Here is a 115,343-nt window from a genome sequence, read left to right as displayed (position 1 = left end):
TGGCGCGCGGCTGGAACCGCGCCAGCTGCGCCTGGGCCTGCAGGCCTTCGTGCGCGTGCAGCTGGAAAAGCATGACCAGGCCGCCATCGGCCACTTCGTGGACAGCGTGCAAGCGTGGGACGAGGTGGTGGCCTGCCATGCGCTGACCGGCGACATGGACTACCTGCTGCACGTCTACGTGCGCGACCTGGAGCACTTCTCGCACTTCCTGCTGGACCGGCTGCTCAACGCCGGCGGCGTGGCCGATGCCAATTCCAGCTTCGTGCTGCGCACGGTGAAGGGTTTCCAGGCGTTGCCGTTGTCGCAGCTGGAGCCCTGAGCAGCCACCAGGCGTGCCCGGTGGCCTGGCATCAATGGATCAGCACTTGTCCTTGCGGCCCATCAGCTTGCCCAGGCGCGAGGCTTCCTCGCACTTTGGTGCGGCCACCGGCGCGGGTGCCGCCGCGGCGGCGCGCGCGCGCTGCAACTGCTGGATCTTCGCGCGGATCTGCGGCATGGCCGCCATTGCGGCCTTCTCGCCTTCCAGGATCGCGGTGCCGCGCTGGCTGAAATCGGCGGCGCCGATGTCCAGTACCTTCGGACGGATGACGATGTCGGCGCGCGCCAGCTCCTGCTCGCCCAGGCGCTGGCCCATGATCGAGATGGACTGGTTGACGATGCCCAGCATGTCCGTCGGTGCCTTGCCGCTGGCCTTGCTGGAGATGTCCACGGCGATCACGAAGTCGGCGCCGAGCTGGCGCGCGGCATCCACCGGCACCGGGCTGACCACGCCGCCGTCGATGTAATTGCGGCCGCCGATCTTCACCGGCTCGAACACACCGGGGATGCTGCTCGACGCGCGCACCGCCTGGCCGACGTTGCCGCGCACGAAGATCGCGCGCTCGCCCGTTTCCAGCTGGGTGGCAACGGCGGCGAACGGTTTCTTCAGGCGCTCGGCGGGACGGTTGGCGACCTGCTCGTTGACGTAGTCCTGCAGCTTCTGGCCCTGCACCAGGCCACCGGAGAACAGGCGCACGTCGCGGATGCTGGCTTCGTCCAGCGCGACTGCCTTGCTCTGCATCTGGAAGGCGTCCATGCCGCTGGCATACAGCGCACCGACCACGCTGCCGGCGCTGGTGCCGGAGACCACGGCCGGCTCGAAGCCGTTGGCTTCCAGCATCTTGATCACGCCGATGTGCGCGAAGCCCTTGGCCGCGCCGCCACCGAGGGCGATGCCGATCCTGATCGGCTTGGCCTGCGGCACCACGGTCGGCGCCGGCGGCGGCGTGGGGCGGACCGGGTCGCCACCGCAGCCGGCCAGCAGGCCGATCAGGGCGACGGACAGCAGCATGCGGGGGCGGAACAGGCTCATCGGCAGTGCGCTCGCGGCGCTGGATTCAGGAAAGGGCGCCAGCATACCGAAGCCGTGGCGGGGCGGGCAGGGTGGGGGGAACTCCCTATTCAGCAAAAAAAAACGTGAATCGCTTCTGGTGGGTGCGGACCTTGGTCCGCACAAATGCCTGGTCGCGCGCTGAAGGAATGTGCCAACCAAGGTTGGCACCTACCAAATGAGTGGGTCAGAACCGGTTGTCACCATCCAGCATCCGGCCCAGGCCGCCCAGCACCGAGCCTTCGCCGCGGCTCTGGCCGCCGCCCTGCGGTGCGGCCATCCACATGCGGCCGGCCAGGCGCGAGAACGGCAGCGACTGCAGCCAGACCTTGCCGGGGCCGGTCAGCGTGGCCAGGAACACGCCTTCGCCGCCGAACAGCATGCTCTTGATGCCGGCCACCCGGCGCACGTCCATGTCCACGCTGGAGTGGTAGGCCACCACGCAGCCGGTATCCACGTCCAGGCGCTCGCCGGCGGCCAGCTCGCGCTCGATCACGCAGCCACCGGCATGGATGAACACCCAGCCGTCGCCTTCCAGCTTCTGCATGATGAAGCCCTCGCCGCCGAACAGGCCGGTCATGATCCTGCGCTGGAACTGCACGCCGATCTGCACGCCGCGCGCGCCGGCCAGGAAGCTGTCCTTCTGGCAGATCAGGCGGCCGCCGTGCTGGTCCAGTTTCATCGCCAGCACCGTGCCGGGGTAGGGCGCGGCGAAGGCGACCTTGCCCTTGCCATGCCCGCTCTGGGTGTAGACGGTGGCGAACAGGCTCTCGCCGGTCAGCACACGGCGGCCGGCGGCCATCACCTTGCCCATGAAGCCGCCCTGGTCACCGTTGGCAGCGCCAAACACCGTGTCCATCTGTACCGTGGCGTCCTTGAACATCAAGGCGCCGGCCTCGGCAATGGCGCTCTCGCCGGGGTCGAGCTCGATCTCCACGAACTGCATTTCATGGCCGACGATGCGGAACTCGATGTCGTCGGCGCGGCCGCTGGCGCCGGCGGCGACCGGGACCGGCGGCGGTGTGTTGGGCATGCCCGGGGCCGGAGCCTGCAGCTCGGCCACCTCGGCGATCGGCGTCCACCCGCTCATGCCCTGGCACCATGCCAGGGCGCGTGGATTGGCCTGCGCGTAGCGGCGTGCGGCCCCGTCATCAAGCGGGCCGATTCGCTCGGCCTGGGCGGAGGCATGGAAGTACCACTGGGTCATGGCGGCGGGTCCGTCGCGTGGAAACCCCGAGTCTAGCGAGCGCCCGGGGGTGCCGGCGACGGGGCCATGAACGGCGGGCATTTGCGGCGTAGGTGCTGTATTGCAACAATTATCTGGTAGCGCCGTTTTACCACCCCTCCAAACACAGCCTACCGCCATGTCCCCGACCCGCACTTCCCGTGGCCGATTTCCGGTCGCGCGCCCCCTCGTTGCCGCTCTTTCCGCCCTGCTGCCGCTGGTAGCAGCCGCCCAGGAAACCCCCGCTGCCAAGGATCCGGTTGCCCTCGACGCCCTGCAGGTGACCGCGCAGCGCCGTGTCGAGAACGCCAAGGACGTGCCGGTCGCGCTCTCCGCGATCCAGGGCGAGAAGCTGGATGTGCTCGGTTCGGCCGGCGATGACATCCGTTTCCTGGCCGCACGCGTGCCCAGCCTCAACATCGAGTCGTCCTACGGCCGTGCCTTCCCGCGCTTCTACATCCGCGGCCTGGGCAACACCGACTTCGACCTCAATGCGTCGCAGCCGGTGTCGCTGGTGTACGACGACGTGGTGCAGGAAAGCCCGCTGCTGAAGGGCTTCCCGCTGTTCGACCTGGCCAACGTGGAAGTGCTGCGTGGTCCGCAGGGCACGCTGTTCGGCCGCAACACCCCGGCCGGCGTGGTCAAGTTCGATTCGGCGCGACCGTCGCAGGATGCCGATGGCTACATCCGCGTGGGCTACGGCAGCTACAACAGCTGGAACGTGCAGGGCGCCTACGGCGGCCCGCTGACCGATCGCTGGTCGGCACGCGTCTCGGCGATCTACCAGCGCCGCGATGACTGGGTCGACAACACCCGCGTCGGCGCTCCCAACAGTGGCTTCGAAGGCTATGACGAAGCCGCCGGCCGCGTGCAGTTCCTGTACGAAGGCGATGACTTCGAAGCGCTGTTCAACCTGCACAAGCGCAAGCTCAATGGCACCGCCCGCCTGTTCCGCGCCAACATCATCGAGAAGGGTGGCAACTCGCTGGTCGAGAACTTCGACCGCGACAAGGTGGCCAACGACGGCGTCAACTTCTCCGACCTGAAGACCTGGGGTGGCAGCGCGCGCCTGCAGTGGAACCTCGGCTCGGTGACGCTGCACTCGATCACCGGCTACGAAACCGCCGAATCGCTCAACCGCGGTGACATTGACGGTGGCTACGGCGCGGCGTTCCTTGGCGCCGGCAACTACGGCCCCGGCCTGATTCCGTTCTCGTCGGAGTCGGCTGACGGCCTGCCGCATCACCGCCAGTGGACGCAGGAAGTCCGCATCGAGTCCAACGAGTGGGGCCGCTTCGACTGGCAGGCCGGCGTCTTCTACTTCGATGAAGACGTGACCATCAACAACTTCAACTACGACTCGCTGGCCCCGGGCAATCCGCAGACCGGCCACGTGGTGCAGAACCAGCGCAACAAGGCCTGGGCGGTGTTCGCCTCGGGTGACTTCGATGTCACCGACCGCTTCAAGCTGCGTGCCGGCGTGCGCTACACCCAGGACAAGAAGGACTTCAGCGCCAGCGTGCTGCAGGCCGTTCCGTTCGGCACCCCGGTCAGTGGCCCGTACCTGGCCAACACCGACGTCAACGACGTCAGCTGGGATGTCAGCGGCGTCTACAAGCTGACCGACGACATCAACGCCTATGCCCGCGTGGCCAAGGGCTTCCGCGCGCCGTCGATCCAGGGCCGCCTGGCCTTCGCGCCAGGCCTGTCGCAGGCCGATTCGGAGAAGGTGATCTCGTACGAGGCCGGCATCAAGGCCGACCTGTTCGAGCGCCGCGCGCGCCTGGGCCTGAGCGTGTTCCGCTACAACGTCGATGGCCAGCAGCTGATCGCGGTGGGCGGCAGCAACAACACCGCCACCCTGCTCAACGCCGACAAGACCATCGGCCAGGGCGTCGAGCTGGACCTGGAGGCCTACCTGGCCGACAACGTCCTGCTGACCTTCGGCAGCAGCTACAACGACACCGAGATCAAGGACAAGAACCTGGCGGTGGCGATCTGCGGCGGTGGCTGCACCATCACCGACCCGACCACGGTGATCAACGGCCAGACCTATGCGCTGGTGAACGGCAACCCGCTGCCGCAGGCGCCGAAGTGGATCCACAACGCGACCCTGCGCGTGGGCTTCCCGCTCAGCGATGGCAGCGAGCTGTACGCCTACACCGACTGGGCCTACCGCAGTGCGGTGAACTTCTTCATCTACGAGTCGCCGGAATTCCGCGGCCGTAGTTCGCTGGAAGGCGGCCTGCGCCTGGGCTACAACTGGGATTACGGCCAGTACGACGTGGCGGTGTTCGGTCGCAACCTGACCAACCAGACCCGCGTGGTCGGCGCGATCGACTTCAACAACCTGACCGGCTTCCTCAACGAGCCGCGTACCTGGGGCGTGGAGTTCACCGCGAAGTTCTGATGCGGTGGTTGCGTTGATGCAATGCAGAAGGGCCGGCGCAATGCCGGCCCTTCTGTTTCCTGCTTCGTGTAGAGCCGAGCCTGCGCTCGGCTGCTCTGAGCCGAGCATGGCTCGGCTCTACAGAGGCGTGGCCTACAGCGCGCTCTGCGGGCGCACCTTCAGCACCGCATTCTCGGTGGCGCAGTCGCGGCTGGAGTGCCGACCGGCCTTGCGCGCCGCCTCGATCTCCTTGCGTGCGGCCAGCAGGTCCTTGTTGAAGGCAGCGTTGTCATGCAGGCGGGCCACGGCGGCCGCGCCCATGAAGCGGCCTTCGAGGATGTCGCTCTGCCAGTGCACGTTGCACACCAGGCGGCTCTCGCCGTAGTTGCGGCCGCGGGCCTGGATGGCATCGGCGCGGTCCGGCGCGATCTCCGACAGGATCAGGGCCCAGGCCCAGCCGATCGAGGTGTGGCCGGACGGATAGGAACCGTTCTTGCGCAGGCCGTCCTCGTCCTTCGGCGAGCAGGTCGGCTCACCGTTGACCATGAACGGGCGCGGGCGCTGGTAGTGGTTCTTGGCCGCCTTGGTGGCGGCGCTGGCGTCGATCCGGCTGCGCTCCAGCAGTCGGTACAGCGCCGGGGTCTTCACTGCATCGACGTCGATGTCGGCGGCGCAGGAGAAGTGGTTGGCGCCTTCGGGGAAGCCGAGTTCCGCATCGACGCCGGCCTGGGCGAAGCGCGGGCTGCCACGCAGCGCGCGGGCTTCACGGCTGACCTGTTCGTCCAGGGCGAGGGCGGCCGAACCGGCCGCCGGTGGTGCCGGCACCAGGTCCAGGCTGGCCGGAACCGCGCTCGTGTCCAGATAGCCCACCGCCTTGGTGGTGATGTTGGCTTCGACGGCGGTCGGCTTGCTGGCGGTGGCTGCGCAGCCAGCCAGGACCGCGACAACGGTGAGACCGAGCAGTGGGCGGGCGGTGTGGGAAATCAGCGACATGGACGGCTCCAGAGGAAAAACATCGCGTCATGATCGCAGCCCGTATGCGACACCGCAGTGGCCATCGGTCATACGGCCAGACCCGGCATGGTCATCGGGGCAGTATGAAAAACGTCATCGAGTGTCGTCAGTCTCCTGAATCCGGGCGCAGCGCACGGACTTTCACGCGCCTGCGCCGCGAGCATCGACACAACGGGGTCGAGAGGCCGTCCAGTTCCAGCCGGGTCGGGGGGATCCACTGACAGAGGGAGAGAAGCGATGCGCAGCACCGCAACAGGAAGTACCGTCCTGGCCCTGCTCCTCGGGCTGGCAACCGCCCCGGCGCAGGCCGCCGACGTGGTCGGCGTGGCCTTCGTGCATGGCACCGGCGCGCAGACCAATGCCACCCAGGACTACTGGCAGCCGGCGATCATCGACACCGTGCGCCAGGGTCTGCCGAACAGCAGCAACTACGTCGTCATCAACTGTGACTTCACCCAGTACATGTGGAAACCGGAAGCGGCCGGTTGCCTGGCCAACCAGCTGACCGGCTTCATCGACAGCCGTGGCATCACCCAGCTGGTGGTGATCACCCACTCCAACGGCGGCAACGTGATGCGCTGGATCCTGTCCAACCCGACCTACGACAGCCGCTATCCGAAGATCATCCGCACGGTGCGCAAGGTCAATGCGCTGGCTCCGTCCTCGGCCGGTACACCGCTGGCCGATGCAGTGCTCAACGGCAATACCTTCGAAACGTCGCTGGGCTGGCTGCTGGGCTACAAGAACGACGCGGTACGCCAGCAGCAGGTGGCAAGCATGGCCACCTACAACGCGCAGAACCTGTACGGCACGGCCGGTCGCCCGGCGCTGCCCAAACCGTTCCGTGCGGTGGTCGGCAGCGATGTGGAATCGGCGGTGTGGGACAGCAACAGCTACTGCGGTGGCTACGCCGCCAATGTCGGCCTGGAGTTCACCCAGAACTGGCTGTCGTCCTGCTCCGATGGCTTCCTGGAGTGCAGCAGCCAGAAGGCTGCCGGCACCACCTGGTTCACCGACAAGGCACGCACCCAGGGCGCCGAACCACTCAGCCACAACCAGAGCCGGCGCGAGTGCTTCGGCCTCGGCACCCTGCTGCGCAACGACCTGAACCAGTGAGGGAGATGACCATGACGAACCATTCCACCCTGCTGGCCAGTGCTTTGCTGGCCGTGCTGTCCCTTTCCGCAGCGCAGGCCGCGCAGCCGCTGCAGGCCGCCCGCGCGGGCGATCAGGTGCCTGCCGCACTGGTGGCCGCGCCGCTGCCCGCCGATGAAAGCGAGCACGCGCCGCTGTCCTTTGCCTGGGCGCTGGACCCGGCACAACCGCTGCAGGCGGCCACGCCGTATGCCTCGGTCAGCCGCAGCTACTGGCAGCAGGTCGATGGCACGCAGCTGCAACGCGGCCTGGACCTGCCGCTGACGGCGCCCGATGCGGTGATCCAGCTGAGCCCGGCCGCAGGTGCCCGCGCGCTGCCTGCCAACACCCTGCAGGTGCGCGACCCGGCCGGCCGCAGCAGCGTGGCCCGCAGTGTCGATGCGCGCGCGCTGCAGGATGCCGGCATGCCGGTGAGTGATGGCAGCAGCATGCTGCGCACCGGCGCGACCAGTTCGGCCGGTGCGTACACGCTGCAGAGCACGCAGGCGCAGGGCCGCTATGTGGTGCAGGTGCTTGAGCCGAACAGCCCGCTGCGGCTGGAAGTGCAGGCCAACCAGGCGCAGGTGCTGGCTGGTGGCAACGTGCAGCTGCAGGCACGCCTGCTGGAAGACGGCGCCACCACCGCGCAGCTGGCATCGCGCCGTGGCGGCCTGGGCGGTGAAGCCCTGCTGGTCGCACCGGATGGCCGCAGCTGGCCGCAGCGCCTGCTGCGCACCACCGACGGCAGCCTGCGCGCGCAGGTGCGCATCCCCGCCGATCTCGGCAGCGTGCAGGGGCTGTGGGAACTGCAGGTGTTCGCCCAGGCCGATGGCGTGCTGCGCGACGGCAAGGTGGCTTTCGCGGTGGCACGGCCGACCGCGCGCTTCAGTGGCCAGGCGGCACCGGACCCGTCCAGCCGCCAGGTGGCACTGCCGCTGCAGGTGGCCGCCGCTGGCCGCTACGAAGCACGCGGCACGCTGTACGCCACGGCCCGCGATGGCCAGTTGAAGCCGGTCGCGCAGGCACATGCGGCGGCGTGGTTCGATGGCCCCGGTGCAGGCCAGCTGGTGCTGCCGTTCGACCAGGCCGCATTGCCGGCCGGTTTCGGTGCGCCGTACGAACTGCGCGACCTGCAGCTGCAGGACCAGAGCCGGATGGCACCGATCGAGTCGCGCGCGCTGGCGTTGCGGTTCTGAGCACGGCGGTGGCGGGCCGGGATATCCGGCCCGCTGCATTGCATCCTGTAGAGCCGAGCCGATGCCCGGCTGCTGTTTGTCGTGATCAGGAGCAGCCGAGCATCGGCTCGGCTCTACAGTGGCATGTCGATCACCCCGCGTACGCGGTCAGCCGGCCTTCCTGCTCGCATACGGTGATCGCGCCGCCGAACACCGCCGACAGCGGTTCGTTGCGCAGCAGCTCGGCGCGGGTGCCGTCGGCCAGTACGCGACCATCGCGCAGCAGCACCACGCGCTCGATCTCGGGAATGATCTCTTCGATGTGGTGGGTCACCAGCACCAGGGTGATGCCCTGCTGCGCCAGCACCCGCATGGTCGCCACCAGCTGCTCGCGGGCGACCAGGTCCAGCCCGGTGGAGGGTTCGTCCAGCAGCAGTGCCTGCGGTCGATTGACCAGCGCGCGGGCGATCAGCACGCGGCGGGTCTCGCCGGCCGACAGCTCGGCATAGGCGCGCTCGCGCAGCGTCAGGGCGCCGGTCATCGCCAGCGTTTCACCGACGCGTGCACGCATGTCGGCGGTCACCTCGCGGAAGGCCGGCACCACGTAGCTGGCGAAGAAGCCGGACAGCACCGCCTGTTCCACGGTCAGGCCGGGCATGTCGGCCAGGTTGCTGCTGAGGTCGCCGGTGACGATGCCCAGCTGCGAGCGCAGCCGGTCCACCTGCCAGCGGTTCTGGCCCAGCACCTTCACCGCCACCGTGCCGTCGCCCTGCGCCAGTGGATACAGTTCGCGGGTGATCAGCTTGATGAAGGTGGATTTGCCGCAGCCGTTGGGGCCGAGCAGGGCGGTGTGCTGGCCCTGCGCGATGCGCAGGCTGAGCCCGTGCAGCACCTTCACCTGGCCGCGCACCACGGTGGCGCGGTCCAGTTCGATCAAGGGGGGCAGCTCCGCGACGGGCGGGGCGGCGGTCATGGCGCTGGCGCGTGGATCAAGGCTCGACAACTCAGGTCCCCAACTGTGAACGGTGCCACGGATGGCGATGCGATACATCGCCGCAGGGATGCAGTTTGCAACGCAAGCGGCCATCATGTCTGCCATCCCCGCGTCGATCCGGAGAGCCGTCATGCCTGATGCCCTGATGTCCCTGTTGACCGGTGGTGTGCTCGGCCTGGGGTGGTGGGCCATGCTGGCAGTGCTCCTGGTCTTCACCCAGATCACCATCTTCTCGGTGACCCTGTACCTGCACCGCAGCCAGGCCCATCGCGGGGTCGATTTCCACCCGGCGCTGGCCCACGTGTTCCGTTTCTGGCTGTGGCTGACCACCTCGATGATCACCCGCGAGTGGGTGGCCATCCATCGCAAGCACCACGCCAAGGTGGAGACCGAGGACGACCCGCACAGCCCGGTCACCCGCGGCATCGGCAGGGTGTTCTGGCACGGCGTGGAGCTGTACCGGGAGGCACGCGGCATGCGCGCGGACATCGAACAGTACGGGCGCGGTACCCCGGACGATGCGATCGAGCGCCACCTGTATACCCCGCACGCCACGCTGGGCCCGGTGCTGCTGCTGGTGATCAACAGCGTGCTGTTCGGCCTGCCCGGCGTGGCCCTGTGGGCGATCCAGATGGCATGGATCCCGTTCTGGGCGGCCGGCGTGGTCAACGGCCTGGGCCACTGGTGGGGCTACCGCAACTACGAGTCTGCCGATACCTCCACCAATCTCACGCCGTGGGGGTTCTGGATCGGTGGCGAGGAGCTGCACAACAACCACCATGCCTTCCCCAGCTCGGCGCGCTTCGCGATGCGGCGCTGGGAATTCGACATCGGCTGGAGTGCGATCCGCCTGCTGCAGGCGCTGCGCCTGGCCAAGGTGCTGCGGGTGGCACCGGCCATGGACGTGCGTCCGAACATCGCCGTGCCCGATGCCGAGACCCTTAAGGCGCTGCTGTCGCATCGCTTCCAGGCGATGACCGACTACCAGCGCAATGTGTTCATGCCGGCCCTGCGCGAGGAAGCCGCCCAGGCCGGAGCCAAGCTGCGCCGCCTGCTGCCGCGCCGGCTGCGCCGTGGACTGGTCAACGATGGTCGCTGGCTGAAGCCGGACAGCCGTGCCCAGCTCAGCGCATGGGTGGCACAGCGCCCGCGCATCCGCACCCTGGTCGAGTACCGCGCGCGGCTGGCGGCGTTGCTGGAAGCCCGAGGCCACGACGCCGCCGAGCGCCTGCACCAGTTGCAGGCGTGGTGCCGCGAGGCCGAGGAAAGCGGTATCGCGGCGTTGCAGGCCTACGCCGCACGCTTGAAGGGCTACAGCCTGGTGGGCGCGTGAGGGCAGGGTACGGGCTTCTGCTGGCGGCACTGCTGCCGGGCGCGGCGCTGGCCCAGGTCACCGACACCGCCAGCTATCTGCAGCGGATGGACAGCGATGGCGACGGCAGGATCAGCGAGGCCGAGTACGTGCAGTGGATGCTGTATGCCTTCGACCGCATGGACCGCAACGGTGATGGTGTGCTGACGGCCGAGGAGCTGCCCGGTGGCAAGGGCAGGGCGATCAGCCGCGAGCAGCAGCGGCAGGTGATCGTGCAGCGCTTCCACAAGCAGGATGCCAACGGTGATGGTTTCCTGGATGCGCGCGAACTGGCGGCGCCTCCGCGCTAAAGATTCCCGGCGTGCTGCCGATGGTGGGTTCGACGCGATCCCGGGTACCGGTCGATCCGCACGGGTAAGGCGATCTGGCATGTCGACCGCGATGGATCGCGGTAGGGGGAAGGACATGGAAGGGAGTGCGGTGCCATTGCGATGATCGATGCCGAACGGAATCGCCTGCACTGGCCCGACACGACCCAAGGATCCCCCATGAAATCGAACCCACCGCTGCTGGCGGCCGCGCTGCTCGGCAGCCTCGTCATCGCCTCGCCTGTGCTGGCCCATGAGCCACCCCCGACCGCCCCGTCCGACACGGCGACGGCTGCAGACGTTCCCGCCGCTGATGCCGGCGTTGTCGCCGCCGTGGCGGAGCTGCCTGCCTGGGAAAGCCGGGTGCCGGTGAGCGTAAAGCTGCAGATGGGCGCGAATGGCCAGCCAGTCGGCGACAAGACGCTGCGCCTGGTGCAGCGTTCCACCACCGGCAAGCTGGTGGCCGCGCAGGTTGCCGTGTCATTGTTTTCCGGCACGCTCGGCGGCAGCTCGTTCAAGAAGGACCAGCTGAAGGGAACCCGGGTGGAGACCGTTCCGAACCCGGCCTTCGGTTACCTGCAGGACCAGGTGCGCATGCGCCTGGCCGAGTACTTCACCGCGCATCCGGGCGCTGTGCCGGCAGAGGTACGGCCGGTGCAGATCACCGCCGATGGCTTCACCCTGATCTACAAGGAACTGGGCGATGCCGATACCCAGTACGAGCTGCGCCAGACCCAGCACGTCGGCTTCCCGTATACCCGCAAGCTGTTGCGCCTGGTCGGTGGCGAAGGCGTGCAGTGCCAGGTCGACGCACCGGTGGCCGCACCCCTGGAAGCCTGGCAGGCCGACGACTATGCGTTGGTCAAGCAGACGGCCGAGCGCTACAGCGACCAGTGCCTGGCCCGGTTCGTGGAAACGCTGCCGTCGCTGTTCCCGGACCGTTCCGCCGCTGCGGCACCGGTTCCGGCGGAGCCTGTGCGCGCCGGCCAGGGCGCCTGACACCGGTCGATGCCGGGGATCATTCCCCGGCATCGACGGCCAGGTGCCGGCCGCAGAGCGGGGATAGAATCCCTGCATGCCTGAACTGCCCGAAGTCGAAACCACCCGCCGCGGCCTGGCGCCGCACCTGCAGGGCCGCCGCGTGCATGGCGTGATCCTGCGCCGCGCCGACCTGCGCTGGCCGATTCCACCGGAAGTGGCCGAGCTGCTGCCGGGGCAGCGCATCGAGGACATCCGCCGGCGCGCCAAGTACCTGCTGCTGGATACCGCCATCGGCAGCGCGGTGCTGCACCTGGGCATGTCCGGCAGCCTGCGCGTGCTGCCCGGTGACACACCGCTGCGCGCCCACGACCATGTGGATATCAGTCTGGACAACGGCCGCCTGCTGCGCTTCAACGACCCGCGCCGATTCGGCAGCCTGCTCTGGCAGCCCGCCGGTGAGATCCACCCGCTGCTGCAGGGGCTGGGCCCGGAGCCACTGGACGAGGGATTCGACGGCGACTACCTGTTTGCGCGCAGCCGTGGCCGCAGTGCGCCGGTGAAGACCTTCCTGATGGACCAGGCGGTGGTGGTGGGCGTGGGCAACATCTACGCCGCCGAGAGCCTGTTCAAGGCCGGCATCAGTCCGCTGCGCGAGGCTGGGAAGATCTCGCGCGAACGCTACCAGCGGCTGGCCGACGCGGTGAAGGAGATCCTGGGCTATGCCATCACCCGTGGCGGCACCACCCTGCGCGATTTCATCAGCCCCGATGGCGCGCCGGGCTACTTCGAACAGGAACTGCTGGTGTACGGCCGTGACGGGCTGCCCTGCCCGAACTGTGGCCGCGCGCTGAAGCACGCCACCATCGGCCAGCGCGCCAGCGTCTGGTGCAGCCACTGCCAGCGCTGAGCCGGCAGCCAGCGGCAGCTGAACGGGCAGGGCGCGTCTCCGCTGCCCGTTAACGTTTGTCTGCCTATGATGGCCGACCTTCCTCCCTGTGCCTGACGCGCCTGCATGCAACGACGCGACTTCATCCGCAATGCCTCCCTCGCCCTGGCTGCATTCGGCCTGCCGTCCCTGCCCGCGTGCGCGGCCAGCAGGAGCGGCCAGATGGGCCTGCGCCGCCTCGGCCAGCCGCAACCGTTCGACTTCGCTACCCTGAAGGGCCAGGCGCGCGCGCTGGCGCAGGCGCCCTACAAGAGCCACAAGCGGGTGCTGCCGGGCCGTCTGGAAGGACTGGACTGGGACCAGTACCAGTCGATCGGCTACCGCCAGGACCATGCGCTGTGGGCCGACCAGCCCGGCAAGTTCCAGGCCAAGTTCTTCCACCTGGGCCTGTACTTCCATTCGCCGGTGCGCATGTTCGACGTGGTCGACGGCAAGGCGCAGGAGCTGGCCTATGACGGCGCGGCGTTCAACTACGGCAAGAGCGGCATCAAGGATGGCGAGCTGCCGGCCGACCTCGGCTTCGCCGGCTTCCGCCTGAACACCCGCAAGGACACTGACCGCGACTTCGCCGCCTTCCTCGGCGCCAGCTACTTCCGCGCGGTCGGCAAGGAAGGCCAGTACGGCCAGTCCGCGCGCGGCCTGGCGATCGACACCGGGATGGGCAAGCCGGAGGAATTCCCGGATTTCATCGCCTACTACCTGGAACAGCCATCGGCTGATTCGGACACGATCGTGGTCTACGGCCTGCTGGATTCACCCAGCGTGGCTGGCGCCTATCGCTTCGCGATCACCAATGGCGACGTGCTGCTGATGGACATCGACAGCGCGCTGTACCCGCGCAAGCCGATCGAGCGGCTCGGCATCGCACCGTGCACCAGCATGTACCAGGTGGGCGAGAACGACCGCCGCATGGCATGGGACTGGCGCCCGGAGATCCACGATACCGATGGCCTGTCGCTGTGGACCGGCGCTGGCGAATGGATCTGGCGGCCGCTGCTGAACCCGCGCAACCTGCGCTTCAACATGTTCGTGGACCGCAACCCGCGCGGCTTCGGCCTGCTGCAGCGCGACCGCAATTTCGACCATTACCAGGACGACGGCGTGTTCTACGAGAAGCGCCCGTGCCTGTGGGTGGAGCCGAAGGGCGAATGGGGCGAGGGCTCGGTGCAGCTGGTGGAGATTCCCACCGTGGACGAGACGTTCGACAACATCGTGGCGTTCTGGAACCCGAAGGAAAAGCCGCAGCCGGGCCAGGAGCTGCTGGTCGGCTACCGCCTGTACTGGGGCGCCGAACCGCCGGCGCGCCCGCCGCTGGCGCACTGCGTGGCCAGCCGCACCGGCCTGGGCGGTGTGGTCGGCAAGAAGCGCGAGTACTTCAGCTGGCGCTTCGCGGTGGACTTCGAAGGGGGCGAGCTGGCCAGCCTGATCGACAAGGGTGAGGTCGAGGCGGTGGTGGAAGCCAGCCGTGGCCGGGTCGAGATCGTGTCGGCGCGCCCGCTGCGCGAGATCAACGGCTATCGCGCGATGTTCGACCTGGTGCCGCCGGAAGGCAGTACCGAGCAGATCGACATCCGCCTGTTCCTGCGCAGTGGCGGCAAGACGCTTACGGAAACCTGGCTGTACCAGTACACCCCGCCGCCGGCGGGTGCGCCGGAGCGCACGCTGTACTAAGAGGGGTTGGGTTTGCAGGGCTTGCAGCCCTGCACCTGCAGAGGCCAGAGCAACAGCAACAGCCGAAGCAGAAGCTGGTTTCCTGAGGGTAGGCGGGGTGGGTCCGGCGGCGGGAGACGCCGTAAACCCTTCCCTGGGGGCTTGGTCGCGGCATCCATGCCGCGAACACTCCCGCCACCGGACCCACCCCGCCTTCGACAGATCGCCGCGATCTGTCGGAATTGCTCATGGGGTCAGATCCGTTTTACGAAGGAAAACGGATCTGACCCCGGAATCTCACTCGATATCTGACAGATGTGTCGACCAAGGTCGACACCCACCCACACCGCCCCGCCATCCCGCGGAATGCCGCTTTGGCTTTGGCCGTTGCCGTTGCGTTGAGCCGGTGCAGGGCTGCAAGCCCTGCAAAAGAACACCCCTTACAGCGGCAGGGGTGCCTGCGCCGGGTCGATCCGCCCTTCGCCGCGGGTGATCTTCTTGAACTCCGCACGGCTGACCGACACGTAGCGGTCGTTGCCACCGATCTCCACCTGCGGGCCATCCTGCACGGCGTGGCCATGCTCGTCCACGCGCACGGTCATGGTCGCCTTCTTGCCGCTGTGGCAGATGGTCTTGATCTCCTGCATCTCGTCGGCCCAGGCCAGCAGGTACTGGCTGCCTTCGAACAGCTCGCCGCGGAAGTCGGTACGCAGGCCGTAGCACAGCACCGGAATTCGCAGCTGGTCGACTACCTCGCTGAGCTGCCAGACCTGGGCGCGGGTCAGGAACTGCGCCTCGTCCACCAGCACGCAGCCCATCGGGCCGTTGGCCGCCAGATCCTGCTCCACCCAGCGCTGCAGGTCGGTATCGCGGTCGAAGGCCATGCCATCGGCGCGCAGGCCGATCCGCGAGGCGACCACGCCGGCGCCGGCGCGGTCGTCCAGGCGCGGGGTCAGGATCGCCACCCGCATGCCGCGCTCGCGGTAGTTGTGTGCGCTCTGCAGCAGGGTAGTGGTCTTGCCGGCGTTCATCGCCGAGTAGTAGAAGTAGAGCTTGGCCATCGGCCAATTCTAGTCGCCACCCGGCCCGCCGTCGCGGATCTGCTGCGGTGCACCGATCTCGATGCTGGGCGCAAGCGCTGGCCGCCAGTAGTTGTCCTGCAGGCACCAGTAGTCGGCGGCCTTCCAGTAGTCGTTGTCGTAGACGATGTTGCCTGGTGTTGCGATGCCCTGCTCGTCGCCGCGGCGCTGCACGACGACCAGGGCCGAGCTCACGTAGCCGACGCGGCTGCCGGTGATCTGCCGGCGCCCGTCGCTGAGCGCCCGTTCCATGCGGGGCTTGGCTACGCGGTCGCCATAGTCGGCGTATACCTGTTGGCCGCGCTCGATCGCCTGTGCCTGCTGCAGCGGATCAAGGCGTGCCCAGTAGTGTTCCCGCAGGACCAGGAAGTCGTGGTACATGCGCTCGGCGGCCAGGTCCATCCAGATGTAGGCCATCACCGGGTCCGGCGCAGTGCCGATACCCGCCTGGTACAGCCTTGCCACCATTGCCTGGGAGAACTTGTCGGCGTAGCGTGCCGAGCGTTTGTAGTAGACCAGGGCCCTGGCGGGCTGTTTATCCTGTTCGGCCCGTTGGGCCATGCTTCGCCAGAAGAGGTCCGGGTGCGAATCGAAAAACCCTCCGGTCAGGACGGTGGGCGGAATCCGTCGCGGGGCCTCAACCGGACATTCCTTTGCGGCGACGGCAGCGGCCGTCGACAGAAGCAGCAACAGGCAGAGTGGAGCGTGTTTCGCCTTCATGATCGCCCTCCTGGCCATGGCCATGGAAAAAAACCAACGTCATCGCCCCGACTTCGCCAACGCCTCGTCCTGCCATTGCCGGTAGGCCACCGGATCCCAGTAACGGGCCAGCTGGTGCTTCTCCGGTTGCAGCACGCGCGGCCCGGCATCGCCGCGGCCCTGGCTGCGCATGGCGCCGCTCCAGCCGGCGCGGCTGCCGGTCTGCTGCATGCTGCCGGCGCGCAGCTCGCGTTCCAGCCGCGGTGTGGCGGCGGGGTCACCGAACTCGGCGTACAGCGCGCGGCCCTCGCGCACCGCACGCTCGCGTTCGTCGGCGGACAGCGCCTCCCAGAAGCGTTCACGCTGCACCACCAGCCACTCGGTGCCGCGCTCGGCCGCCAGGTCCATCCACGCGTAGCCCAGGGCGCGGTCAGCCGGGCCGCCTTGCCCGTTCCAGAGCATGTCGGCCAGCGCTGCCTGTGACAGCTTGTCGCCGTAGCGCGCGGCATTGCGGAAGTCGATGCGGGCTTCTTCGTGGCGGCCCCGTTCGCGGGCCTGCATGCCGAGCCCACGGAAGCGCAGGTCCGGATGGTAGACGAGGAACTCGTGCGACTGCAGCACGATCGCTTCATAGGCATCCGTGCGCGGCGGCGGGCCGGACCCGGCCGCAGGCAGGGCCAGCAGGCCGAGCAGGGCGGCCGCAAGCGGACGGGCGATGACAGTCGGGGACATGGACCACGCTCCTGTGTTCCGGTGCCGATTCAATACCTTACGGGCGGGCGCCATGCAAGTCAGGTGGGCCTGCCGGCACCCCGCTACAATCCTGTCCCCATGCACGGTCTGAATCCTCCCCAAGCTGCCGCGGTCCTGCACGTCGAAGGCCCGTTGCTGGTGCTCGCCGGCGCCGGCAGCGGCAAGACGCGCGTGATCGTGGAGAAGATTGCCCACCTGATCGGCTGTGGCCGCTACCCGGCCCGCCGCATCGCTGCGATCACCTTCACCAACAAGTCGGCCAAGGAAATGCGCGAGCGCGTGGCCAAGCGCCTGCGCGAGCAGGACGCCGACGAGGTGACCATCTGTACCTTCCATGCGCTGGGCCTGAAGTTCCTGCAGATCGAACATGCCGCCGTGGGCCTGAAGCGCGGTTTCTCGATCTTCGATGCCGATGATGCCGCCGCGCAGATCAAGGACCTGATGTACGGCGCCAAGCCCGATGACATCGAGGACATGAAGAACCTGGTGTCGCGCGCGAAGAACGCTGGCCTGTCGCCCGAACAGGCGATGGCCGCCGCGCGCAGCAACCGCGAGAAGGAAGCGGCCAGCGTCTACGAGCGCTACCAGCTGCGGCTGACCGCGTTCAATGCGGTCGACTTCGACGACCTGATCCGCCTGCCGGTGCAGATCCTGGAAGAGAACCCGGAGATCGCGCTGGCCTGGCGCGAGCGCATCGGCTACCTGCTGGTGGACGAATGCCAGGACACCAACGACGCGCAGTACCGCCTGCTCAAGCAGCTGGCCGGTGAGAAGGGCAACTTCACCTGCGTCGGCGACGATGACCAGTCGATCTACGCCTGGCGCGGCGCCAATCCCGAAAACCTGCAGCAGATGGGGCGCGATTACCCCACGCTGGAAATCATCAAGCTGGAGCAGAACTACCGCTGCTCCAACCGCGTGCTGCGCGCCGCCAACGCGCTGATCGCCAACAATCCGCATGAGCACCTGAAGAAGCTGTGGAGCGACCAGGCCGACGGCGAACGCATCCGCGTGTGGGAATGCCGCAACAGCGAACATGAAGCGGAGAAGGTCGCCGCCGAGATCGCCTTCGTGGCGCAATCGCGCAACGTGCCGTGGAGTGACTTCTGCATCCTGTTCCGCGGCAACTTCCAGTCGCGCCCGCTGGAAAAGGCGATGCAGCTACTGCGCATTCCCTATCACCTGACCGGCGGCACCATGTTCCTGGAGCGCCAGGAAGTGAAGGACACGCTGGCCTGGCTGCGCCTGCTGGTGAACCCGGACGACGACACCGCGTTCATGCGTGCGGTGCAGTCACCCAAGCGCGATGTCGGTGCCGGCACGCTGGCCAGGCTGGCCGAACTGGCGCAGGAGAAAGACATGCCGATGGCGCATGTGGCCGAAACCATCGGTGCCCTGCAGCAGCTCCCACCGCGCGCGGCCAACAGCCTGGCGCGCTTCACCGACATCCTGCGCGACCTGCGTGCACAGATGCGCCAGGTGACGTCCGGCGACATGATCCGCAAGGTGGCCAAGGAATCCGGGTTGCTGAGCGAGCTGCGCCAGCAGGCCAAGGAAGAGGCCAGCTACCAGCGCCGCGCAAACAACATCGAGGAACTGGCGCAGTGGTTCGAGGGCGGCCCGCGCGGTGCAACCGCCGCCGACCTGGCCGGCCAGCTGGCGCTGCTGTCGCGCAGCGACAAGGACGAGGGCGGCAACCAGGTGCGCATGATGACCCTGCACGCTTCCAAGGGCCTGGAATTCCCGTACGTGTTCATCGTCGGCTGCGAGGACGGCGTGCTGCCGCACCAGGTCAGCCTGGACGAGGGCAACCTGCAGGAAGAACGGCGCCTGCTGTACGTGGGCATTACCCGCGCCAAGATCCAGCTGTGGATGAGCTACAGCAAGCTGACGCGCAAGTTCGGCGAACATGTGCGGTTGAAGCCAAGCCGGTTCTTCGAGGAGATTCCGGCCGAGGAAATCCAGCGCGACGGTGCCGACCCGGTGGCCGATGCGGCGCGGAAGAAGGAGCGGGCGAGTGCCGGGTTGGCGGCGATCGAGGCGTTGTTCGACTAAGTGGGGTCTGAACACTCCTCGTTGAGCGCAGCATTCCCTCTTTAGAGTCGAGCCACGCTCGACTATTGCGTGCCACATCGCGCCCCATCGGGCACCCACCGGCAAGTATCCACCGCACCCGATCCATCAAAACAGGCTCCGGCACGCCAGCAAGCACCTGTTCCAGGTAGTCCAATGGATGCATCTGTCGTTGCAGCAGCGCCCGTAACTGCAGAACGTCGGGCGCTCGCTGTTTCGCATCCAGTGAAACCCGCAGCAGCAAATGCTGCGAGCGCCTATCCAACCACAGCACTGGAACGTCTCTGCAGTGAATCCGGAAAGCGCCGTCTGCATGTCGTTCGACGAGCTGGAATCCCTGCCTCGGCTGTGCCTTCACGAACTGGACCGCTTGGCGACGCAGCTGCGAATAGCGCACGCCAGAGAGGCTCTGGAACGCGAGAGGTGAGGGTATGGACGGTACCGACCACTGGCGCGGTACCGCAATCACTGGGGCGAGGCACAGCGCCATCGCCACCCAAGGGTGCCGCACCACTCAGCCCTCCGGCTGCAGGCGCGTGCTGGCGTGCGCGGTGAGTCCCAGCCCGGCCATGATCAGACCTTCCATGACCCGCGGGCCGACGTACTGCTCCAGTTCGCCGTTCTCGCGGGCGCGCTGAGCGGCCAGCAGGATCTCCAGCACCACGCGCAGGCCCGCCAACGAACAGTCGGTGTCGGCCAGGGCCAATCGTCGGCCGGGCATCTGATGCCGTTCCGGCCAGGGTTGGCCATCGGAAGCAGCGCCGGAGCCGATGCTGTGCAGCAGGGCAATGAGGGTGCTCGGATCCAGCGCCGGCCCGTTCGCGGGCACGTCGTGGATTGGGTGCGGGGCAGGGGAGTGGGGCTGGGTCATGGCTGGGCTCCTTGCGTGCAGGCAGAAGCCGCCACCGATAAAGGTGGCGGACGATGCATGGTTCGAAACCCCGTGTGTGGATGACCGGGCAGGCTCTAGGCCTCCACGCATCGCCCGCCATAGCCGGCCGACGGATTGCCAGCCGGCACCGCACGAGGCGGTGCCGGCTGGCAACGTGCAAACAACATCCACACAACCGGGGTTTCGAATCCCGACCACCAGTGCTCGGTGGCACGGCAAGGAATACGCGGACCTATGCGTGATGCCAATGCAGTAGGGCCGATGCCGTCATCACTTTCAACATTTTCAGAATCGTTGCATATGGTGTAACGGGGCCGGAGCCCAGCGCTGCAAGGCTATCGGCGATGTTGGTTGTGGATGCCAGCGGACTGTCGACATCCGCCCGGCGGGGTCATAAACGAGGCGGATGCGACAGGGGCGCCTGAGACTGTTTGGTCTCAGCACCTCTTCAGCGCGGCTTTGATCAGCTCCAGCCATACGGCATGTCAGGATGTAGGGATCGTCGCCCAATGGCGAGCTGACCGCCTGCTCGAGCAGGGTCCTGGCTTCGTCTGCCTGGCCGGCATCCAGCAGCGTCATGCCCAAGCGAACGCGGTTCTGCACGGTGGGCGTGCGCGCAAGTTCGGCGCGAGCGTTGCGAAGGTCCTGACCCGGCTCAATCAACTGCTTGGCAGAGCGAATGGCCTGGCGGGCGCCGCGCGAGTTGCGGGCTTCCGGGAAGTAGATCGCGAGGAAGTAGACGACACTGCCGAGCAGCGGAAACGAGAAGAGCAGGATGAGTCAGTAGAGGCTCTGGCCCGAGCGAATGGCGCGCACCGCGAAGTAGATGGCTGCCAGTACGTGGAATCCGATTCCGATATAGGGCATGTGTGCCGCCTCGTCCGTGTGGGGGTTGGCACAATAGTGGGTGTGGGGTCGGGTGCCATCGGGGGCGACCTGGCATGACGCGTCAGTTAATGAGCTCAAATCCTATGGAGAGCTATCTGATGGGGTGGTGTTGATGAAAAGGGTTTCACTCCGATATGGCTGGCGATTGTAGAAGAGCCTCAACCTCCCGATCTTGCTGCATCACCCGGATGAGCAGGCAAAAGACGCCTGGTGTCGTTTTTGGCGCATCGGTTTGCGGAAGTGCAGCAGGAAATTTGATGAATCGTGAATTCCTCACGAGATCGCCTCGGAATAGGTTGAGAGGATGTTTCACTTCTGGCTGCGGCCAATCCGTAGGAGATTGCCGTAGCTCCTGATCGGAAAATTAGTGGGTCATTACAGCTCCGCTCAATAGGGGTTTGACAACGCGAAGCTATAGGCGTAGTTCTTTGCTCAAACAGCAGCTGATTTTCCTTTCACTCCTTATCCAAGGATGTAGCGAAGATGATTTCTGCCAAGGACAGGCGGGAGGGAAAATCCCCCCGTAGTAATTATCTTAATTCGCGACTTTGCTCGATCATCACGGGCGCAGCGCTTACGTTGGGGGCTGGGTTCCACGCTTCGGCGCAAGATGGGCTCTTCAATTACCAAGAATATGAGAAGCGGATAAAGAGCGCGCAGTCGCTCGCCGCTATCTCTACCGATGAGGTGTTTGGCGATCGGACCGCAGGCTTCGACGGTAGTACGGAGTTCTTCATTGAGGACGTGTCCATTCCCGGCAATTTTGACCTTCCTGTGAGCGTCGCTCGACGCTTTTCGGTGGAGGCGACTAACCGAGGATTTCGCGATAGCGAGACCAAGGGTCTGACACTGTTCGATGATTGGGAAATCGTCGTGCCTTATATGTCGGGCGTGTGGACCAAAGGCGCTGGATGGATCACGGGTGACCAAGGGGCTCAGACCACGCAGCGTTGTTCGGTCAACACCGCGCCCTTGCTGCTGGAGACCTGGGGCTACACCGACATCGGCTTTGGCATCGATGTGAAGTGGAATGGCGGAACCGGCGAGGAACTTCTGATTGCCGATGACCCGTCCTATGCCTCTGCGCCAGGCCTTGAGGTACCCAAGTGGATGACAGCGTCCAGAGCGCGATTCACTTGTCTGTCTGCAACGCGCAACGGATACCCAGGCGAGGCGTTCGTGGGGCATACGCCCGATGGCAAGAAGTACTTCTTTGACTGGGGAGCGGAAAAGCCCTACGCCACAGCCAAGGCCGGGAGTCGCATGATGGCGCGTAAGCGCGTCTACCTTCTGGCATCGCGTGTTGAGGATCGTTATGGGAACTGGGTGTCTTATAGTTACGACGGGTACCGGCTCACCAGGATTGAGTCCAGCGATGGACGCCGGATTGACCTGAGCTACGATGGCGACGGCCGGGTGACCACAGTCACGGCCAATGGGCGAGTTTGGCGGTATGCCTATGTGGGCGATACGGAGGGAAATGACGGCGGCTTGTCCCAAGTGACACTCCCGGATGGCTCTGCTTGGACCTACAGTCATCGCGGGCGGCTTCAATCAAGCCTTCCTTTGCGTGGCGGTGACGATGGGGGCGGGTGCGAGATCCGCGCGGGCAATGCCCCTCCACCCACGCAGATGACGGTAACCTCTCCGTCAGGTGCTCAAGGCATCTTCGACTTTGAAATGGAGCTGTTTATCCGCTCTGATCCTTGCAACGGACTCCTTCCGTCGCATTACGATGCATGGTCCTTGAAGAAGCGCAGCATCATGGGGCCCGGACTGCCTTCGATGGTGAGTACGCGAGGCTACAACCTGCAGTTGCCGGGAGGTGGGCGCTGGTCCAGCCTGACCAAGCCGGATGGCACGCAGATTCGCGAACGCTATGGCGCAGATCCGGGCTTGAACGAACGAAAGCTCCTCCAAAAGCAGATTCTGGATGCGGCCGGCCAGGTGCAACGTGATGAGCTAAGCACCTACACCTTTGGTTCCGAGACAGGTCCGTTTGCCGTCCGGGTAGGACGGTCAATTGGACTTCAGTCAGGCCAGTTCTTGGCGGGCACGCTGAGTGCGCTGAGCGAGAGCCAATTCAGTCAGGATGGCGATACCTATCGCGTGGTCTACAGCGACTTCAATCGCAATGCCCGTCCGGCACGCGTGACTTACACTGGCCCCTCCGGATCCAAGGCCGAGATACGAGAGCATCTTGATACGCCCAACCCTTGGGTCTTGGATCAGGTGTTGAGCGTCAAGGAGGTTGTGTCCGGGAAGGTCACCACGCGATATAGCTATGACGCCATGGCCAAGCCGAATGCCGTCTATCGCGCTGGAGCGCTACTGCAGAGTGTGACTTATGCCGCGGATGGCACGATCAGTACGGTGCGTGACGGAAAGGGAAATACGACCCAAATCCAGGACTGGTATCGGGGTGTACCGCGACTGGTCACCAATCCTGATGGCACCACCAACAGCATGTCGGCCGACGGAAACGGGTGGATCACCTCAACCACGGATGCGCTGCAGAGGACCACGTCCTATCAGCACGATTCGATGGGTCGCGTGAAGGAGGTCCAGCCACCAGTCGATGAGAACCAGTGGACCAAGACAACCATCTCGTTCCAGCAGGTCGCGGCCGATGAGTACGGCCTTTCGCCGGGACACTGGCGAGTCGATAACGCTCAAGGGGCACGGCGTCAGGAAACCTATCTCGATGCGCTTTGGCAGCCGCTCCTGGTGCGCGAATACGATGCAAACGACATCGCGGGGACCCAACGGTGGGTCAGGAACAGCTACGACAGCGAGGGTCGCCCGATCTTCACTTCCTACCCTTCAAAGGATAGCAATGTGGCGACCGGCACCTGGACTGAGTACGACGCACTTGGGAGGAAAACTTCCTCGGCCCAGGACAGCGAGCAAGGCCTGCTGATCACGACCATTGCCTACAGCAGCAATGCTACGACTACCGTCGTTGATCCGCTCGGCCATCAGACGATTACCCGGTTTGATGCCTTTGAAGGACCGGACTATGAACGGCCTGCGCAGATCATTCGTGCCGACGGAAGCAAAGTCAGCATAAAACGGAATGCATTTGGCCTCACTACCGAAGTGGCCCAGTCCGCAAACTGAAACCACGTCAAGGATGGCATTCGTGAACACTGAAAAACTGCGCATGGCCGCGGCGGTTCTGCTGGGGCTGATGATCATCTTCCTGTGCCAGGTGGCACACGCTGACGCTTGGATTGAACTCACTGGGCCAGCCCAAATCTCCTACACGGCACCAGCAACCTATCAGTTGCAGCTCAAAAGTGGCGTCACAAGCACTGGCCCCAAAGCTGAGTATCTGGAAGACATACAGCTCACGCGCAATGGCCAAGTGATCTCCCGACTTCCGAACGGGACCTATACCGAGAACGGCCTGTCGGCGGGTACGTATCAGTATGTCTACAAGGCATTTGGCGTGCGCAACTTCAACGGCAATGAGTCTTACAGACAGCTGATCTCACCCACGATCACGATCACGGTGGCGGCACCGCCAACCCCATTTGACGGCGCGGAGTACGTTTCCGCAAGCTGGCCTAATTCGGCCGATAGAGGAACCCCGTTCAGCGGTACTGTCACCTTCCGGAACACGGGCAACACAACGTGGCGAGCAGGGGAAGGCTATCGACTGGGTCAGGCCGAGCGCTACGTTTCCGGCGCCACGAAACTCGGAATTGCCGAGGTTGCCGTACCCCACGACGTGGCTCCTGGTGGCACAGCAACGTTTGCGTTCAGCGGAGTAGCGGCCAGTGAAAACGGACCGACAACGCTCCAATGGCAAATGAACCGGAATGGTGCTCGCTTCGGTAGCACCAGCAGCGAGCAGATCTTTGAGACGACCGGAAAGCTCAATCGCGGCGTCATGTATGAGCAAGAGGTCCCGACCAGCATGGAGACCGGGCGGACCTATCGAGTCAAGCTGAAGTTCACCAACACGGGTAACACGACGTGGTCGGCGTCGGCGGGCTATGCATTGGGGTCCTGGAATCCCAATGACAATGTCCGCTGGGGCAGGGCGCGGGTTCCAATGCCGAATGACGTCAGTCCACAGCTGCCTGCGTTCTTTGAATTCGACGTGGTAGCTCCTTCATTGCCAGGTGTCTACAGCTTCCAATGGCGGTTGCTGGAAGAGGGCAAAGAATGGTTTGGTCGGGAAAGCGACAATGTTCAGGTCACGGTCAACGGGCCGCCGTCCAAGGTAATCGGCAACATCGATGGTGTCACCAGCGACGGTCAGATTCGAGGCTGGGCGTGCTCGACGGGCATTGATTCGTCGATTGACATTCATGCCTACACCGGTGGAGCCGCCGGCAGTGGTGGGACGATCTTCCTGACCGGCAAGGCCGACTTGGCGAGTGAGCCGGCCGTGGCTACGTCCTGCAAGGCTGGAGGCAATCATCGCTTCTCGCTTCAGATGAGCAACGAGCAGCGCCGCCTGCAGGCTGGGCAACCGATCTATGTCCATGGAATTTCCCCCGTTGGACAACCCAACAACACCCTTGACGGCTCCGGATCAGTTGTAGTGCCTGAGGCGCCCAGTGGCACGCTTTCCGCAACTCCGGCCACGTGCCAGATTGCATCGGATGCCCAGACCTGCAACATCACCTTGGTCTGGTCGGCCACGGATTCGCGCGCGGAGCTAAAGCGTGATGGCGGCTCGGTGGTAGGCAGTGGAGCCAGCGGCTCCGTTGTTGTGCCAATCGGTGCCGGAACGAGCCGCTTTACGCTCTCGGTCACCGGCGACGCGGTTGCCACGGCAGTTGCCACCGCCAAGGCCGCTCCTGTCGTGCCCGTCAATCCAGACAATCCGGCCCCGACGGTTGCCCGGAGATACGTCTACGACGACAACCTCCGGCTGTGCAAGGTCATCGAACCTGAGACTGGGTCGAGCGTATTTGGCTACGACGCGGCGGGGAATCTCTCCTGGAGCGCAACCGGGCTGGATTTGCCCAGCGTGACGGAATGCAATCGCGACGCGCCCCAGATTGCTTCTCGCCGTGTTTCGCGTGACTACGACGCCAGCAATCGTCTGCAGGCTGTTGTATATCCCGATGGTCTTGGGGATCAACAGCTTGAGTACACCCCGACTGGCCAATTGAAGATCGAAAAGGTCTTTAATCAGGATCGGATTGCGGTTGTCACCACTCGTACCTACAACTCACTCGGGGCGGTGACAAGTCAGAGCCGTGTGGTGGGTAGCGCTAGCGCCCGGTCCCTGGCATTTGGCTACGACCCTATGGGGCAACACATCCGTACGGACTATCCCGATGGCTACTCCGTCCGGCAGTCCTTGAACGCCTTGGGCCAGCCCGTACAGCTGCAAGATGGCACCGGCGCCGTGCTCGCCAGCAACGTCGCCTACGCCCCCAGTGGCGAAACCACCGCGCTGACCTACGGCAACGGCGTCGTACGTGGCGTAATCGAGAACGCGCGACAGTTGACCGACCGTATCGTCGACGGTGGTGTGATCGATCTGAAGTATAGCTATGACGCAGCAGGAAACATCACCCAGATCCGCGATGGCGTGCGCGGCGACTCCGGGACGATCAGCCTGGGCTACGACCGCCTCGACCGGCTGATTCAAGCCAGTGCTCCAGCCTATGGTGGCAGTGGGCAATACACGTTCGGCTATGACACGCTGGACAACATCGTCTCGATGCGGTTGCCGGGAAAGCGGGAGCGTACGTTCCACTACGACGCCCGCAATCGCCTGGAGTTGCTGCGGGACCCCGGTGGCAATGGCGTCTCTGGCTTCTCTTACGATTCTGCGGGCAATCTGGTGACGCGTAACGGTCAGGCGCTCACCTACGATATAGGCGGCCAGCTCCGTTCAGTGGGAGATGTGCAGAAGTACTTCTACGATGGAGCAGGACGGCGTGCACATTCTTCAGTACCCACTGCCCCGCCCATCTCAGGCAAGGAGTTGATAAATGTTGCCCACGACTGGGAGGTGTCCATCCCTGGAGGCGATGTAGGTCTGCCGGATCTTTCGGTCGGAAATCTAGACCACACTTGGCAGTACTTGGTGGGCGGGGAGCTGATCGAATCCACCGAGGGCGAGGAAACCTCCGACTACATCTACCTCGGCAAGCGGTTGCTGGCCATTCGCACCAGCTCCGCCACGGGCAACACGCTCACCTATCTTCATCACGATGCACTCAATACCCTAACGGCGACCAGCGGCGCCAACGGTATTGTGCTGACGCGCCACTTCTGGTCGCCGTATGGTGAAGTAGATGCTGCACCTAGCGCAAAGATCCCGGGCTATTCAGGGCATCTTGCGGATTCAGATACAGGCCTAATCTACATGGGGCGGCGCTATTACGAACCCGTCATTGGTAGATTTCTGTCGGTTGATCCTGTTACAGCACTGGATCACGGAGACATGCGGCATTTCAACCGCTATGTCTATGCCTACAACAATCCGTACAGATTCAGGGACCCAGATGGCCGGTGCCCATCGTGTGATAGATTTAGCGATACATTTGCTAAGGATTCTAAGGCTTTCGATCACCCTGGCTTTATCATACCCGCATTCGTCGTAACAGCTGCAATGGCAGCTCCCGTCGTGTGGGAGCTTGGCATGATAGCCCTCGCTAACCCAGGAACAGTCGCCACTGCAGCGAACGTTGCGGCTGACGCAGCTGGTGTGACGGGCACTGCCACTGGGGGTACACTTGCTGTTCGGGCTACGCGCGGCGGAGAGAATGCTGCCGCTGCAACTGGACGCGCAGCTCACGCCGCTCTAGCCCAAAGGATTGCAGCGAAACCTGGCTGGCAGTCTGAGCCGCGAATGATTGGAGCTGACGGTAAGGTCTACAAACCTGATGCAGTCACACCGAATGGTCGAATCCTCGAGTTGAAGCCGAATACACCTTCTGGTATGGCAGCGGGCGCTCGGCAAACTGCAAATTACGAAAAGCAGCTCGGCATGCGTGCACGAGTCATCTATTACGACCCGGATAAATTTAAAAAGCCATGACAATAAAGAAACTCATTGCGCGCACAGATGAGGTCCTTGCACCCCTTGGATTCAACCGAAAGGGCGCACTTTGGAATCGCACGATTGATTCAATTGTTGAGGTTATTGATATTCAGGTAGGTAAGTCTGGCGATACTGCGACGATTAATGCCGGTGTGTTGCAAGTCGACGCCTTCGAGAAAGCATGGGGCTACAAGCCTCAAGGATTTGTGGAAGAGCCCTTTTGCATCGTGCGTGCTCGCGTTGGAGAGATAGTCAACAATCACGATCTCTGGTGGCCTCTGAATGATGACCAAACTCCAAAGAACGTCGCCATGACACTGGGAACACATGTTCTCCCTTTCTTGGAAAGGTCGCGAACTCAAGAGGCAATGGAGGCATTCTTGGAAGCCGTACATGGAAATTACCCCCTGCCGAAGATCTATCTGGCGATCCTCAAATGCCAAGGCGGGGACATTCAAAGTGCATGCGCTATTCTTCGTAAGGTGCATGAGAAAGCGCGTGGGGACTGGAGTGATAGATCCATGGAAGTTGCACGAAGGATTGGGTGTGATATCGGTTGAAGGTTCTGTAAAGTCGAGCAGGAAATACATAAGAGCCGCCTGGACAATCCCGACATTCCATACGTGCTGCTCAGCACGCCTGTCTGCGGCGGTATAGCCACTGTCGCCGAACACCCAGTCTTATTTGCCATGCAGCAGCTCATGGGTGACCGTCATGTCACCGACATCGGCCGCAGTACACTTCACGTGATGCACCAGGCCTGAAAACTCATCTACACCGATATGGACCGTCATGTCGAAGTACCACGGGTTGCCCTTGCGGGTCTCGTGCATCTCAGAATCTCCCGCCCTTGCGGCGTTCTTGGTTGAGCTGCCCCGTGGATGATGGAGGCGATCCACGATCGTGCCTGCGCGCAGGCTCTGGCCCTTTCGGGCAGGTGCGCGTTCACCGCTTCAAGCATCTTCGCCGCCAGGCCGTGTAGCTCCAGCAGACGACGGACATTGAGGATCTTGGTTTCATCCGGAATCGCATCAGGACCGCCGGGCCGGGCGAACAACCGCATCGAGGCGATCTCATGCAATGCCATGGATGGCTCCTCAACATGAGCCGCATTGTCTCTCGGGTTGCCGGCCAGCGGCCGGCACTACCCGGGTAGTTGTTCAGAGCATCCTCTTTCGCGCCATCCATGGCGCCGGTACCCCCGCGAACCCGCCCCACCCGGCCTCTGAAGGATTCCGGGCGCGTCCTACCGCGGCAACGCAGAGAAAATCAAAAGCAACAGCCGGGGGCTGGGGCACAATCGGGCTTTCTGTTGGAGGGTCTGGGCGTGCATCCGATTGAAAGCGAACGTCTGCGGCTGCGCCGGATCGATCCGGAGCGTGATGCCGTGCAGATGCTGGCGTTGTTGAACGATCCGGGCTTCGTGCGCTTCATCGGCGACCGTGATGTGCGCAGTGAGGCGCAGGCGCGGGAGTACATCGCGCTGCGGGTGCTGCACAGCTATGCGTTGAACGGGTTCGGCATGTATGCCATCGAGCGCTTGTCCGACGGTGCCTGGCTGGGCAATGCCGGGCTGGTGCGGCGGGATGGCCTGCCGGGGCCGGATATCGGCTATGCGGTGCTTTCGGAATTTGCCGGGCAGGGCTATGCCGGCGAGGCGGCGCGGGCAGTGTTCGCGCATGCACGCGGAGCGCTGGGCCTGCACGATCTGTATGGCATCACCGACCTGGACAACGTGGTGTCCGGAAAGATCCTGCTGGGCCTGGGCATGCAGGAACGCGGGGTGATCCAGCTGCCGGGCGTGGACAGCCCGAGCCGGCTGTATGCCACGCCGGGCGCGGCCGAGGTTTGATCATAGTGGGTGCCGACAGTTGGTCTGCACTGCATCGGCAGGACATCCGGTAGTGCCGGCCGCTGGCCGGCAACCCGGGATAGCACTGGGGTCAGAGCCCGCCTTGCGGGATCCGACCCCAGTAGATTGCCTCAACCGCGCAGTTCGGCCAGCTGTGCCTGCAGCTCGGCCACGGCCGCTTCCAGCTGGGCCACGCGCTCGGCCAGGCCCGGTTCGGCCGCATCGCTGCTGCCGCTGCTGCTGGCGTACTTCGCCGCCAGCGCCGCGCCATCCACTTCACCGCACAGCAGGTGCATGTAGCGGTCTTCGCGCTGGCCACTGGCACGCGGCAGCACCACCAGCAGGGCACGCTGCTGCAGGCGCTCGATGGCATGGCGGGCTTCGTCGGTGTCGGCGAAGCGGTGCAGGCGCTCGCTGCGCGTGACCAGCTCGCCCAGCGTCTGTGGACCGCGCAGCAGCAGCAGCGCCAGCAGCACGGTCTGCTGCCGGGTCAGGTCCAGCGCGGCCTGCAGGCGGTGTTCGTAGCGATCGGCGCGCGAGGAGAAGTGCTGGCGGGCCAGGCCCAACGCCTCCAGCTGGCGCAGCGCGTGCTGCACGCTGCCAGCGTCCACGTTCATCACCGGCTCGCGCGCGGTCTTCTGGTTGGCCGCCGATTGGGCCGCGTTGACCGTCAGCGGGTAGGTGTCCGGGGTGGTCGCCTCCTTCTCCACCAGGCAGCCCAGCAGGCGGGCCTGCACGGCGTCGAGCAGGGGGACGTCAGGGGTCTGGGCGGAATCGGTCATGGCGGCCTCCGGAAGGGCAACGGGTCAACCGCCAAGCATAGCCGTCCCGGGGCCGGCTTTGCCGGTAAAATGCGCCGGTATATCTGATTGCCGGTGAATCCATGCGTCGTCCCGTTTCCCTGTCCCTGACCCTGCTCGCCACTGCGGCGCTGGGCCTGTCCGCCTGCAAGCGCGTGGAGGCGCCCGCCGCCGAAGCCACGGCCCCGCAGGCGCCCGCTGCCGCCGCCAAGGCCGACGGCGCGCTCGATGCCACCGCCAACGACAACCTCAACGCAGTCCTGTGGATGCAGCGCGCGCAGGAGTACAGGGCGATCACCGAGCAGACCTACCGCGCCGCCGCCGACCACCTGGATGCGGCGTTGAAGGAAGCCCACTGGGATGCGCTGGTGCCGGAAGAGCGCGGCAACGACGCCAAGGGCCTGAAGCCGGCCGTAGTGCTGGACGTGGACGAGACCGTGCTGGACAACTCGCCCTACCAGGCGCGCCTGGTGCGCGACGGCAAGGAATATGACGAACTGACCTGGGACCAGTGGGTAGCCGAAAAGAAGGCCAAGGCGATCCCGGGCGTGGTCGACTTCGCCAAGGCCGCCAATGCCAAGGGCGTGACCCTGCTCTACATCTCCAACCGCGCCGTGCACCTGAAGGACGCGACCCTGGCCAACCTGCGCGAGCAGGGCCTGCCGGTGGCCGACGACAGCGTGTTCCTTGGCCTGGGCACGGTGGTGCCGGGCTGCGAGCAGGCCGGCAGCGAGAAGAACTGCCGCCGCCGCCTGGCAGGGCAGAAGTACCGCGTGCTGATGCAGTTCGGCGACCAGCTGGGTGACTTCGTCGAAGTGACCGCCAACACCAACGACGGCCGTGACGCGCTGCTGCAGCAGTACCACGACTGGTTCGGCGAGCGCTGGTGGATGCTGCCGAACCCGACCTACGGCGGCTTCGAGCCGGCGCAGTTCAACAACGACTACAGCCAGTCGCGCCAGGCCCGCCACGACGCCAAGCGCGCCGCCCTGGACTACGCCCCGTGAGCCGCGCACCGCTGCCGTTGCGCGCCGATGAGCGCCTGATCTTCGCGCTGGACGTGCCTGATCGCGTGCAGGCACTGGACTGGGTCGATCGCCTTGGTGACAGCGTGGCGTTCTACAAGATCGGCATGGAACTGCTCGCCTCCGGCGAGTACTTCCAGGTGCTGGATGAGCTGGCCCGCCGCGACAAGCGCGTGTTCGTCGACCTGAAGTTCTTCGACATCCCGGCGACCGCTGCGGCGGTGATCAAGCGCCTGTCGCAGTGGCCGGTCAGCTACGCCACCATCCATGGCTGGCACCCGGCGATGATGGAGGCCTGCGCGGCCGCCAACAGCAGCGACATGCGCCTGCTGGCGGTGACCGTGCTGACCTCGATGGGGCGCGCCGATCTGGCGCAGATGGGCGTCGACCGCGAGCCGGTGGACGTGGTGGTCGAACGCGCGTTGGCCGCCCAGGCAGCGGGCGTCGATGGCGTGATCGCCTCGGGCCAGGAGGCTGCACCGATCCGTGCCGCGACCGGTAGCGGGTTCTCGATCGTCTGTCCGGGCATCCGTCCCGGTGGTCCGGTCGGCGATGACCAGAAGCGCACCGTTGGCGTGGCCCAGGCCTTCGCCGATGGCGCCGACGCCATCGTGGTCGGACGCCCGATCCGCCTGGCGGCTGATCCGCAGGCCGCTGCGCGGGCAATCCAGCAGGAAATCGCGTCGGCTCTGGCTGCACGCTGAGCCCACCGCTGACGCCGGTCACGCCGGCACCACGAACGCCATTCCGATCCATGCGGGATGGCGTTCGCAATTGTTGGCCTGCGACTGTCGCAGGCAGCGCATTGCACCGAAACTGTGCGCGCGTTCGCGCTGCAGGCTTCATCCCTGCTTCCCAATCGATGCACCGGCACGGACCGCGGCCGCGCCGGTTCCAACCATTGATAGAGGAGTACAGGGATATGTATCGCAGCACCTCTTTGTTCATCGGCCTGTTGTTGGCCGCGTCCGCCGTACCCGCCTTCGCTGCGCCACAGGTGCGCGAAGCACCGCGCATCATCGGCGGTGAAGCAGCGCCGGCTGGCGAGTACCCGTTCATGGTCAGCATCCAGGGCATCTTCGACGGCGATTCGGATCATGACCGCCACTTCTGCGGGGGCACCCTCATCTCGCCTTCGTGGGTGCTGACCGCCGCGCACTGCATGCAGGGGGAAGCGCCGGGCGGCATCGCCGTCGTCGGCAACGCCGCGGCCCTGTCCACCGAAGCCTCGCCCCGCGCCTCCAACGTCAAGGCGATCCACGTCCATCCGGCATTCAACAGCGGCAACTCGCTGGAGCACGACGTGGCCCTGATCCAGCTCAACGCCCCCCTGGACGGTGCACAGCCGGTGGCGCTGCGGCTGCGGCCCGACGCCAGTTATCTCAAGCCGGGCCGCGAATTCACCGTGATCGGCTGGGGCGACACCGACATCGGCGATGGCCGGGTCTACCCGACCCAGCTGCAGACCGTGCAGGTGCCGTTCGTGGCATTCGATGAATGCCAGCAGGCCTACGGCGGGGAACTGTCGCGCGGCAAGGTGATCTGCGCCGGCCGCGAGGGCATCGACAGCTGCCAGGGGGACTCCGGCGGGCCGCTGCTGCTGCGCCTGCGTGAGGGCTGGACCCAGTTCGGCATCGTCAGCTGGGGCGAGGGCTGCGCGCTGGCCGGCTATCCGGGGATTTATGCCCGAATCGCCGAAAAACACGCCGTAGATTTCATTGAATCCGTCTGGCAGCACGATTGATTCAATAAAATCAAATACATACATGGTATTACGTGAAGTGTTGCCTTAACTTGAAGGGCAGCGTAGGATCGCCGCCATCCGGTCCTCGGACCGGACATGTGCCACAACACTGTCCTCCGGCCCCGTGCCGGTTTGAAGAGCCTGTGATCCCCGTGATCCGGGCTCTTTTTTTATCCCGCTGGTGGTTCTGGGGTCAGATCCCTTCTGCCTGCCGGCAGAAGGGATCTGACCCCCTTGGTTGGAAACGTGACCGCACGGCTTGCCGCTGTCACGTCGCAGGCCGCAAGATGCGGGCCGGTCAGGGGAGTCCGAGTGCATGAGCGTGGCGGTGCGAGGAAGGTCTGCGCGTGGATGGGGGCTGGCGGCGATGCTGCTGCTGGCCGTTGCGGCATGCCGCGAGTCTGTGAACGATCCGGCCAGGCCGGCGGCCGAGCCGGTGGCTGCGGTGCAGGCGATGGCGTTGCGCCTGGCCGAGGATGATCTGGTCGGCTACGCAAAGCTGTCGGTACCGCCAGGCCAGTATCAGCGGCTGCAGCAGGCCTGGGCGGAGGGACACAGCCAGTGGCCGCTGACCGAGCTGCCGCTGGGGGACCAGCTGCTGCCGATGCTGGCCGCGCTGCGCAAGCCCGATGCCAGCACCGAACTGCAGCGCAGCTTCGACCGCCAGCTGGCCGGCCAGGCCAGCGCCGTGCGCCAGGCCGCGCAGTCGATGGGCAATTTCGGGGTGCAGTACCTGCGCCATCAGAAGGGCTACACGCCCGGCCAGCAGGCCCATTACATCGCCCTGGTCGAAACCCTTGCCGTTTGGGCGCAGGGCGCGCCGATCAGTGACCGCGCCCGTGCACGCAGCACCATCGCCGCGCTGGTCGGCGCGGCCGGCAAGGTCGGCTTCGATGACGAGGCTGGCCTGCAGGCGGCTGGCATGGAGGGCAGCCTGCAGCAGCTGGCGCCGTTCATCCACACCCTCAAGGCGGTGCTTGGCAGCTACGGGCTGGGCGTGGATGACGCGCTTCGCAGCGTACGGGGCGAGCTGCTCTCGGTGGAAGGCGACAATGCGCTGGTACGCCTGCACTACGACCTGGCCGGCCGCGAGATGAGCCTGCAGCTGCCACTGAGCCGGCGCGAGGGCCACTGGTACCTGACCCGTACCCTGGCCGACACCGACGCGCTGCTGCGCAAGGCCGACGCGGCCCGCGCGGCTGCGTCGCCGGCAGCCGCTGAAGCCCCCGCCGAAGGTGGGGAAGCGGCAACGCCGCCGCCTAAGCCATAATGGCGCCGATGTCGAAACAGAACCCGCTGCCGTTCCCCGGCGAAGAATCCCAGTCGACGCCCGCCGATACGGTGCCGGCGTCCCCCTCGACCGGTACCGGCCCGAACCCGGTACCGCCGCCCGCGCACGCGCGTCCGGCCGGCCGCCGCCCGCTGTGGGCTCGCCTGCTCGGCCGCCTGGTCGAGCCGTGGCTGTCGCTGAAGATCGAACCGGAAGACCCGGGCCAGTACAACGATGGCCGCCCGGTCATGTACGTGCTGGAAGACTACGGCCTGTCCAACGCGCTGATCCTGGACAAGGCCTGCCGCCAGGCCGGCCTGCCGTCGCCGCTGGTGCCGCTGGCCGGTGACCCGACCGGCCGCAAGCGCGCCTACCTGGCGCTGTCGCGGCGCAGCTCCAGCAACTCGCTGATTCCCGAGCAGCGCGGCGCCAAGACCCACTCCGACTCGCTGGCCAAGGTCCTGCAGGCGCACCGCGTGCGCGATGACCTGGACGTGCACCTGGTGCCGGTGTCGATCTTCGTCGGCCGCGCCCCGGACAAGCAGAGCGGTTGGTTCGCGGTGCTGTTCTCGGAAAACTGGGCACTGGTCGGCCGCTTCCGTCGCCTGCTGGCGGTGCTGCTCAACGGCCGCAGCACCATCGTCCGCTTCGCCCCGCCGATCTCCCTGCGCAACACCGTGGATGAAGGCCTGGAGCCGGAGCGCACGGTGCGCAAGCTGCAGCGCGTGCTGCGTACGCACTTCCGACGCATCCGTGAATCGGTGATCGGCCCCGACCTGTCGACCCGGCGCCTGCTGGTGGACCAGGTGCTGGCCGCCGAGCCGGTACGCGAAGCGATCGCCGCACAGGCCAAGCGCGACAACTCAAAGCCGGCCGATGCCTGGAAGAAGGCACACGCCTACGCCTGGGAAATCGCTGCGGACTATTCCAGCCCGGTAGTGCGCTCGGCCAGCTTCATGCTCAGCCACGTGTGGAACCGCATCTATGCGGGCGTGCTGGTGCACCACCTGGACAAGTTCAAGGCCGCCGCGCCGGGGCACGAAGTGGTCTACGTGCCCAGCCACCGCAGCCACATGGACTACCTGCTGCTGTCCTACCTGCTGTACGACCGTGGCATCGTGCCGCCGCACATCGTGGCCGGCATCAACCTGAACCTGCCGGTGGTCGGCACCCTGCTGCGCAAGGGCGGTGCATTCTTCATCCGCCGCTCGATCCGTGGCAACGCGCTGTACTCGGCGGTGCTCAGCGAATACGTCGCGCAGCTGGTGGCCGGCGGCTACTCGCTGGAGTACTTCGTCGAAGGCGGCCGCTCGCGTACCGGCCGGCTGCTGCAGCCCAAGGGCGGCATGATCTCGATGACGCTGCGCGCGTTCCTGCGCCAGCCGCGCAAGCCGGTGCTGTTCCAGCCCATCTACATCGGCTACGAGAAGCTGATGGAAGGCGGCAGCTACCTGGACGAACTGTCCGGCCGGCCGAAGGAAAAGGAATCGATCTGGTCGCTGCTGTGGGGCATCCCCAAGGTGCTCAAGCAGAACTACGGCCAGGTGGTGGTGAACTTCGGCGAGCCGATCGCGCTGAACGACGTGCTGGCCGAGAAGGCGCCGGAGTGGAAGGGCGAGGCGGTGTCCGAGGACGAAAAGCCGGCCTGGCTGTCGACCACGGTGGACACGCTGGCCGAACGCATCCAGGTGCGCATCAATGGCGCCGCCGACGTCAACCCGATCAACCTGCTGGCGCTGGCCCTGCTGTCCACGCCGAAGCACGCGATGGGCGAGGCCGACCTGATCGCGCAGATCGAACTGTGCAAGACCCTGCTGGTGGAGATGCCGTACTCGGACCGGGTGACGGTGACGCCGCACTCGCCGGAGCGGATCATCGCCCACGCCGAGGAAATCAACGTCCTCACCCGCATCAAGCACCCGCTGGGCGATGTGCTCAGCGTCAGTGGCGACACCGCAGTGCTGCTGAGCTACTTCCGCAACAACGTGGTGCACCTGTTCACCGCCTCGTCGTGGGTGGCCTGCTGCTTCCAGAACAACCGCCGCATGAGCCGCACCGGCCTGGTCCAGCTGGGCCGTACGGTGTACCCGTTCCTCCAGGCCGAGCTGTTCCTGCCGTGGAGCGAGGACGAGTTCGCCCAGCGAATCGACCGGACCATCGATGTGTTCGTGCGCGAGGGCCTGCTGCAGAACGTCAACGATGACGACGGCGGCATCCTGGCGCGCAATACCGGGCAGACCGACGAGGTGTTCCGCCTGCGCGCGATCGGCCATTCGCTGCAGCAGGCGTTCGAGCGCTATTACATTGCCATCTCGGTGCTGGTGAAGAACGGCCCCGGCGTGCTCGGCGCTGCCGAGCTGGAAAGCCTGTGCCAGCAGGCCGCGCAGCGGCTGAGCCTGCTCTATGCGCCGGCCGCGCCGGAGTTCTTCGACAAGTCCCTGTTCCGTGGCTTCATCCAGAAGCTGCGCGAACTGCGCCTGGTGTGGCCGGACGAGAACAGCAAGCTGCTGTTCGACGAGCGCCTGGATGCCTGGGCCAAGGATGCCAAGTTCATCCTGGGCCGTGAGCTGCGCCACACCATCGAACGGGTCAGCCCGGAAGCGGCCCGCCCGGACGAGCCTGCGCCGCAGGATTGAAGGCAGCGCCGGGTCCTGCCCGGCGAACGACATGCCAACCAAGGTTGGCATCTACCGGGGCGAAGCAGTAGGTCTACGCCATGCGTGGATGGGCCACCGCTCAGGCCGGCTCGTCGGGAATCTGCAGGCTTTCCAGCCTGGCGATGCAGTCCTTCAGCTGCAGCTTGCGCCGCTTCAGGCGCTTGGACTCCAGCTCGTCCTCGCCGTTGGCGGCCATGCGGGTGATCTGTTCATCCAGCAGGCGGTGCTCGGCGCGCAGGGCGACGAGGCGCTCGACGATCTCGGCGGGGCTGTAGGTGTCCACAGCCTCCGAGCATACACAGCGATGATGACCGCCGGGAGAGGGGAATCCCGATCCCCGGCCGGGGCGGCTCCGAGCCGTTAGAATGGAACCCATGAGTGCCGTGATTTCCCTTCCCGATCCCCCACCGCGCGCCGCCCGCGATCCGCGCGTGGCCGAGCGCGAGCAGCACAAGCTGGCCAAGCGCCTGCGCCGCCAGGTCGGCGAGGCGATTGCCGACTTCGGCATGATCGAGGCCGGCGACAAGGTCATGGTGTGCCTGTCCGGCGGCAAGGACAGCTACACCCTGCTGGACGTGCTGCTGCAGCTGCAGAAGAAGGCGCCAGTGCCGTTCGAGCTGGTGGCGGTGAACCTGGACCAGAAGCAGCCGGACTTCCCCGAGCACGTGCTGCCGGAATACCTGGCAGGCCTGGGCGTGCCGTACCACATCATCGAGCAGGACACCTATTCGGTGGTCAGCCGGGTCATCCCGGAAGGCAAGACCATGTGTTCGCTGTGCTCGCGCCTGCGTCGTGGCGCGCTGTACAACTACGCCGAGACCCATGGCTTCACCAAGATCGCGCTGGGCCACCACCGCGACGACATGGTGGCCACGTTCTTCATGAACCTGTTCCACCACGCCAAGCTGTCGGGCATGCCGCCGAAGCTGCGCAGCGACGACGGCAGGCACGTGGTGATCCGGCCGCTGGCCTACGTGCGCGAGAGTGACATCGTCGAGTACGCGCAGGCACGCCGGTTCCCGATCATTCCCTGCAACCTGTGCGGCAGCCAGGAGAACCTGCAGCGCCGCCAGGTCGGCCTGATGCTGAAGCAATGGGAAAAGGACCACCCGGGCCGCATCGAGCAGATCGCGCGCGCCATGGGTGAAGTCCGGCCCTCGCAGCTGGCCGACACCACCCTGTTCGACTTCATGGCGCTGGGCCGTCGCGACGACGCGCCGCTGCCCGACGCCCATGCCTGGCTGGCCGGCTCCCCGGCCGACGCCGACGCAGATCCCGAGACGCCCACCGTTTAAGGTCGGGCGCCCTTCCTCTTCGCCATCCGGAATTCCATGTTCTTTCGCAACCTGACGTTCTTCCGTTTCCCGACCACCACCGATTTTTCCGAAGTCGACACCCTGCTGCCGCACGCCCTGCTGAAGCCGGTCGGCGCGCTGGAAATGAATTCGCGCGGCTTCATCTCGCCGTTCGGCCGCGAGGAGAAGGAACTGCTCTCCCACCGCATCGCCGAACACCTGTGGCTGACCGTGGGCGGCGAGGACAAGATCCTGCCGGCGGCGGTGGTCAACGACCTGCTCGAGCGCAAGCTGGAGGAGATCGAGGAGAAGGAAGGCCGCCGCCCGGGTGGCCGCGAGCGCAAGCGGATGAAGGACGACCTGCTGCATGAACTGCTGCCGCGCGCCTTCGTGAAGTCCTCGCGCAATGATGCCTTCATCGACCTGCAGCACGGCTACGTGGCGGTGGATACCTCCAGCCGCAAGACCGGCGAGTACTTCATGTCCGACATCCGCGGCCTGCTCGGCAGCTTCCCGGCGATGCCGCTGAACGCCGAAGTCGCACCGCGTTCGATCCTGACCGGCTGGATCGCCGGCGAGCCGCTGCCGACCGGGCTGAGCCTGGGCGAAGAGTGCGAGATGAAGGATCCGGTGGAAGGCGGCGCCGTGGTCAAGTGCCAGCACCAGGAACTGCGCTGCGACGAGATCGACAAGCATCTGGACGCCGGCAAGCAGGTGACCAAGCTGGCGCTGATCTTCGAGGACAACCTGTCCTTCGTGATCGGCGACGACCTGATCGTGCGCAAGCTGAAGTTCCTCGACGGCGCACTGGACCAGCTGGAGCATGCCGACGAAGACGGCCGCCGCGCCGAGTTCGACGCCCGCTTCGCCCTGCAGAGCGCCGAGATCCGCCGCCTGTTCCTGTTGCTGGAAGAAGCGTTCAAGCTCAGCAAGGCTGACTGAACAGGCACCCTGTGGGCCGCCGGTCATCCGGCGGCCCGAAGCAGCGCTATGCTGGGCGCATGAGCCGTCTGCTGCGCCGCCTGATCAGCCCGACCCCGCCCGCTACCGTGCAGCGCGACACCGTTCGCCTGCGCCTGGAGGATGCCGAGATCGAGGTGCTGCGCGTGCGCGATCCGCGCGCGCGCCGGATCAAGCTGAGCGTGGACGAGCGCGGCGCACGGTTGACGCTGCCGCCGCGAGCCAGCCTGGTGATGGGCGAGCGATTCCTGGAACAGCACCGCGACTGGTTGGCGCTGCAGCTGCGCCAGTACCAGAGCCAGGGCCTGCCCGCTCCGTTGCAGCCGGGCGAGGACGGCGTGCTGCCACTGCGCGGCGACCTGTTGCCGCTGCGCTGGCAGGAAGGCCGCTATGCGCGGCTGGAGATCGACGAACACGGCGCCTGCGTGCAGTGGCCGACCCGTGCCGGCGATGCCACCCTGCGCCGCCTGCTGCGCGAGTTCTATGAAGCACAGACCCGCGCCGATGTCGGCCGCTGGCTGCCGAAGTACCTGCCCACCCTGCCACGTGCACCCAGCCGCCTGCGGCTGAAGGTGATGTCTTCGCAGTGGGGCTCGCTGGCGCCGGATGGCAGCATGGCACTGGACCTGGCACTGGTGCTGGGGCGCCCTGAAGCATTCGAGTATGTGCTGGTGCACGAACTCTGCCACCTGATCCAGCCGAATCATTCGCCCGCGTTCTGGCACGAAGTGGAACAACGTTTCCCCGCGTGGCGCGAGCAGCGCGACTACTTCCAGCTGGAAGGGCGCAGGCTGAAGGCGATGCTTCGCCAGCTGCTGTAGAGCCGATGCTCGGCTGACGCGCGTGGCGCGGATATCCAGCCCTCGCGATCGACAGCAGCCGAGCATGGCTCGGCTCTACAAAAGCGCGCGCAGCGCGCGACCCGCTCCTGCTCTTCCTTCTTCCTTCCGTGATGGGCACACAGGAAACTGTCCGTGGCCGGGCGGGGTGGGTTGCGCAGGGGCGTGAGCCGCATGGATGCGGCGACCGAGCTTACAAAGGACGTACTTGCAGCGACCCCTGCGCAATCCACCCCGCCCGGCCGAGCACGGCTTCTGATTTGAACGACCCACCACGAGGGGCTCAGCCGTTGGCCGAAACCCTCACCCCGCCCGCAACGCCGCCGCTGCCGCCCAGCGTGTCGCCACCCGCGGCGCCGTGATGCACACCGCCTGGTCGGTCACCGTCGTCACCGCGCGCTCCAGCAGCTGGATATCGGCCTCGTGCTGGCGTGCCACATGCGGGTCCTCGAAGAAGATCGCGCGCTGGCAGCGCCCCTCCAGCACCCGGTCGGCAATCTGTGCATCGCCGCCCATCGGGCCACTCTGGTAACGCGTCACCCACGGCGTATCGCTGGGCCAACCCCGGCTCCAGGCCAGCTCGTTCAAGCGCTGCCCGGTGGTGCCCGTCGCAACGCGTTGGCCAAACCGGGCCAGCACATCGAAGTGTTCATCGGCGAAGGCCAGCATCGCCGGCTTCATCGCATCATGCGCGATCAGCGCCAGCGTCTGCCCCTGGAAAGCATGCAGGTCGTCGGCACCGGTGTCGGCAGCCAGCCCGGCGTGGATGCGCTCCACCTCGATCCAGTCGCGTGCAGTGGCCACGGTTGAAATGAACGGCTTGCCGTGGATCACGCACTGCCGCTTGAGCGCGGTTGCTTCCGGAAACACCGAGGACGGATCGACCGGGTCGATCAGGTAGATCGCACCGTCCAGTGTCCGCTCCGGCCCCATGCCGACCACTTCGGCCACCAGCTTCATCAGGCCTCCCTCGCGCCCGTAGGGATACCGGTGCAGGCCGCCGTAGCCGGCCAGGAATCCCTGCCGTTCGATCGCATCGTGGGTGCGCCCGATCGCATGCAGTGACACCCCCAGTTCGCGCAGGCCTGCCTCGCTGGCACGCAGCCAGCGGAACAGCGCCGCGCGCGCATCGTGGTGATGGAGACGGTTGGCAGCCAGGCCGATACGCATCGAGCGCTCCGTAGGACGGGTAGAAGCGGCAGTGTATGTCGGCATTCGCCGATGCGGATGCTTTTCCAATTTTTCTCATTGTCGCGGAAGCCTGCCTCGCTAGCGTGGCTGGCAGCGGTACCGCTGCGCGGCCGTGGTTCCTGCCCGCGAAATGAGGACGTCTACCGTGAATGTCGCCGGCCGCCGCGCCGTCGCCGCCGTCATGGCATCGCTGTTGCTGCCCGGCATCGCCGCTGCATCCGGTTGTACGGGCCCCCTGCAGGTGGCATGGCGCTCCGACCGGCCGCCCCTGTCATACAGCCAGCAGGGCGAGGTTGCGGGATTGGCCGCGGATTACCTGCCGCTGCTGGGCATGCAGGCGGCGCAGCATGCGAAGCCGTTGCCTGCGACGGTACTTACCGAGGGAGCACTGCCGGCCGGCACCCAGGTGCTGCTGGGCTGGCCGCGCGCACAGCTGCCGACAGGCTGGGTGGCCAGCAGGGCCTACCTGGAGGTGCCGCAGGTGATCGTGCGGCGCGAGGGCGCCGCTGCGGTGCTGGGGCTGGAGGGCCTGCGTGGCCGCAGCGTGGCCAGCCCGGACCGGCTGCCGCTGGAGCCATTGCTGGCCGAGCAGGCCCCGGGGGCGCAGCTGCTGGCCCCTGCGCCGCTGGACCACGCGCTGTCACTGCTTCGCGCCGGGCTGGTCGACGCCGTGGTCGCCAATCTCGCTGAACTGGAGGCCGCGCTCCGCGCGGAGCCAGGCGATGCTGTGGTGATCGCGGCACCCGCGGGCTTCGGCGATGCACTGGTACTCGCGGCCGTGCCGGCCTGTGCCGAGGTGGTCGCTGCTTTCGACCAGCGGCTCCTGCAGGAGAGCGATGCACATCGCGCGTCGAGCCGCAGCGCCTGGCTGCCGGACCGGCCACGCGCGCGGCTCACCGGTTCGGCGCTGCGCTGGCTGGTGCCGGCGTCGCTGATCCTGCTCGCGCTCGTGCTGCTGCATGCCTTCGGCTACTGGCGCGTGCATCGCGAGAGCGTGCGTCGCCGCGTGCTGGAGCAGCGGTTGCACGACGTCACCGCGAACCTGCCGGCGGTGGTCTACCAGGCCCGCCGTTCGGCAACCGGCCACTACAGCCTGGCGCAGATCGCCGGTGACGTGCAGGCGTTGTTCGGCGTAAGCGTGGAGACTGCGCGGATCGACCATCTGCAACTGCTGGCCGCGGTGCATGCCGACGACCGCAGCCGGGTGATGGCGTGCATCGAAGCGGCCGCGCTGGTGCGCGGTCCCATCGACGTTACGTTCCGCACCCGGTCGGCGCAGGGCTGGCGCTGGGTCCGATCACAGGGACGACCGCTGCAGTGCGATGACAGCAGCGTGGAGTGGAGCGGCTACTGGTTGGATGTCAGTGAAGCACAGGCGCGTGCAGTAGCGCTGGCCGAGGCGCGCCACGCGGCCGAGCAGGCGGCGCTGGCCAAGAGCCATTTCCTGGCGACCATGAGCCACCAGATCCGCACGCCGATGAGTACCCTGCTGGGCATGCTGGAGCGATTGGCTGCCAGTGACCTGGATGCGGGCCAGCGGCAGGTGCTGACCACCGTGGGTGATGCCGCGCAGATGCTGCGGCAGATCCTGGACGATGTGCTGCACAGCCAGCGCCTGCAGCCAGCGCCACTGCAGCTGCGGCCGACCGATCTTGCGGCGCTGGTGCGCGCGGTGCAGCAGCTGTTGATGCCCGTCGCGGCCAGCCGCGGCCTGCACCTGCACAGCGAGATCGACCCCATGCTGCAGCAGTGGTCGCTGGCCGATGGGCTGCGCCTGCGCCAGGTCCTGTTCAACCTGGCCGGTAATGCACTCAAGTTCACTCTGCAGGGAAGCGTGGTGCTGCAGGCCCATGTGCTGCAGCAGCGCGATGGCGGGCAGCGGTTGCGCCTGCAGGTGACCGATACGGGCGTGGGCATCAGCATGGAGCGGCAACAGGCGGTATTCGCTGCCTACGAGCAGGCCGAGACCTCGACCACGCGCCGCTTTGGTGGCAGTGGGCTGGGCCTGTCGATCTGCCGCGAGCTGGCGGCATCGATGCGGGGCCAGCTGCACCTGCGCAGCGCGCCGGGCAAGGGAACCACCGTATGGCTGGAACTGGTGCTGGCGGCCTGTGCGGCACCGACGGTGGTACCGGTGCTCACGACGGCCGTGCAACGGCCGCTGCCGCCGGCGCGGGCACTGGTTGTTGAAGACCATCCGACCAACCTGCAGTTGCTGGTACAGCGCCTGCGCGAGCTGGGGCTGCAGGTACACGCCTGCGACGATGGCCAGCAGGCATGGGAGGCCTGGCAGGCGCAGCCCTTTGATCTGGTCATCACCGACTGCCATATGCCGCACATGGACGGCTTCGCGCTGGCACGGGCGATCCGTGGCGATACCTGTGCCATCCGTGCGCAGGTGCCGATCGTCGCGCTGACTGCCAGTGTGCTGGAACGCACACGCGAGGCCTGCCGTGATGCGGGCATCGACCATTTCCTGGCCAAGCCGGTGGCGCCGTGCGAACTGCGCGCGCTGCTGGAGGAGCTGCTGTTGCCGGACTCAGTGCGCCAGTAGGCGGACGATGCTGGCAGCGGCATCGCGGCCTTCGGCCACGGCGGTCACCACCAGGTCTGCACCGCGTACCGCGTCGCCACCGGCGAACAGGCGTGGATGCGCGGTCTGGAATGGCAGGCGGTCCTTGCCCCCGGCGACGATGCGGCCGTTGGGCTGGCCTTCCACCCCCAGGTCCGCCAGCCACGCCGGCACGCTCGGCGAGAAGCCGAAGGCGATGATCACCACGTCCGCTTCCAGCAGGGATTCACTGCCTTCGATCGGCACGGCGTTCTGGCGGCCATTGGCATCGGGCTCGCCCAGCCGGGTTTCGACCACGGTCACGCCGATCACTTCATCGTCGGCGCCGGCTTCGATCGACAGCGGCTGGCGGTTGAACAGGAAGCGCACGCCCTCTTCGCGCGCATTGGCCACTTCGCGAGCGCTGCCGGGCATGTTGGCTTCGTCGCGCCGGTAGGCGCAGGTGACCTTGGCCGCGCCGAGGCGCACCGCGCTGCGCACGCAGTCCATGCCGGTATCGCCACCACCGAGCACCACCACCCGCTTGCCGTTGAGGTCGGGCAGGGCGATGGTGTCTTCCCAGCCGGCAATCGGCCGGCCCTTCGGGTCATCGCCGCCGACGATGCGGCTGTTCTGCACCAGGAACGGCAGCGCCGGCAGCACGCCCTTCAGGTCCTGGCCGTCGAGGCCACCATCGGTGTAGCGGTAGGCGCCGGTACCGATGAACACCGCATCGTGGGTGTCCAGCAGCTGCTGCACGCTGAGGTCGCGGCCGATCTCCACGCCGAGGCGGAACTGCACGCCCATGCCCTCCAGCACGCCGCGGCGCCGGTGGATCACGTCCTTGTCCAGCTTGAAGCTGGGAATGCCGAACTGCAGCAGGCCGCCGATCTGCTCGTAGCGGTCATAGACCACCGCGGCAATGCCGGCGCGGGCCAGGCGGTCGGCGCAGGCCAGGCCCGCGGGACCGGCCCCGATCACCGCAACGCTGCGGCCGGTCGGCTGCACCGCGCCCAGGTCAGGGCGCCAGCCGCTGGCCAGCGCGGTATCGACGATGTATTTCTCCACCGCACCGATGGTGACCGCACCGAACTCTTCCAGCGTGCAGCTGCCCTCGCACAGGCGATCCTGCGGGCAGACCCGGCCGCACACCTCCGGCAGCGGGTTGGTGCTGTGGCACAGCGTGGCGGCTTCGTGGATGCGGTTCTCCTGCACCAGCTGCAGCCACTGCGGAATGGCGTTGTGCACCGGGCACTTCCAGCTGCAGTACGGGTTGCCGCAGTCCAGGCAGCGGCCCGCCTGGTACTGGGCGTCCTCCTTGCCGAACTTTCCGTACAGCTCGCCCCAGTCGCCGGACGTGCGCAGTTCCACCGGGATGCGCTGCGGCATGGTGCGGGGCAGGTCGAGGAACTGGAAGGCGTGCTTGCGGCTCATGGCGGGCTCTGGAATGCGGGGGGGAACGTTGCCGGCCAGCGGCCGGCACTACCGGAAAACATCACGCGGCGCGTCGCAGGGTTTCGGTCAGCGACTCGATGCTGGCGGCCTTGGGTTTGACCAGCCAGAACTTGCCGATGTAATCGCGGAACTCGTCCAGGATCTGCTGTGCCCAGATGCTGCCGGTCAGCTCGCGATGGCGGCCGATCAGGCGGTGCAGGTGCTGGCGGTAGTTCTCGAAGCCTTCGGCGGACACGCGATGGATGTCGATCAGCTCGTGGTTGTAGCGGTCGACGAAATCACGGTCCACGTCCAGTACGTAGGCCAGGCCGCCGGTGAAGCCGGCGCCGAAGTTCAGCCCGACCTTGCCCAGCACCAGCACCACGCCATCGGTCATGTACTCGCAGCAGTGGTCACCGGCACCTTCGACCACGGCCAGCGCGCCGGAATTGCGCACCGCGAAGCGCTCGCCGGCGCGGCCGGCAGCGAACAGCTCACCGCCGGTGGCACCGTACAGGCAGGTGTTGCCGATGATGGCGGTGCTGCGTGCCTCGAAGCGCGCGCCACGCGGCGGCCGCACCACCAGCCGGCCGCCAGCCATGCCCTTGCCGACGTAATCGTTGGCTTCGCCTTCCACTTCCAGGTGCAGGCCACCGACATTGAAGGCGCCGAAGCTCTGCCCGGCGCTGCCACGGAAGCGCAGTTCCAGCGGTGCCTCGGCCATGCCCTGGTTGCCGTGCGCGCGTGCCACCGCACCCGCCAGGCGGGTACCGATGCTGCGGTCGGTGTTGTGGATCAGGAAGCGATGCTCGCCGCCGCGCTTGTGCTCGATGGCCGGGGCCAGCAGGCCATCCATCTGCGTGGCCAGGCTGTCCGGCGATTCGTACAGGCGCTGCGCGGCGCAGTGGCTGCCCTCGTAGCGGCTGTCGGCCAGCAGGCGCGACAGGTCCACGCGCACGCCGTCGCGCGGCGCGGATTCGATCTGGCGCAGCAGGTCGGTACGGCCGACGATCTCTTCCAGCGAACGCGCGCCCAGGTAGGAAAGCCAGCCACGCACTTCTTCGGCCAGCAGCCGGAAGAAGTTCTCCACGCGCTCGGGCTGCCCGGTGAAGTGGTTCTCGCGCAGGCGCTCGTCCTGGGTGGCCACGCCGGTGGCACAGTTGTTGAGGTGGCAGATGCGCAGGTACTTGCAGCCCAGCACGATCATCGGCGCGGTGCCGAAGCCGAAGCTGTCGGCGCCCAGCAATGCGGCCTTGACCACGTCCAGCCCGGTCTTCAGGCCGCCATCGGTCTGCAGCAGGGTACGGCCGCGCAGGTCGTTGGCGAGCAGCGCCTGGTGCGCCTCGGCCACGCCCAGCTCCCACGGCACGCCGGCATAGCGGATCGAGCTGACCGGCGAGGCACCGGTGCCGCCATCATGGCCGGAGATGGTGATCAGATCCGCACCGGCCTTGACCACGCCCGCCGCAATCGTTCCGACGCCGGCATGGCTGACCAGCTTCACCGACACCAGCGCGGTCGGGTTGACCTGCTTGAGGTCGTAGATCAGCTGCGCCAGGTCCTCGATCGAATAGATGTCGTGGTGCGGCGGCGGCGAAATCAGGCCGATGCCCGGGCGCGCATAGCGCAGCCGCGCGATCAGTTCGTTGACCTTGTGCCCGGGCAGCTGGCCACCCTCGCCGGGCTTGGCACCCTGCGCGACCTTGATCTGCAGCACCTCGGCATTGACCAGGTACTCGGCGGTCACGCCGAAGCGCCCGGAGGCCACCTGCTTGATCTTGCTGCGCCTGGCGGTGCCATAGCGTGCGGGGTCTTCACCGCCTTCGCCGGAATTGCTGCGGCCACCCAGGCGATTCATCGCAATCGCCAGCGCTTCATGCGCTTCCGGTGACAGGGCGCCGAGGCTGATCGCCGCGGTATCGAAGCGCGGGAACAGTTCGCTGGCCGGGGCCACTTCATCGAGCGGTGCGGGCGTGGCGGCAGGGACCAGTTCCAGCAGGTCACGCAGTGCCGAGGGCGGGCGCGCATGCACCGCATCGCAGTACTGCTGCCAGGCACGCGGATCGCCGCTGCGCGCCGCGCGCTGCAGGGTGGTGACCACGTCCGGGTTGTACATGTGGTACTCGCCGCCGTGCACGTACTTCAGCAGGCCGCCGACATCCAAGTCCTGCTGCGCGTCCCACGCCTGCGCGCACAGCTCGCGCGCGTCGGCATCCAGGCGCGCGAAACCCGCGCCACCGATGCGCGAAGCGGTATCCGGGAAGCACAGATCGACGACCTCCGGTTCCAGGCCGATGATCTCGAACAGCTGCGCGCCGCGGTAGCTGGCCACGGTACAGATGCCCATCTTCGAGATGATCTTCGACAGCCCCTTGTAGACGCCCTTGCGGTAGCGGCGGCCGATCTGCGACTGCTCACCGCCCTTGCTGAGCTTGAGGATGCCGCGGCGGCCCAGGTCGAACAGGGTCTGGTAGGCCAGGTACGGATACACCGCCGTGGCGCCGAAGCCGAGCAGGCAGGCCATGTGGTGCGGGTCGCGCGCGGTGCCGGTCTCGACGATGAGATTCACGTCGCAGCGCAGGCCCAGCCGCGAGAGGTGGTGGTGGATGGCGCTGGTGGCCAGCAGCGCATGCACCATCGGCCGCCCGGCCACCGGGTAGCGGTCGGACAGCAGCAGCATCACCATGCCTTCGCGCGCGGCCTGTTCGGCCTCGGCGCAGATGCGCTCGATGCCGGCACGCAGGCCCTCGTCTTCGCTGTAGGACAGGTCGAGCAGACGGTTGGCCTGCGCGTACTGGTCCATCTTCAGCAGCTGGCGCAGCTTGCGCTGGCTGAGCACCGGCGAATTGAGGATGACGTGGTTCACCGTCTCCGGACCGGCATGGAAGATGTTGGTCTCCTTGCCGAGCTGGGTGGACAGGGACATCGCGCAGTCTTCGCGCAGCGGATCGATCGGCGGGTTGGTGACCTGCGCGAAGGCCTGGCGGAAATAGTCGTACAGCGGGCGGCTGCGCTGGCTCAGCACCGCCATCGGCGTGTCGTCGCCCATCGAGCCGGTGGCTTCCTGCTCGGTCTCGGCCAGCGGCCGCAGCACCTGCTCCACTTCCTCGCTGCTGAGCTGGTACAGCTTGTGGTAGCTGCGCAGGGTGGCTTCGTCGAACGGCTCTTCCACCAGCGACGGGTCGATCAGTTCGGTCTGCAAGTAGGTCACGCCCTGCTGCAGCCACTGCTTGTAGGGCGCGCGGCCGCGGTTGATGCGGTCGACCGCATCGGAGTCGAGCAGGTCGCCGCGCTTGAGGTCGATCGCGATCATTTCGCCGGGGCCGAGCTTGCCCTTGCGCACCACCCGCTCGGTGGGCACTTCCCACACGCCCGCTTCAGAGGCAACCAGGAAGTGGCGGTCGGCGGTCAGCATCCAGCGTGCCGGGCGCAGGCCGTTGCGGTCGAGGGTGCAGACGGCGTAGCGGCTGTCGCAGGCAACGATGCCGGCCGGGCCATCCCACGGCTCGCTGTTCAGGCCGTGGAACTCGTAGAACGCGGCCAGGTCCGGGTCCTTGAACTCCAGCGACTGGGTGGCCGGCGGCACCAGGATGCGCAGCGCCTGGATCAGCTCCATGCCACCGGCGACCATCAGTTCCAGCATGTTGTCCAGGCTCTGCGAGTCCGAGCCGTGCATGGAGATCACCGGGTCGAATTCGGCGATGTCGAAGCGCGGCGTCTTCCACACCTTGCTGCGCGCCTGGGCCCAGCGGCGGTTGCCTTCGATGGTGTTGATCTCGCCATTGTGGGCGAGCATCCGGAACGGGTGGGCAAGCGGCCAGCGCGGCAGCGTGTTGGTCGAGAAGCGCTGGTGGAACACGATCGCGCTGGAGGCCAGTTCGCGCCGCTGCAGGTCCGGATAGAAGCGGCTGAGCTTGTCCGGCAGCACCATGCCCTTGTAGCTGATCGCATCGGGGGTGAGGGTGGTGACGTAGAAATCAGCGTGATCGCGCAGCTGCTGCTCGCTGCGGCGACGGGCCAGGAACAGCGCCAGCGCGAAGCCGGCATCGTCCTGGCCGACACCGGCATCGACGAACACCTGTTCGATGCGCGGCAGGGTATCGCGCGCCAGCTGGCCGCAGACGCTGTCATCGGTGGGTACCTCGCGCCAGCCGGCGACCTTGCAGCCGACCGCTTCCACCTGCGCCTGCAGCTGGGTACGGCAGGCGTCGGCGGCCTCGGTGTCGTGCGGCAGGAACACCAGGCCGGCAGCGAAGCGCGCGGCGGTGGTGATGCCGGCTTCGCTGGCCAGCAGTTTCAGGAATGCATCGGGGCGGCGCAGCAGCAGGCCACAGCCATCGCCGGTCAGGCCATCGGCGGCGACGCCGCCACGGTGGGTCATGCGCGAAAGCGCGGCGATGGCGGTATCAACCAACAGGCGCGAAGGTTGATCGTCGAGCTGGGCGACCATGCCAAATCCACAGGCATCGCGCTCGGAGCGCGGGTCGTAAAGCCCTTGGCGGTTGCGGGGGGCCATCTCTACCTCGATGCGTATAGGGTTGGCGGCGACACTCGTCCCCGCTCATTCCCTGGAGCGCATCGTGAGGCCACCGGATGCCTCGACTAGATCACAGGTTGCTGCAGCGCCGCAATACACGGTTGCAGGTGCAACAGAACGCGCCGGCAACCCCGTGCCGGCGCGGGGTCGCCCTCAGCCGCAGCGCACGCCGCTGACCAGGCCCTTGTCGTCCACTTCGATGTTCAGGCGGTCGCCGAGGAATTCCATCGTGGCCACGTCGTTGGGCTTCATGACGCGCAGCTGGTGGGCACCGGCATCTTCCTGCGCCTGCTTGCCCAGCGCGTCGGCGTAGGCCTGGCCGACCAGGCTCTGCACCTGGCTGGCATCGCAGGTGCCGACCGGCGGTGCCTCGGTGGCCTTGCCGGCTTCGTCGGCCGGTGCCTTAGCGGCTTCGGCAGCCTGCTGGGCATGGGCCGTGGCCGAATCCTGTTCATCCAGCGCCGGTGCCTGGCAGGCGGTCAGGGCCAGCACGGCCGGCAGCAGCAGGGCGGAGAGCGAACGGGCGCGAATCGGGAACGACATCATGACTCCGGAAGGGATTGTGAAAGCCCGAGCATAGCGGCGAACCGATCCTCACGTGTTTGTCTTGTGTTATCGACAGGATCGCGGCAGCGCGGCAGCGACACTGCACGCATGCCGACCCCCTCTACCCCCGAACGACAGGCCGCGCGCGCTGCGGGCCTGCGCTATGTCGATGACACCCAGCCGGGCATCAGCCGGCGCCGCGCCGGCAAGGGCTTCAGCTACCGCGATGCCGATGGCCATGCGGTGCGCGATGCCGCCACCCTGCAGCGCATCCGCGCGCTGGCGATCCCACCGGCCTATACCGCCGTATGGATCTGCGCCCACGCCAATGGCCATCTGCAGGCCACCGGCCGCGATGCCCGCGGGCGCAAGCAGTACCGCTACCACGCCGATTGGGCCGCAGTGCGCGACGCCGGCAAGTTCGACCGGGTGATCGCCTTTGGTGAAGCACTGCCCGCGCTGCGGCGCCGGCTCAGCCGCGATCTCAAGCACAGCGGCTTCCCCCGCGAAAAGGTGCTGGCGGTCGTGGTCGCGCTGCTGGCCGACACCCTGGTGCGGGTAGGCAATGAGTCCTATGCCAAGGAAAACAGATCCTTTGGCCTGACCACGCTGCGCAACCGGCACCTCGACCTGCTGCGCGGCGGGCGCGTACGGATGCGCTTCCGCGGCAAATCCGGGCAGCTGCACGAAGTGACGGTAGGTGACCGCCGGCTGGGCACGCTGGTGCGCGGCGTGCAGCAGTTGCCGGGCCAGGCGTTGTTCCAGTATCGCGACGACGACGGTGCCATCCAGCCGGTCGACTCCGGTGCGGTCAACGATTACCTGCGCGAGGTGATGGGCGAGGAATTCACCGCCAAGGATTTCCGCACCTGGGGCGGCACCCTGGCCGCGGTGCAAGCGTTCGCGGCCACCGAGTTGCCCGAACCGGCCAGCCAGCGTGCGCTGGCCAAGGTACAGCGTGAGGTGGTGTGCAAGGTGGCGACCCAGTTGGGCAATACCCCTGCGGTGTGCCGCAAGGCCTACATCGACCCCTGCGTGTTCGCCGGCTGGGAGCGCGGCGAACTGGCGGAACTGGCCGGCCTGCGTGGGCCGCGCCAGTGGGAACAGGCCACCCTGCGCGTGCTGCGCAGGGCGCGCCGGCTCAGCCGCAGGCGTCAGCCGCAATAGATCGCGGTGATGTTGTTGGTGCGGCCCCTCTCGATGGTCAGGCGGTCACCGCCTTCGTGTGCCGGCGGCACGCGCGGGCCGTCATGGCGCAGCACCTGCACGTGCAGGCTGTCGCTGTCCACGCGCGCGCGCTCGACGGTTGCGGCGGAGGCGGCCAGGCCGAGCGCACCACGCACCCTGTCGCTGTGGCACTGGCCGGAAATCACGCCGTCGATCGGCTGCACCTGGGCCACCGGCGTGCTGCTGCAGGCGGCGAGGGCGAGACAGACGGCGGCGGTGGCGATGGCATGCTTCATGGAAGGGTTCCTTGGTGTGGTTGCGTGCAGCGTGCGACGGCGCACGTGGTGGCGGAATGAACACCGTGCACATCGTGGATACGGTGCGCTCACCCCCGCCAACAGCCTGGGTGGAGACACTGCAGTCGCGGCGGATGCCGCCCCCGGTACTGCGGCGCATGCGCCCGGTAGTGCCGGCCGCTGGCCGGCAATCCCATTCCCCCCCCGAGGAGACCTGCATGGCCACCACCCGAAAGACCCCCGCCCGCCGCAAAGCCTCACCCAAGGTGCGCAAGGGCAGCACCGCGCCCCAGACCGCTGCCGACCCCGCTCGCCCGCGGGTGGTGAAGACCGCAACCCGCAAGGCGGCGGCCGGTGATCCCCGCGCCGCCCGCGTTGCCGCCCGGCAGCGGCGCCTGCAGGACCAGGAAAAGGCCAAGGACGCCCGCGCAGCCAAGAAGGCCACGAAAAAGACCGCGACCCAGGCCGGCGCACGCCGCCAGCCGGAGGCCATGCCGGCCCAGCAGCTGGCAAAGCCGGGGCACGAACACGAACTGGAGCTGGCACCGCGCTTCCTCGCGCCGGACTACACCGGCAGCGGCAAGCTGCAGGGCATGCGCGCGATCGTCACTGGCGGTGATTCCGGCATCGGCCGTGCTGTGGCCGTGCTGTTCGCACGCGAAGGCGCCGATGTGGCGGTCCTGCACCTGGACGAGGCCGAAGATGCCGACATCACCCGCCAGCACGTGGAGCGCGAAGGTGGCCGCTGTGTGGTGATCGCCGGTGACGTGCGCGACCCGCGCTTCTGCAACAAGGCGGTCAAGCAGGTGGCCAAGGCCTTCGGTGGCATCGACATCCTGGTCAACAATGCCGCGTTCCAGCTGCACTGCGAGCGGCTGGAGGATCTGGAAGACGCGCACCTGCAGGAGACGCTGCAGACCAACATCGGCGGCTACATCCAGATGGCGCGTGCGGTACTGCCGCATCTGGGTGAGGGCGCCAGCATCATCAACACCGGCTCGGAAACCGGACTCTTCGGCAGCAAGGCGCTGATCGACTACTCGGCCACCAAGGGCGCGATCCATGCGTTCACCAAGGCTCTGGCCAGCCAGCTGCTGCCGCGCGGCATCCGGGTCAACTGCGTGGCGCCGGGGCCGGTATGGACGCCGCTGAACCCGGCCGACAAGCAGGCCGGGGATGTCGCCGAGTTCGGAAAGGACAGCGACATGGGCCGGCCTGCACAGCCTGAAGAGCTGTCACCGGCGTATGTGTTCCTGGCCTCGCCGGTCTGTGCAAGCTACATCAGCGGGGCGATCCTGCCGGTGATGGGTGGGCCGCGCGGCTGAGTCGTGTCGGTTCCCGCCTGGATCCGGCGGCAGCGAAGGTGTGCGGCCTGTCAAAGGCCCCACACCGTGCGATTGGGGTAGGCTGATCCTGTACCGACCATGTTCAAGGACCGACCATGCCCGAAATGGATATCAATGCCGCAGCCAACGAGGTCGTCGCCCTGCTGTGGCGGAACGATGCGCGTGCTGCCGCCACCCGCCTCCAGGCCCTGCACGACGGCCAGAGCGCAGTGGTGCAGGAATCGCTGGATCGCTATATCTCGGCGCGTGCGGCCGCCGAGCTTGAGGGCTTGCGCCGGAACGGGGGCGTGGCCGCAGCGGATGCAGCTACGGTGAATCCGATGCTGGATCGCTTGGGCGAGGCGACGCGCCCGCCGCGGATGCCCGATGCTGCCGAGACAGCGGGATTGAGCCAGGCCCAGCAGTACGACGTTTATGGCAGCATCGTGGCCCAGCGCGGCAACATCGCAGCGAACGATGCAATGGCAACCCAGGACCGCGTGGTGCTGGGGTTGCGCGATGAGAACCGCACGACCGAGGCGCGCGGACGTGGGGTCTACGATGACCGCATCGTGGTGCTGTGGAAGGATGCGCAGGGCCGCGGCCATGTGCGCGAGTTCAACCAGGCCACGACCGAGCCGACCGCCCAGTACGACGGCCATGCCAAGACCGCGCCGCGCAGCCCGGGCTTTGGCAATGTGGCGCCGCGTGCCAAGACCGAGGGTGAGGACGTCAACGGCGACCGGGTCAAGGATCTGGGGCGCCTGGGCGAGGGCACCATCGAGATGCGCGCGACCACCCATCCGCGCAATGGCCATCCCGATGAGTTCGCGCTGCGTCCTTCGCAGGACGCGATCACTGCGGGCGCCGGACGGGTGGAGCGCGACAGCAATGGCGATGGCTGGTTCGATGCGCGTGATACCCAGGGCGTGCAGGACCTCAACGACACCTTCAAGATCCATCGTGGCAGCCGTTCCAACACCGATTCGGCCGGTTGCCAGACCATCGGTGGCGGCGAGTATGACGACTTCGTGTCGACGGTGCGCGGCACGCCTGGGCAGAACCGCTGGCAGTACGTGCTGACCTCGGTTGCACCCGGCCAGACGCGCGAATTTGGGCAGGACGTGCCGCTCGCGGCCAACGATGACCCCCGTCAGCCGCAGCATCGCGATCATGCCCTGCAGCAGCAGATCAGTACGCGCCTGCAGGCCCTGGGCGGACGCTACGCCGAGCATGCCGAGGACTACAGCCTGGTGATGCTGCGCGAAGCGAAGGCCGCGGGCATCACCCGGGTCGACCAGATCGTGGCCAGCAATCCCAGCGCCGGCCGTGCGGCTGGCGAGACACTGTTCCTGGTGCAGGGCAGCCCGGGCGATCCTGCGGCGCTGCGCGCAGGGGTCAATGCGGCCGAGGTGCGCGAGACCGCGGTGGAATCCAGCCTGCGCCAGCTGCAGCAGCAATCGCGCGAACAGGCTGCACCTGCGCCCGCGCCGGCACAGCAGCAGGACGCGCCGGTGATGGGAGGGCGTTGATCGATGATCCAATCGCAGCTGACGCCGAGCGTTCCATTGATGCTGCTGCTGGCCTGCAGTGCCTGCGCGCCCGCTGGAGAGCGCGTCGCGCCGGTGGCGCCCACTGCCAGCTCGGCCGCGAAACCGGAGGCCCTGCCTGCGCAGACCCTTCCCACGGACCGCGGACTGCCCGCATTGCCGAAGGCTTCCGGCAGCGGCCATCCCGGCGGCCGCTACGCTACGCTGCCCGAACCTGCCAGGCAGGTGCTGGCGCAGTTGAAGTGCAACGTGGAGAGCGCCAGCAAGGTGGAGGTGCTCTCCATTCCCGCGCAGGATGGCCAGCAGGATTTGATGGTTACTGATCGCAGCGGGCCGCGTTTCCGCTATTGGATGCGGTCGTTCTCCGGCAGTGGCGGTACCACCGGCTATCTGGTGCAGCTGCAGGGCTGCCCGGCAACCACCACGGGCATGCGCGCCTACATCGCACAGGGAGCCGCACCGCTGCAGGATGTCACCGCATCCATCCTGGCGCAGGCCGGATTGCCCGATGCGGCGACCATGACGGCCTACCAGGACAAGGGCGCGGGCGATCTGTTCGCCTTCATCGGCGTGCTGGACAAAGTGCCAGTGCTGCGCTGGGTGGCCGAAGCCGACCCCGAACAGCCACTGGCCGCCGATGCACGCAGCTTCGACCATGGCAATGCCATCCACGGCGGTTTCCTGCACTGGAACCAGGATCACTTCGAAGTGGCCAGGGCCGTTCCCGCCGCGCTATGGCCCTGCGATGACAGCCCGTTGCTGCCGTGCAAGGCCGACCCGTTCGTGACGGGGCGTTGAGGCATCGCGCACATAGAAGTCGGCAATGCGCGGAATGAACTGCTGCGGATTGGCACCGACAAGATTGGTCAGCACCACGACCGCCACGCCGCGCTCGGGATAGACCACGAAGGCCGAGCGCGCACCGCCGATACCGGCCACCTGAAGGTCGGGCGATGCGCGCAGTACCGCCCAGCCACCCGCCCACGGGCCGGCGCGGCCATCAGCGAGGCGCTCTGCGCTCCACATCCGCCGCAGTGCCGTCTCCGGCAGCAAACGGCCTTCGGTCAGTGCGACGAGCCAGCGCGCGGTGTCGTCGGCGGTGGTGAGGATGCCGCCACCGGCCCAGAGCGAAGGCGGTATGTCGTAGAACCAGTGCGACAGGCGGGACGGTGCACCCACAGCATCGGTGGCACGCGGGGCCAGGCTGTACATCGTCGCCGCATCCGGAATCAGGTCGTAGCTGTCGCCGAAGGTGGTGCGGGCCATGCGCGCGCTGCTGAACTGGCGTGTGGCCAGGAAACGTTCGTAGGACATACCGGATTGCTGCGCGATGATCCGTGCCAGCAGGACATAGTTGGTCTGGTTGTAGGCGAAGCGCTGCCCGGGCGCCGCTTCCAGCGGCCGCGCTGTCACCGCCGTCCACGCCTGTGCTTCGGAGCCACCGCCCAGCAGTCCGTTCGCATCAAGGATGTCCGGAAGGCCTGAGGCATGCGCCAGCAACTGGTGTACGCGCACGTCTCTCCACGCTGGCGGAAGATCATCCAGGTAACGCGAGGCCGGCGCGTCCAGATCCAGTCGTCCCTCCTGCGCCAGCTGCGCAGCCGCCACGCCGGTGAATGCCTTGGTGGCCGAGTTGAGCGGGAAGCGGGTGTCGCGCGAGGCACGCACACCGTTCTCGACATTGGCCAGACCGTAGGCCTCGGACAGCACGATCTGCCCGTCCTTGACCACCGCGACCTGCAATCCGGGGATGCGCTGTTCCAGCATGACCTGGCGGATCAGGCGGCGGGTCTGGTCGTTGGCCGGGTCGTGGCTGGCAGAGATGGCAGCGAAGGGCAGTGCACTGATGAGCATGAGCAGCACTCGGAGCGTGGGACGGAACATGCGACATTCCACTGGGACGTTGCGGATCGGATGCAGACGGCGCGTCAAAGGTTTAAGGGCGCGGTGGTGCCTACCGTTCGTCGGCCCATGACTTCCGGGGGGTTGACTACAGTTGTCGTCACGCAGACAGTGGCGACACGTGTAGTCAAGGGAGTGGTGTCATGCGTGGCAAGACGATCGGGGACCAGGAGCTGGCCCTGCTGCAGTACATCGATGAACATGCGCCGGCCACGGTCGGCGAGGTCGCCAGTGGCTATGGGGAGGCCCGTGGGCTGGCCCGCTCCACCGTGCTGACGATGATGGAGCGACTGCGGGCGAAGGGGTATCTTCAGCGCCAGCAGCAGGACGGTGTCTACCGCTACCAGGCCACGCGTGGCCCGCAGAGCGTGCTGCAGGGCGCGGTGGCGCAGTTCGTCGACAACACCCTGCAGGGCTCGGTGTCGCCGTTCGTGGCCTACCTGTCGCAGCGCCAGCAGGTCAGCGACAACGAGCTGGCCGAACTGGAAGCGCTGGTTGCCCAACTCCAATCGCGCCGCCACGAGGGCTGAGCCATGGACACCACGATGCTGATCCCGATGTTGGAACGGCTGGGCTGGACCAGCCTGCAGACCGTGCTGCTGGTGGCCCTGGTGTATGGCGTATGCCGCGCGCTGCCGTCGCTGTCGGCGGCGACCCGCTGCCGCCTGTGGTGGCTGGTCTCGCTGCAGGCTGTGCTCGGCCTGTTCTGGAGCCAGCCGTTGCAGCTGGCTTGGCTGCCGGCGCCGCAGGCGGTGGCGATGAGCGCGACCGATGTGGCCGCCGACATGGTCTACCCGCTGGCCCCGGAGGCCTCGGCACAGCTGTTGGCCGCAATGCCGATGCCCGCCGCGGACGTGCCGGCGGTGGCATGGTGGGCCGTCGCACTGGCCACGCTGTGGATGTCCGGCGTGCTGCTGATGGCCCTGCGTACCTTCGGTGAGTGGCTTCGCTGCCGCGCGCTGCTGGCAGCGGCCTATCCCTGCGAGGACGAGGCGCTGGTGCAGGCCCTGCAGCTGGCCTCCGATGCGCACGGCGTGCGTCCTGCGCCGCGGTTGTGGATGAGCACGCAGGTGGACGCACCGCAGCTGGTCGGGCCGTTCCGCCCGGTGCTGCTGCTGCCGGCGGGCGACAACGCCCTGCAGGGCGACGCGCTGGACCTGGCCCTGACCCACGAACTGCAGCACCTGCAGCGGCGTGACCTGCAATGGGGCCTGCTGCCTGCACTGGCCCAGCACCTGTTCTTCTTCCACCCGCTGCTGCGCCTGTCGGTGCGTGAATATGCACAGGCGCGCGAGGAAGCGGTGGATGCAGCGGTGGTTGGCCAGCACGGTGCCAGCCGCCAGGCCTATGGCCGTCTGCTGCTGCAGCTGGGCGTGGCACCGCAGCCGCATCTGGGCGTGGCCAGTGCCGCACCGGATACCACCAGCCTCAAGCGCCGCCTGCTCTCGCTGCAGTCGCGCCGGTCCTGCCCGCGCATCCTGGCGATGGCGTTGACTGCGGTGGTGCTGGTGGTGGGCGTGGCGCCGATGCGGCTGGTCGCAGCGCCGGTGCCGCCGGCACCGCCCGCGCCTCCTGCGGCGCCGAAGGTCGTGCCGCCGCCGCCGCCGAAGGCTCCGAAAGCGCCGCCCGCACCGCCTTCGTCCGCGCGCGTTCCGGCCGTGCCGGTGGCGCCCGCGCCGCCCGCCGAGCCGGCTGATGTCGAGGCGTTGTCAGGTCCGGACGATGCGGATGTGGCGGTCGACGTGGATGCGGATGTCGATGTCGATACCGGCATGCACAGTGAACACACGACCTCCCGCACCACTTCCATCACCACCTACGGCCGCCTGGACCTGGGCAAATCGCCGCCGGAGGCCTTCGTGCTGGTAGATGGCGATTCGACCTTCGCCAACGGCGGCATGGACGACGTGACGGTGGCCCGCAGACAGCTCGGCAAGGGCCCGGCGCTGTGGTTCCGCAAGGGCGACAAGCGCTACGTGGTGCGAGACCCGATGATGATCCAGAGCCTGCAGCGTGCCTACAGCGGCGCGGCGGATCTGGGCCGCCAGCAGAGCGAACTGGGCCGCCAACAGAGTGCGCTGGGTCGCCAGCAGGGCGAACTCGGCAGGCAGATGGGCGAGATGGGCCGCCTGCAGGGCGAGGAGGCGCGCCGCATGGCACTGGCCGCTGCCGAGGCTGCGCGCAGCGCGGTGGCCGCGCATGACATCAACCGCGAAGCGGCGGCAGAAGCGGCGAAGGCGGCGCGGGGCGCGACCAACGATGCGGCCATTGCACGTGAGGCTGCACGTGAGGCTGCTGCAGAGGCACGTCGTGCGATGCAGGAAGTGGACAACGAAACCGCGCGGGCCACCCACACCCGCGGCATGCAGCGCCTGGCCAGCCAGCAGTCTGAACTGGCCAGCCGCCAGGCGGCGCTGGGCAGCCGGCAGGCTGCGTTGGGTGAGCGTCAGGCACGCGTGCATGAGCAGGCGTCGCGGCAGGCGCAGCAGGTGATCGCGCGCGCACTGGCCAGCGGCAAGGCCGAGCGACTCTGAATGGTAGTGCCGGCCGCTGGCCGGCAATGTGGGGTGCCGGCCAGTGGCCGGCACCCACTGGGTTGATCAACCGCAGCTGGCGCGCTCGATCCGGTTCTGACCGTCCACCTGCACCGTCACGCGGTCCTGGCGGAAGTCCATGGTTACTTCCATGCCCGGCTTGACCACGCGCGCGTTGCGGGCACCGCTATCGGCGACCAGTTTCTTGATGGTGGCCTCGTCGGCGGTCTTGCCGGTGAAGGCTTCCAGCGCTTCCGGCCTGCATTCGTGGGCGGCATCGGCCACCGGTGCCGGTGCGGCATCGTGGGTGGTGCTGCTGCCGGCGTGGCTGCAGGCGGCCAGCGGCAGGATGGCGAGCAGGGCAAGCGGATTGAGGCGCATCGTCGGGCTCCAGGCGTGGATGGTGGCGGCAGTGTCACCGCTGCCACCGTCAGGGCATGTCAACGCGGCCCTGGGCCATTACTGCCCGACCAGCGCCAGTGTTTCGCGCTCGCGCTGCTCCTCGCGCACCAGTCGCTGCAGCAGCAGGGCCAGGGTGACCACGTCCTGATGGTTGTGGTCGGCCACCCGACGCAGGTTCACCGCATCGCCGCCGCGCAGGAAACGCAGCCATGCGCCCGGGGCTTCGGAGCCAGGCAGGTCATCCTCGCGCACCACGCGCAGCAGCTGGCGCTCAATGGTGGACAGCTTGCAGTTCTCCCACGTGCCGCGATAGCGGCGGCGGGTCGGGTAGAGCAGGTCGACGTGATCCAGCGCGCTGATCGGGCAACGCTGGCGGGCCAGCCGGTAGCGCGTCTTCAGCAGCGGCGCATCGTAGCTGCGCCCGTTGTAGCTGCAGAACACGGTGGACGGCTGCAGCCAGCGGGCGAAGGTGGCCAGCATCGCTTCCTCGGCGGCCATCGTCGACATCAGCAACTGGCGGATGCGCAGGCCTTCGCCACGCTGCGGGCACACATGCCAGTCGGCGGCGCCGATCATGAAGGCGCGGGTGCCAGTGCCGCCGGCCAGGCCGGTGGTCTCGGTATCGAAGAACAGCAGGTCGCGCGCGGCGACGTGCTCGTGCTCGCGCCTGGCGAAAGCCAGGGAAAGCGGTTCCGCGGGAATCGATTGCGGCTGCAGCGACTCGATCAGGAACAGTCCCGGCGCGATTTCCTCGCCGGGCAGCTGGCGATCCTGGGCACTGGCGCGTGCCGGTGCGGCTCCACCACGCGAGCGCAGGCCGAGCAGGCGGTGCAGGCTGCCCACTTCCGGTCGACGCAACGGTGCGGCGGCCGTCACAGGCGCGGCAGCGCCGGTCGGCTTGTGGCGGATTTCCTGTTCGACCCAGGCGAACACCGAGCGCTCCGCCGGTGGCTGCCGTGCATCGTTGGCGGCTACCGGGGCCGGCGCCGGGGGGGGCGGCTCGGGTGCCACCGGCGTGACTGCTTTCGGGTCGCCGGCCTGCTTCCGCAGCAGGCGCAGCTTTTCCAGGCTCAGGCTCACGGTGCCAGCAGCTCCATCGGCTCGCGCGTGGTCACCACCACGTCGCGCACGTGCTGGCAGGCTTCTGCGTCGAACAGGTCGAGCACGCGCAGCGCCAGCGCGCGCGGCGAGGTTTCATCTTCCTCCTGTGCAGCCAGCACCGGGCCGACACAGGCCGGGCAACCGGCCTTGCAGTCGCAACGCTGCACCAGTTCGCGCGCGCGCTGCACCAGCTCGGCCTGGCGCTGCCACAGCGGCTCGCTCAGGCCAACGCCGCCAGGAAAGTTGTCGTACAGATAAACGGTCGGCACGAACTCCTGCAGCAGCTCCACCGCGCCAGGGTCGCCTTCGCTGCCGCGCAGCTGGCCACGGCCGCTCTGGTCGGCGATCGCGAACCAGGCACCATCGCCGTTGCCGACTGACTTCTGCAGATCGCGCGCATCGGCCATCACCGCCACGGTGGCGACGATGTGCAGGGCATACGCGGCGCCAAGGAAGCCATCCAGCGCATCCTGCTTGCTGGCGAACGCGCGCAGCAGCAGCGCCTGCGGCAGCTGCCACCACACCGCAGTGGTGTGCAGTTCCTGGTCGGGCAGGTTCACCGGCCCATAGCCGATGTTCTCGTGGGTGTAATAGCGGATCTTCTTGTAGCCGGCCACGCGACGCACCACGTGCACTTCGCCATGGTGCGAATCGCCACGGCCGGCCACGCCACCGTCGAAACGGTCCAGCACCTTGAGCTTGGTGAAGTCGATGCTGTCGGTGTAGTAATCCACATGGGTGCGGGTGACATAGGCTTTGCGGCCGTCCCAGTCCAGCGTCTCCACCTGGTAGGGCGTGGACTGCACCATGTGGATGGCGCCTTCGTACAGGGTGAGTGCGGCGGCGGAATAATCGACCTCGGCGATGATCTGCTGGCGGCCGTCGCTGCGGTCGACCACCACGAAGTTGCCGTCGGCCACCGCGCGCAGGCTCACCGCGTTGGCCGGATAGCTGTCGGCGATCCATTCCCAGCGCTCGCCTTCGCGGTGGATGACTTCGGTTTCGGCCAGCGCTTCCAGGAACACTTCCGGATCGATCGGGCCGAAGCCATCGCCAACCCGGAACGGCAGTTCGAAGGCTGCGCAGCGGATGTGGTCGAACAGGATCAGCGGCTGGTCAGGTGCAATGCGTGCATGTTCGGGCGAGGCCTCGGCGAAGAAGTCCGGATGCCGCACCACGTACTGGTCCAGCGGCTGCGAGCTGGCCACCATCACCCCCAGCGCGGGCTGCTGGCGGCGACCGGCGCGGCCGAAGCGCTGCCAGGTGGCGGCCACGCTGCCGGGATAGCCATTGAGAATGACCACGTCCAGGCTGCCGATATCCACGCCCAGTTCCAGCGCCGACGTGCTGACGATGCCGTCGATGTTGCCGGCGCGCATCGCACGCTCGGTCTCGCGGCGCTCGGTGGGCAGGTAGCCGCCACGGTAGGCGCGGATGCGCGGCGGCTTGCGCGGGTCGTGGTCGAAGATGTCCTTCAGGTACTTGGTCAGCACTTCGACCATCAACCGGGTCTGCGCGAACACCAAGGTCTTCAGCCCGGACTTGATCGCGATGCGCGCGATGCGGTTGCTCTGCGAGCGTGCCGAGGCGCGCAGGCCCAGGTCCGGATTGATCACCGGCGGGTTCCACAGCAGTACCTGTTTCGGTCCGCTGGGCGCACCGGATTCGGTGATCGCGGTGACCGGTGCCTCGATCAACGCCTCGGCATGCGCCTGCGGATTGCCGATGGTGGCCGAGCACAGGATGAACTGCGGTTGCACGCCGTAGAACGCGCAGATGCGCTTGAGCCGGCGCAGCACGTTGGTGACGTGGCTGCCGAACACGCCGCGGTAGGTGTGTACTTCGTCGATGACGATGTAGCGCAGGTTCTCGAAGAACTGCGCCCACTTGGTGTGATGCGGCAGGATCGCCTGGTGCAGCATGTCCGGGTTGGACACCACGATGTCGCCATGCAGGCGGATCGCCTGGCGCGCATCACCCGGGGTATCGCCATCGAAGGTGAAGGCCTTGACGCCCAGATCGCCGGCACGGTTGAGTTCCAGCAGCTCGGCCACCTGGTCCTGTGCCAGCGCCTTGGTCGGGAACAGGTACAGCGCCTTGGCCTTGTCCTGCATCGCCGCGCTGACCACGGGCAGGGTGTAGCACAGCGACTTGCCGCTGGCGGTGGGGGTGACGATGGCCACGTGCTCACCACGCTGGCTGGCCTCCCAGGCCTCGGCCTGGTGGCTGTAGAGCTGCTCGATGCCGCGTGCCTTCAGGGCCGCGGCCAGGGCCGGCGGTACCGCATCGGGAATGGGGGCATAGCGGCCCTCGCGGCCGGGAATGGCAAAGCTGCCGGTGATGCGGTCTTGGTAGCGGCGCTGCAGGCGCGCGCTGAGCAGGGCGCCGTCACGGGCGGGCAGGCCATCGCGGGTGGCGAGCTTCTGCTCGGCATCGGCGGTGCGCTTGGCGAGTTCGTAAGCCATGGAAAGTGGAGCCGGGACGGATTGCGAGGGGTCACATGGCACCACATCCACGTCTCAGGATGTGAGACATCGCACACGGAGGGCGTGAACCGTTCAGTGCTCGCGTCCCGTGGCGCCGCCGCATCTCCCCTGGCTGAACAGCTGCCAGTGCAGCAACGAAATCTGAAGCCGGCATCCGTATCCTTGGGCGCTGGACGCAACCAACAGGGCGGATGGCTGTGGCACGACGTGGAACGCAGGGAGCACTCCTGGCCGGCATGCTGCTGGCCGGCATCGCGCAGGCGCAGCAGGCCGCGCCGGTGTCGGTGCCCGATCCTGCACCCGTTCCCCCTGCTGATGCCCCGGCAGCAGCCACCGCGCCGATCTCCACCGCCCTGCCGCAGGACAACGTCACCACCCTCGGCGAGGTGCGTGCACTCAAGCCCGACGACGAGCCGCTGGACCTGTACCGCTTCAAGAACCCGGTGAAGTTCGGCGACAACCGCTTCAGCCGCGACTGGAGCGAGCCACCGTCACCGGAGCAGGTCAGCATGGGCGGCGGCTACATCATGATGGGCGTGGTCAAGGGCGTGCTGGCGGCGGGCCGGGGCCTGAACAAGCTCACCGGTGGCCCCGACCAGATCCAGTCCGCCATCGCCCGGCCACCGCCTGAGCTCAGTGCCGAACAGCGGCAGCGTGCGCTGCGGTTCTCCCAGCAGCAGGATGCCGGTGATGCACCGCCGGTGAAGTAGGCCGGTATATCCTGCCGGTTCCTCAACCGATAGCGCTGCCATGTTCCTGCGTTCGTTCTGCCTGCTGGCTGCATTGCTGCCCGCGTCCGCCTTTGCTGCCGGCATCGCCGGTGATGGCGCGTGCCGCAATGGCGCGTTCCCCTCCGAACAGAGCCGGTTCGCGCTGGCGCGGGTGGTCGACGCACCGCGCCTGTATCTGCTCGGCGACATGGACGGGTGCCCCGCCAAGGGCGAACCGGCCTGCCGCCAGCGCAGCTATGTGGTCAACGGCGATACGGTGGTGACCGGTCGCGACCTTGGCCGCTACCGCTGTGCGTTCTTCCCGAACAAGGTGGGCGGCAGCGCCGGCTGGGTGGACCGCAGCAAGCTGCAGCCGTTGCCGGTGGCCGTGCCAACGCTGCAGGACTGGGTGGGCCACTGGAAAGACGGCGACAACGGCCTGCGCATCACCGTGCAGGGTGGACAACTGCATGTGGATGGCGACGCCTACTGGCCCTCTGCCAACCCCACGCCGGAACAGCGCCCGTATGGCCCGAACATGGGCCAGGTGGAAGCGCGCGCGACGCCGCGTGGTGCTGATGTCGAGTTCGTCGAGGACACGTGCCGGGTGCGCGTGCACTCGCTGGGCGAGGTGCTGATCGTGGCCGACAACAGCGAATGCGGTGGCATGAACGTGCGCTTCAACGGCGTGTACCGGCGCGCGGGGAAACGCTGAAGGCCGCATGACGGAGGGGTCAGAGCCCTTTCGTGGGCGAAAGGGATCCGACCCAGGGTCAGCGCCGCCGCTCCAGCCACCACAGCAGCGAAGCGCACACCGTGAACGCCAGCCACCAGGGCCAGCGCGAGCCCGGCACGGGCTGCATCATCGCCGTGTTCGTCGGCCCGCTGACGGCCAACGCCCGCGTGGTTGCATCGATCATCGCCTGCTGGTGCAGTGCAGGTGCGGCCTTCGGGTCGAACACATAGCGCCAGACCGTGGTGTCGCCGTGCTGCAGGCGCTGCCAACCCGCCTCGCGCGGCCACCAGCCGGCGCAGCGCAGGGTCGACGTTGCGCCGTCAACGATCAGGGGCACGCTGTCTCCGCGCGCGTTGAAGACCTGCAGTGGCGCCTGCACGCCGCACAGCGCCTGCCGTTCGCCCGCCCAGCCGAGCGTCTGCGGCGACCACAGCGCATCACCGCTGCCCTGCGCGCGCGCCAGCGTGGCGACGACGCTGCTCCAGAGTTCACCGTGGCGATCATCGCGTCCGGCCAGCACCCAGCGCCAGCTGTCGGTGATCGGCAGCAGGCCGATGCGACCCTTGCCGGCAGCGCGCCAGCCGCCGACGGCCTTGCCCGACCCATCCCGCAGCAGGGCGTTGCTGCCTGGCGCCTGCAGCGCCAGTGCTTCCAGCGCGGGCAGGGGCGCACTGTGCGAGCTGCGGTCAGCCTCCTCGCCGTAGCCGGTCGGCAGCGTTCCGGCGGCGAGCGGGCCGCGTCGTGCGGCGAGGACCGCGCTGTCGCCATCGCCGGGAAGTTCGAGGGCGTGGCTGCTGCCATCGCCCTGCACTGGCAGGCCCAGATCGCGGAGGCGCTGGCGCGCGCCGGCTGCAGGTGCGCCTGCACTGCGCAACAGAACGCCAAGGCCGTCACGCAACGCCTGCCGCACGGCAGCCAGCTGGCCGGCACTCAATGCGGTCAGGCTGCGCTCGTCCAGCAGCAACAGATCGCTGCGCGCGAGTGACGCTGCATCCAGCGCGACCGCGCCATCCCCCACGCTGACACCTGCCCCGGTATCGGCCTGTACCTGCACGCGGATGCCGGTATCGGCGGCCCAGCGGCGCAGGTACTTCAGCTCCGGGCCCGGCGCACTGGCACGCACCAGCATGCGCAGCGGTGCCGCCGGCAGGGTCTGCTGCGGTACCGGCGCGCTGTCCACCACATGACCGCCGGCATCGAGCAGGCGCAGCTGGAACACGCTGCGGCCCTCGGCGCGGGCGATGCCGCTGAGCTGCACGTGACCGTCCTCGGCAACGTCCACGCGATCGACCACGCTGTCGGCGGGGTCAAGCAGTTCCGCCTTGGCCTTGGCGACGCCGCGCGCCTGTGCATGCACGTCGAAGCGTGCGCCGGGCGCGGTGTCGGCGGGTGGCTGCAGCGCGATCCACCCGCGCGTCGGAGCTACCGGCTGCCAGCGCACGTCGCGTGGCAGTACCGCGTCGCGGTCACGCGCGACCAGGCCGGCACCGACCAGCGTCAGCGTGGAAGCCGGATGCTGGCGCAGCGCCGTGGCCAGGTCCGGCACGCGCTCGCCCCCAGGCACATCGGCAGCCTCAGGCAACAGCAGCCGCGGGCCTGCGCTGGCCGGCAGCGCGCCGGCCTTGTCGGCATCGATTCCCAGCACGACCAGGCCGACCGCGGGTTGCTGGCCGGTGGGCGGGACCAGGCAGAAGTACAGCAGCGTGGCAGCGATCAGCTGCAGCGCAATCACGATCCACTGGCGGCCACGACGCGCGGCATTGCCACGCAGCTGGCGCACGCTGGCGATGACCACGATCAGGGCGAGTGCCAGCGCAATCCACAGGTTCACAGCGGAGGCGTTCATGGCTGTGCCTCCAGCGCATCAAGGTACCGCTGCCCCATCGCATCGGCGGCGTTGCGCCGCATTGCCTGCGGCAGGGGTCGCTGCAGCGCGCGCCATACCTGTGCGCGCAGGCGCTGGCGGCAGTCGCGGCAGCCGGGTTCGATGCGCAGCTGCTCGATGGCCGCGGCCAGGTCCAGCGCATCGGGCAGATAGGCGGCGTTGCGCTGCTGCCAGGTGGCGAGTGCATCGAGATCGGGAGGGGCCGTGTCATCGCCGAGGCGTTGCCAGGCTTCGATGATGGCCGGGTCGGGCGGCGTGCGTGCGGCCAGCGGCAGTTCACGGCTGGCCAGCCCGGCGCGATCGCCACCCAGCCGGCGGCCTTCATCGATCGGCGGCAGCTCCGGCCCCACCCGTGCCAGGTAGATGCGCTCGGCCTGCTGCACCTGCTTGATGAAACCCAGCGCCTTGTAGGCGAACGGCAGTGCCTGCTCCGGGCGGCCCTGGCGCAGCTCGCCTTCGGCCGACCACATCTGGTCCAGCGCGGCCTTCAGCGTGGCGCGGGTCTGTGGGTCGAGCAGGGTCGAGGCCTCGGCATGGTCGTGGGTGTGGCCGTACTCCGACAGCACATCGGTGGCGCTGCCGAATACCGGCGGCGTATCGGCACTGGCCGCCTTGCCGCCGTGATCGTGGCCATGCGCGTCGTGCGCACCGGCCTCGGCGCCATGGTCGTGATCGTGATCGTGTTCGTCGTCGTGGCTGTCTGCGGTCGGCGCATCGCTGGTGGGCAGGTCGCTGGTCGGCGGTGGCTTCGGTGCACCTTCGCTTTCTTCGCCCAGGAACTGGCCATAGCGCAGGCGCAGGATGCGCTGGTCGACACCGATCGCATCGCTGCGTTTCACGAAGTCCTCGGCGGCGAGGCTGCGTCGCTGCCGGATCAGCGCTTCGGCATCGATGATGATCTGCCGCTGGCTGCGGAAATAGGCCGGCAGGGTCTTCTTGATGCGGCCTTCCAGTTCGGCACCGAGTGCAACCTCGGCGCTGGGCAGGCGCAGGATCACGCTGCTGCTGCGCCCGGTCTGCGGCGTTGGCGCGTGGTTGTCGCGCACTTCCAGCTGGGCGATGACATCGTTGCCCGGTTGCGCGCCCAGCGCAGCCAGATCAAGCGTGTGGGCGAAACGCCGCGCGGTGGCTTCGCCGCTGCCGGCAAGCGTCACGCTGCGTTTCACGAAGGTGATGTTCTCACCGCTGCCCTGGGTGGTGGTGATCGACAGCGTTGCCTGCGCGGCTACGCCATAGTCGTCGGTGGCCTCGAAGCGCAACGACCACTGGCGTTGCCCGGGCGTGCCCAGCACCAGGCTGGCGGCCGGCTCCAGCACGCGTACGCCGGGCGCGCGGTCGGCGACCACGTCCAGACGATGCAGGTCGGTTCCGGCCAACGCCGGCTCGCTCACCACGCGGTACAGCACCGGCGTGCGCGCCACATCCTGTGCCTGCCACTGGCCATCGTGTTCGTTCAGCGGCAACCGGCGACCATCGTGGAACTGCAGCCATGCCTTGTCCGGTGCGCGATCGAAGCGCAACGACCACGACAGCCGGCTGTCGGCGGCGACCTTGGCATCCAGTGCGTTCTGGGTGAGCGTGGCTTGGCCGGTATAGGCCGGCGCGTCGATGCGCATGCGGGTGGACTGCAGGTGCAGTGGGCCCGCGGCAGCCGTGCTGCCAGGCGCCGACGCACGGGCCGGCGCGGAGCCGGGGCTGGAACGTGGCCAGCCGAATGCCAGCGCAACGATGGCCAGGCCTGCGATCCAGCACAGCGCCAATGCTCCACGCGGCCAGCGCGGACGCAGTTCCGGCATCGCGCGTTCCAGCGTGGCCAGCACATGCGCGCGCTGGCGCTGCTGCAGCGGATTGAGGGTAAGCGCATCGGCAAACAGCAGGTCGGCACTGTCCTCACTGGCGCCGCTGCCATCGAGCTGGCGCTGCAACCACTGCGGGTCCAGCTGGCGGGAGCGTGCCGTGGCGAGCGCTGCGCAGGCAAGCAGGCCGATGGTGCCGATCACGCAGGCGATATCGAAGCCCGCCAGGCGCAGCGCCAGCACCGTTGCGGCCAGCGCCCACGGCAGGCCCAGCAGCAGGGTGACGAGCGCACGGCGGCGGCGCGCGTGCTGCCAGGCGAGCTGCAGGGTGTTCATGCGGGCCCCCTGCGTCGATGACTGCTGGCCATCCAGCGTTCCAGCGCGAACAGCAGCACGATGGCCAGCAGCAACCACGGGGTGAGCTTGCGCAGCGGCGGCGTTGCCGCAGGCAGTGCTGCCTGGCGGGGGGCCTGGTCCCGGGCATCGCCAAGGCGTGGCAGTGGAGGCGGCTGCAGAGCCAGCAGCAGCGCGCGTGGCAACTGCGGATCGCGCAGCGCAGCGTTGCCTGAGGCATCCCAGTCGCCGGGCAGAGACAGCAGGACACCGTGGCCGATGCGTTGCTGCCACAGCAGCGGGGTGCCCTCGGTGTTGCGCAGCAGGATGCTGGCCTCGGCGGCAGGCTTGCCGGCAGTCACTACACGTCCACCGTCCTGCAGCCACGCCTGCCAGTTTGCCGGCAGTGCGCTGTTGCGGCTCCACACGCCGATCTCGCCGCGTTCGGGCAGCGCATCCGCCACCAGAGGCGCGAGCGGCGCCTGCCTGCCCCACGCGCGCTGCAGTGCATTCAACCAGTGCTGGACGACGGCCGATGCATCGCTGTGCACGCGCATGCGCGGCAACGTTGCGGCACTCGGTTGCTCACTCACCGGTATCGGCTGCGGGCGCCACTGCACCTCGCGCGACAGCTGCAGGCGTGCGCCGTCCAGGCCGGGCAGGGGATCGGGAACGTGCACGGTCAATGCGGTGCCCGCAGGCAGCTGTGCGTCCAGTTCGCGCAGCAGGCTGGGCAGGGAAGCCGTGGACGCGGGTGGCACTTCATCAATGGCCGGGAAGCCGGGCGCCAGCCAATGCCAGTTGCCCGCTTCGGCGGTGCCGCGTAGTGCGGTCGCGTCCAGCCCTGGGGCTACGACCGTCCACGCAGTGGGGGCTGGCGCAGGCCCGGTCAATGCAGGTCGTGCCAGCAGCAAGGCCAACGCGGCCAGCAACAGCAGGCGCACCAGCAGCAACGGCCAGTCATCGAAGCGGATGCGCTGGCGCGGCCGGATCTGTGCACGCAGCCAGCGCAGCGCGGCGAAATCCAGCGGTGTGTACGGATGGCGGCGGGCGAGGTGGATCAGCAGCGGCAGCAACCCTGCAGCGAGCGCGGCCAGGCCCAACGGGAACAGCAGGGTCATGCGCCGCCCCTGCGGCCAAACAGTGCCTGCAGTGGTTGGTCCAGCGGCTGGTCGAGCCAGCCAGTGGCACTGGCGATGCCGCTGGCCTGCAGGCGCGACTGCAATGCGTTGCGTGCGTCAGCGAAGCGTTGCAGGTAGTCGGTGCGGATCGCCGCGCCATCGCCCAGCAGTTCCTCGCCGGTCTCCGGATCGCGGAAGCGATGGCCTGCGCCGAACGGGAAGTCACGCTCGTCGGCGGTGAGGATCTGCAGCAGTGCCACTTCGCGGCGTGCGCTGGCCAGTTGTTCCAGCAGCACAATGCCGGCCTCGTCAAAACCGTCGCCAATCGCCAGCAGCAGGTCGCCCGGGCGCACGCGCTCCCACAGCGGGCGCAGGCGATCGGCCACAGGCCAGCCGCCACGCGCCTGCAGCGCATGCAGTTGCAGGTGCACGCGATCACGCTGGCGTGCGCCGTTCGCTGCGGGCACCAACTGCAGTCCATCGCCATTGATCGCCAGCAGGCCGAAACGGTCGCCCTGCTGCAGGGCCAGTTCCACCACGCAGGCGGCCACACCGCGCATGTGGTCCAGGCGGGTGCGCTGCGGTGCCGCGCGATCGGCCTGGCCGGCCGAGGCGGTGGCATCAAGCAGCAGCCAGACCGTGATCGGGCTTTCGCGTTCGGATTCGCGCACGAAGAAGCGGTCCGAGCGTGCATACAGCTTCCAGTCGATCTGGCGCAGCTCATCGCCTGGTTCGTAGGCACGGTACTGGGCGAATTCGAGGCCGGCACCGCGGCTGCGGCTGGCGTGCTGGCCGATGCCACTGGCGCCACTGGCCAGGCGTGGCCGCACGCGGAGCGTGCGCAGGCGCGCCCGCAGTTCCGGTGGCAAGGTCAGCGGGGTACCGGCGTTCACGGGTGGCTCAACCCGGGAACGGCACGGCCTGCAGCAGGGCGGCGACCACGTCGTCGGCACGCTTCTGCTCGGCCTCGGCGGCGAACGACAGCAGCAGGCGATGGCGCATCACCGGCGCGGCCAGCGCCTGCACATCCTCGCGGGTGGCGGCAAAGCGGCCCTGCAGCAATGCGCGCGCTTTTGCCGCCAGCACCAGCGACTGTCCGGCGCGCGGGCCCGCGCCCCACTTCACCCACTGGTTGATCGCGGCGGGTGCGCCTTCGCCTGGGCGGCTGGCGCGCACCAGGCGGGTGATCCAGGCCAGCACATCCGGGCTGACGTGCACCTGGCGTACGGCGGCCTGCAGCGCGATCACCGCCTCTGCATCCATCACCTTCGGCACCGCGTCGGTGGCGCCGCCGGTGGTCTGTTCCAGGATCTGCCGCTCCTCGTCCTCGCTGGGGTAATCCACCAGCACGTGCAGCAGGAAGCGGTCCAGCTGCGCTTCCGGCAGTGGGTAAGTGCCCGCCTGCTCGATCGGGTTCTGTGTGGCCAGCACGAAGAACGGCGCCGGCAGTGCGTAGGTGGTGCCGGCGTAGCTGACCGTGCGTTCCTGCATCGCTTCCAGCAGTGCGGCCTGGGTCTTGGGCGGGGTGCGGTTGAGTTCGTCTGCCAACAGCAGGTGGGTGAAGATCGGGCCCTGCTGGAAACGGAAATGGCGATGGCCGGTGCCGTGGTCTTCCTCCAGCAGTTCGGTGCCGAGGATGTCGCTGGGCATCAGGTCGGGGGTGAACTGCACGCGCCGGAACTGCAGTTCCAGCGCCTGCCCGAGCGAGCGCACCAGCAGGGTCTTGCCGAGCCCGGGCGCGCCTTCCAGCAGGCAGTGGCCGCCGGCCAGCAGGCCGATCAGCAGCTGCTCGACCACGGTGTGCTGGCCCACCACGGCGCGTGCAAGCGCGGCGCGCAGCGCATCCAGGCGTGGCAACAGGGAATCGAGGTCGGGGGAAGTCATGGGCGTGCAGGTCCTATCAATTGTTCAACGCGTACATCACGATGTTGACGCCGAAGCGGGTGTTGTCTTCGGCCAGGAAACGCTTGTTGCGCCAGTCGTAGTCCCACTCGCAGCCGTAGTCCTTGTTGCTGTAGAGCAGCCCCAGGCGGCCATCGACCTCGATGCCCTTCAGGTAGTCGTGCACCAGGTCGTCGCCCCAGCCATTGAGTTCGAAGCTGGTGGCCGGCGGGCCATCGGGGAAACGGAAGAAGCTGCGGTACAGCGGGTGGCTGTTGGGCAGCTTCTGCAGTGCCCTGGGACCAAACAGGCGGCCCATCTGTGCCTCGAACGAGGTGGCGAACAGCCCATCGATATCGTGGTTGCAGTCGTCGACGAAGACGAAGCCGCCATTGCGCACATAGCGCACGAAGTTCTGCCGCTCGGCGGCATTGAACTCCACCAGCGTGTGGCCGGCCAGGTAGCAGAACGGCGCTTCCAGCATGCGCGGGTCGGCCAGTGCCACCACGTGCTCCTGCGGGTCCACGCGCAGCGAGGTGTAGTCGATCAGCGAGGTGATCAGGTTGGACGGCATGCGCGCGTCCACGTCCCAGTCACCGGAGTCGTACTGCAGGCGGGTGAACCAGAAGTCGTAGCGCGAACTGCGCGGGCCTGCCTGTGCCCAGGCCGGCAGCGCCGCCGCCGAAGCGGCAGCGGCCAACCAGCGCAGGCAGGCCCGGCGATCCATCAGACGGCGTCGGACAGCGAGGTGAAGGTGAAATCGCGCAGCTTCATCGGCGGGATCATCATCACGTAGCTGGACTCATCACCGGCCACACGCACCGGCTTGCCCAGCTCTTCGATGTTGTTGAGCATGATCACCGGCGACTCGTTGAAGCGGAAGTTCTTCACCGGGTGCTTGATCTGGCCGTTCTCGATGTAGAAGGTGCCGTCGCGGGTGAGGCCGGTCAGCAGCACCGTCTGCGGATCGACCATGCGGATGTACCAGGTACGCGTGACCAGGATGCCCTTCTGGGTGCCACGCACCAGCTCGGCGGTGCTTTTGTCGCCACCGCTCATCAGCAGGTTGCCCGGCGAGGCCTTGGCGGTCTTGCCCTGCTTCTGCGCCCAGAAGCGCGAGTAGTCCAGGTTGGCGATCTTGCCGTTCTCGATGATGGCCATGCGCTCGCGCGGCAGGCCTTCGTTGTCCCACGGCAGCACCGGTGCGTCCGGATGCCACGGATCGGCGATCATGGTCACGCGCGGGTCGTAGACCTGCTCGCCCAGCTTGTTGCCACCACCCTTCTTCGACAGGAAGCTGCGGCCTTCATCGGCCGAGCGCGCACTGAAGAAGTTCATCATGAAGCTGATCAGGCCTGCCGCTGCGGCCGGCTCCAGGATCACCGTGTACTTGCCCGGTTCCAGCGCCTTGGCTTCGGCCGACTCGGTGGCCTTGCGCATGGCGATGCGGATGTCCTGGTCGGCCTTGAAGTCGGCCGCATCCTTCAGGTTGCGGCCGACCCAGCCCGAGCCGCGGCCATCTTCAGTGCGCACGGTGCAGGTGTAATCGAAGTTGGTGGTGCGCTGGTAGGCGAAGTTGCCGTTGCTGTTGGCGGTGGCCTGGAAGCCCTGGCCGTCCTCGAGGAAGCCGGCGGCGATCAGGCCGTGACCACGGCACGGGGCGATCGAATCGGCGGCGACCTTGGCACGGAACGCCGGATCGATGGCAGCAGTGGATTCGCTGAAGGTGGGGCTGGCGCGGTAGCTCTGCTTGCCGATGGCCGGCATGAACTCCGGGTTCTCCGGGGCCAGGCGGGCCAGGTCTTCGGCACGGCGCACCACGCGTTCCAGCGCGGCATCGTCGAACTCGTTGATCGAGGCGGTGCCGACGCGCTTGCCGAAGGCGACGGTGACTGCCAGTTCGGTGTTGTCGACGATGCCACTGGTGGAGACATTGTTCAGCGCGAAGCGGATGTTGCCGCTGATCGCGCCGGCCAGCACGGCGGTGCACTCGTCGGCCTTGGACAGGGCGATGACCTTGTCGAGGATGGCCTTGGCCTGGGCTTCGGTGAAGATACTCATGGTGTAAGGGCTCCTGACCGGTCAGCCGAGGCTGCGTGCGGTGTTGATGACGTTGATGCCGTTGAAGCGCGCGGTGGACGAGCCGTGCGAGACCGCCGAGACCTGTCCCGGCTGGCCCTTGCCGTCGAAGAACGAACCGCCCAGGCGGTAGTCGCGTTCGTCGGCCACGGCGGTGCAGGCGTTCCAGAACTCCGGCGTGCGGATCTGGTAAGCCACGTCTTCCAGCATGCGGGTGATCTGGCCGTTCTTGATCTCGTAGAACAGCTGGCCGCCGAACTGCGCGTTGTAGCGCTGCTGGTCGATCGAGAACGAGCCATCACCGATGATGTAGATGCCGTTCTCCACGTCCTTGATCAGGTCCGGCACGCTCAGCGGCGTCTTGCCCGGTGCCATCGACACGTTGGCCATGCGCTGGAACTGCACGCTGGACCACGAGTCGGCATAGCAGCAGCCGTCGGACTCGGTCTTGCCGAGGATGTGGGCCTGGTCGCGGATGGTCTGGTAGTCCACCAGCTTGCCGTTGCTGATCAGGTCCCAGCGCTTGCACTTCACGCCTTCATCGTCGTATGCCACCGCGCCGAGGCTGCCGGGCTGGGTCTTGTCGGCGAAGATGTTGACCAGCTCGCTGCCGTACTGGAAATGCTGTTCGCGCTTGTCCAGGGTGGCGAAGCTGGTGCCGGCGTAGTTGGCTTCGTAGCCGAGCACGCGGTCCAGTTCCAGCGGGTGGCCGATCGACTCGTGGATGGTCAGCCAGGTATGCGACGGATCGAGCACCAGATCGTACTTGCCCGGCTTCACCGACGGGGCCTTCAGCTTTTCCTGCGCCTGCCGGGCGGCGGCGATGGCGTCTTCCTTCATGTCGTAGGAAGAACTGTAGTTGACCACGCCATTCGGGCTGACCACCTTGCCGGCGGCGGCGCCGTCCAGGTACTCGTAGCCCAGGCCCATCGGCGAGGACAGGCCCGAACGGGTGCGGAACTTGCCGCTGCTCTTGTCGATGGCGGTGACCGTCATCGGCGCCCAGATGCGGTGCACGTCCTGGTCGATATAGGAACCATCGGTGGAAGCAAAGTACTTCTGCTCGTTGACCAGGAACAGCATCGAGTTGACGAAGCTGGCACCAGCGCCCATTGCGGCAGCGTTGACGTCCAGCAGCAGGCCGACCTTGTCCTTGATCGGCACCTCCATCGCATTCTTGCGGATCGGCGTGCGCCAGCTCACCTCACCCACGCCCGGCGCCTTGGCCAGCTGCACCGGTGCGGTCTGCACGCCGGCATTGGCCTTGGCGATGGCCGCCGCCTGCTGCGCGGCCCTGGCCACGTCGGCGGTACCCAGTGCGTTGGTGGCGGCAAAGCCCCAGGCGCCGTTGACGATCACGCGGATGCCCACGCCGGTGGACTCGGTGTTCACCACGTTCTGCACCTTGTCCTCGCGGGTGATCACGAACTGCCGCAGGTAGCGGCCGATGCGCACGTCGCAGTAGGTGGCACCGGCGCTGCGCGCCGCCTGCAGCGCCGCGTCGGCCAGGCGCTTCTTCAATGCCGGGTCGAGGCTGGACTGCAGCTGCTCGGCGGCGATCACCTTGCCGAAGAAGGAGGGCACGATCAGCCCGCCCGCGGTAAGCCCGGTCAGGGCCAGGAAGTCACGTCTTTGCAAGGCTGCTCTCCATGTCGAAGGATGGGTGGCTCAAGCGCCGAGACTGCGCGCGGTGTTGATGATGTTGATGCCGTTGAAGCGGGTGGTGGACGAACCGTGCGAGACCGCCGAGACCTGGCCGGGCTGGCCCTTGCCGTCGAAGAACGAACCGCCCAGGCGGAAATCGCGTTCATCGCAGATGGCCGTGCAGGCATTCCAGAATTCCGGCGTGCGGATCTGGTAGGCCGCATCCTCGACCATGCCGGCGATCTTTCCGTCCTTGATCTGGTAGTACAGCTGGCCACCGAACTGCGCGTTGTAGCGCTGCTGGTCGATCGAGTACGACCCCCGGCCGTGGATGTAGATACCGTTCTCCACGTCCTTGATCATGTCCTCGACGCTGAGCGGCTGCTTGCCCGGCGCCAGCGAGACATTGGCCATGCGCTGGAACTGCACGCTGGACCAGGAATCGGCGTAGCTGCAGCCATGCGATGCATCGCGGCCGAGGATATGGGCTTCATCGCGGGTGGCCTGGTAATCGACCAGGATGCCGTCGCGCACCAGGTCCCAGCGCTGGGTCTTGACGCCCTCGTCGTCGTAGCCGACCGCACCGAGGCTGCCCGGCTGGGTCTTGTCGGCGAAGAAGGTGACGATGTCGCTGCCCCAGCGGAAACCCGCATCGCGCTTGTCCAGCGTGGCGAAGCTGGTGCCGGCGTAGTTGGCTTCGTAGCCGAGCACGCGGTCCAGCTCCAGCGGGTGGCCGACGTTCTCGTGGATGGTCAGGAACAGGTTGGACGGGTCCAGCACCAGGTCGTACTTGCCGGGCTTCACCGACGGCGCCTTCAGTTTCTCGCGCGCGTGGCGGGCGGCCGCAATGGCGTCCTCGACCGGGTCGTAGGAATCGCGGTAAGCGGTGATGCCACCGGGCAGGTGCACCTTGCCGCGCGCATCGCCATCGAGGAACTCATAGCCCATGCCCATCGGCGAGGACAGGCCGGCGCGGGTGCGGAACCTGCCGCTGGCCTTGTCGATGGCGGTGGCGGTGAACGGCAGCCAGATGCGATGGATGTCCTGGTCGATGAACGAGCCATCGCTGGAGGCGAAGTACTTCTGTTCGTTGACCAGGAACAGGGTGGAATTGATGTAGTCGGCGCCCGCATCCAGCGCGGCGGCATTGAGGGCCAGCAGCAGTTCGACCTTGTCCTGGATCGGCACCGCCATCGCGTTCCTGCGGACGGGGGTCTGCCAGCGCACCTCCCCGACCGGCGGCGTCGGCGCCAGCTGCACCGGCCGGGTCTGGATGCTGGCGTTGGCGCGGGCGATCGCGGCCGCCTGCTCGACCGCAGCGCGTACGGCGGCCTCGGTCTGCTGGTGGGTGGCGGCGAAGCCCCAGGCCCCGTTGACGATCACCCGCACGCCCACGCCGGACGATTCGCGGTTGGTCACGTTGCCGACCTGATGCTCGCGGGTGATGACCGACTGGTTGAGGTAGCGGCCGATGCGCACATCGCAGTAGCTGGCCTTGGCCGTGCGTGCGGTGGCCAGCGCCACGTCCGCCAGGCGCCTGCGCTGGAGGGTGTCGACCGGGGCGAGCAGTTGCTCGGCGGCGATGGCACGGGAATGCGGCAGCAGCAGGCCCGCCAGGCCCAGACCGGAAAAAGCCAGGAACTCACGTCGTTGCACAGCGTTTCTCTCTCTCGCTTGCGTGCGGCCGGCAACGGGCCGAGCCGATCACGTCAACCACTCGACTTTCGCCAGCGCGGGGCATCCGGGCAAGTGACTGCAGTCATGGTTGGGGGTGTTTCGGCAGGGCTTGCAGCCCTGCACCTGCTCAGAGCCGGAGCAACAGCCACAGCAACAGCGGGCTTGCTGAGGGATGGCGGGGCGGTGTGGGTGGGCAGGACACGCCGTAAACCCCCCTCCGGGGTCCGGCCCAGCCGCTGGCGGCTGTGCGTTCGGGCGCTTGCGAAGCAGTGCTTCGCAAGCAAAGCGCCCTCACCCCTGGGGGCTCGATGGCGCCATCCATGGCGCCAACGGTCCTGCCCACCCACACCGCCCCGCCTCTGACAGATTCCGTGCGCTGCTGGTAGGTGTCGACCTTGGTCGACACATCTGTCAGATATCGAATGAAATTCGGGGTCAGATCCGTTTTCCTGCGGAAAACGGATCTGACCCCAAGATGTTTCCGACAGATCGCGGCCAACTGTCGAAGGCGGGGTGGGTCCGGTGGCAGGGGCGTGAGCGCCATGGATGGCGCGACCGAGCCTCCATGGACGGATTTACGGCGTCCCCTGCCACCGGATCCACCCCGCCATCCCTCAGGAAGCCCGCTGTTGCTGTTGCTTTGGCTGTTGCCGTTGCTGTGGCTTGAAGCAGGTGCAGGGCGCAGCCCTGCTCGGAACACCCCCCTCGTGCACAATGGGGCCGACCCCGCCCGGACACCGTCCTGATGTCGAGCAAGCCGCATTCAGAAGCCTGCGAGCGCAACCGCGAACCGATCGCCGCCGCACTCGACCCGTGGATGGGCGACCGCCATCGGGTGCTGGAAATCGGCAGCGGCACCGGCCAGCACGCGGCCTTCTTCGCCGAGCGTTGGCCCTGGCTGCGCTGGCAGCCCAGCGACCATCCGGACCATCTGCCCGGCATCGAGGCCTGGCGCGCGGAAGCGGCGCTGCTGAACCTGCTGCCGGCGGTGGCGCTGCAGGTGGAACTGCCACCGGCGCCTGGGCTCAGCCTGCCACAGGGCAGCACGTTCGACGCCGCGTTCAGCGCCAACACGCTGCACATCATGAGTTGGGCGCACGTGCAGGCGTTGTTCGCCGCGCTGCCATCGGTGCTGCGTCGCGGCGCGCTGCTGGCCGCGTACGGCCCGTTCAACTACGGCGGCCGCTACAGCAGCGACAGCAACGCGCAGTTCGATGCCTGGCTGAAGGCGCGCGACCCGCGCAGCGGCATCCGCGATAGCGAAGCGGTGCAGGCGCTGGCCGCCGACCACGGATTCACCCGCCTGGGGGATGTAGCGATGCCGGCCAACAACCGCCTGCTGCTGTGGCGGTTGGGGTAAACCATCGGTAGTGCCGGCCGCTGGCCGGCAACCGATTGCCGGGATGAATGCTGGCCAGCGGCCGGCACTCCCTTCAAGCCACCTGCACGATATGCAGCGCCTTCGGATTGCGCCACTGCGCCAGCAGGGCCGCTTCGCGCGCCTTGGCCTGCTCGAAATGCGCTTCCTTGACGTGGCCGAAGCCGCGGATGTGCTCGGGGATGCTGGCAATCTCCACCGCCAGGGCCAGGCGGTCGTCATCCAGGCCGTCCAGCAGTACCTGCACGGTGGCCTCGTAATCGCCGATCAGCTTGCGCTCCATGCGGCGTTCCGCGGTGCGCCCGAATACGTCGAAGCGGCCGCCACGCAGGAACTTCAGCCTGGCCAGCAGGCCGAAGGCCTTGAACATCCACGGGCCGTATTCCTTCTTCAGCAACCGGCCCTGCTCATCCTTCCTGGCGAACAGCGGCGGCGCCAGGTGGAAGCGCAGCTGGTAATCGCCCTCGAACTGCTGCTGCAGGCGGCGCTGGAAGTCGCCGCTGGTGTACAGGCGGGCCACTTCGTACTCGTCCTTGTAGGCCATCAGCTTGAACAGGTAGCGGGCCACGGTCTCGGTCAGCGCAGTGGAGCCGCCGATGCGCTCGGCTTCGGCGGTGCGCACGCGCTCGACCAGGCGGCGGTAGCGGTTGGCGTAGGCAGTGTCCTGGTACTCGACCAGGAACGCGGCGCGGCGCTCGATCATTTCATCCAGCGAGCGCGACAGGCGGGCGTCATCCAGCGGCAGGAACGCCACGTCGCCACCGTGCGAGGGCAGGCCGCGCAGTTCGCGTTCGTCGCCGGTGTTGCGCGGTGCCGCAGTGGCACCCCATTCATTGCCCTCCCACTCGCCTGGCGGCAGCGGATGCAGCGGGCCCGGGGTGGATTCGGCATCGGTGTGGCGGTTGCGCACCAGGCCGGCGGCCTGCTGCACGGCCTGCGGATCGACCACGGCCAGGCGGCCCCACGCAAAGGCCTGCTGGTTCATCGCCACGGCGGCGCCATTGAGCTCGATGGCGCGCATCAGTGAGTCGAACGACAGCGGCACCAGGCCCTGCTGCCAGGCGTAGCCGAGGATGAACAGGTTGGCGGCGATGGCATCGCCCAGCAGCGCGGTGGCCAGCTGGGTGGCATCGAGCAGCAGTGGTTCCTGGCCGCCCAGTGCCACGCGCACGCCGGCGATGATGTCGGCGGCGGGGAACTGCATGTCCGGGCGGGTGGTGAACGTGCCCGGCATCGCTTCGTAGGTGTTCAGCACCACCTGCGAACGGCCGGCGCGCACCTTCGACAGCGCCCAGTAATCGTTGACCACCACCATGTCGCAGCCCAGCACCAGGTCGGCTTCACCGGCGGCGATACGCACGGCGTGGATGTCTTCAGGGCGACGGGCAATGCGGATATGCGTGGTCACCGCGCCGCCCTTCTGCGCCAGGCCGGTCTGGTCGAGCACGGTCGCGCCCTTGCCTTCCAGGTGGCCGGCCATGCCCAGCAGCGCGCCGATGGTCACCACGCCGGTACCGCCGACGCCGGTGATCAGGATGTTCCAGGGCTGTTCCAGGCTGTCGCGAAGGGTCGGTGCCGGCAGGTTGTCCAGCAGCGTGGACGCATCGCGCTTGCTGCCCTTGCGCGGCTGGCCACCGTGCACGGTGACGAAGCTCGGGCAGAAGCCGTTCACGCAGGAATAGTCCTTGTTGCAGTTGGACTGGTCGATCTCGCGCTTGCGCCCGAACTCGGTTTCCTTAGGCAGCACCGACACGCAGAAGCTCTTCTTGCCGCAGTCGCCGCAGCCTTCGCAGACCAGCGAATTGATCAGCACCCGCTTCTGCGGGTCTTCCAGCTTGCCGCGCTTGCGGCGGCGGCGCTTCTCGGTGGCGCAGGTCTGTTCGTAGATCAGGATCGAAACACCCTTCACTTCGCGCAGGCGCTTCTGCACTTCGTCCAGCTCGCTGCGGTCATGGAACTCGACGTCGCTGGGGAAGTGCTCGCGCTGGCCGGTCCACTTGCCGATGTTGTCCGACAGCACCACGATGGTGTGGATGCCTTCGGCGCGCATCTGCTTTGCGATGTCCGGCACGCTCAGCGGACCGTCCACCGGCTGGCCGCCGGTCATCGCCACCGCATCGTTGTAGAGGATCTTGTAGGTGATGTTGACGCCGGCAGCGACCGCCTGGCGGATCGCCAGCGAACCGCTGTGGAAGTAGGTGCCGTCGCCGAGGTTCTGGAACACGTGCGGGGTATCGGTGAACGGCGCCTGCCCGGCCCAGGTCACGCCTTCGCCGCCCATGTGGGTGAAGGTATCGGTGCTGCGGTCCATCCAGGTCACCATGTAATGGCAACCGATGCCGGCCAGCGCACGCGAGCCTTCCGGCACGTTGGTGGACGTGTTGTGCGGGCAGCCGGAGCAGTAGTGCGGCACGCGCGGAAAACTGGCGCGCGGCAACGCAAGTTCGGCTTCCTTCTCCTGCATCCACTGCAGGCGCTGCTCGATCGATGCGTTGTTGAAGAACTTCTGGATGCGGCGACCGATCACGCCGGCGATGGTGGCCGGGGTCAGTTCACCGGTGGACGGCAGGATCCACTCACCGCTCTCGTCGTACTTGCCGACGATGGACGGGCGCTGGCCCCAGCTGGCCGGCCAGTTGAAGAACTGTTCCTTCATCTGGCGCTCGATGAAGGCACGCTTCTCCTCCACCACGATGATGTCTTCCAGGCCCTGCGCGAAGCGCGCGATGCCCTGCGGCTCCAGCGGCCAGGTCATGCCGACCTTGTACACGCGGATGCCGATGTCGGCGCAGGCGGCTTCGTCCAGGCCCAGGTATTCCAGCGCCTGCAGCACGTCCAGATAGCTCTTGCCGGTGGTGACGATGCCCAGCCGCGCGCGCGGCGCATCCATCACCACCTTGTCGATGCCATTGGCGCGGGCGAACGCCTGTGCAGCCTTCACCGCATAGCGGTGCAGGCGCATTTCCTGGTCCAGCGGCGGGTCCGGCCAGCGGATGTTGAGGCCGCCCGTAGGCATTTCGAAGTCTTCCGGCAGCACGATGCGGCGCGCCATCGGATCGACCTCGACCGAGGCCGACGATTCCACCGTCTCGGCGATCGTCTTGAAGCCGACCCAGCGGCCGGTGTAGCGGCTCATCGCCCAGCCCAGCAGGCCCATGTCCAGGATGTCCTGCACGCCGGCCGGGTTCAGCACCGGCATCATGGCGCTGACGAACTCGTCCTCGCTGCCATGCGGCAGGGTTGAACTGCGGCAGGCGTGGTCATCGGCGGCCAGCGCCAGCACGCCGCCATGGCGCGAGGTGCCGGCGGCATTGGCGTGCTTGAACACGTCGCCGCAGCGGTCCACGCCCGGGCCCTTGCCGTACCACATGCCGAACACGCCCTGCACGTTGGCGCCGGGGAACAGGTTGGTCTGCTGGGTGCCCCACACCATGGTGGCGCCCAGGTCCTCGTTCAGGCCGGGGGTGAACTTCACCTTGGCCGCGTCGAGGTGTTTGCGCGCGCGCCACAGCTCCAGGTCAAAGCCGCCCAGCGGGCTGCCACGGTAGCCACTGACGAAACCGGCGCTGTCGATGCCTTCGTGCGCGTCGCGCAGCCGCTGCATCAACGGCAGTTTCACCAGCGCCTGCACGCCACTCAGGTAGATCCGCCCCTCGTTGCGGGTGTACTTGTGGTCGAGCGTGTAGTCACGGTCGATCAGGTCGGCGGAAGAGGGCGAAGTGAGTTGCGCGGTACTGGTCATGGCTGGCCCGGTCAGGATCGGCTGGCACCGGCCGCGTGCAGGCACGCGGCGGGAAAGGCGCGAATTGTAGCAGCGAGGCCCGACCGCCCCGGCACTCGCGCCGGCGGCCATGCTGGGGTTAGGATCGGGGAGAGAGAGGGAGGCTGCGGTTGCGGCCTGGGGAGAAGGGATGTCAGTTGCAGCAAAGATCCTGGGCAGCATGTTGCTGGTCTCGGGAACGGCCCCCGTGTGGGCCGCGCCGGCGGTGCCGGCACCACAGGAGTTCTACTTCGACAGCGATGCGGCCGCCGTGCCCATGATCGTGGTCCAGTCCGACGGGGATGCGCTGGTGGCGCAGCTGCTCAAACAGCGCGAGCGCGGCCGGCGTACCGTGGAGGCCACCGTGCAGCTGGCGTCGGTGGCCATTGCGCAGGGCCGCACCGAGCTGGGTGAACAGCTGTATCGCGAAGCACTGAAGGATGCGCCGGTGCAGGGCAGCCTGGGCCGTAGCGTGCGCTGGAATTACGGCTGGGACCTGCTGCGTCAGGGCCAGCCCGAAGCCGCCCTGGAGCAATGGCAGGCCGCTGCCGGTGGTTCGCTGAGCAAGCCGGGCTGGCTGCCACCCACCTATGCGCTGGCGCTGTGGCGGGCCGGGCAGAAGCAGGAGGCGGTGCAGTGGTATGCCGCAGCGGTGCGTACCGAGCCGACGCAATGGAGCGACAGCAGCCGCTTTGCGCAGTTGTTGCCGTTGTGGCGTGACGACGAGCGCGCCTCGCTGGCGGAAGTGCAGCAGGCCTGGGCGGCCGCGCCGCCGGCCTGGCCCTGAGGGAGGGGGGGCCGGGTTGCACCCGGCACCCGCAGAGGCAACGGCTGGAGCAACTGCAGCAGCCGAAGCAACAGCGGGCTTCCTGCGGGATGGCGGGATGGCGGGGCACTGTGGGTTTGCGGGGCCGCCGTAAACCCATCCATGGGGGCTTGGTCGCCGCATCCATGCGGCTCACACCCCGCAAACCCACAGTGCCCCGCCTTCGACAGGTTCCGGCGGCTGTTGGTAGGTGTCGACCTTGGTCGACACGGTCGATCCACGCCATGCGTGGATGAGATCTGCCAGGGATAGAAATCGAACTGGGGTCAGATCCGTTTTCCTCTGGAAAACGGATCTGACCCCAGGGCCTCAAGAGCAGCCAGCCAACCGCTTTTGCTTTTGCTTCTGCTCTTTTTCTTTCTTCCACGTGGCTGATCGCCAACCGCAGCTGTTGCTTTCAGCAACCAGCCACGAGGGGCTGCGCCGTTCGCCGGAACCCCTCAATCGTCCGCGGAAACCGTCCGACCCGACGCCCATGCCCGCAGTGCCTCTACCTGCTCGGCCATCAGCACCGACAGCGGCCGCGTCGCACGGATCTCGTTCATCAGCAGCTCGGTATCCAACGGCCGGCCTTCGGCGTGCGCCGCATACAGCCCGGCCACGATCGCCTGCTCGATCTCGGCGCCGGAGAAACCATTGGCCGCGGCCGCCAGCGCCGGCAGCGCGAAGTCGTCGCCGTTGAGCTGGCGTCGCCCCAGGTGCAGCCGCAGCAGCTCCACACGCACCTCAGGCGTGGGCAGGTCGACGAAGAAGATCTCGTCAAAGCGGCCCTTGCGCAGCAGTTCGGCCGGCAACTCGTGTACCTGGTTGGCGGTGGCGACGATGAAGACCGGCGCCTTGCGTTCGGCCATCCAGGTCAGCAGGTAGCCGAGCACGCGGCGCGATACGCCACCGTCCTCGCCACCGCTGGCCAGGCCCTTCTCGATCTCGTCCATCCACAACACGCAGGGCGCCAGCTGCTCGGCCGAGGCCAGCGCCTGGCGCAGGTTGGCCTCGGTCTCGCCGTGGTACTTGTTGTACAGCGCGCCCACGTCCAGGCGCAGCAGCGGTACGCCGAAGCCGGCGGCGGTGGCCTTGGCCAGCATCGATTTGCCGCAGCCCTGCACGCCCAGCAGCAACATGCCGCGCGGCGGATCCAGGCCGGCCGGTGCCGAGCCGGCGATGAAGGCCACCCGGCGCTGGCTGATCCAGCGCTTGAGCCGGTTGGCACCGGCCACGTCGCCGAAGCGCGCGCTGTCATGCTCGAAGAACAGGTGGCCGCTGCGGTTGAGCAGCTCGAACTTTAGCCGTGCCAGCTGCGGCAGGTCGTCGTCGCGCAGCGCGCCATCGGCGTAGATCAGCTGGCGGGCGATGCGGCGGGCATCGACCAGGCTCAGGCCCTGCAGGTTCTTCAGGATCTTCTTCACCGCCTCGCTGTCGACCTCGACACGGCGGCCGCCGTGTTCGCGCGCATAGGCGTCGGCCTCCTCGCGCAGCATCTTCAGCAGGGCATTGGCATCGGGCAGGCGCGGGTTGAAGCGCACCGCCAGGGCCTCCAGCTCGGCCGGCAGCTCGACCTTGGCGCCGATCAGCACCAGCACATGCGGCTCGCTATGGCGGCGCTGGATCAGGTCGCGCAGCGCGCGCTGGTGGCTGGCATACCCCAGGTAGGGGTGGAAATCGAGCAGCAGGTAGACACCCCGCTGATCGGCCTGGCGGATCATCTGCAGGGCGGCGCTGGCATCGGGCGGGCCGACCGGCGGGTCCTCGCGGTCCAGGTCGATGCGACGCAGGCCCTCGGTGATGGACCAGCGGTGCAGGGCCCGCCACACGTGCATCAGCGTCTGCCGGAACAGCTCGACGATGCGGGCCTCATCCTGGGTCTCGATCACGATCAGGGGGGTATTGGCGCGGATCAGTGCGCTCAGGTCCTGCAGTTCGCTCATGCCGGTTCGATCCTTCGGGGGCGCCACGATAGCAAAGGCGATGGCCACTGGTTCAGCACGGTGCTACCTCCCGTCACCACCGCCGGTGTACGCTCGGGGCACGTACCCGGAAGCGAGGCTGGCATGAAGACGATCCTGGTGGCCGGTTCCAAGGGCGGGGTGGGCAAGACCACCGTCGCCACCCACCTGGCCGCGTACGCGGCATTGCAGGGCAAGGCCACGGTGATCGCCGATGCCGACCCGCAGGGCTCCAGCACCCGCTGGGCACAACGGCGTGCAGGGCTGGAAAGCGCGGTGCTCCCCATCGATGTGTATCGGAAGAAGCAGTGGGCGCAGAAGCTGCCTGACGGTACCGATACCGTCATCATCGATGCACCGGCCGGTGCGCTGGCCGACGATATCCCCCATTTCCTGGACGCGGCCGACGCCGTGGTGGTGCCGGTGCTGCCCTCGGCGCTGGATATCGAAGCCATCGTCGGCTTCCTCAACAGCCTGGCCCAGAACCCGCGCGTGCACAGCCGCAAGCTGCCGGTGGGGCTGGTCCTCAACCGCACCAAACCCTGGACCCAGACTTCGCAGCAGGCGCTGCAGATGCTGGCCGAATGGCCATACCCGGTGGTCGCGCAGCTGCGTGACAGCCAGAGCTACGTGGTCATGACCGGCCTGGGCCGCAGCCTGTTCGACTATCGCTCCGCCCAGGTGCGCGAACACCAGGCCGACTGGGAGCCGCTGCTGTCCTGGCTCAAGCTTTGATGCCTGCCTCACTTCTCCTGCTGCATCCTCTTCTCCATGGAAACCCGCGATGCGTGAACTGATCCTGCTGCGCCATGCCCATGCCGAACCCGCCGTTTCCGGCCAGGCCGACCTCGACCGGCCGCTGTCGCCGGTGGGGCTCGCCGAGGCCGAAGCCGCCGGCAAGTGGTTGAAGGAAAACAACCTGCTGCCCGACTGCGTGCTGTGCTCGCCGTCGCGACGTACCCGCGAGACCCTGGAAGCGGTGATGACGGCCATCGGCTATGTCGAAAAGCGCCTGGAAGACCGGATCTACGAAGCCACCCCGGGCACCCTGGCGGCGCTGGTGGACGAGCGTCGTGACCTGGACCGGGTGCTGATCGTCGGCCACAACCCGGGCCTGGAGCAGCTGGTGGCCCTGATGACCGACGGCACCAGCAGTGACTATCGCGGCATGCCGCCGGGCGGCGTGGCCGTGCTTGGCTTCCCGCGCGAGGCCTCGATCGAACCCGGCGTGGCCAGCCTGAACGCGTTCTGGTGGCCGTGATCCGATGAGCCTGGCGCGGCGCAGCCGCTTCCTGCTGCCCGCGTTGCTGGCGCTCGGCCCGGCCTGGGCCGCGGCGCCCCCACCGACCCCGTTGCCGCCCGTGTCCGCCGAGGCGCCACGGGTATTGCGCCTGGATACCCAGCGCTCGCGGATCGGCTTCGAGGTGCGCACCCGATTCGGCCAGCGCATCGAAGGCGTGTTCCCGCACTTCGAGGGGCGTATCGAGATCCTGTCCGACGGCCGTCACCAGGTGCACCTGAAGATGTTCACCCGCTCGGTGGAGATCCCCGGCAAGGCGCGCTATACCGGCTGGATGCGCGGCGAGGAGTTCTTCGATGCCGGGCGCCATCCGGTGGTCGAGTTCGACTCGCTGCCCTACTGGCCGGAGACCGTGGAGCAGGGCGGCGCCATCAACGGCCGGCTGACCCTGCGCGGCATCAGCCACCCCGAGTCATTGCAGGTCGAGAAGGCGGAGTGCGCCCGACCCGGCTATGATTGCGACGTCGTCAGCCGCGGTACCGTGCAGCGAGGCCGGTACGGAATGGACAGCTGGCAGCTAGCCTTGAGTGACCGAGTGACCTTCGTATTGCGTGCGCGCCTGAGCGAGGCGCCGAAACCGTGAACCTCCTGCTGCGCGTCCTGGCGCTGGCAACCGTGTTGCTGGGCAGCGGTTGTGCATCGCTCTCGCATGCCGAGCGTGACCGTGCCGAAGCGATTGCCGTGCAGGCGCGCTCGACCGACGTCGACTGCCAGCGCGCCGACCGCTGCGCGCAGGACTCGCCGTTGCGTGCGCTGGCGGGCCGGGCGTTCACCGAATCCACCCCGGAACAGCCACGCCACTACGCCACCCTGCTCGACGAGGGCGAGGGCGCCCTGGTCGCGCGCCTGAACCTGCTGCGCAGCGCCACCCGCAGCATCGACCTGCAGACCTACATCTTCGACAAGGACGACAGTGCCCGGCTGGTCATCGACGAGCTGCTGGCCGCGTCGCGGCGCGGGGTGAAGGTGCGGGTGCTGATCGACCAGCTCTCGGCGATCTCCGACCTGCAGATCCTCGGCGCCCTGTCCGGTGCGCACCAGAACTTCCAGCTGCGGGTCTACAACCCGACCTTCGGCAAGGCCCGGCTGAACTACTTCGACTATGCCGGCAGCGTGCTGTGCTGCTTCCGCCGCTTCAACCAGCGCATGCACAACAAGCTGCTGGTGATCGACGATGCGATCGGCGTGGTCGGCGGCCGCAACTACCAGGACGACTATTACGACTGGGACCGCGAGTACAACTTCCGCGACCGCGACGTGCTGATCGCCGGCCCGGAGGCGCGGGCGATGGCGGCCAACTTCGATGCCTTCTGGCGCGCCAGGCGCAGCGTGCCGGCCGAGCGCCTGAACGATGTCGGCCGCACCCTGCTGCGCGAGGGCGTGCCGACCCTGCCGCCGGCCAGCTTCCGCCGCCCCGAGCGGGTGGAGCGGGTCAGTGCCGAAGCCAATGACATGGACTTCGTCAGCCGTTCCTTCGTCGATACCGCGTTGCCGGTGGCCTCGGTGCGCTATGTCGCCGACCTGCCGCGCAAGCACCGGCGCGAGAAGGCCGATGCGCCGCTGGCCGGACAGCACGTGACCGAGCCGCAGCTGGATGCGCTGATCGCCGGCGCGCAGAAGGAAGTGATCCTGCAGACGCCGTACCTGGTGCTGTCCAAACCGGCGCAGAAGCTGTTCCGCGAGCTGCGCAAGCGACCGCAGCCGCCGCGCGTGGTGGTGTCCAGCAACAGCCTGGCGGCGACCGACAACCCGATCGTCTATGCGCTGTCGTACAAGTACAAGCGGCGCAACATGCGCGAACTGGGCTTCAACATCTTCGAATACAAGCCGTTCCCGCTGGATGCACCGGTCGATTACCGCAACCTGCTGCCCGACCCGATCGCCGCGCCGGAAGGCGACGACGACGGCGAGCGCAACCCGCTGATCGGCGGCAGTGCTGCCGGCAGCAATGCCGGCGACCGTCGCGATCGCGATGAGCACCCGGCACCCGCCGGCAAGCAGGGGGCGGTGAACCATCCGCGCACCGGCAGTGCCTACCAGAACGCGCGCGAGCGCCGCCGTGCGGCCGGCAGCGAGGTCGAAACCCGCCTGCTGCGCACCGAGACCCGGCCCTCGTTCCTGGGCAGCAAGGCGGTCAACAAGCCGTTGCCGGTCACCCGCAAGGGCGCGCGCATGGGCCTGCATGCCAAGTCGCTGGTGGTCGATCGCCGCATCGGCGTGGTCGGCACCCACAACTTCGACCCGCGCAGCGAGAACTACAACACCGAAGGCGCGGTGATCATCGATGACCCGGCCTTCGCCGAGCAGCTGGCCGAGAGCATCCTGCGCGACACCCACCCGCAGAACTCGTGGACGGTGGCGCCGCGGGCCAAGCCGCCGGTGCTGTCCGGGCTCAACTACAGCGTCGGCAAGGCCTCCGAAGCACTGCCGATCCTCGACTTCTGGCCGTGGCGCTATGCCACCGACTACGAGTTCAAGCCCGGCCCGGACTGCCCGCAGCCGTTGCCCCGGCAGGACCCGGGCTTCCACCGCTGCTATGTCGCCGTGGGTGATTTCCCCGAGGTCAATGTCGGCCCGAAGTGGCTGCTGGTACGCATGCTGACCGCATTCGGCGCCGGCCTCGTTCCCATCCTCTGAAGGTGCCCGCATGACCCAGGTGTTCCGCGAAGCCGTTTCCCTCGAGCAGCTCAATACGCTCAGCCGCAACACCGCGATCGCGTCGCTGGGCATCGTCTTCAGCGCGGCCGGTGACGACTGGCTGCAGGCCACCATGCCGGTGGACGAGCGCACCCGCCAGCCCTACGGCATCCTGCATGGCGGCGCGTCGGTGGTGCTGGCCGAGACCCTGGGCAGCAGCGCCGGCAACCTGTGCGTGGATACGGCCAAGCAGATCTGCGTGGGGCTGGAAATCAACGCCAACCACGTGCGTGCGGTGCGTTCGGGCACGGTCACCGGCACCGCCCGCGCGCTGCACGTGGGCCGCAGCACCCAGCTGTGGGAGATCCGCATCGAGGACGAGCAGGGCCGGTTGGTGTGCATCTCGCGGCTGACCCTGGCGGTGGTGGCGGCCGGCCACGGCTGAGCCCCGGACGAGCGGTGACGGCAGCGGAACCCAGCGTTCCCTGCCGATTGCCCCGGTCGATGGGTGTTATGGCCTAAATCGGCTGGCAGCGATGACGGCCCTCCGGTATCGTGCGCGGATGACTTCCCCCACTCCGGCCCCCCGCGGCGGCGTGGCGCGTGTGTGCCGTTACCTGTACCGCGTACCGCTGCTGTTGGTCCACATCATCGTGTTCCTGCCGCTCATCCTGATCGGCATGCTTCGGCCGTGGGGCGAACTGCGCGTGGGCGAGGCGACCCTGGGGGCCAAAGTGGTCAACTGGTGGCAGGGGGGGCTGATGTGGATCTTCGGCTTCCGCCTGGTGCAGATCGGCAGGCCGCTGCCCGGCGCCGTGCTGTTCGTCGCCAACCACGTCAGCTGGGTCGACATCTGCATCCTGCACAGCCAGCGCATGATGGGCTTCGTCGCCAAGCGCGAGATCGCCAGCTGGCCGCTGGTCGGGTGGCTGGCCGCGCGCGGGCAGACCATCTTCCACCAGCGCGGCAACACCGAATCGCTCGGTGGCGTGATGCAGGTGATGGCCGATCGCCTGCGCGAAGGCAAGGCAGTGGGCGTGTTCCCCGAAGGGCGTACCCGCGGTGGCCACGAAGTGGGCCCGTTCCATGCCCGCATCTTCCAGGCGGCGGTTGAGACCGGCGTGCCGGTGCAGCCGGTGGCTCTGGTGTACGGGCTCAAGGGCGACGCGCAGACCATTGTCGCGTTCGGCCCCGGCGAGAGTTTCTTCGCCAATTTCCTGCGCCTGCTCGGTGAGCCGGCGCGGCGTGCGGAAGTGCATTTCCTGGCACCGATCGGTGCGCAGGACCTGGAAGGCCGTCGGCGCATCGCGGAGACGTCGCGCGCGCGCATCGTGGCGGCCATGAGCACGCAGTGAGGGTGCGGTGGCCCTGATCCCGCCACCCGTCCTGGACGCCGGCACGCCGACGCTGCACGCGGCTGACTACCAGCCACCGCGCTGGCTGCGCAATCCGCACCTGCAGTCGATGCTCAGCTCCAGCCGCATGCGCCTGCAGCGCGGCCTGCTGCTGCTGGCCGCGACCGGCGCGATCAGCGAAGAACTGATCCTCGACGGCGGCGACGGCGTGCGCCTGCAGGGCTGGCACAGCCATGTCGAAGGCCGCGAACCCAAGGGCATGGCCCTGCTGCTGCATGGCTGGGAAGGCAGTGCCGAATCCAGCTACATGCGCATGGCGGCCGCGCGCATGCTCGAACAGGGCTTCGACGTGGTGCGGCTGAATTTCCGCGACCACGGCAATACCCATCACCTCAACCCCGGCATCTTCCACTCCAACCTGATCGACGAAGTGGTGCATGCCGCACGCGATATCGCCCAGCGCTGGCCGCAGCTGCCGCTGGTGGCCGCCGGCTACTCGCTGGGCGGCAACTTCGTGCTGCGCCTGGCCCTGCGTGCGCCGGCGGCCGGCGTGCCGCTGCTGCGCGTCGCCTCGGTATGCCCGGTGCTGGACCCGGCGCTGACCATGGAGAGCATCGAGAACGGCCCGGCAATGTACGACTGGTACTTCCGGCGCAAGTGGGCCGGTTCGTTGCGGCGCAAGCGCGACCTGTTCCCCGAACTGAGCGACTGCGACGACCGCGTGCTGAAGCTGGACATCCGCGCGTTGACCGCCTGGCTGGTCGAGCGCCACACCAGTTTCGGCTCGTTGCAGGCCTATTTCGACGGCTACTCGATTGCCGGCGATCGCCTGTCCTCGCTGCAGGTGCCGGCCGACATCCTGATGGCACAGGACGACCCGGTGATCCCGTACGCGACCTTCAGCGACTGGCAGCTGCCGCGCAACGCGCACCTGGAAACCGCCTGCTGGGGCGGCCACTGTGGCTTCCTGGAAAACTGGCGCGGTGACGGCTTCTCCGAGCGCTGGGTGGCGCAGCGCCTGCAGCGCGTGCTGCAAGGCTGAACCGGCACGGGCGCGCAGGCCGCTACAATGCGGGTTTGCCCTTGAACCGGACCGCCATGCAAGACCAGATCATCCAAGCGTTGCGCCAGAACGAGGCCGACCAGGCCGTGCAGCTGGCCCAGGCGTGGACCCGTGATGAACCCGGCCAGGCCGAGGCCCACCGCTGGCTGGCGCTTGCGCTGCAGCAGCAGGGCAAGGCCGAGGACGCGATGGAGGCCCTGCAGCAGGCGCTGCAGCTGGCCCCGGACAATGCCCAGCTGCACCTGCAGCACGCCGGCCTGCTGCTGGCCCTGCGCCAGTTCGACGGCGCTGGCGAAGCACTGACGCGCACCACCGGGCTGGACCCGAACGCCTTCGCTGCCTACCTGATGCAGGCCCACCTGGCGATCGGCCGCAACGATTTCGATGAAGCGCAGCGCCTGTCCACCCTGGCCTCGCGTGTCGAACCGGACCACCCGGAACTGCTGACCATCGACGGCATGATCGCGCTGCGCCGCGATGATGCCGATCGCGCGCTGACGCTGCTGTCGGCCGCCAACCAGGCCCAGCCCAACGACATTCGCGTGCTCTACGCACTGGGCTTCGCCTACCTGGGCAAGAACATGCTGGCCTTCGCCGAGCAGGCGTTCCGCCGCGTGCTGGAACTGAACCCGACCATCGCCTCGCTGCATGGCCTGGTGGTGCAGCTGGCCATGCGCCAGGGCAACCTGGACGCTGCCGCCGAAGCGATGCAGATCGCGCTGCAGCAGCAGGGCCTGGATACGCCATCGATGCGCCGCCTGGCCGGCGAACTGGCACTGCGCGGCGGCCAGCCGCTGCAGGCGCTGGAGCACCTGCTGCCGTTGCTGGAATCGCTGCCTGACGACCGCGACGTACTGCAGTTGCTGCTGATGTCCTGGCAGCGCCTGGGCCGCGAAGACGAGGCCCGCGCACGCCTGGATGCCGCCCTGGAGCAGCACCCGCAGCTGCACGACCTGTGGCTGGCACGCCTGGCGGTGGAAGAGGTCGGCAGTGCCACCGCCGCCGCCACGGTCGAGCGCTGGATGGACGCGATGCCGGGCCACCTGCCGGCGCTGGAAGCGCGCCTGCGCCTGCACGACATGGTGGGCGAACACGCCCAGGCCGAAGCGATCGCCGAGCGCATCGTCAACCTCGAACCGGGCCGCGTCAGCGGCGAAACCCGCCTGGTCGAAGGCCTGCTGCAGCGCGATCCGGCCGCCGCGGTCGCCCGCGTGCAGGCGCTGATCGACATGGCACCGGAAGGCCACCGCGCCGACCTGCGCACCTGGCTGGGTGAGATCCAGGATCGCGCCGGGCAGCACGAAGACGCGCTGCAGACCTGGCTGGCACTGCAGGCCGACCAGGCACCGCAGCGCCTGCCGCTGCCGCCGCAGGCCAAGGCGCCGCCGAGCTGGCCGGACAAGGGCGAGATCGACGGTGATGCCACTTCCGCGCCGATCTTCCTGTGGGGCGCGCCGGGTTCGGGCGTGGAGCGCGTGGCGACCGGCCTGGCCGCCGCCAGCCCGGTGCTGCGCAGCGACCGCTATACCTCCAACGCACCCGACGACGCGTTCCAGAACTACCACACGCTGCAGGACCTTGCCTCGGGCGTGCTGACCCCGGAGCGGCTGGTGCAGCGCTGGCGCGAACAGCTGCCGTCGCGCGGCGTGCAGGACGACGCGATCATCGACTGGCTGCTGTGGTGGGACAACGCGCTGCTGTGGGCGCTGCGCCCGCAGCTGCCGCAGGGCCGCCTGCTGGTGGTGCTGCGCGATCCGCGCGACATGCTGCTGGACTGGGTGGCCTACGGTGCCGCCGCACCGCTGGCAATGACCTCGCTGGCCGAAGCCAGCGAATGGCTGGCGCGCGCGCTGGCCCAGGTCGCCGCCCTGCACGAGGACGATCTGTACCCGCAGGTGCTGCTGCGCATCGACCAGATCGGCAACGATCCGCAGGCGATGGCCGAACTGCTGGGCCGCCTGTTCGAGCGGCCGATGCCGCCAGCCGCGCAACTGGGTGCGCCGCGCTTCCCGCCGGGCCACTGGCGCAACTACCGCGACGTGATGAGCGCCGCCTTCGCCAAGCTCACCCCGATCGCGGTGCGCCTGGGTTATCCGGAAGAGTGAGGACACGCCGATGCAACTGAGCAGCCACAGCCTGACCAACGGTGCACCGATCGACCGCGAATTCGCCGCCGGCGATGCCGCGGGCTTCGCACCGGACCGCAATCCGCACCTGGCCTGGAGCGATGTGCCGGAGGGCACCCGTTCGTTCCTGCTGGTGTGTGTCGATCCGGACGTGCCGACCGTGCCGGAGACGGTCGGCCGCACCGACATGAGCGTGCCGCGCGACCAGCCGCGCTGTGATTTCGTGCATTGGGTAATGGCCGACATTCCGGCCTCGGTGCGCGAGATCGCCGCAGGCAGCTGCAGCGACGGCTTCGTGGTGAAGGGCAAGTCCAAACCGGCCGGCCCGGCCGGCAGCCGCCAGGGCCTGAACGACTTCACCGGCTGGTTCGCAGGCAATCCGGACATGGCCGGTGACTACCTGGGCTATGACGGCCCGTACCCGCCGTTCAACGACGAACGCCTGCACCACTACTTCTTCCGCGTGTTCGCGCTGGACGTGGCATCGCTGCAGCTGCCGGCACGCTTCACCGCCGCCGACGCCTACCGCGCCATGCACGGCCACGTGCTCGCCGAAGCGGCACTGCACGGCACCTACACGTTGAACCCGGCGCTGGGCTGAGAGCCCTTGTAGGGCCGGGGCATGCCCGGCTTTGCTTTCTGCAGAGTCGAGCCATGCTCGACTTTGCCTTGTAGAGCCGAGCCCATGCTCGGCTGCTTCTGCTACGCAATGGACCTGCAGTAAACAGCAAACCCTGCCAGGAACGCATCCGCTTCGGCGCGATGCACTTCCGACTGAAGCACCTCGAAGATCTCCTCCGGTTCCAGGCCCAGCACCGGTACACGCAGGAACAGCGTTGTACTGAACGCGGCACTGACCGTGGACAGCACCGCGCGAAGTGCCTGCAGCATGTCCTCGCCACGATGGGACGCATGCACTAACGCAATGGGCCGACCGACGATCTGGTCGCCGGATACGAGCCAGTCGATCGCATTCTTCAATCCGCCGGGAATGCCACGCACGTATTCAGGGCTGCACACCAGCACACCGTCGCTGCGGGCGATGGCCGCCTTGAAGCGCGTCACGCTGCAGGGTTCATCGGTGCCTTCCAGATCGGGGGAGAACACCGGAAGTTCGCCGACCCCGGCGTAGACCTCGATCTCCATGCCGGGCAGCGCGATGGTTTTCAGGGCCACCAGCAGAGCGGTGTTGGTCGACTGCCGGCGCGCGCTGCCGGATATGGCGAGAATCTTCATCGTGGCAAGGCTGCCACGTGGGGCTGCGTCGACGCTACAGAACGTAGAAGGGCGACCTCGTGGCCGCCCTTCTGTTTATTTACTTCTTCTCGATGGCCGACTCGACCACCATGTCCAGCACGTACGCCTGCGACGGCGCATCGGCCGGCGGGTTCTTCACTTCGTAGCGCTTCACGCGCACCACGTTGCGCACGCCGTCTTCGTGGGTGTAGCCCTCGATGGTGCCGTAGAAGTTCTCGAACTTGCCCGGCTCACCCTGCTTCAGGCCCTTGTCGTCGAACTTCACTTCGCGCACCTGCAGGCACTGGTAGTCCGGGATCAGCGGGTGCGAGCACTTCTGCGTCTTGGCGGCCACTTCCAGGAACACGGTTTCGCCGGCGCCGCCGTAGCGGGTTTCAGCGGTCGGCTCCGGGTTGAACACCAGCACGTCGCCCTTGGCGTTGGTCAGCGTCAGCTTGCCATCGGCATCCTGCTCGGCCTTCAGCTCGCCCTGCAGGCGGCTCGACACGGCTTCGTCCAGCGCCATCAGCGCCTTGTCGGTGCAGGCCATCATGGTCGAGGCCATCGCGCTGACCGTCAGCTTGCCGTCGGCCAGGGTGTAGCCGCCGCCCATGCGGTTGCAGGTGTTGCTGACCGACAGGCGGCCATCTGCGAAGTCCAGGGTGACCGGCTTGTCTTCGCGGGCGAACAGCGCGTCGATGCGCTTGCCGTCGGCGCCGGTGGCCTGCTGCAGCACCCAGTGCTGGCTCTGCAGGCGCTGCGCATCCAGGTGCGCCAGCGTCTGCTGGTCTGCTGCCTTGGCCGCGGCCGGGGCCACGTCGTCGCCGCCGGTGCCGGCCGGGGCCGGGGTCTGGCTGCAGGCGGCCATCAGGGCCAGCGGGAGGAGCAGGGTGAGCTTGCGGTTCATGGTGATTCTCCTTGGGGAACCGTGGGGGAAACGGGGTGGGGCCGGCAACGGGGTTACCGTACCCCGGCGCTGTTCAGCTGCCGGAGGGCAACCACAGCAGCAGCGCCGCGCCCAGTGCGATGCGGTAGATCGCGAAGGCGGTGAACCTGTGCGACTTGATGTAGCCCATCAGCCACTTCACTACGACGAAGCCGGTGATGGCCGCGGCAAGGAAGGCCACGCCCACGTCGGCCCAGTCCTCGCTGCCCAGCTGCCCGGCCTTGGCCATTTCCAGGAAGGTGTAGGCGCTGGCGGCGAACATGGTGGGAATGCCGACCAGGAACACGAACTCGGCGGCGGCGGCGCGGCGGCTCAGGCCCAGCAGCATGGCCAGGAAGATCGCCGAGGCCGAGCGCGAGGTGCCGGGGAACACGCCGGCCACGACCTGTGCCAGGCCCACGCCGATCGCCACCGTCCAGGTCACCTGGTCGCGGTCGGGCAGGCGCGCGGTGTAGGCCTCCACCAGCAGCATCCAGACACCACCGATGATCAATGCCCAGGCCACCGGGCTGACCGTCTCCGGCAGCGACCAGCCGGCCTTGCGCACCACCAGGCCGACCACGGCGGTGACCAGGAAGGCGGCGCCCAGCTTGAACACGTACTCACGGTTCTCGCGCTGGTTGAAGCCGGTGGCCAGCTGCAGCAGGCGCTGGCGGAACACCAGCACCACGGCCACGATCGCGCCGGCCTGGATGACGATGTTGAAGAAGTCCGAGCGGGCACCCAGCCAGTGCTGGGCGATGAGCAGGTGGCCGGTGCTGGAGATCGGCAGGAATTCGGTCAAGCCTTCGAGGATGCCCAGCAGCAGGGCGGAGAGCAGGTCGGACATGGACGGTGCGTGACGCGCGGCGGAAGGAAGAAGGTCGAGAGGATAGACGATCCCTGCCGCACCAAACGGGTGCGTCTGGTGGCGGGTGCACCCGTTTGGTGCGCACTGTTCTGCACCGCCACGGAGCGCCCTTTTTGAAATCAATGACTTGCGGCCAGCGAAAAGTTGGCACGGTCGTTGCTCTACCTCAGCAGGCATTCATCCCCATCCGAGGTCGTACCGATGTCCGTGGAAAACGTTGAGAAGCTGATCAAGGACAACCAGATCGAGTTCGTCGATCTGCGTTTCGTGGATATGCGTGGCGTCGAGCAGCACGTCACCTTCCCGGTCAGCATTGTCGAACCGTCGCTGTTCGAAGAAGGCAAGATGTTCGACGGCAGCTCGATCGCCGGCTGGAAGGGCATCAACGAATCGGACATGGTCCTGCTGCCCGACACCACCAGCGCCTACGTCGACCCGTTCTACGCAGATCCGACCATCGTGATCAGCTGCGACATCCTCGATCCGGCCACCATGCAGCCGTACGGCCGCTGCCCGCGCGGCATCGCCAAGCGCGCCGAGGCCTACCTGAAGTCCTCCGGCATCGCCGAAACCGCGTTCTTCGGCCCGGAGCCGGAGTTCTTCATCTTCGACTCGGTCCGTTTCGCCAATGAAATGGGCAACACCTTCTTCAAGGTCGATTCCGAAGAAGCCGCCTGGAACAGCGGCGCCAAGTACGACGGCGCCAACAGCGGCTACCGTCCGGGCGTGAAGGGCGGCTACTTCCCCGTGCCGCCGACCGACACCCTGCACGACCTGCGCGCCGAGATGTGCAAGACCCTGGAACAGGTCGGCATCGAAGTGGAAGTGCAGCACCACGAAGTGGCCACCGCCGGCCAGTGCGAGATCGGCACCAAGTTCAGCACCCTGGTGCAGAAGGCCGATGAACTGCTGCGCATGAAGTACGTGATCAAGAACGTCGCGCACCGCAACGGCAAGACCGTTACCTTCATGCCCAAGCCGATCGTGGGCGACAACGGCAGCGGCATGCACGTGCACCAGTCGCTGTCCAAGGGCGGCACCAACCTGTTCTCCGGTGACGGCTACGGTGGCCTGAGCCAGCTGGCGCTGTGGTACATCGGCGGCATCTTCAAGCACGCCAAGGCCATCAATGCCTTCGCCAACTCGGGCACCAACAGCTACAAGCGCCTGGTGCCGGGCTTCGAGGCGCCGGTGATGCTGGCCTACTCGGCCCGCAACCGTTCGGCGTCGTGCCGCATTCCGTGGGTGTCCAACCCGAAGGCGCGCCGCATCGAAATGCGCTTCCCGGACCCGATCCAGTCCGGCTACCTGACCTTCACCGCACTGATGATGGCCGGCCTGGACGGCATCAAGAACCAGATCGACCCGGGTGCACCGAGCGACAAGGACCTGTACGACCTGCCGCCGGAGGAAGAGAAGCTGATCCCGCAGGTCTGCTCCTCGCTGGACCAGGCGCTGGAAGCGCTGGACAAGGACCGCGAGTTCCTGAAGGCCGGCGGCGTGATGAGCGATGACTTCATCGACGGCTACATCGCGCTGAAGATGCAGGAAGTGACCAAGTTCCGCGCGGCCACCCACCCGCTGGAATACCAGCTGTACTACGCCAGCTGACCGGATGCGATGGCGGTGGGTTCCCCCTCCCACCCGCCGCCATCGCTTCCGTTTTCGCGGCTGGGGAGCCGCGGTCAGATCGGGGTCGGATCCCATTCGTTTACGAATGGGCGCTGATCCCTATCCAGGGGCAAGAGAGAGACCGGATACGCGACCAGGGCCGCCCTCCCTCCCGCGTCGGTCGTGCAAGGAGAGAGGCACGGCCGTCCCGGCCCTGTACGTGTCCGGTGCAACAGCCACGGTCATCATCCTGATGACCCGTGGTTGCCTGATGCCAACGCGCGCTGGCGCGCTGGCCCCATCCACCCTCGGGACATGCGCATGAAACTGATCTCCGCCATCATCCGACCGTTCAAGCTCGACGAGGTCCGCGAGGCCCTGTCCGATGCAGGCGTGTCGGGCATCACCGTGACCGAAGTGAAAGGTTTCGGTCGCCAGAAGGGCCACACCGAGCTGTATCGCGGCGCCGAGTACGTCGTCGATTTCCTGCCCAAGATCAAGATCGAAACGGTGGTCACCGACGAGCGTGCCGACGCGGTGATCGAAGCGATCCAGTCGTCGGCAGGCACCGGCAAGATCGGTGACGGCAAGATTTTCGTCACCGCCGTCGAACAGGTCATCCGCATCCGCACCGGCGAAATCGGTGCCGACGCGCTGTAACCCCCTTCCGGAGATTCCCCCCATGAAGATGCGCCTTCTCACCGGGTGGCAAGCCCGGTTCCATCTGGTGTGCCTGTTGATGCTGCTCAGCGCACTGGCCGCCGGTGCCTGGCCGGGCAGCGCCCATGCCCAGGCCCAGGTATCGCCGTTGCCGAGCGAAAGCGTGGCGGTCGAGCCGCTGCACGATGCGGCCGCCACCGCCGCGGCGCCGGCCGTGGCCGAAGCGGCCGCCGCCTATGATCGTGGCGACGTCGCCTGGATGCTCACCTCGACCCTGCTGGTGCTGTTGATGGTGGTACCGGGCCTGGCCCTGTTCTACGGCGGCCTGGTGCGTTCGAAGAATGTGCTGTCGGTGCTCAGCCAGATCCTGGTGGTGTTCTCGCTGGTGCTGCTGCTGTGGGTGGCCTATGGCTACAGCGCGGTGTTCAGCGCCGGCAATCCGTTCTTCGGCTCGTTCACCGAATTCGCCTTCCTCAAGGGCTTCACCCCGGAGTCGGTGGGCAACACGCCGATCAAGGGCCTGCCGGACTATCTGTTCGTCGCGTTCCAGTCGACCTTTGCCGGCATCACCACCGCGCTGATCGTCGGTGCCTTCGCCGAGCGCATCAAGTTCCGCGCGGTGCTGCTGTTCTCGGCGCTGTGGTTCACCCTCAGCTACATCCCGATGGCACATATCGTCTGGGGTGGCGGCTACCTGGGTGAGCTGGGTGCCATCGACTTCGCCGGCGGTACCGTGGTGCACATCAACGCGGGCGTCGCCGGCCTGGTCGGCGCGTGGTTCGTCGGCAAGCGCCTGGGCTATGGCCAGACCGCGCTGAAGCCGCACAATGTGCCGTTTACCTACATCGGCGCGATGCTGCTGTGGGTGGGCTGGTTCGGCTTCAACGCCGGCTCGGCAGCAGCGGCCGACACCGTGGCCTCGCTGGCCTTCCTCAACACCGTGCTGGCCACCGCCGCTGCCGTGCTTGGCTGGACCCTGGTGGAGGCGATCGGCAAGGGCAAGCCGTCGGCGCTGGGCGCTGCGTCGGGTGCGGTGGCCGGTCTGGTCGGCATCACCCCGGCCTGTGGCACCGTCGGGCCGCTTGGCGCGATCGTGATCGGTTTTGTCGCTGGCGTGGTCTGCGTGTGGGGCGTGACCGGCCTGAAGCGCCTGCTGAAGGTGGACGACACCGCCGACGTGTTCGGTGTGCATGGTGTCGGCGGCATCGTCGGCGCGATCCTCACCGGCGTGTTCAGTGCGCAGTCGCTGGGCGGCACAAAGGCCGATCTGGATATCGCCCATCAGGTCTGGGTGCAGGTGGTCAGCGTCGGCCTGACCGTGGTGTGGTCGGCGGTGATGACCGCGGTCATCCTGCTGGTGGTCAAGGTCGTGGTCGGCCTGCGCGTGACCGAAGAAGCAGAGCGCACCGGCCTGGATGTGACTTCGCACGGCGAGTCCGCCTACGAGGCCTGACGTGGCGGCGCACTGACGTGGTGGGTGCCGACCGTTGGTCGGCACTTCCACTGTCCTTGTTCTGGTAGGTGCCAAGCTTGCTTGGCACGGGGTCTGGGTCTGCTCTGGTGGGTGCCGACCGTTGGTCGGCACAGCGGGTAGCCCATCCACGCATGGCGTGGCTCTACCGTTCCTGCTCCAATGGCTGTCTGCAGGTGGGCGTGTACACGCCTCCAACGACCTCGATGGACTACAGAACGGAGTAGGCGTGATTCAGGCGACTTCCGCAGCAGTGATGGAAGACATCGAATGGTATGTCTACCTGCTGACCCTGGACGACTACAGTCCGCATGCGCTGGTGCGTAGTGTGGCCGGCGCAGGAGATCGAGAACACTGGAGCTTCGCTGTGGAGCTCACCTATCGCTGCCTTTCCTCCGGTCTGTGGCGACTCTCCTACGGCCTGCCTCCGGAGCTGGGGCTTTCCAGCATCGATCGTCGATCCGAGCACCAGCAGTCTGATCAACATCATGGTGCCTGGAGCACATGCATTGGATCCGGGCTTTGTGATCCGACAGGTGCTTCCGGATGGATTCGGTGGATTCTCAGTCTCAACCAGAGGCTGGGGTACGGGTTCGCGTCCAATGTTCAACTCGAATTGGTGGGCCAAGTGTGGAGTTCCAATACGCGCGATACTGGTGGCGAAGTTGGCAAGTTGCGGTGGCCTTGGAGTACTTTTCCCTCAAGGCAGAAATGCATGAGCTACCGGGGCTCTGATGGAAAGATGGTGGAGATCTGCCAGTGAGTGAGCGTGAGTTGGGGGCAAAGATTGTGTCTGTGATTGCCAGCTCCGTGCTTGGAGCGGCTCTATTCATAGGCATTCCGCTGAGTTCTCGGATAGGCAGCTTTTCGCAGGCTGCAATTTTCACATCGCTGGTTTGCGCCATAGCCGCTGTGTTGGGCCTCATCTTCGGTGTGCCCGGGGTTATGCTTGTGGACAAGTTTCTTCCGCGGTTCAAAGCTCGTTATGTTGTAGCTGCACCAATCTGTGCCTTGTTGGCGTGGCTCGCGTTCGAGGGTGCCTTCTCTCCTGGCGCTTGGATAAAGGTCTGGACCAGTCCTTCCTTTTGGTTTGGGTGGGCTCCCAGGCGCGCTGGCATCATGCTTTTCATCGGGTTGGCCGTGGGTGCCTTCTACATGTTGATCTGGCCGCGGATTGGACGAATGATGAAGGTCAACACGGCCTTGTGACTGAGGGCGATGGAATCGGGTGCCTGTGCGCAGCAAGATGGCGGCGGCAAATAGCCAGGCATACAGCGGCGCGGGGAAGTAGGGGGCATCGATGAGTACAGCCGTGCACTGAACGCAGTGACGACGGCGCTGGTGGGCGGTGTGGCGGGACAGGGCGCTGGCCAGGCCGCGTCCAATGCACTGGCGCCCTATGCCGCTCACTTCATCGGCAGCACGCTTGACCCGAACCACGGCAGCGACCCCAATGCGACTCTGCAACTGCTGTCGCATGCGGTGTTGGGTGCGCTGCTGGCGGAAGCCGATGGTGGCAGTGCGGGAACCGGAGCCGTGTCCGCGGCCGGCGGCGAGTTGGCCGCGAAGGTACTGACTAATACATTGACCGGCGGAGACCCCTCCAAGCTGAGCCCGGAGCAGAAAGAGATGGTGCTGGCGTTGTCGCAGGCAGTTGGCGCACTGGCGGGCGGGCTGTCGGAGCAAAAGAAGGTCACGAAATGAGTGCTAGTGATGTGAAAGATGCTGGAAGAGTTTCCGTTCAGGCTGCATATGTATTGATGTGCGTGTTCCTTCAGAAGTATATGGAGAGGGGGGAGGGGCAGGACACTCTTGTTGATCTGTTATCCTCGGGAGGGTCATTTCTATGGGCGAATGGCTTGCCCAACGATCCGGCAATGTGGGATGACTGGTGTGATGCATTTGCAGAGGTTGTCACCGTGGGGAGTGCTCTTAATTCTGAATTTTGTAGCGCACAAATTAATTCGTCGGGCGGGTACTTGGCGTTGCTGGATGCGTTCTCGGTAATGATGGTATTCCTTGAGTCGATTTTTGATCGATCTGGTGAGGATCTTCCGCTGTTCGAAGTTGTTGTTCGCCTTATGTCGCCTCCAGGTGATTCCGGTTGTCTTGATGATTCCTCTGTCTGGGCTGAGTGGGTGGAGTCGGTTAGGAAGGTGAGGGCATAGGGTTCTGGGCGGTTGCTTGTTCAATGGAAGTTGGGGTTAAACGGCCGCCTCGATGAAGTTGCTCGGCTTGACGGTGTTGCCAGTCTGTATGTCACCGGTCGAAGCAGTGGTGACGCGCCAAGGTAGATTTCTTCGCAATGCGGGCGCGGAGGGATTGACCAAATCGGCCACTGGCGGGATCTGAGGGCCGTTGATGAATCATTTTGTTCAAGTTGTTATGAGGGTTGTTCCCTGGGTTCACGTGTCCACGGTGTTGGAATCGATTCGGCGGCATGGCTGGGTCCGTTTCGAGGATTGAAGGTAGGTGATGAGGAACTTGGGCGTTTGGCTATTCGAATTGGAGTTTGAGATTTGGGCATGAGGTGGGGGCGTCATTGAGTTTTTGCATGACAGCTCCCCAGTTCTACAGCGATCCGGACGAAGCGAAGAACCACGGCTGCAGTCCATGGTTACAATCCGCCCATGATCAGCCCCCGCCTTCTGGCTTCCACACTGCTGGCCCTGGCCCTTTCGGCCTGCACCGCCACCGTGCCTGTGCAGCACAACCCGCTCGCCACCTGGGTCCCATCACCCAACCAGAACGCGCGCACCCCGGTCATCATCGTCATCCACCACACCGAGCAGAAATCGGTGCAGCAGAGCCTGCATACGTTGCGCACGGCCAATAGCGGTGGGCCGGTCAGTGCGCACTACCTGATCGGCGCCGATGGCCATCGTTACCAGCTGGTGGCTGATGAGCGCCGTGCCTGGCACGCCGGCGCCGGGCGCTGGGGCACCATCACCGATCTCAATTCGGCTTCGATCGGTATCGAGCTCGACAACGATGGCCGCAGCCCGTTCAGTGCGGCACAGATCGAATCGCTGATCGTGCTGCTGCGCGATCTCACCACGCGCCTGAACATCCCGCCGCGCCAGGTGATCGGCCATGCCGACCTGGCGCCGACGCGCAAGCAGGATCCGAGCCGCTTCTTCCCATGGCAGCAGTTGGCCGAGGCCGGCTTCGGCGTGTGGCCGCGCGCGGCCGACGGCGCGGCACCGGAAGGATTCGACGCGTGGAATGCGCTGGCCCGCTTCGGCTATCCGCTCGACAACCGCGACGCCACCGTCGCTGCGTTCCACCGCCGCTTCCGTGGCCGCGACGACCTGCCGAAGACGCTGGATGCCGAGGACGCCCGCATCCTGCACTCGCTGCTGCTGCAGACGCCGTGACTCCGCGCATGAACGCTTGGCCCCGCGCTGGGTTGCCGCCCAGCGGCCGGCCCGCCACCATGGCGGCATGATCGATTCCGCCACCTTCTTCAAGCGCAAGCACTGGACCCTGCTGGCAGCGGCCGTGCTCGCCGGTTGCGCCACCACCGCTCCCCGCACGGGCTCCGAAGCGCCCACGCCGACCTCGCCGCCGGCGGCCACCTACGCCAAGGTCGGCTGGAAAGCCCTGCCAGCGGTCTCGGACAGCGATCTGCAGGCCGGCTTCGTGGCTTGGCGCAGCAGCTGCGCCCGCCTGAAAAACGACGCTGTCTGGGCCAAGCCCTGCGCCACCGCCGCAGCGGTGTCAGACAAGAACCCGGCCGCGATCCGCCAGTTCCTGCAGCGCGACCTCGATGCCTATGCGCTGCGTGCCGGTGGCCATCAGGCCGACGGATTGATCACCGGCTACTACGAGCCGATCTACCCCGGCAGCCTGACCCGCACCGACAAGGCGACGGTGCCGGTCTACGGCACGCCGGATGATCTGGTGGTGGTGCAGCTGGACAGCCTCTACCCGGAACTGAAGGGCAAGCGCCTGCGCGGGCGCGTCGAAGGCAAGGTGCTCAAGCCCTATGACGACGCCGGCACCATCGCGGCCAAGGGCGCCAAGGCGCCGGTGCTGGCCTGGCTGACCGATCCGATGGACCTGCAGTTGCTGCAGATCCAGGGGTCCGGCCGCGTGCGCCTGGCCGATGGCAAGCAGGTACGGCTGGCCTATGCGGAACAGAACGGCCACCCCTACCGTGCCATCGGTCGCTGGCTGGTGGACCAGGGCCAGCTGAAGAAGGAAGACGTCACCATGGATGCGATCCGCGCCTGGGCCCGGGCCAATCCCGCGCGCGTGCCGGAACTGCTGCGCAGCAACCCCAGCTATGTGTTCTTCGTGCGCAATCCGGACAGCCCGGAAGGCCCGCGTGGTTCACTGAACGTGCCGCTCACCGCGGGCTACAGCGTGGCGGTGGACCGTACCGTGGTGCCGCTGGGCAGCCTGCTGTGGCTGTCGACCACGCGCCCCGATGGCACGCCCGTGGTACGCCCGGTGGCTGCGCAGGACACCGGCGGCGCCATCGCCGGCGAGGTGCGCGCGGACCTGTACTGGGGCAGTGGCGATGCCGCCGGCAAGCTGGCCGGCGACATGAAGCAGAAGGGCAACATCTGGATGCTGTGGCCGAAGGGCGTGCCCCTGCCGAACTGAACCAGCAGGGGGCGGATCCCTTTCCAAAGGAAAGGGCTCTGGCCCCGGATGCCTGATAATGGCGCCATTCCGAACTTTCCGGCCGCGCCTGCGGCCAGGACCCCTGCAATGACCTACGCAAAGCACAACGCAAAACCCGGCGCGAAATCCGCCGCAAAGAAGTACTACAAGCACTGGGCCGAATCGGGCCTGGGCAAGGGCAACGTGCTGATGGAAGCGCGCGGCGACAAGATCGTGCGGCAGGTGGAAATCTACGGCACCAAGATGGTCTGGGCCGACGAGCACGCCCACAGCGATGACCGTTTCCTGCTGGCCGACCAGCCGGTGTCGTTCCTGGATTTCGACGAGGACGACGAAATCTCCGCGCGTGAATTCGAAGCCGCCTGGAAGAAGGCACGGGAAGCCACCGGCTACCCGGTGTAATCCGCCCGGCTCCCGCCCTTGTAGCGCCGAGCCTTGCTCGACGCTGCAAAAGCGGGCACGTGAAATGTTATATAATTACATTTCACCGTAACCGCCCCTTCCCATGAAGACTCCCACCCTTGTGGCCGCCCTGGCGGCCGCGCCGTTCGCCCCTGAAGCTTTCGCACAGGCCGCCGATGCCGCGCTCACCCTCGGCAAGGTGCAGGTGCACCAGCACGGCGAAGGCCAGCTCAGTGCGCACCAGGTGCTGACCTCGGTGGACGTGCTGGGTGCAGACCAGATCGAAAACCGCAACGTTTCGCACAGCTGGGAACTGCTCGGGCAGATGCCCGGCATCCAGCTCACCGAAACCCGGCAGGGTGCCGAATCGGGCAAGGTCAGCTTCCGCGCCTTCAACGGCGAGGGCTACCTCAATGCCATCAAGACCCTCATCGACGGCATCCCCAGCAACGTCAACAGCGGCAACCAGCGCTTCATCGACATGCTGTTCCCGCTGGACATCAGCTACATCGAAGTAGTGCGTGGTACCAACGATCCGCGCTATGGCCTGCACAACATCGGCGGCAACGTGAACTTCGGTACGCGCCAGGGCGGCAGCTACACCGATGCGCGCCTGGCCTACGGCAGCTACAACACCCGTGATGCGCAGCTGGCGATTGGCCGCGAAGCCAATGGCTTCGCGCAGAACTACTTTGTCGGCACCCAGGCCAGCGATGGTTATCGCGACCACGACACCTCCAGGAAGTACTCGCTGGGCGGCAAGTGGTTCTTCGGCACGCTGGACGAAGGGCTGCGCGTGGGCCTGACCGCGCGCGCCTACCACCATGAGGCCGACGAACCGGGCTTCATGACCGCCGAGGAACTGCGCACGCACCGCCGTGGCAGCGAGCTGCGCAACGGCAACGACGGCGATGACCGCGACATGCGCCAGATCGCCGCGCACGTCGACCTGAAGCTGTCCGACGCACTCACCTTCGGCACGCGGCTCTACTACAACCGCTATGAAGACGACCGCCGCGTGACCTTCAGCGACCTGCCCACCGGCAACCTGCCGCGCCAGCGCCGCGTGTGGGATGAACGCCAGACTGGCCTGCTCAGCACGCTGACCTGGCAGGCCAGCTCCACGCTTACTGTCGAGGGCGGCCTGAACTACGAGCAGCAGGACAACGGCTATATCCGCGAGCGCTATGCCTACGCCGAACCGACCGATTACAGCCAGCCGCCGGCGCGCGTGCAGAACGACGACCGCCACAGCTTCGACAACTGGGGCGCCTACGTGCAGGCGATCTACCAGCCCGCCGAGGCGTGGAAGATCGTGCCGGCCTATCGTATTGATCGCTTCAGTGGCCGCACGCACCTGATGAACGGCATCACCGCCCGGCTGCAGGATTACGGCAGCATCGGCCAGCCCAAGCTGAGCATCATCCACAGCCTGGGCCAGACCACCCACGTCTACGCCAACTGGGGCCGCACCTTCCAGGTGCTGATCGGGTCCACCGCACCGGCCTACCTCACCCCGGGGCAGGCGCCGATGCAGCCGTCCACCAATACGGGCATGGAGCTGGGCCTGAAGTTCCAGCCGTTCCAGGGCGCCCAGGCGCGCCTGGCGGTGTGGCAGCAGGACGCGGAAAACGAGGTATCCAACATGCCTGCCACCGGCACCACGGTCACCCTGGGCAAGACCCGCCGGCGCGGCGTGGATGCGCAGTTGAGCCTGCAGCTGGGCGATGACTGGACGGTATGGGCGTCGCACGCCTACCAGGAAGCGAAGATCACCCGCGACGACCGCGATGCCGGCATTTCCCTGCACGGCCGCGAAGTGGCCGCCACCCCGCGCCACATCAGCAATCTGGGTGTGGACTACCGCGCCAGCGACGCGCTGCGCCTCGGCCTGCAGGCACGCGCGCAGGGCGACTACTACCTTGAGGAGCGCAACGTGGCCGGCAAGTTCGGTGGCTTCGCCGTGCTCGACCTCAGTGCTGCCTATCAGCTCACCCCGCGTTTCAGCGTGGACCTGCAACTGAAGAACGTCACCGGCCGCCAGTACGCCTACGCCTGGTACGACAGCTTCTTCTGGGACAGCGCCCGCCCGATGTTCTCGCCAGCCCCGGGCCGCAGCGTGTTCGTTGGCCTCAACATGAAGCTGTAACCGGCCCTGCATCTGGTAGTGGTCGAGCTTGCTCGACCTGCAGCAGGGGTCAGATCCCTTTCCGCCAGGAAAGGGCTCTGACCCCGAACCCCGCGTTTTGCACTACATTGGTGCAATGTCCGACCCCGCACCCCCGCCGTCCCTTGATGCCCTGGGCACGCCGCTGGCCTGGGCCGGGGCCGATGGCTGCATTGCCGGCTGCAATCCGGCCTTCGCCCGCTGGCTGGGCGTCAGCGTCCGGCGCCTGCTGGGTCGGCCATTGGCCGCACTGGAAGTGCAGGGCGAGGCACTTGCCCATTTCCTGGCCCGCGATGAGCGCGACAGCCTGCGCCTGAACCGGCTGGCGCTGGCGGTGCCCGGCGAGGCGCCGCGCTTCGCCGAGGGCTGGATGAGCCGCCGCGACGATGGTGGCTGGCTGCTGGAGGCGCATCCGGTCGATGAATTCCCCGGGCTGGACCCAACCCAGGCGCTGCCCAGTGCGCTCAGCGCGGCGCTGAAGGGCCTGGCCCACGAGCTGCGCAACCCGCTGGCCGGGCTGAAGGGCGCGGCCCAGCTGCTGGCCCGCCGCGCGGCGCAGCGCGACGCCAGCGAACGTGAGCTGATCGAACTGATCGGCTCGGAGATCGAGCGCCTCAACGGCCTTCTCGACCAGCTGCTGTCGCCGGCCCCGGCCGCGCCGCATGCGGAACTGAACATCCATGCCGCGCTGGAACGTGTGCTGCGCCTGGCCGAGAACGAGGCCGGCTGGGCGGTACGCCTGCAGCGCGACTACGACCCCAGCATTCCCGAATTCCACGGCGACGCCGACCGCCTCACCCAGGCGGTGTGGAACCTGGTGCGCAACGCGATCCAGGCCGGTGCCGGCAGCATCACCCTGCGCACCCGCGTGGAGCATGGGGTGCGCATCGCCGAGCAGTTGCACACGTTGGCCTTGCGCCTGGAAATCGCCGACGACGGCCGTGGCGTGCCCGAGGAGCTGGCCGAACACCTGTTCCTGCCGCTGGTCAGTGGCCGTGCCGAAGGCACCGGGCTGGGCCTGGCACTGGCCCAGCAGGTCGCGCGCGAGCATCGCGGCACGCTCACCTACCGCTCGCGTCCGGGCCATACCGTGTTCACCCTGCTGTTGCCGATCGGCAACGGCGCCGCTCCTGCCGAGGAGGCCCCGCGCGATGTCTGAGTCCCCCACCACCGCACAGCGCATCTGGGTGGTCGACGATGATCGTGCGGTGCGCTTCGTACTGTGCACCGCGCTGCGCGAGGCGGGGTACCAGGTCGTTGATTTCGACAGTGCCGCTCCCGCCCTGCAGGCGTTGAGCGCGGGCCCGCCACCGGCGCTGCTGTTCACCGATGTGCGCATGCCCGGCGACGATGGCCTGGTACTGCTGGACAAGCTCAAGGCCGCGTTGCCGCAGCTGCCGGTGGTGGTGATGTCGGCCTATACCGATGTCGCCAGCACCGCCGGTGCGTTCCGCGGGGGCGCGCATGAATTCCTGTCCAAGCCGTTCGACCTGGACGATGCCGTGGCGCTGGCGCAGCGTGTGCTGCCGGCCGTGGCGCCCGCGCTGGCCGCCCCCAGCCCCGCCGCCGAAACGCCCGGCGACCAGCCGCCGCAACTGGTGGGCGATACCCCCCCGATGCGTGCGCTGTTCCGCGCCATCGGTCGCCTGGCGCAGGCACCGCTGGCGGTGCTGATCACCGGCGAGACCGGCACCGGCAAGGAGCTGGTGGCCAATGCGCTGCACCGCGAATCGCCGCGTGCGCAGGGCCCGTTCGTCGCGCTCAATACCGCCGCGATCCCGGCCGAACTGCTGGAGAGCGAGCTGTTCGGCCACGAAGCTGGCGCCTTCACCGGTGCGCAGCGCCGTCATGTCGGCCGCTTCGAGCAGGCCAACGGCGGCACGCTGTTCCTGGATGAGATCGGCGACATGCCGTTGCCGCTGCAGACCCGCCTGCTGCGTGTGCTGGCGCAGGGTGAGTTCTTCCGCGTCGGTGGCCGCGAGCTGATCCGCGTCGATGTGCGCGTGGTGGCCGCCACCCACCAGGATCTGGAAGGCCTGGTCGCGCAGGGCAAGTTCCGCGCCGATCTGCTGCATCGCCTGGACGTGGTGCGCCTGCAGTTGCCGCCGCTGCGCGAGCGCCGCGAGGACATCGCGCAACTGGCCAGCACGTTCCTGGCCGCCGCCGCACGCAGGCTGGATACGCCGCCGAAGCGCCTCACCGCCGCGGCTCTGCAGGCGCTGCGCGAACACGACTGGCCGGGCAACGTGCGCGAACTGGAGAACGTGTGCTGGCGGATGGCCGCGCTGGCCGCCGCCGACACCATCGGCGTGGCCGATGTCGATACCGCGCTGAACCGCGCGCGCGGCCGCCGCAACAGCGGCAGCGCAGCCGATCCGGGCCAATGGGAAGCGCTGCTGGCCGAATGGGCGCGCCGTCAGCTGGCCGAGGGCGTGGAAGGGCTGCACGCGCAGGTGCGCGAGCGGGTCGACCATGCCCTGCTGGAGGCAGCGCTGCAGATCACCCACGGTCGCCGCGCCGAAGCCGCTGCCCGCCTCGGCCTCGGCCGCAATACCCTTACCCGCAAGCTGGGCGCCGGGCGCCGCCGCGGGGGCCATTGAACGGTCCCTGCACGCGATCCTCGCGCCCGCTTGCCGAACCGTTGATCGTTCATGGACGATGCAATGCTTAGTGTCACCTGCAAGGAGTCTTCGATGCGTCTGTCCTTTGCCATCCTGCCGTTGTCCGCCGCCGTGCTGCTGTCTGCCTGTGGCAGCGCGCCGAAGAAGGCCGAGCCCACCCCGCCGCCGCCCACCGTGGTCAGCGCAGCGAAGCAGGGCGAGGCCAATCTGTCGCCGGCCTCGGCCAGCATCGTCAGTGGCCGCATCGCACTGATGGTGGAGCCCGGCGGTATCCACATCACCGGCCTGATCGGTGGCCTGCAGCCGTTGCAGCAGGCCGGTTTCCACATCCACGAGCGTGGCGACTGCAGCGCGGTGGATGCCAGCAGCGCCGGCAACCACTTCAATCCCGGTGGCGCCGCGCATGGCCGCGCCGGCACCGGCAAGCACCACCTGGGCGACATGGACAACCTGCGTGCCGATGCCCAGGGGCGCGCCAACGTCGATATCCACCTCAAGGGCGTTACCCTTGGCGGAGGCGCCGCCACCGATATCGCCGGACGTGCACTGGTCGTGCATGCCAACGCCGACGACTATCGCAGCCAGCCCGCCGGCAATGCCGGCGTCCGCATCGCCTGTGGCGTGATCCGGGTCGTCCGCTGATCACTGCAGGCAACATCCAGGGAGAGATTCCAATGCGTCTGATCCACACTTCGCTGTTTGCGGCCATCGCCGCGCTGGGCCTGGCGGCCTGCGGCCAGCAGCCGGCCGCTCCGCAGACGGAAACCCCGCCGGCCGCCCCGGCCGAGGGCGCCACCACCGAACCGGCCGCAACGCCAGCCCCGGCGGATGCACCGGCTGCCGATGCCTCGGCCACCGCCGAACTGGCACCGACCCAGGGCAACGAAACCAAGGGCAGCGTCACCTTCAAGGTGGTCGACGGCAAGGTCCACGTGACCGGCCAGATCACTGGCCTGAAGCCGGGCAGCGAGCACGGCTTCCACATCCACGAGAAGGGCGACTGCAGCGCGCCGGACGGCATGAGCGCCGGCGGCCACTTCAACCCGGGCAAGCAGGATCACGGCAACGTCGCCACCGATCCGCACCACGGCGGCGACATGCCCAACATCAAGGCCGACGACAAGGGCGTGGCCACCATCGACGGCCCGGTGTCGAGCAATGTCAACATCGGCAAGGGTGATGACTTCGACATCATCGGCCGCGGCCTGATCGTCCACGCCGATGCGGACGACTACAAGACCCAGCCGACCGGCAACGCCGGCGCACGCCTGGCGTGTGCGGTGATCCAGAAGGCCCCGTAAGAATCAAGGAACGCCGGCGCAAGCCGGCGTTTTTCATTATCGGTAGTGCCGGCCGCTGGCCGGCAATCGCAGATCCGGACGTTGCCGGCCAGCGGCCGGCACTACCCGCCTTCAGCGCGCCAGCAGCTCGCGCGCGTCGTGCCCGGCCCCGCAGTGCACGAACAGCACTGCGGCCCTTTATGCTGGAAACGGAAAATGCTGGCGCAAGCCGGCGTTCTTCTTTATCGGTAGTGCCGGCCGCTGGCCGGCAATCGCACATCCGGAGGTTGCCGGCCAGCGGCCGGCACTACCCGCCTTCAGCGCGCCAGCAGCTCGCGCGCGTCCTGCCCGGCCTCGCAGTGCACGAACAGCACCGGCACGCCGTGCGCTTCCAGCACCGCGGCCATCTGCCGCTGGCGCATCAGGAACTGCTCGTAGATGCCCTGCAGGCGGTCGCAATCGTTCTTGCTGTGGTTGTAGTACGCGCACCAACCGGCCGGATCGAACAGCGCCATGCGTGCCTCGCCATGGGTATAGCGCAGCAGCGGCTCGGGCGCGGCATTGAGCCACTCGTCTTCGCCCGGCGCCATGATCGCGGTCTCGATCAGCGGCCACAGCGCCGCCAAGCCCTGGTTGTCGTACTGCATCGACATCATCGCGGCCAGGTCGTTCACGGTGAAATAGCGCGCGTGTTCGATGCGGGCACCGAAGCTGTTCTGTGCCATCAACGCGGTGTCGGCATGCGCCATGCCGTTGGCCAGCAGTGTTTCTTCCAGCGCATTGGCCACCGCGTTGGTGGTGGCCACGTCGCTGCCGGTCAGCAGGAACGGCACCACGCGCAGGCCGCCCCCCACCAGGGTCGCATCGGCCTGGAACGGCAGCGGCACATCGCCTGCGGCATCGGTGCCGAAGGCCAGCAGGCGCGGGCCCTGGTTGCGGCCCGGGGCACGCATCTGCAGTTCTTCCAGGCGGCGATGGATCGGCCAGCCCGGGCGCAGTACTTCGGCCGGGTCGAAATGGGCGGCCGCGAACACCAGGTCCAGCTCGGCCACCTGCGGCACCAGCTTGGAAAGGTCACGGCCGACGCGTTCGGCCAGTTCACCGGCCTGTTCAGCGCTGAGCACCGCCTGGCGGGGGATTTCGCCGCCGGCCAGTTCCAGGGCCAGCACGCCAAGGGCATTCATCGCGGGGTCGGGTTTGCTCATGGTTCCACGGTTGGCCCATCACAGGGCGGCAGCTACACTTGGCTCCATTATGCCTGCTCCGCCGTGCAGGCCATGTTGCAGACACCCTCATCCATGCCAGGTATCTCCATGCCCAACGCTCGTCCCGTCGCCATCCTCGGTGGCGTCCGCATTCCGTTCTGCCGCCAGAACACCGCGTATTCGGATGTCGGCAACCTCGGCATGTCGGTCCGTACGCTGGGCGCGCTGGTCGAACGGTTCGGCCTGCACGGCCAGCAACTGGGTGAAGTGGCGATGGGTGCGGTGATCAAGCACTCCAGCGACTGGAACCTGGGCCGTGAAGCCACGCTGTCCTCCGGCCTGTCGCCGCTGACCCCGGGCATCACCCTGCAGCGCGCCTGCGGCACCTCGCTGGACAGCATCATCACTGTCGCCAACAAGATCGCGCTGGGCCAGATCGAATCGGGCATCGGCGGCGGTTCGGACACCACCTCCGACGTGCCGATCGTCTACGGCAAGAAGCTGCGCGCGCGCCTGCTGGCCGCCAACCGCGCCAAGAGCACTGGCGACAAGATCCGCGCGCTCACTTCCGGCTTCAAGTTCTCCGAGCTCAAGCCCGAGTTCCCGGGCGTGGCCGAGCCGCGCACCGGCAAGAGCATGGGCGACCACTGCGAGGACATGGCCAAGGAATGGAACATCTCGCGCGACTCGCAGGATGAGTGGGCGGTGTCCTCGCACAAGAAGCTGGCCGCCGCCTATGAGCGTGGCTTCTTCAACGACCTGATCGCACCGTTCCGTGGCGTCGAGCGTGACAACATCCTGCGCCCGGATACCTCGCTGGAAAAGCTGGCCACGCTGAAGCCGGCGTTCGACAAGGTTTCCGGCCGTGGCACGCTGACCGCCGCCAATTCCACCCCGCTGACCGACGGTGCCGCTGCGGTACTGCTGGCCAGCGAAGAGTGGGCGCGCGCGCACGGCCATGAGCCGCAGGCCTACCTGCGCGACGCGCATGTCTCTGCGGTGGACTTCGTGCATGGCGAAGGCCTGCTTATGGCGCCGACCATCGCGGTGCCGGAGATGCTCAAGCGTAATGGCCTGACCCTGCAGGACTTCGACATCTACGAGATCCACGAAGCCTTCGCCGCGCAGGTGCTGTGCACCCTGCGTGCGTGGGAGAGCGAGGATTACTGCCGCAACCGCCTGGGGCTGGACGCACCGCTGGGCCGCATCGACCCGGACAAGATCAACCTGCTGGGTTCGTCGCTGGCCACCGGTCATCCGTTCGCCGCCACCGGCGCCCGCGTCATCGCCACCGCCGCCAAGCAGCTGGCCGAACGCGGCGGTGGTCGCGCGCTGGTGTCGATCTGCACCGCCGGCGGCATGGGCGTGGTGGCGATCGTCGAACGCTGATCGCTGCGACCGCGCGCCAACCAAGGTTGGCGACTACCAGAAATGCGTGCTGGATCTGCTGTGGTAGATGCCGACCTTGGTCGGCCGTGAAACGGCATCGCTCGGAAAGGCCACGCGCCAACCAGGGTTGGCGACTAACGGGTCCCGCACATGAAAACGCCGCCCATTGGGCGGCGTTTTTTGCTCCTGTGGGTGCCGACCGTTGGTCGGCCTATTTCAGCAGCGGTCACGGCAACCGCGGATTACCGAATTCGTCGCGCTCTTCGTTGGCGTCATACACCGGCGGCTGCACCGCGAGCGGCTGTTCTTCCACCGTGGCACGCAGTGGCGTCTCGCCGCCGCGCACCAGCGCCACGCTGTCCTCGCCGCGCTGCAGGCGCAGCGCATTGGCCAGGCACTGCGCGGCCAGCGCGTGTTCGCCACGCTGGGCGAACAGTTCACCCAGCGCTTCCCACGCCGGTGCACCGGCGCCGGCGGCGATGGCCTCGTGCAGGAACGCATCGGCGGCCTCCCACTGCTGCTGGGCCAGGGCCACGCGGCCCTGCGCCAGGCGCAACGCGGCCGAGCCGTCATGCACGTTGCGCCAACGTGCGAGGTTGGCCTGGCGGGTAGCCAGGCGCTCGGCCGGCAGACGGCCATACAGCGCCACCAGTTCGTCATCCCAGCGCTGGTCCAAGGCCTGTTCCAGCGCCAGCAGCGCCGGCTCGTCCCAGTCCAGCGCCACCGCGCGGCTGGCATAGGCGCCAACCACGTCCGGAGTCGGTCGCAGTGCCTTCGGCGTGGCTTCCCACTGCGCGGCCAGTGCGTTGACGTCGGCCGCTTCCAGCAGCGCTTGTGCAGCCAGGCGTGCTTCCAGTTCACTGCTGGCCTCGGCCGGCAGCACCTTGCTCTGGCGCAGTGCACCCAGCTGGCCATACGCCTCGTGGGCGCGGCCGGCCTGTGCCAGTGCCTCGGTGCGCAGCCACAGGCCACGTGGCGGCAGCGGCTGGATCGCCGCTACGTCCAATGCGTTGATCGCATCCACCGGCAGATCGCGCGCCAGCAGCTGTTCGGCGCGCAGCAGCGCCTGCAGGGTGGCATCACTTTCGCCCAGGCGCTGCAGCAGCGCCTCGCCAGCCGGGCCGTCGGCACGTGCCTGCGCGCTGCGCACGGCGTTGGCCAGCGCCACCGCGCTCACTTCCGGATCCTTGGCGGCACCGT

Annotated in this window: 92 protein-coding genes and 2 pseudogenes (2 of these 94 only partly in view); 57 read left to right on the top strand and 37 right to left on the bottom strand. The window is 67.3% G+C overall.

Features of this window, described 5'->3' with window-relative positions; genetic code table 11:
• Positions 1–319: the 3' portion of an Lrp/AsnC family transcriptional regulator gene (locus AC5P7A_RS11940; protein ID WP_014645428.1), read on the top strand. 167 nt of this gene lie to the left of the window's left edge; the window shows 319 of its 486 coding nt (coding positions 168–486); its start codon lies beyond the left edge, outside the window; it ends in the stop codon at positions 317–319.
• Between the two features lie 39 nt (positions 320–358).
• On the opposite strand, the gene AC5P7A_RS11935 is transcribed toward AC5P7A_RS11940, so the two are convergent.
• Both AC5P7A_RS11935 and AC5P7A_RS11930 read right to left on the bottom strand, forming a co-directional pair.
• Positions 359–1,351 (bottom strand): patatin-like phospholipase family protein, encoded by a 993-nt coding sequence (locus tag AC5P7A_RS11935; protein WP_032958418.1) that lies wholly within the window; start codon positions 1,349–1,351, stop codon positions 359–361.
• Positions 1,352–1,556: 205 nt separating this feature from the next.
• Complete coding sequence (locus AC5P7A_RS11930) at positions 1,557–2,576, bottom strand: TIGR00266 family protein (RefSeq protein ID WP_142235497.1); 1,020 nt, start codon at positions 2,574–2,576, stop codon at positions 1,557–1,559.
• Between the two features lie 157 nt (positions 2,577–2,733).
• Here AC5P7A_RS11930 and AC5P7A_RS11925 point away from each other — a divergent pair, with 157 nt between their 5' ends.
• Complete coding sequence (locus AC5P7A_RS11925; RefSeq protein ID WP_046427638.1) at positions 2,734–5,004, top strand: TonB-dependent receptor; 2,271 nt, start codon at positions 2,734–2,736, stop codon at positions 5,002–5,004.
• Between the two features lie 132 nt (positions 5,005–5,136).
• On the opposite strand, the gene AC5P7A_RS11920 is transcribed toward AC5P7A_RS11925, so the two are convergent.
• Positions 5,137–5,976 carry an acid phosphatase gene (locus AC5P7A_RS11920; RefSeq protein WP_049408886.1) on the bottom strand — a complete coding sequence of 280 codons (840 nt, stop codon included), beginning with the start codon at positions 5,974–5,976 and terminating at the stop codon, positions 5,137–5,139.
• Between the two features lie 258 nt (positions 5,977–6,234).
• On the opposite strand from AC5P7A_RS11920, the gene AC5P7A_RS11915 reads away from it, so the two are divergent.
• Complete coding sequence (locus AC5P7A_RS11915; protein WP_032962353.1) at positions 6,235–7,113, top strand: hypothetical protein; 879 nt, start codon at positions 6,235–6,237, stop codon at positions 7,111–7,113.
• Positions 7,114–7,124: 11 nt separating this feature from the next.
• Positions 7,125–8,327: a DUF4785 domain-containing protein gene (locus tag AC5P7A_RS11910; RefSeq protein WP_046427650.1), complete on the top strand. Its 1,203-nt coding sequence runs from the start codon at positions 7,125–7,127 to the stop codon at positions 8,325–8,327.
• 130 nt (positions 8,328–8,457) lie between these two features.
• Here the strand turns inward: AC5P7A_RS11910 and AC5P7A_RS11905 are convergent, their stop codons facing one another.
• Complete coding sequence (locus AC5P7A_RS11905; protein ID WP_032962356.1) at positions 8,458–9,279, bottom strand: ABC transporter ATP-binding protein; 822 nt, start codon at positions 9,277–9,279, stop codon at positions 8,458–8,460.
• A gap of 151 nt (positions 9,280–9,430) precedes the next feature.
• Between AC5P7A_RS11905 and AC5P7A_RS11900 the strand changes: the two genes are divergently transcribed.
• The 5 genes from AC5P7A_RS11900 (at position 9,431) to AC5P7A_RS11880 (ending at position 14,578) form a co-directional block, all read left to right on the top strand.
• Positions 9,431–10,633, top strand: coding sequence for a DesA family fatty acid desaturase (locus AC5P7A_RS11900; RefSeq protein WP_014645436.1), 1,203 nt, complete (start codon positions 9,431–9,433; stop codon positions 10,631–10,633).
• Entirely contained in the window at positions 10,630–10,962 is a 333-nt protein-coding gene (locus tag AC5P7A_RS11895; protein ID WP_197605485.1) for an EF-hand domain-containing protein, read from the top strand. The genes AC5P7A_RS11900 and AC5P7A_RS11895 overlap by 4 nt, the downstream gene beginning before the upstream one ends.
• A gap of 198 nt (positions 10,963–11,160) precedes the next feature.
• Positions 11,161–11,979 (top strand): hypothetical protein, encoded by an 819-nt coding sequence (locus AC5P7A_RS11890; protein ID WP_495220162.1) that lies wholly within the window; start codon positions 11,161–11,163, stop codon positions 11,977–11,979.
• Positions 11,980–12,055: 76 nt separating this feature from the next.
• A complete protein-coding gene (gene mutM, locus AC5P7A_RS11885) occupies positions 12,056–12,868 on the top strand; it encodes a bifunctional DNA-formamidopyrimidine glycosylase/DNA-(apurinic or apyrimidinic site) lyase (protein ID WP_014645439.1) in 813 nt (270 codons plus the stop codon).
• Positions 12,869–12,973: 105 nt separating this feature from the next.
• Positions 12,974–14,578 (top strand): OpgD/OpgG family glucan biosynthesis protein, encoded by a 1,605-nt coding sequence (locus AC5P7A_RS11880; protein WP_014645440.1) that lies wholly within the window; start codon positions 12,974–12,976, stop codon positions 14,576–14,578.
• Positions 14,579–14,997: 419 nt separating this feature from the next.
• Here AC5P7A_RS11880 and AC5P7A_RS11875 read toward each other — a convergent pair whose 3' ends face one another.
• From AC5P7A_RS11875 to AC5P7A_RS11865, 3 genes are all read right to left on the bottom strand, one after another.
• A complete protein-coding gene (locus tag AC5P7A_RS11875) occupies positions 14,998–15,618 on the bottom strand; it encodes a thymidine kinase (RefSeq protein ID WP_008264720.1) in 621 nt (206 codons plus the stop codon).
• A 9-nt stretch (positions 15,619–15,627) separates the two neighbouring features.
• Complete coding sequence (locus AC5P7A_RS11870) at positions 15,628–16,197, bottom strand: SEL1-like repeat protein (protein WP_235650296.1); 570 nt, start codon at positions 16,195–16,197, stop codon at positions 15,628–15,630.
• A gap of 198 nt (positions 16,198–16,395) precedes the next feature.
• Positions 16,396–17,067: an SEL1-like repeat protein gene (locus AC5P7A_RS11865; RefSeq protein WP_014645443.1), complete on the bottom strand. Its 672-nt coding sequence runs from the start codon at positions 17,065–17,067 to the stop codon at positions 16,396–16,398.
• A 99-nt stretch (positions 17,068–17,166) separates the two neighbouring features.
• On the opposite strand from AC5P7A_RS11865, the gene AC5P7A_RS11860 reads away from it, so the two are divergent.
• On the top strand, positions 17,167–19,143 hold the full coding sequence (locus AC5P7A_RS11860) for a UvrD-helicase domain-containing protein (RefSeq protein WP_014645444.1): 1,977 nt from the start codon (positions 17,167–17,169) through the stop codon (positions 19,141–19,143).
• A gap of 532 nt (positions 19,144–19,675) precedes the next feature.
• Here AC5P7A_RS11860 and AC5P7A_RS11855 read toward each other — a convergent pair.
• On the bottom strand, positions 19,676–20,032 hold the full coding sequence (locus AC5P7A_RS11855; RefSeq protein ID WP_014645445.1) for a hypothetical protein: 357 nt from the start codon (positions 20,030–20,032) through the stop codon (positions 19,676–19,678).
• A 504-nt stretch (positions 20,033–20,536) separates the two neighbouring features.
• A pseudogene (locus AC5P7A_RS11850) lies at positions 20,537–20,920 on the bottom strand (hypothetical protein); the annotation flags it as partial.
• 504 nt (positions 20,921–21,424) lie between these two features.
• Here AC5P7A_RS11850 and AC5P7A_RS11845 point away from each other — a divergent pair.
• From AC5P7A_RS11845 to AC5P7A_RS11835, 3 genes are read left to right on the top strand one after another with little or no spacing between them, the layout of a single operon-like run.
• Positions 21,425–24,061 carry an RHS repeat domain-containing protein gene (locus tag AC5P7A_RS11845; RefSeq protein WP_495220161.1) on the top strand — a complete coding sequence of 879 codons (2,637 nt, stop codon included), beginning with the start codon at positions 21,425–21,427 and terminating at the stop codon, positions 24,059–24,061.
• A gap of 13 nt (positions 24,062–24,074) precedes the next feature.
• A complete protein-coding gene (locus tag AC5P7A_RS11840; protein WP_495220160.1) occupies positions 24,075–27,956 on the top strand; it encodes an RHS repeat domain-containing protein in 3,882 nt (1,293 codons plus the stop codon).
• Positions 27,953–28,519: a DUF4304 domain-containing protein gene (locus tag AC5P7A_RS11835; protein WP_080052954.1), complete on the top strand. Its 567-nt coding sequence runs from the start codon at positions 27,953–27,955 to the stop codon at positions 28,517–28,519. Before AC5P7A_RS11840 ends, AC5P7A_RS11835 begins: the two co-directional genes overlap by 4 nt.
• Before the next feature lie 123 nt (positions 28,520–28,642).
• On the opposite strand, the pseudogene AC5P7A_RS11830 reads toward AC5P7A_RS11835, so the two are convergent.
• Positions 28,643–29,046 (bottom strand): annotated as a pseudogene (locus AC5P7A_RS11830) (transposase); the annotation flags it as partial.
• 240 nt (positions 29,047–29,286) lie between these two features.
• Here AC5P7A_RS11830 and AC5P7A_RS11825 point away from each other — a divergent pair.
• Positions 29,287–29,811 carry a GNAT family N-acetyltransferase gene (locus tag AC5P7A_RS11825; protein ID WP_014645448.1) on the top strand — a complete coding sequence of 175 codons (525 nt, stop codon included), beginning with the start codon at positions 29,287–29,289 and terminating at the stop codon, positions 29,809–29,811.
• A 131-nt stretch (positions 29,812–29,942) separates the two neighbouring features.
• On the opposite strand, the gene AC5P7A_RS11820 is transcribed toward AC5P7A_RS11825, so the two are convergent.
• Positions 29,943–30,593, bottom strand: coding sequence for a YceH family protein (locus AC5P7A_RS11820; protein ID WP_445978593.1), 651 nt, complete (start codon positions 30,591–30,593; stop codon positions 29,943–29,945).
• A 101-nt stretch (positions 30,594–30,694) separates the two neighbouring features.
• Between AC5P7A_RS11820 and AC5P7A_RS11815 the strand changes: the two genes are divergently transcribed.
• The 5 genes from AC5P7A_RS11815 to plsB all read left to right on the top strand — a co-directional run bounded on the left by AC5P7A_RS11815 (position 30,695) and on the right by plsB (position 37,286).
• A complete protein-coding gene (locus AC5P7A_RS11815) occupies positions 30,695–31,618 on the top strand; it encodes a 5'-nucleotidase, lipoprotein e(P4) family (RefSeq protein ID WP_014645450.1) in 924 nt (307 codons plus the stop codon).
• The gene (gene pyrF / locus AC5P7A_RS11810) at positions 31,615–32,340 is read left to right on the top strand and encodes an orotidine-5'-phosphate decarboxylase (protein ID WP_032962374.1); all 726 of its coding nucleotides are present in this window, start codon (positions 31,615–31,617) and stop codon (positions 32,338–32,340) included. The genes AC5P7A_RS11815 and pyrF overlap by 4 nt, the downstream gene beginning before the upstream one ends.
• Positions 32,341–32,558: 218 nt before the next feature.
• Positions 32,559–33,380, top strand: coding sequence for a S1 family peptidase (locus AC5P7A_RS11805; protein ID WP_032962376.1), 822 nt, complete (start codon positions 32,559–32,561; stop codon positions 33,378–33,380).
• A 316-nt stretch (positions 33,381–33,696) separates the two neighbouring features.
• Positions 33,697–34,650: a hypothetical protein gene (locus AC5P7A_RS11800; protein WP_014645453.1), complete on the top strand. Its 954-nt coding sequence runs from the start codon at positions 33,697–33,699 to the stop codon at positions 34,648–34,650.
• Positions 34,650–37,286, top strand: a complete 2,637-nt coding sequence (gene plsB, locus AC5P7A_RS11795) for a glycerol-3-phosphate 1-O-acyltransferase PlsB (RefSeq protein ID WP_032962379.1) — start codon at positions 34,650–34,652, stop codon at positions 37,284–37,286. Before AC5P7A_RS11800 ends, plsB begins: the two co-directional genes overlap by 1 nt.
• A gap of 100 nt (positions 37,287–37,386) precedes the next feature.
• Here plsB and AC5P7A_RS11790 read toward each other — a convergent pair whose 3' ends face one another.
• Complete coding sequence (locus AC5P7A_RS11790) at positions 37,387–37,590, bottom strand: YdcH family protein (protein ID WP_032962381.1); 204 nt, start codon at positions 37,588–37,590, stop codon at positions 37,387–37,389.
• Between the two features lie 91 nt (positions 37,591–37,681).
• On the opposite strand from AC5P7A_RS11790, the gene ttcA reads away from it, so the two are divergent.
• Genes ttcA through AC5P7A_RS11775 form a run of 3 tightly spaced genes read left to right on the top strand, consistent with a single transcriptional unit; the run spans position 37,682 to position 40,383 of the window.
• Positions 37,682–38,602 carry a tRNA 2-thiocytidine(32) synthetase TtcA gene (gene ttcA, locus AC5P7A_RS11785; protein ID WP_032962383.1) on the top strand — a complete coding sequence of 307 codons (921 nt, stop codon included), beginning with the start codon at positions 37,682–37,684 and terminating at the stop codon, positions 38,600–38,602.
• A 36-nt stretch (positions 38,603–38,638) separates the two neighbouring features.
• Positions 38,639–39,544 (top strand): recombination-associated protein RdgC, encoded by a 906-nt coding sequence (locus tag AC5P7A_RS11780; protein ID WP_005411825.1) that lies wholly within the window; start codon positions 38,639–38,641, stop codon positions 39,542–39,544.
• A 59-nt stretch (positions 39,545–39,603) separates the two neighbouring features.
• Entirely contained in the window at positions 39,604–40,383 is a 780-nt protein-coding gene (locus AC5P7A_RS11775) for a M48 family metallopeptidase (protein ID WP_032962385.1), read from the top strand.
• Between the two features lie 321 nt (positions 40,384–40,704).
• Here the strand turns inward: AC5P7A_RS11775 and AC5P7A_RS11770 are convergent, their stop codons facing one another.
• Complete coding sequence (locus tag AC5P7A_RS11770; protein WP_495220159.1) at positions 40,705–41,571, bottom strand: methylglyoxal synthase; 867 nt, start codon at positions 41,569–41,571, stop codon at positions 40,705–40,707.
• Positions 41,572–41,737: 166 nt separating this feature from the next.
• Between AC5P7A_RS11770 and AC5P7A_RS11765 the strand changes: the two genes are divergently transcribed.
• Positions 41,738–44,146: a response regulator gene (locus AC5P7A_RS11765; RefSeq protein ID WP_495220158.1), complete on the top strand. Its 2,409-nt coding sequence runs from the start codon at positions 41,738–41,740 to the stop codon at positions 44,144–44,146.
• Here AC5P7A_RS11765 and AC5P7A_RS11760 read toward each other — a convergent pair.
• The 3 genes from AC5P7A_RS11760 to AC5P7A_RS11750 form a co-directional block, all read right to left on the bottom strand.
• Positions 44,132–45,577: an FAD-dependent oxidoreductase gene (locus AC5P7A_RS11760; protein ID WP_041862916.1), complete on the bottom strand. Its 1,446-nt coding sequence runs from the start codon at positions 45,575–45,577 to the stop codon at positions 44,132–44,134. The two genes, AC5P7A_RS11765 and AC5P7A_RS11760, sit on opposite strands and share 15 nt — an antisense overlap.
• A gap of 61 nt (positions 45,578–45,638) precedes the next feature.
• On the bottom strand, positions 45,639–50,093 hold the full coding sequence (gene gltB / locus AC5P7A_RS11755) for a glutamate synthase large subunit (RefSeq protein ID WP_495220157.1): 4,455 nt from the start codon (positions 50,091–50,093) through the stop codon (positions 45,639–45,641).
• Between the two features lie 174 nt (positions 50,094–50,267).
• Complete coding sequence (locus AC5P7A_RS11750) at positions 50,268–50,657, bottom strand: I78 family peptidase inhibitor (RefSeq protein WP_014035471.1); 390 nt, start codon at positions 50,655–50,657, stop codon at positions 50,268–50,270.
• Positions 50,658–50,768: 111 nt separating this feature from the next.
• Between AC5P7A_RS11750 and AC5P7A_RS11745 the strand changes: the two genes are divergently transcribed.
• A complete protein-coding gene (locus AC5P7A_RS11745) occupies positions 50,769–51,827 on the top strand; it encodes a DNA topoisomerase IB (protein WP_014645460.1) in 1,059 nt (352 codons plus the stop codon).
• Here the strand turns inward: AC5P7A_RS11745 and AC5P7A_RS11740 are convergent.
• Positions 51,815–52,123, bottom strand: a complete 309-nt coding sequence (locus tag AC5P7A_RS11740; RefSeq protein WP_495220156.1) for a hypothetical protein — start codon at positions 52,121–52,123, stop codon at positions 51,815–51,817. The genes AC5P7A_RS11745 and AC5P7A_RS11740 overlap by 13 nt on opposite strands.
• Before the next feature lie 218 nt (positions 52,124–52,341).
• On the opposite strand from AC5P7A_RS11740, the gene AC5P7A_RS11735 reads away from it, so the two are divergent.
• The 3 genes from AC5P7A_RS11735 to AC5P7A_RS11725 all read left to right on the top strand — a co-directional run bounded on the left by AC5P7A_RS11735 (position 52,342) and on the right by AC5P7A_RS11725 (position 55,796).
• Positions 52,342–53,448 carry an SDR family oxidoreductase gene (locus AC5P7A_RS11735; RefSeq protein ID WP_401727964.1) on the top strand — a complete coding sequence of 369 codons (1,107 nt, stop codon included), beginning with the start codon at positions 52,342–52,344 and terminating at the stop codon, positions 53,446–53,448.
• Between the two features lie 116 nt (positions 53,449–53,564).
• On the top strand, positions 53,565–54,980 hold the full coding sequence (locus AC5P7A_RS11730; RefSeq protein WP_049442523.1) for an XVIPCD domain-containing protein: 1,416 nt from the start codon (positions 53,565–53,567) through the stop codon (positions 54,978–54,980).
• Positions 54,981–54,983: 3 nt separating this feature from the next.
• Positions 54,984–55,796, top strand: coding sequence for a hypothetical protein (locus AC5P7A_RS11725; RefSeq protein ID WP_495220155.1), 813 nt, complete (start codon positions 54,984–54,986; stop codon positions 55,794–55,796).
• On the opposite strand, the gene AC5P7A_RS11720 is transcribed toward AC5P7A_RS11725, so the two are convergent.
• Positions 55,731–56,852, bottom strand: a complete 1,122-nt coding sequence (locus tag AC5P7A_RS11720; protein ID WP_495220154.1) for a serine hydrolase domain-containing protein — start codon at positions 56,850–56,852, stop codon at positions 55,731–55,733. The two genes, AC5P7A_RS11725 and AC5P7A_RS11720, sit on opposite strands and share 66 nt — an antisense overlap.
• 191 nt (positions 56,853–57,043) lie before the next feature.
• Here AC5P7A_RS11720 and AC5P7A_RS11715 point away from each other — a divergent pair, with 191 nt between their 5' ends.
• Together AC5P7A_RS11715 and AC5P7A_RS11710 are read left to right on the top strand one after the other, a co-directional pair.
• The gene (locus AC5P7A_RS11715) at positions 57,044–57,430 is read left to right on the top strand and encodes a BlaI/MecI/CopY family transcriptional regulator (protein ID WP_014645465.1); all 387 of its coding nucleotides are present in this window, start codon (positions 57,044–57,046) and stop codon (positions 57,428–57,430) included.
• A 3-nt stretch (positions 57,431–57,433) separates the two neighbouring features.
• The gene (locus tag AC5P7A_RS11710) at positions 57,434–59,434 is read left to right on the top strand and encodes a M56 family metallopeptidase (protein ID WP_495220153.1); all 2,001 of its coding nucleotides are present in this window, start codon (positions 57,434–57,436) and stop codon (positions 59,432–59,434) included.
• A 66-nt stretch (positions 59,435–59,500) separates the two neighbouring features.
• Here AC5P7A_RS11710 and AC5P7A_RS11705 read toward each other — a convergent pair whose 3' ends face one another.
• The 3 genes from AC5P7A_RS11705 to AC5P7A_RS11695 all read right to left on the bottom strand — a co-directional run bounded on the left by AC5P7A_RS11705 (position 59,501) and on the right by AC5P7A_RS11695 (position 63,402).
• The gene (locus tag AC5P7A_RS11705; protein ID WP_049404229.1) at positions 59,501–59,815 is read right to left on the bottom strand and encodes an I78 family peptidase inhibitor; all 315 of its coding nucleotides are present in this window, start codon (positions 59,813–59,815) and stop codon (positions 59,501–59,503) included.
• A gap of 78 nt (positions 59,816–59,893) precedes the next feature.
• Positions 59,894–60,916: a ribonuclease H-like domain-containing protein gene (locus AC5P7A_RS11700; protein WP_495220152.1), complete on the bottom strand. Its 1,023-nt coding sequence runs from the start codon at positions 60,914–60,916 to the stop codon at positions 59,894–59,896.
• Positions 60,913–63,402 (bottom strand): DEAD/DEAH box helicase, encoded by a 2,490-nt coding sequence (locus AC5P7A_RS11695; protein WP_014645468.1) that lies wholly within the window; start codon positions 63,400–63,402, stop codon positions 60,913–60,915. The genes AC5P7A_RS11700 and AC5P7A_RS11695 overlap by 4 nt, the downstream gene beginning before the upstream one ends.
• A 212-nt stretch (positions 63,403–63,614) precedes the next feature.
• On the opposite strand from AC5P7A_RS11695, the gene AC5P7A_RS11690 reads away from it, so the two are divergent.
• On the top strand, positions 63,615–64,133 hold the full coding sequence (locus AC5P7A_RS11690) for a hypothetical protein (protein ID WP_032957598.1): 519 nt from the start codon (positions 63,615–63,617) through the stop codon (positions 64,131–64,133).
• Between the two features lie 40 nt (positions 64,134–64,173).
• Positions 64,174–64,848 (top strand): hypothetical protein, encoded by a 675-nt coding sequence (locus AC5P7A_RS11685; protein WP_014645470.1) that lies wholly within the window; start codon positions 64,174–64,176, stop codon positions 64,846–64,848.
• A 58-nt stretch (positions 64,849–64,906) separates the two neighbouring features.
• Here AC5P7A_RS11685 and AC5P7A_RS11680 read toward each other — a convergent pair whose 3' ends face one another.
• The 9 genes from AC5P7A_RS11680 to AC5P7A_RS11640 are packed head-to-tail and all read right to left on the bottom strand — an operon-like array spanning position 64,907 to position 77,264.
• Positions 64,907–66,715, bottom strand: a complete 1,809-nt coding sequence (locus AC5P7A_RS11680; protein ID WP_495220151.1) for a hypothetical protein — start codon at positions 66,713–66,715, stop codon at positions 64,907–64,909.
• Positions 66,712–68,886, bottom strand: coding sequence for a hypothetical protein (locus tag AC5P7A_RS11675; RefSeq protein WP_495220150.1), 2,175 nt, complete (start codon positions 68,884–68,886; stop codon positions 66,712–66,714). The genes AC5P7A_RS11680 and AC5P7A_RS11675 overlap by 4 nt, the downstream gene beginning before the upstream one ends.
• Entirely contained in the window at positions 68,883–70,004 is a 1,122-nt protein-coding gene (locus tag AC5P7A_RS11670; protein WP_495220149.1) for a BatA domain-containing protein, read from the bottom strand. The genes AC5P7A_RS11675 and AC5P7A_RS11670 overlap by 4 nt, the downstream gene beginning before the upstream one ends.
• A complete protein-coding gene (locus AC5P7A_RS11665) occupies positions 70,001–70,897 on the bottom strand; it encodes a DUF58 domain-containing protein (RefSeq protein ID WP_046427741.1) in 897 nt (298 codons plus the stop codon). Before AC5P7A_RS11665 ends, AC5P7A_RS11670 begins: the two co-directional genes overlap by 4 nt.
• Positions 70,898–70,904: 7 nt before the next feature.
• Positions 70,905–71,888 carry an AAA family ATPase gene (locus tag AC5P7A_RS11660; RefSeq protein WP_014645475.1) on the bottom strand — a complete coding sequence of 328 codons (984 nt, stop codon included), beginning with the start codon at positions 71,886–71,888 and terminating at the stop codon, positions 70,905–70,907.
• Between the two features lie 16 nt (positions 71,889–71,904).
• Positions 71,905–72,612: a DUF4159 domain-containing protein gene (locus AC5P7A_RS11655; protein WP_005411842.1), complete on the bottom strand. Its 708-nt coding sequence runs from the start codon at positions 72,610–72,612 to the stop codon at positions 71,905–71,907.
• Positions 72,612–73,946, bottom strand: a complete 1,335-nt coding sequence (locus AC5P7A_RS11650; RefSeq protein ID WP_014645476.1) for a TldD/PmbA family protein — start codon at positions 73,944–73,946, stop codon at positions 72,612–72,614. Before AC5P7A_RS11650 ends, AC5P7A_RS11655 begins: the two co-directional genes overlap by 1 nt.
• A gap of 21 nt (positions 73,947–73,967) precedes the next feature.
• Positions 73,968–75,602 carry a TldD/PmbA family protein gene (locus AC5P7A_RS11645; protein WP_014645477.1) on the bottom strand — a complete coding sequence of 545 codons (1,635 nt, stop codon included), beginning with the start codon at positions 75,600–75,602 and terminating at the stop codon, positions 73,968–73,970.
• A 30-nt stretch (positions 75,603–75,632) separates the two neighbouring features.
• Positions 75,633–77,264, bottom strand: a complete 1,632-nt coding sequence (locus AC5P7A_RS11640) for a TldD/PmbA family protein (protein ID WP_032957606.1) — start codon at positions 77,262–77,264, stop codon at positions 75,633–75,635.
• 766 nt (positions 77,265–78,030) lie between these two features.
• Here AC5P7A_RS11640 and AC5P7A_RS11635 point away from each other — a divergent pair.
• A complete protein-coding gene (locus AC5P7A_RS11635) occupies positions 78,031–78,645 on the top strand; it encodes a DUF938 domain-containing protein (RefSeq protein WP_142235506.1) in 615 nt (204 codons plus the stop codon).
• Between the two features lie 73 nt (positions 78,646–78,718).
• Here AC5P7A_RS11635 and AC5P7A_RS11630 read toward each other — a convergent pair whose 3' ends face one another.
• A complete protein-coding gene (locus AC5P7A_RS11630; protein ID WP_046427751.1) occupies positions 78,719–82,405 on the bottom strand; it encodes an indolepyruvate ferredoxin oxidoreductase family protein in 3,687 nt (1,228 codons plus the stop codon).
• A 169-nt stretch (positions 82,406–82,574) separates the two neighbouring features.
• On the opposite strand from AC5P7A_RS11630, the gene AC5P7A_RS11625 reads away from it, so the two are divergent.
• Positions 82,575–83,210, top strand: coding sequence for a tetratricopeptide repeat protein (locus tag AC5P7A_RS11625; RefSeq protein ID WP_046427754.1), 636 nt, complete (start codon positions 82,575–82,577; stop codon positions 83,208–83,210).
• A 479-nt stretch (positions 83,211–83,689) separates the two neighbouring features.
• Here the strand turns inward: AC5P7A_RS11625 and AC5P7A_RS11620 are convergent, their stop codons facing one another.
• Entirely contained in the window at positions 83,690–85,174 is a 1,485-nt protein-coding gene (locus AC5P7A_RS11620) for an AAA family ATPase (protein ID WP_014645482.1), read from the bottom strand.
• A gap of 123 nt (positions 85,175–85,297) precedes the next feature.
• Between AC5P7A_RS11620 and AC5P7A_RS11615 the strand changes: the two genes are divergently transcribed.
• The 9 genes from AC5P7A_RS11615 to AC5P7A_RS11575 all read left to right on the top strand — a co-directional run bounded on the left by AC5P7A_RS11615 (position 85,298) and on the right by AC5P7A_RS11575 (position 94,274).
• Positions 85,298–85,927 carry a nucleotide-binding protein gene (locus AC5P7A_RS11615; protein ID WP_005420986.1) on the top strand — a complete coding sequence of 210 codons (630 nt, stop codon included), beginning with the start codon at positions 85,298–85,300 and terminating at the stop codon, positions 85,925–85,927.
• 49 nt (positions 85,928–85,976) lie between these two features.
• Positions 85,977–86,453: a SixA phosphatase family protein gene (locus AC5P7A_RS11610; protein WP_014035499.1), complete on the top strand. Its 477-nt coding sequence runs from the start codon at positions 85,977–85,979 to the stop codon at positions 86,451–86,453.
• 4 nt (positions 86,454–86,457) lie between these two features.
• Complete coding sequence (locus AC5P7A_RS11605; RefSeq protein ID WP_014645483.1) at positions 86,458–87,075, top strand: YceI family protein; 618 nt, start codon at positions 86,458–86,460, stop codon at positions 87,073–87,075.
• A complete protein-coding gene (locus AC5P7A_RS11600; protein ID WP_014645484.1) occupies positions 87,072–89,129 on the top strand; it encodes a phospholipase D family protein in 2,058 nt (685 codons plus the stop codon). Before AC5P7A_RS11605 ends, AC5P7A_RS11600 begins: the two co-directional genes overlap by 4 nt.
• Positions 89,130–89,139: 10 nt before the next feature.
• On the top strand, positions 89,140–89,574 hold the full coding sequence (locus AC5P7A_RS11595) for a hotdog fold thioesterase (RefSeq protein WP_014035502.1): 435 nt from the start codon (positions 89,140–89,142) through the stop codon (positions 89,572–89,574).
• 118 nt (positions 89,575–89,692) lie between these two features.
• On the top strand, positions 89,693–90,484 hold the full coding sequence (locus AC5P7A_RS11590) for a lysophospholipid acyltransferase family protein (RefSeq protein WP_032961622.1): 792 nt from the start codon (positions 89,693–89,695) through the stop codon (positions 90,482–90,484).
• Between the two features lie 52 nt (positions 90,485–90,536).
• A complete protein-coding gene (locus AC5P7A_RS11585; RefSeq protein WP_495220173.1) occupies positions 90,537–91,526 on the top strand; it encodes a YheT family hydrolase in 990 nt (329 codons plus the stop codon).
• A gap of 56 nt (positions 91,527–91,582) precedes the next feature.
• On the top strand, positions 91,583–93,652 hold the full coding sequence (locus AC5P7A_RS11580) for a tetratricopeptide repeat protein (RefSeq protein ID WP_053495707.1): 2,070 nt from the start codon (positions 91,583–91,585) through the stop codon (positions 93,650–93,652).
• A gap of 10 nt (positions 93,653–93,662) precedes the next feature.
• A complete protein-coding gene (locus AC5P7A_RS11575) occupies positions 93,663–94,274 on the top strand; it encodes a YbhB/YbcL family Raf kinase inhibitor-like protein (RefSeq protein WP_032961630.1) in 612 nt (203 codons plus the stop codon).
• A 101-nt stretch (positions 94,275–94,375) separates the two neighbouring features.
• Here AC5P7A_RS11575 and AC5P7A_RS11570 read toward each other — a convergent pair whose 3' ends face one another.
• From AC5P7A_RS11570 to AC5P7A_RS11560, 3 genes are all read right to left on the bottom strand, one after another.
• Positions 94,376–94,909 carry an NADPH-dependent FMN reductase gene (locus AC5P7A_RS11570; RefSeq protein ID WP_495220148.1) on the bottom strand — a complete coding sequence of 178 codons (534 nt, stop codon included), beginning with the start codon at positions 94,907–94,909 and terminating at the stop codon, positions 94,376–94,378.
• A gap of 79 nt (positions 94,910–94,988) precedes the next feature.
• Positions 94,989–95,816 carry an META domain-containing protein gene (locus AC5P7A_RS11565; RefSeq protein ID WP_495220147.1) on the bottom strand — a complete coding sequence of 276 codons (828 nt, stop codon included), beginning with the start codon at positions 95,814–95,816 and terminating at the stop codon, positions 94,989–94,991.
• Between the two features lie 73 nt (positions 95,817–95,889).
• Positions 95,890–96,684, bottom strand: a complete 795-nt coding sequence (locus AC5P7A_RS11560) for an undecaprenyl-diphosphate phosphatase (protein WP_014645490.1) — start codon at positions 96,682–96,684, stop codon at positions 95,890–95,892.
• A 222-nt stretch (positions 96,685–96,906) separates the two neighbouring features.
• Between AC5P7A_RS11560 and glnA the strand changes: the two genes are divergently transcribed.
• The 14 genes from glnA (at position 96,907) to AC5P7A_RS11490 (ending at position 111,570) form a co-directional block, all read left to right on the top strand.
• The gene (gene glnA / locus AC5P7A_RS11555) at positions 96,907–98,316 is read left to right on the top strand and encodes a type I glutamate--ammonia ligase (RefSeq protein WP_014645491.1); all 1,410 of its coding nucleotides are present in this window, start codon (positions 96,907–96,909) and stop codon (positions 98,314–98,316) included.
• A gap of 321 nt (positions 98,317–98,637) precedes the next feature.
• Positions 98,638–98,976, top strand: coding sequence for a P-II family nitrogen regulator (locus tag AC5P7A_RS11550; RefSeq protein WP_004134334.1), 339 nt, complete (start codon positions 98,638–98,640; stop codon positions 98,974–98,976).
• A gap of 22 nt (positions 98,977–98,998) precedes the next feature.
• On the top strand, positions 98,999–100,429 hold the full coding sequence (amt, locus tag AC5P7A_RS11545) for an ammonium transporter (protein ID WP_014645492.1): 1,431 nt from the start codon (positions 98,999–99,001) through the stop codon (positions 100,427–100,429).
• Positions 100,430–100,703: 274 nt separating this feature from the next.
• Positions 100,704–101,210, top strand: coding sequence for a hypothetical protein (locus AC5P7A_RS11540; RefSeq protein WP_152906982.1), 507 nt, complete (start codon positions 100,704–100,706; stop codon positions 101,208–101,210).
• A gap of 563 nt (positions 101,211–101,773) precedes the next feature.
• Entirely contained in the window at positions 101,774–102,151 is a 378-nt protein-coding gene (locus tag AC5P7A_RS11535) for a VENN motif pre-toxin domain-containing protein (protein WP_032959340.1), read from the top strand.
• Complete coding sequence (locus tag AC5P7A_RS11530; protein ID WP_329768356.1) at positions 102,148–102,615, top strand: hypothetical protein; 468 nt, start codon at positions 102,148–102,150, stop codon at positions 102,613–102,615. Before AC5P7A_RS11535 ends, AC5P7A_RS11530 begins: the two co-directional genes overlap by 4 nt.
• Positions 102,616–103,077: 462 nt before the next feature.
• A complete protein-coding gene (locus tag AC5P7A_RS11525; RefSeq protein WP_329768357.1) occupies positions 103,078–103,824 on the top strand; it encodes an N-acetylmuramoyl-L-alanine amidase in 747 nt (248 codons plus the stop codon).
• Between the two features lie 67 nt (positions 103,825–103,891).
• Positions 103,892–105,058 carry a murein transglycosylase A gene (mltA, locus tag AC5P7A_RS11520; RefSeq protein ID WP_032959393.1) on the top strand — a complete coding sequence of 389 codons (1,167 nt, stop codon included), beginning with the start codon at positions 103,892–103,894 and terminating at the stop codon, positions 105,056–105,058.
• Between the two features lie 108 nt (positions 105,059–105,166).
• Positions 105,167–105,481: a hypothetical protein gene (locus AC5P7A_RS11515; RefSeq protein WP_005411860.1), complete on the top strand. Its 315-nt coding sequence runs from the start codon at positions 105,167–105,169 to the stop codon at positions 105,479–105,481.
• A gap of 103 nt (positions 105,482–105,584) precedes the next feature.
• Positions 105,585–107,630 (top strand): TonB-dependent receptor, encoded by a 2,046-nt coding sequence (locus tag AC5P7A_RS11510; RefSeq protein WP_495220146.1) that lies wholly within the window; start codon positions 105,585–105,587, stop codon positions 107,628–107,630.
• Between the two features lie 115 nt (positions 107,631–107,745).
• Positions 107,746–108,807, top strand: coding sequence for a two-component system sensor histidine kinase NtrB (locus AC5P7A_RS11505; RefSeq protein ID WP_032959394.1), 1,062 nt, complete (start codon positions 107,746–107,748; stop codon positions 108,805–108,807).
• On the top strand, positions 108,800–110,248 hold the full coding sequence (gene ntrC / locus AC5P7A_RS11500; protein WP_032959347.1) for a nitrogen regulation protein NR(I): 1,449 nt from the start codon (positions 108,800–108,802) through the stop codon (positions 110,246–110,248). Before AC5P7A_RS11505 ends, ntrC begins: the two co-directional genes overlap by 8 nt.
• Before the next feature lie 93 nt (positions 110,249–110,341).
• A complete protein-coding gene (locus AC5P7A_RS11495) occupies positions 110,342–110,911 on the top strand; it encodes a superoxide dismutase family protein (RefSeq protein WP_032959349.1) in 570 nt (189 codons plus the stop codon).
• A 32-nt stretch (positions 110,912–110,943) separates the two neighbouring features.
• The gene (locus AC5P7A_RS11490; protein WP_262217483.1) at positions 110,944–111,570 is read left to right on the top strand and encodes a superoxide dismutase family protein; all 627 of its coding nucleotides are present in this window, start codon (positions 110,944–110,946) and stop codon (positions 111,568–111,570) included.
• A 296-nt stretch (positions 111,571–111,866) separates the two neighbouring features.
• Here AC5P7A_RS11490 and AC5P7A_RS11485 read toward each other — a convergent pair whose 3' ends face one another.
• On the bottom strand, positions 111,867–112,754 hold the full coding sequence (locus AC5P7A_RS11485; protein ID WP_041862938.1) for a hypothetical protein: 888 nt from the start codon (positions 112,752–112,754) through the stop codon (positions 111,867–111,869).
• A 93-nt stretch (positions 112,755–112,847) separates the two neighbouring features.
• Here AC5P7A_RS11485 and AC5P7A_RS11480 point away from each other — a divergent pair, with 93 nt between their 5' ends.
• Positions 112,848–114,143 carry an acetyl-CoA C-acetyltransferase gene (locus AC5P7A_RS11480; protein WP_111206060.1) on the top strand — a complete coding sequence of 432 codons (1,296 nt, stop codon included), beginning with the start codon at positions 112,848–112,850 and terminating at the stop codon, positions 114,141–114,143.
• Positions 114,144–114,369: 226 nt separating this feature from the next.
• Here the strand turns inward: AC5P7A_RS11480 and AC5P7A_RS11475 are convergent, their stop codons facing one another.
• On the bottom strand, positions 114,370–115,343 hold the 3' portion of the coding sequence (locus AC5P7A_RS11475) for a heme biosynthesis HemY N-terminal domain-containing protein (RefSeq protein ID WP_049418860.1). Its footprint extends 322 nt past the window's final position; only the last 974 of its 1,296 coding nucleotides appear in the window; the start codon falls outside the window, past its right edge; it ends in the stop codon at positions 114,370–114,372.

The organism is Stenotrophomonas sp. YJH_SMC_65 (assembly GCF_059369475.1).
The sequence above is the reverse complement of the archived record's forward strand: the minus strand, read 5'-3'. Positions and strand labels throughout refer to the sequence as shown.

Bases quoted from the DNA above. Each gene is read 5' to 3' on its own strand.
- AC5P7A_RS11935 (WP_032958418.1), bottom strand. From the start codon at position 1,351: ATGAGCCTGTTCCGCCCCCGCATGCTGCTGTCCGTCGCCCTGATCGGC.
- AC5P7A_RS11930 (WP_142235497.1), bottom strand. From the start codon at position 2,576: ATGACCCAGTGGTACTTCCATGCCTCCGCCCAGGCCGAGCGAATCGGC.
- AC5P7A_RS11925 (WP_046427638.1), top strand. From the start codon at position 2,734: ATGTCCCCGACCCGCACTTCCCGTGGCCGATTTCCGGTCGCGCGCCCC.
- AC5P7A_RS11920 (WP_049408886.1), bottom strand. From the start codon at position 5,976: ATGTCGCTGATTTCCCACACCGCCCGCCCACTGCTCGGTCTCACCGTT.
- AC5P7A_RS11915 (WP_032962353.1), top strand. From the start codon at position 6,235: ATGCGCAGCACCGCAACAGGAAGTACCGTCCTGGCCCTGCTCCTCGGG.
- AC5P7A_RS11910 (WP_046427650.1), top strand. From the start codon at position 7,125: ATGACGAACCATTCCACCCTGCTGGCCAGTGCTTTGCTGGCCGTGCTG.
- AC5P7A_RS11905 (WP_032962356.1), bottom strand. From the start codon at position 9,279: ATGACCGCCGCCCCGCCCGTCGCGGAGCTGCCCCCCTTGATCGAACTG.
- AC5P7A_RS11900 (WP_014645436.1), top strand. From the start codon at position 9,431: ATGCCTGATGCCCTGATGTCCCTGTTGACCGGTGGTGTGCTCGGCCTG.
- AC5P7A_RS11890 (WP_495220162.1), top strand. From the start codon at position 11,161: ATGAAATCGAACCCACCGCTGCTGGCGGCCGCGCTGCTCGGCAGCCTC.
- mutM (WP_014645439.1), top strand. From the start codon at position 12,056: ATGCCTGAACTGCCCGAAGTCGAAACCACCCGCCGCGGCCTGGCGCCG.
- AC5P7A_RS11880 (WP_014645440.1), top strand. From the start codon at position 12,974: ATGCAACGACGCGACTTCATCCGCAATGCCTCCCTCGCCCTGGCTGCA.
- AC5P7A_RS11875 (WP_008264720.1), bottom strand. From the start codon at position 15,618: ATGGCCAAGCTCTACTTCTACTACTCGGCGATGAACGCCGGCAAGACC.
- AC5P7A_RS11870 (WP_235650296.1), bottom strand. From the start codon at position 16,197: ATGGCCCAACGGGCCGAACAGGATAAACAGCCCGCCAGGGCCCTGGTC.
- AC5P7A_RS11865 (WP_014645443.1), bottom strand. From the start codon at position 17,067: ATGTCCCCGACTGTCATCGCCCGTCCGCTTGCGGCCGCCCTGCTCGGC.
- AC5P7A_RS11860 (WP_014645444.1), top strand. From the start codon at position 17,167: ATGCACGGTCTGAATCCTCCCCAAGCTGCCGCGGTCCTGCACGTCGAA.
- AC5P7A_RS11855 (WP_014645445.1), bottom strand. From the start codon at position 20,032: ATGACCCAGCCCCACTCCCCTGCCCCGCACCCAATCCACGACGTGCCC.
- AC5P7A_RS11845 (WP_495220161.1), top strand. From the start codon at position 21,425: ATGATTTCTGCCAAGGACAGGCGGGAGGGAAAATCCCCCCGTAGTAAT.
- AC5P7A_RS11840 (WP_495220160.1), top strand. From the start codon at position 24,075: ATGGCATTCGTGAACACTGAAAAACTGCGCATGGCCGCGGCGGTTCTG.
- AC5P7A_RS11835 (WP_080052954.1), top strand. From the start codon at position 27,953: ATGACAATAAAGAAACTCATTGCGCGCACAGATGAGGTCCTTGCACCC.
- AC5P7A_RS11820 (WP_445978593.1), bottom strand. From the start codon at position 30,593: ATGACCGATTCCGCCCAGACCCCTGACGTCCCCCTGCTCGACGCCGTG.
- AC5P7A_RS11815 (WP_014645450.1), top strand. From the start codon at position 30,695: ATGCGTCGTCCCGTTTCCCTGTCCCTGACCCTGCTCGCCACTGCGGCG.
- AC5P7A_RS11805 (WP_032962376.1), top strand. From the start codon at position 32,559: ATGTATCGCAGCACCTCTTTGTTCATCGGCCTGTTGTTGGCCGCGTCC.
- AC5P7A_RS11800 (WP_014645453.1), top strand. From the start codon at position 33,697: ATGAGCGTGGCGGTGCGAGGAAGGTCTGCGCGTGGATGGGGGCTGGCG.
- plsB (WP_032962379.1), top strand. From the start codon at position 34,650: ATGGCGCCGATGTCGAAACAGAACCCGCTGCCGTTCCCCGGCGAAGAA.
- ttcA (WP_032962383.1), top strand. From the start codon at position 37,682: ATGAGTGCCGTGATTTCCCTTCCCGATCCCCCACCGCGCGCCGCCCGC.
- AC5P7A_RS11780 (WP_005411825.1), top strand. From the start codon at position 38,639: ATGTTCTTTCGCAACCTGACGTTCTTCCGTTTCCCGACCACCACCGAT.
- AC5P7A_RS11775 (WP_032962385.1), top strand. From the start codon at position 39,604: ATGAGCCGTCTGCTGCGCCGCCTGATCAGCCCGACCCCGCCCGCTACC.
- AC5P7A_RS11770 (WP_495220159.1), bottom strand. From the start codon at position 41,571: ATGCGTATCGGCCTGGCTGCCAACCGTCTCCATCACCACGATGCGCGC.
- AC5P7A_RS11760 (WP_041862916.1), bottom strand. From the start codon at position 45,577: ATGAGCCGCAAGCACGCCTTCCAGTTCCTCGACCTGCCCCGCACCATG.
- gltB (WP_495220157.1), bottom strand. From the start codon at position 50,093: ATGGCCCCCCGCAACCGCCAAGGGCTTTACGACCCGCGCTCCGAGCGC.
- AC5P7A_RS11750 (WP_014035471.1), bottom strand. From the start codon at position 50,657: ATGTCGTTCCCGATTCGCGCCCGTTCGCTCTCCGCCCTGCTGCTGCCG.
- AC5P7A_RS11745 (WP_014645460.1), top strand. From the start codon at position 50,769: ATGCCGACCCCCTCTACCCCCGAACGACAGGCCGCGCGCGCTGCGGGC.
- AC5P7A_RS11740 (WP_495220156.1), bottom strand. From the start codon at position 52,123: ATGAAGCATGCCATCGCCACCGCCGCCGTCTGTCTCGCCCTCGCCGCC.
- AC5P7A_RS11735 (WP_401727964.1), top strand. From the start codon at position 52,342: ATGGCCACCACCCGAAAGACCCCCGCCCGCCGCAAAGCCTCACCCAAG.
- AC5P7A_RS11730 (WP_049442523.1), top strand. From the start codon at position 53,565: ATGCCCGAAATGGATATCAATGCCGCAGCCAACGAGGTCGTCGCCCTG.
- AC5P7A_RS11725 (WP_495220155.1), top strand. From the start codon at position 54,984: ATGATCCAATCGCAGCTGACGCCGAGCGTTCCATTGATGCTGCTGCTG.
- AC5P7A_RS11720 (WP_495220154.1), bottom strand. From the start codon at position 56,852: ATGCTCATCAGTGCACTGCCCTTCGCTGCCATCTCTGCCAGCCACGAC.
- AC5P7A_RS11715 (WP_014645465.1), top strand. From the start codon at position 57,044: ATGCGTGGCAAGACGATCGGGGACCAGGAGCTGGCCCTGCTGCAGTAC.
- AC5P7A_RS11710 (WP_495220153.1), top strand. From the start codon at position 57,434: ATGGACACCACGATGCTGATCCCGATGTTGGAACGGCTGGGCTGGACC.
- AC5P7A_RS11705 (WP_049404229.1), bottom strand. From the start codon at position 59,815: ATGCGCCTCAATCCGCTTGCCCTGCTCGCCATCCTGCCGCTGGCCGCC.
- AC5P7A_RS11695 (WP_014645468.1), bottom strand. From the start codon at position 63,402: ATGGCTTACGAACTCGCCAAGCGCACCGCCGATGCCGAGCAGAAGCTC.
- AC5P7A_RS11690 (WP_032957598.1), top strand. From the start codon at position 63,615: ATGGCTGTGGCACGACGTGGAACGCAGGGAGCACTCCTGGCCGGCATG.
- AC5P7A_RS11685 (WP_014645470.1), top strand. From the start codon at position 64,174: ATGTTCCTGCGTTCGTTCTGCCTGCTGGCTGCATTGCTGCCCGCGTCC.
- AC5P7A_RS11680 (WP_495220151.1), bottom strand. From the start codon at position 66,715: ATGAACGCCTCCGCTGTGAACCTGTGGATTGCGCTGGCACTCGCCCTG.
- AC5P7A_RS11675 (WP_495220150.1), bottom strand. From the start codon at position 68,886: ATGAACACCCTGCAGCTCGCCTGGCAGCACGCGCGCCGCCGCCGTGCG.
- AC5P7A_RS11670 (WP_495220149.1), bottom strand. From the start codon at position 70,004: ATGACCCTGCTGTTCCCGTTGGGCCTGGCCGCGCTCGCTGCAGGGTTG.
- AC5P7A_RS11660 (WP_014645475.1), bottom strand. From the start codon at position 71,888: ATGACTTCCCCCGACCTCGATTCCCTGTTGCCACGCCTGGATGCGCTG.
- AC5P7A_RS11655 (WP_005411842.1), bottom strand. From the start codon at position 72,612: ATGGATCGCCGGGCCTGCCTGCGCTGGTTGGCCGCTGCCGCTTCGGCG.
- AC5P7A_RS11650 (WP_014645476.1), bottom strand. From the start codon at position 73,946: ATGAGTATCTTCACCGAAGCCCAGGCCAAGGCCATCCTCGACAAGGTC.
- AC5P7A_RS11635 (WP_142235506.1), top strand. From the start codon at position 78,031: ATGTCGAGCAAGCCGCATTCAGAAGCCTGCGAGCGCAACCGCGAACCG.
- AC5P7A_RS11630 (WP_046427751.1), bottom strand. From the start codon at position 82,405: ATGACCAGTACCGCGCAACTCACTTCGCCCTCTTCCGCCGACCTGATC.
- AC5P7A_RS11625 (WP_046427754.1), top strand. From the start codon at position 82,575: ATGTCAGTTGCAGCAAAGATCCTGGGCAGCATGTTGCTGGTCTCGGGA.
- AC5P7A_RS11620 (WP_014645482.1), bottom strand. From the start codon at position 85,174: ATGAGCGAACTGCAGGACCTGAGCGCACTGATCCGCGCCAATACCCCC.
- AC5P7A_RS11615 (WP_005420986.1), top strand. From the start codon at position 85,298: ATGAAGACGATCCTGGTGGCCGGTTCCAAGGGCGGGGTGGGCAAGACC.
- AC5P7A_RS11610 (WP_014035499.1), top strand. From the start codon at position 85,977: ATGCGTGAACTGATCCTGCTGCGCCATGCCCATGCCGAACCCGCCGTT.
- AC5P7A_RS11605 (WP_014645483.1), top strand. From the start codon at position 86,458: ATGAGCCTGGCGCGGCGCAGCCGCTTCCTGCTGCCCGCGTTGCTGGCG.
- AC5P7A_RS11595 (WP_014035502.1), top strand. From the start codon at position 89,140: ATGACCCAGGTGTTCCGCGAAGCCGTTTCCCTCGAGCAGCTCAATACG.
- AC5P7A_RS11590 (WP_032961622.1), top strand. From the start codon at position 89,693: ATGACTTCCCCCACTCCGGCCCCCCGCGGCGGCGTGGCGCGTGTGTGC.
- AC5P7A_RS11580 (WP_053495707.1), top strand. From the start codon at position 91,583: ATGCAAGACCAGATCATCCAAGCGTTGCGCCAGAACGAGGCCGACCAG.
- AC5P7A_RS11575 (WP_032961630.1), top strand. From the start codon at position 93,663: ATGCAACTGAGCAGCCACAGCCTGACCAACGGTGCACCGATCGACCGC.
- AC5P7A_RS11570 (WP_495220148.1), bottom strand. From the start codon at position 94,909: ATGAAGATTCTCGCCATATCCGGCAGCGCGCGCCGGCAGTCGACCAAC.
- AC5P7A_RS11565 (WP_495220147.1), bottom strand. From the start codon at position 95,816: ATGAACCGCAAGCTCACCCTGCTCCTCCCGCTGGCCCTGATGGCCGCC.
- AC5P7A_RS11560 (WP_014645490.1), bottom strand. From the start codon at position 96,684: ATGTCCGACCTGCTCTCCGCCCTGCTGCTGGGCATCCTCGAAGGCTTG.
- glnA (WP_014645491.1), top strand. From the start codon at position 96,907: ATGTCCGTGGAAAACGTTGAGAAGCTGATCAAGGACAACCAGATCGAG.
- AC5P7A_RS11550 (WP_004134334.1), top strand. From the start codon at position 98,638: ATGAAACTGATCTCCGCCATCATCCGACCGTTCAAGCTCGACGAGGTC.
- amt (WP_014645492.1), top strand. From the start codon at position 98,999: ATGAAGATGCGCCTTCTCACCGGGTGGCAAGCCCGGTTCCATCTGGTG.
- AC5P7A_RS11540 (WP_152906982.1), top strand. From the start codon at position 100,704: ATGGAAGACATCGAATGGTATGTCTACCTGCTGACCCTGGACGACTAC.
- AC5P7A_RS11530 (WP_329768356.1), top strand. From the start codon at position 102,148: ATGAGTGCTAGTGATGTGAAAGATGCTGGAAGAGTTTCCGTTCAGGCT.
- AC5P7A_RS11525 (WP_329768357.1), top strand. From the start codon at position 103,078: ATGATCAGCCCCCGCCTTCTGGCTTCCACACTGCTGGCCCTGGCCCTT.
- mltA (WP_032959393.1), top strand. From the start codon at position 103,892: ATGATCGATTCCGCCACCTTCTTCAAGCGCAAGCACTGGACCCTGCTG.
- AC5P7A_RS11515 (WP_005411860.1), top strand. From the start codon at position 105,167: ATGACCTACGCAAAGCACAACGCAAAACCCGGCGCGAAATCCGCCGCA.
- AC5P7A_RS11510 (WP_495220146.1), top strand. From the start codon at position 105,585: ATGAAGACTCCCACCCTTGTGGCCGCCCTGGCGGCCGCGCCGTTCGCC.
- AC5P7A_RS11505 (WP_032959394.1), top strand. From the start codon at position 107,746: ATGTCCGACCCCGCACCCCCGCCGTCCCTTGATGCCCTGGGCACGCCG.
- ntrC (WP_032959347.1), top strand. From the start codon at position 108,800: ATGTCTGAGTCCCCCACCACCGCACAGCGCATCTGGGTGGTCGACGAT.
- AC5P7A_RS11495 (WP_032959349.1), top strand. From the start codon at position 110,342: ATGCGTCTGTCCTTTGCCATCCTGCCGTTGTCCGCCGCCGTGCTGCTG.
- AC5P7A_RS11490 (WP_262217483.1), top strand. From the start codon at position 110,944: ATGCGTCTGATCCACACTTCGCTGTTTGCGGCCATCGCCGCGCTGGGC.
- AC5P7A_RS11485 (WP_041862938.1), bottom strand. From the start codon at position 112,754: ATGAGCAAACCCGACCCCGCGATGAATGCCCTTGGCGTGCTGGCCCTG.
- AC5P7A_RS11480 (WP_111206060.1), top strand. From the start codon at position 112,848: ATGCCAGGTATCTCCATGCCCAACGCTCGTCCCGTCGCCATCCTCGGT.